Source organism: Cyclobacteriaceae bacterium, assembly GCA_030584025.1.
Classification (GTDB): Bacteria; Bacteroidota; Bacteroidia; order Cytophagales; family Cyclobacteriaceae; genus UBA2336.
The window spans coordinates 3,225,686-3,312,500 of record CP129487.1 but is presented as its reverse complement, the minus strand read 5'-3'; the positions used below and the strand labels follow the sequence as shown (position 1 = coordinate 3,312,500).

The 86,815-nt window shown below is 43.8% G+C and carries 62 protein-coding genes, 1 tRNA gene, 2 rRNA genes and 1 riboswitch (2 of these 66 cut by a window edge); of the genes, 31 read left to right on the top strand and 34 right to left on the bottom strand.

Translation table 11 applies throughout. The annotated features are described in order from the left end of the window. Positions 1 to 2,812 (top strand): 23S ribosomal RNA (locus QY309_14880); it begins 89 nt to the left of the window's first position. Between the two features lie 168 nt (positions 2,813 to 2,980). Beyond that, a 5S ribosomal RNA gene (rrf, locus tag QY309_14875) occupies positions 2,981 to 3,092 on the top strand. 56 nt (positions 3,093 to 3,148) lie between these two features. Here rrf and QY309_14870 read toward each other — a convergent pair. Genes QY309_14870 through QY309_14850 form a run of 5 tightly spaced genes read right to left on the bottom strand, consistent with a single transcriptional unit; the run spans position 3,149 to position 10,332 of the window. Continuing rightward, positions 3,149 to 4,408 carry a pitrilysin family protein gene (locus QY309_14870; protein ID WKZ59142.1) on the bottom strand — a complete coding sequence of 420 codons (1,260 nt, stop codon included), beginning with the start codon at positions 4,406 to 4,408 and terminating at the stop codon, positions 3,149 to 3,151. A gap of 3 nt (positions 4,409 to 4,411) precedes the next feature. Continuing rightward, positions 4,412 to 5,584 (bottom strand): type IX secretion system outer membrane channel protein PorV, encoded by a 1,173-nt coding sequence (gene porV / locus QY309_14865; GenBank protein WKZ59141.1) that lies wholly within the window; start codon positions 5,582 to 5,584, stop codon positions 4,412 to 4,414. 14 nt (positions 5,585 to 5,598) lie between these two features. Next, a complete protein-coding gene (porU, locus tag QY309_14860) occupies positions 5,599 to 8,991 on the bottom strand; it encodes a type IX secretion system sortase PorU (GenBank protein ID WKZ59140.1) in 3,393 nt (1,130 codons plus the stop codon). Between the two features lie 18 nt (positions 8,992 to 9,009). After that, on the bottom strand, positions 9,010 to 9,678 hold the full coding sequence (gene pssA, locus QY309_14855) for a CDP-diacylglycerol--serine O-phosphatidyltransferase (protein ID WKZ59139.1): 669 nt from the start codon (positions 9,676 to 9,678) through the stop codon (positions 9,010 to 9,012). 3 nt (positions 9,679 to 9,681) lie between these two features. Beyond that, the gene (locus tag QY309_14850) at positions 9,682 to 10,332 is read right to left on the bottom strand and encodes an MBL fold metallo-hydrolase (protein ID WKZ59138.1); all 651 of its coding nucleotides are present in this window, start codon (positions 10,330 to 10,332) and stop codon (positions 9,682 to 9,684) included. 71 nt (positions 10,333 to 10,403) lie between these two features. On the opposite strand from QY309_14850, the gene QY309_14845 reads away from it, so the two are divergent. The 3 genes from QY309_14845 to QY309_14835 all read left to right on the top strand — a co-directional run bounded on the left by QY309_14845 (position 10,404) and on the right by QY309_14835 (position 15,733). Next, positions 10,404 to 11,468 (top strand): FAD-dependent oxidoreductase, encoded by a 1,065-nt coding sequence (locus tag QY309_14845; GenBank protein ID WKZ59137.1) that lies wholly within the window; start codon positions 10,404 to 10,406, stop codon positions 11,466 to 11,468. Positions 11,469 to 11,492: 24 nt separating this feature from the next. Continuing rightward, positions 11,493 to 14,780: a translocation protein TolB gene (locus QY309_14840; GenBank protein ID WKZ59136.1), complete on the top strand. Its 3,288-nt coding sequence runs from the start codon at positions 11,493 to 11,495 to the stop codon at positions 14,778 to 14,780. Positions 14,781 to 14,854: 74 nt separating this feature from the next. Then, positions 14,855 to 15,733, top strand: a complete 879-nt coding sequence (locus QY309_14835) for a YicC/YloC family endoribonuclease (GenBank protein ID WKZ59135.1) — start codon at positions 14,855 to 14,857, stop codon at positions 15,731 to 15,733. On the opposite strand, the gene QY309_14830 is transcribed toward QY309_14835, so the two are convergent. Both QY309_14830 and QY309_14825 read right to left on the bottom strand, forming a co-directional pair. Continuing rightward, positions 15,728 to 16,723, bottom strand: coding sequence for a D-glycerate dehydrogenase (locus QY309_14830; protein ID WKZ59134.1), 996 nt, complete (start codon positions 16,721 to 16,723; stop codon positions 15,728 to 15,730). The two genes, QY309_14835 and QY309_14830, sit on opposite strands and share 6 nt — an antisense overlap. 157 nt (positions 16,724 to 16,880) lie before the next feature. After that, a complete protein-coding gene (locus QY309_14825; protein ID WKZ59133.1) occupies positions 16,881 to 18,614 on the bottom strand; it encodes a WYL domain-containing protein in 1,734 nt (577 codons plus the stop codon). Between the two features lie 143 nt (positions 18,615 to 18,757). On the opposite strand from QY309_14825, the gene QY309_14820 reads away from it, so the two are divergent. From QY309_14820 to QY309_14795, 6 genes are all read left to right on the top strand, one after another. Next, positions 18,758 to 18,842, top strand: a tRNA-Tyr gene (locus QY309_14820). A gap of 649 nt (positions 18,843 to 19,491) precedes the next feature. After that, positions 19,492 to 20,592: a slipin family protein gene (locus QY309_14815; GenBank protein WKZ59132.1), complete on the top strand. Its 1,101-nt coding sequence runs from the start codon at positions 19,492 to 19,494 to the stop codon at positions 20,590 to 20,592. Between the two features lie 271 nt (positions 20,593 to 20,863). After that, positions 20,864 to 22,267, top strand: coding sequence for an RtcB family protein (locus tag QY309_14810; protein WKZ59131.1), 1,404 nt, complete (start codon positions 20,864 to 20,866; stop codon positions 22,265 to 22,267). A gap of 22 nt (positions 22,268 to 22,289) precedes the next feature. Next, positions 22,290 to 23,753, top strand: a complete 1,464-nt coding sequence (locus QY309_14805) for a hypothetical protein (GenBank protein ID WKZ59130.1) — start codon at positions 22,290 to 22,292, stop codon at positions 23,751 to 23,753. Next, positions 23,746 to 24,492 carry a nucleotidyltransferase domain-containing protein gene (locus QY309_14800; protein WKZ59129.1) on the top strand — a complete coding sequence of 249 codons (747 nt, stop codon included), beginning with the start codon at positions 23,746 to 23,748 and terminating at the stop codon, positions 24,490 to 24,492. The genes QY309_14805 and QY309_14800 overlap by 8 nt, the downstream gene beginning before the upstream one ends. Further along, entirely contained in the window at positions 24,489 to 25,550 is a 1,062-nt protein-coding gene (locus QY309_14795; GenBank protein WKZ59128.1) for a nucleotidyltransferase domain-containing protein, read from the top strand. Before QY309_14800 ends, QY309_14795 begins: the two co-directional genes overlap by 4 nt. Here the strand turns inward: QY309_14795 and QY309_14790 are convergent. Next, complete coding sequence (locus tag QY309_14790; GenBank protein WKZ59127.1) at positions 25,538 to 25,825, bottom strand: hypothetical protein; 288 nt, start codon at positions 25,823 to 25,825, stop codon at positions 25,538 to 25,540. The two genes, QY309_14795 and QY309_14790, sit on opposite strands and share 13 nt — an antisense overlap. An 84-nt stretch (positions 25,826 to 25,909) precedes the next feature. Here QY309_14790 and QY309_14785 point away from each other — a divergent pair, with 84 nt between their 5' ends. Further along, positions 25,910 to 27,178, top strand: coding sequence for an Nramp family divalent metal transporter (locus tag QY309_14785; GenBank protein ID WKZ59126.1), 1,269 nt, complete (start codon positions 25,910 to 25,912; stop codon positions 27,176 to 27,178). Positions 27,179 to 27,208: 30 nt separating this feature from the next. Continuing rightward, positions 27,209 to 28,144 carry a hypothetical protein gene (locus QY309_14780; protein ID WKZ59125.1) on the top strand — a complete coding sequence of 312 codons (936 nt, stop codon included), beginning with the start codon at positions 27,209 to 27,211 and terminating at the stop codon, positions 28,142 to 28,144. 31 nt (positions 28,145 to 28,175) lie between these two features. On the opposite strand, the gene QY309_14775 is transcribed toward QY309_14780, so the two are convergent. The 12 genes from QY309_14775 to QY309_14720 form a co-directional block, all read right to left on the bottom strand. Next, on the bottom strand, positions 28,176 to 29,336 hold the full coding sequence (locus tag QY309_14775; protein WKZ59124.1) for a formimidoylglutamase: 1,161 nt from the start codon (positions 29,334 to 29,336) through the stop codon (positions 28,176 to 28,178). 161 nt (positions 29,337 to 29,497) lie between these two features. Beyond that, entirely contained in the window at positions 29,498 to 30,583 is a 1,086-nt protein-coding gene (locus QY309_14770; protein ID WKZ59123.1) for a hypothetical protein, read from the bottom strand. 100 nt (positions 30,584 to 30,683) lie between these two features. Further along, positions 30,684 to 31,232, bottom strand: a complete 549-nt coding sequence (locus QY309_14765; GenBank protein WKZ59122.1) for a hypothetical protein — start codon at positions 31,230 to 31,232, stop codon at positions 30,684 to 30,686. 120 nt (positions 31,233 to 31,352) lie between these two features. Beyond that, positions 31,353 to 32,651 (bottom strand): NADH:ubiquinone reductase (Na(+)-transporting) subunit F, encoded by a 1,299-nt coding sequence (gene nqrF, locus QY309_14760; GenBank protein ID WKZ59121.1) that lies wholly within the window; start codon positions 32,649 to 32,651, stop codon positions 31,353 to 31,355. Between the two features lie 110 nt (positions 32,652 to 32,761). Beyond that, complete coding sequence (locus QY309_14755) at positions 32,762 to 33,991, bottom strand: homoserine dehydrogenase (GenBank protein WKZ59120.1); 1,230 nt, start codon at positions 33,989 to 33,991, stop codon at positions 32,762 to 32,764. Between the two features lie 5 nt (positions 33,992 to 33,996). After that, positions 33,997 to 35,175 carry a PLP-dependent aspartate aminotransferase family protein gene (locus tag QY309_14750; GenBank protein WKZ59119.1) on the bottom strand — a complete coding sequence of 393 codons (1,179 nt, stop codon included), beginning with the start codon at positions 35,173 to 35,175 and terminating at the stop codon, positions 33,997 to 33,999. A 31-nt stretch (positions 35,176 to 35,206) separates the two neighbouring features. Continuing rightward, complete coding sequence (gene metX, locus QY309_14745; protein ID WKZ59118.1) at positions 35,207 to 36,247, bottom strand: homoserine O-acetyltransferase; 1,041 nt, start codon at positions 36,245 to 36,247, stop codon at positions 35,207 to 35,209. Positions 36,248 to 36,265: 18 nt separating this feature from the next. Beyond that, on the bottom strand, positions 36,266 to 37,591 hold the full coding sequence (locus QY309_14740; GenBank protein WKZ59117.1) for an O-acetylhomoserine aminocarboxypropyltransferase/cysteine synthase: 1,326 nt from the start codon (positions 37,589 to 37,591) through the stop codon (positions 36,266 to 36,268). Between the two features lie 275 nt (positions 37,592 to 37,866). Next, a riboswitch (SAM riboswitch) is annotated at positions 37,867 to 37,979 on the bottom strand. Positions 37,980 to 38,199: 220 nt separating this feature from the next. After that, positions 38,200 to 38,637, bottom strand: coding sequence for a hypothetical protein (locus tag QY309_14735; protein ID WKZ59116.1), 438 nt, complete (start codon positions 38,635 to 38,637; stop codon positions 38,200 to 38,202). A 4-nt stretch (positions 38,638 to 38,641) separates the two neighbouring features. After that, positions 38,642 to 39,088: a DinB family protein gene (locus QY309_14730; protein ID WKZ59115.1), complete on the bottom strand. Its 447-nt coding sequence runs from the start codon at positions 39,086 to 39,088 to the stop codon at positions 38,642 to 38,644. Between the two features lie 4 nt (positions 39,089 to 39,092). Then, a complete protein-coding gene (gene fabG, locus QY309_14725; GenBank protein WKZ59114.1) occupies positions 39,093 to 39,839 on the bottom strand; it encodes a 3-oxoacyl-[acyl-carrier-protein] reductase in 747 nt (248 codons plus the stop codon). A 288-nt stretch (positions 39,840 to 40,127) separates the two neighbouring features. Then, a complete protein-coding gene (locus QY309_14720; protein WKZ59113.1) occupies positions 40,128 to 40,328 on the bottom strand; it encodes a hypothetical protein in 201 nt (66 codons plus the stop codon). Between the two features lie 115 nt (positions 40,329 to 40,443). On the opposite strand from QY309_14720, the gene lpdA reads away from it, so the two are divergent. The 8 genes from lpdA (at position 40,444) to QY309_14680 (ending at position 50,762) form a co-directional block, all read left to right on the top strand. Then, entirely contained in the window at positions 40,444 to 41,835 is a 1,392-nt protein-coding gene (gene lpdA, locus QY309_14715) for a dihydrolipoyl dehydrogenase (protein WKZ59112.1), read from the top strand. A gap of 492 nt (positions 41,836 to 42,327) precedes the next feature. Then, positions 42,328 to 45,516, top strand: coding sequence for a tetratricopeptide repeat protein (locus QY309_14710; GenBank protein ID WKZ59111.1), 3,189 nt, complete (start codon positions 42,328 to 42,330; stop codon positions 45,514 to 45,516). Positions 45,517 to 45,727: 211 nt separating this feature from the next. After that, a complete protein-coding gene (locus QY309_14705; GenBank protein WKZ59110.1) occupies positions 45,728 to 46,210 on the top strand; it encodes a thermonuclease family protein in 483 nt (160 codons plus the stop codon). Positions 46,211 to 46,309: 99 nt separating this feature from the next. Further along, positions 46,310 to 46,675 (top strand): hypothetical protein, encoded by a 366-nt coding sequence (locus QY309_14700; GenBank protein WKZ59109.1) that lies wholly within the window; start codon positions 46,310 to 46,312, stop codon positions 46,673 to 46,675. Positions 46,676 to 46,725: 50 nt separating this feature from the next. Then, entirely contained in the window at positions 46,726 to 47,370 is a 645-nt protein-coding gene (gene deoC, locus QY309_14695; protein WKZ59108.1) for a deoxyribose-phosphate aldolase, read from the top strand. Between the two features lie 8 nt (positions 47,371 to 47,378). Next, positions 47,379 to 48,995, top strand: a complete 1,617-nt coding sequence (locus tag QY309_14690; protein WKZ59107.1) for an NADP-dependent glyceraldehyde-3-phosphate dehydrogenase — start codon at positions 47,379 to 47,381, stop codon at positions 48,993 to 48,995. Between the two features lie 3 nt (positions 48,996 to 48,998). Continuing rightward, a complete protein-coding gene (locus QY309_14685; protein ID WKZ59106.1) occupies positions 48,999 to 49,271 on the top strand; it encodes an acylphosphatase in 273 nt (90 codons plus the stop codon). 93 nt (positions 49,272 to 49,364) lie between these two features. After that, positions 49,365 to 50,762, top strand: coding sequence for an MBL fold metallo-hydrolase (locus QY309_14680; protein ID WKZ59105.1), 1,398 nt, complete (start codon positions 49,365 to 49,367; stop codon positions 50,760 to 50,762). A 3-nt stretch (positions 50,763 to 50,765) separates the two neighbouring features. Here QY309_14680 and QY309_14675 read toward each other — a convergent pair whose 3' ends face one another. The 4 genes from QY309_14675 to QY309_14660 all read right to left on the bottom strand — a co-directional run bounded on the left by QY309_14675 (position 50,766) and on the right by QY309_14660 (position 54,808). Next, positions 50,766 to 51,266, bottom strand: coding sequence for a hypothetical protein (locus QY309_14675; protein WKZ59104.1), 501 nt, complete (start codon positions 51,264 to 51,266; stop codon positions 50,766 to 50,768). Between the two features lie 133 nt (positions 51,267 to 51,399). Continuing rightward, positions 51,400 to 51,951, bottom strand: coding sequence for a nuclear transport factor 2 family protein (locus tag QY309_14670; protein ID WKZ59103.1), 552 nt, complete (start codon positions 51,949 to 51,951; stop codon positions 51,400 to 51,402). A gap of 667 nt (positions 51,952 to 52,618) precedes the next feature. Continuing rightward, positions 52,619 to 53,134 (bottom strand): hypothetical protein, encoded by a 516-nt coding sequence (locus QY309_14665; GenBank protein ID WKZ59102.1) that lies wholly within the window; start codon positions 53,132 to 53,134, stop codon positions 52,619 to 52,621. Positions 53,135 to 53,218: 84 nt separating this feature from the next. Beyond that, positions 53,219 to 54,808 carry an FMN-binding glutamate synthase family protein gene (locus tag QY309_14660; GenBank protein ID WKZ59101.1) on the bottom strand — a complete coding sequence of 530 codons (1,590 nt, stop codon included), beginning with the start codon at positions 54,806 to 54,808 and terminating at the stop codon, positions 53,219 to 53,221. A 96-nt stretch (positions 54,809 to 54,904) separates the two neighbouring features. Between QY309_14660 and QY309_14655 the strand changes: the two genes are divergently transcribed. Continuing rightward, positions 54,905 to 55,354 carry a heme-binding domain-containing protein gene (locus QY309_14655; protein WKZ59100.1) on the top strand — a complete coding sequence of 150 codons (450 nt, stop codon included), beginning with the start codon at positions 54,905 to 54,907 and terminating at the stop codon, positions 55,352 to 55,354. 119 nt (positions 55,355 to 55,473) lie between these two features. Here QY309_14655 and QY309_14650 read toward each other — a convergent pair whose 3' ends face one another. Both QY309_14650 and QY309_14645 read right to left on the bottom strand, forming a co-directional pair. After that, on the bottom strand, positions 55,474 to 57,273 hold the full coding sequence (locus QY309_14650; GenBank protein WKZ59099.1) for a hypothetical protein: 1,800 nt from the start codon (positions 57,271 to 57,273) through the stop codon (positions 55,474 to 55,476). A gap of 112 nt (positions 57,274 to 57,385) precedes the next feature. Next, the gene (locus tag QY309_14645; GenBank protein WKZ59098.1) at positions 57,386 to 59,953 is read right to left on the bottom strand and encodes a M14 family metallopeptidase; all 2,568 of its coding nucleotides are present in this window, start codon (positions 59,951 to 59,953) and stop codon (positions 57,386 to 57,388) included. 210 nt (positions 59,954 to 60,163) lie between these two features. On the opposite strand from QY309_14645, the gene QY309_14640 reads away from it, so the two are divergent. After that, on the top strand, positions 60,164 to 63,517 hold the full coding sequence (locus tag QY309_14640) for a TonB-dependent receptor (GenBank protein ID WKZ59097.1): 3,354 nt from the start codon (positions 60,164 to 60,166) through the stop codon (positions 63,515 to 63,517). Positions 63,518 to 63,604: 87 nt separating this feature from the next. Next, positions 63,605 to 65,035: a transporter substrate-binding domain-containing protein gene (locus QY309_14635; GenBank protein WKZ59096.1), complete on the top strand. Its 1,431-nt coding sequence runs from the start codon at positions 63,605 to 63,607 to the stop codon at positions 65,033 to 65,035. Between the two features lie 11 nt (positions 65,036 to 65,046). Here the strand turns inward: QY309_14635 and QY309_14630 are convergent, their stop codons facing one another. From QY309_14630 to QY309_14610, 5 genes are all read right to left on the bottom strand, one after another. Then, the gene (locus tag QY309_14630; protein WKZ59095.1) at positions 65,047 to 66,378 is read right to left on the bottom strand and encodes an NAD(P)/FAD-dependent oxidoreductase; all 1,332 of its coding nucleotides are present in this window, start codon (positions 66,376 to 66,378) and stop codon (positions 65,047 to 65,049) included. A 62-nt stretch (positions 66,379 to 66,440) separates the two neighbouring features. Continuing rightward, positions 66,441 to 67,712 carry a kynureninase gene (gene kynU / locus QY309_14625; protein WKZ59094.1) on the bottom strand — a complete coding sequence of 424 codons (1,272 nt, stop codon included), beginning with the start codon at positions 67,710 to 67,712 and terminating at the stop codon, positions 66,441 to 66,443. Next, positions 67,709 to 68,125: a putative toxin-antitoxin system toxin component, PIN family gene (locus QY309_14620; GenBank protein WKZ59093.1), complete on the bottom strand. Its 417-nt coding sequence runs from the start codon at positions 68,123 to 68,125 to the stop codon at positions 67,709 to 67,711. Before QY309_14620 ends, kynU begins: the two co-directional genes overlap by 4 nt. After that, positions 68,118 to 68,336 (bottom strand): hypothetical protein, encoded by a 219-nt coding sequence (locus tag QY309_14615; GenBank protein ID WKZ59092.1) that lies wholly within the window; start codon positions 68,334 to 68,336, stop codon positions 68,118 to 68,120. Before QY309_14615 ends, QY309_14620 begins: the two co-directional genes overlap by 8 nt. Before the next feature lie 42 nt (positions 68,337 to 68,378). Continuing rightward, positions 68,379 to 68,909, bottom strand: coding sequence for a 3-hydroxyanthranilate 3,4-dioxygenase (locus tag QY309_14610; protein ID WKZ59091.1), 531 nt, complete (start codon positions 68,907 to 68,909; stop codon positions 68,379 to 68,381). A gap of 87 nt (positions 68,910 to 68,996) precedes the next feature. On the opposite strand from QY309_14610, the gene QY309_14605 reads away from it, so the two are divergent. The 4 genes from QY309_14605 to QY309_14590 are packed head-to-tail and all read left to right on the top strand — an operon-like array spanning position 68,997 to position 74,056. Next, positions 68,997 to 69,782: an SDR family oxidoreductase gene (locus QY309_14605; protein WKZ59090.1), complete on the top strand. Its 786-nt coding sequence runs from the start codon at positions 68,997 to 68,999 to the stop codon at positions 69,780 to 69,782. An 8-nt stretch (positions 69,783 to 69,790) separates the two neighbouring features. Then, on the top strand, positions 69,791 to 71,866 hold the full coding sequence (locus tag QY309_14600; GenBank protein ID WKZ59089.1) for an OmpA family protein: 2,076 nt from the start codon (positions 69,791 to 69,793) through the stop codon (positions 71,864 to 71,866). 2 nt (positions 71,867 to 71,868) lie between these two features. Then, complete coding sequence (locus QY309_14595; GenBank protein ID WKZ59088.1) at positions 71,869 to 73,311, top strand: aldehyde dehydrogenase; 1,443 nt, start codon at positions 71,869 to 71,871, stop codon at positions 73,309 to 73,311. A gap of 10 nt (positions 73,312 to 73,321) precedes the next feature. Beyond that, positions 73,322 to 74,056, top strand: coding sequence for a hypothetical protein (locus QY309_14590; GenBank protein ID WKZ59087.1), 735 nt, complete (start codon positions 73,322 to 73,324; stop codon positions 74,054 to 74,056). Between the two features lies 1 nt (position 74,057). Here the strand turns inward: QY309_14590 and QY309_14585 are convergent, their stop codons facing one another. Then, positions 74,058 to 74,804, bottom strand: coding sequence for a hypothetical protein (locus QY309_14585; GenBank protein WKZ59086.1), 747 nt, complete (start codon positions 74,802 to 74,804; stop codon positions 74,058 to 74,060). Between the two features lie 48 nt (positions 74,805 to 74,852). Between QY309_14585 and pnuC the strand changes: the two genes are divergently transcribed. After that, complete coding sequence (pnuC, locus tag QY309_14580; GenBank protein WKZ59085.1) at positions 74,853 to 75,521, top strand: nicotinamide riboside transporter PnuC; 669 nt, start codon at positions 74,853 to 74,855, stop codon at positions 75,519 to 75,521. On the opposite strand, the gene QY309_14575 is transcribed toward pnuC, so the two are convergent. After that, on the bottom strand, positions 75,518 to 76,459 hold the full coding sequence (locus QY309_14575) for a type IX secretion system membrane protein PorP/SprF (GenBank protein ID WKZ59084.1): 942 nt from the start codon (positions 76,457 to 76,459) through the stop codon (positions 75,518 to 75,520). The genes pnuC and QY309_14575 overlap by 4 nt on opposite strands. A gap of 21 nt (positions 76,460 to 76,480) precedes the next feature. Further along, positions 76,481 to 85,288 (bottom strand): gliding motility-associated C-terminal domain-containing protein, encoded by an 8,808-nt coding sequence (locus tag QY309_14570; protein ID WKZ59083.1) that lies wholly within the window; start codon positions 85,286 to 85,288, stop codon positions 76,481 to 76,483. A gap of 193 nt (positions 85,289 to 85,481) precedes the next feature. Between QY309_14570 and QY309_14565 the strand changes: the two genes are divergently transcribed. Together QY309_14565 and QY309_14560 are read left to right on the top strand one after the other, a co-directional pair. Beyond that, the gene (locus QY309_14565) at positions 85,482 to 86,351 is read left to right on the top strand and encodes a porin family protein (GenBank protein ID WKZ59082.1); all 870 of its coding nucleotides are present in this window, start codon (positions 85,482 to 85,484) and stop codon (positions 86,349 to 86,351) included. Between the two features lie 21 nt (positions 86,352 to 86,372). Beyond that, positions 86,373 to 86,815 carry the 5' portion of an ATP-binding protein gene (locus tag QY309_14560; GenBank protein WKZ59081.1) on the top strand. The gene runs 82 nt beyond the window's last position, so 443 of the gene's 525 nt are visible here — the first part of the coding sequence; its start codon is at positions 86,373 to 86,375; its stop codon lies beyond the right edge, outside the window.

Below are 86,815 nucleotides of genomic sequence, written 5' to 3'. Positions count from 1 at the left end.
AAATAGGCTGTGATCCGCAGATGTCCGAATGGGGCAACCCAATGTGTTGAAGACACATTATTCCGCAAGGAAAGCGAACCCAGGGAACTGAAACATCTAAGTACCTGGAGGAAGAGAAAACAATTAAGTGATTGCGCCAGTAGTGGCGAGCGAACGCGCAAGAGCCCAAACCTAAGTAGTTACGGCTACTTAGGGGTTATAGGACCACAATATCGACTACACTATGAATTTGAACCGGGTGGGAAACCGGGCCATAGAAGGTGAGAGCCCTGTAAGAGACAAGTAGTGTTACGTAGTGGTATCCTGAGTAGGGCGGGGTCGGAGACGCCCCGTCTGAATTTGCCAGCACCATCTGGTAAGGCTAAATACTTTTGAGAGACCGATAGTGAACCAGTACTGTGAAGGAAAGGTGAAAAGTACTCCGAACAGGAGGGTGAAATAGAACCTGAAACCGTACGCTTACAAGCGGTGGGAGCTTCGTAATGGAGTGACCGCGTGCCTTTTGCATAATGAGCCTACGAGTTACTGTCACTGGCGAGGTTAAGTGAGTAAACTCACGCAGCCGGAGCGAAAGCGAGTCTGAACAGGGCGCACAGTCAGTGGGAGTAGACGCGAAACTTTGTGATCTACCCTTGGCCAGGATGAAGTTAGGGTAACACCTGATGGAGGTCCGAACTAGTAAACGTTGAAAAGTTTTTGGATGAGCTGAGGGTAGGGGTGAAAGGCTAATCAAACTGAGAAATAGCTCGTACTCCCCGAAATGCCTTTAGGGGCAGCGTGCGGGTTGAGTTTAGTACAGGTAGAGCTACCAATTGGACTAGGGGGAGTCACATCCTACCAAATCCAGATGAACTCCGAATGGTACTAAATATACCGTGCAGTGAGGGCATGGGTGCTAAGGTCCGTGTCCGAGAGGGAAAGAACCCAGATCTACAGCTAAGGTCCCAAAATGTACACTAAGTTGAACTAAGGCGGTTCAGTTGCTTAGACAGCCAGGATGTTTGCTTGGAAGCAGCAATTCATTTAAAGAGTGCGTAACAGCTCACTGGTCGAGCGACAGAGCATCGATAATAATCGGGCATCAAGTGTACTACCGAAGCTTAGGATTTGATAGCAATATCAACTGGTAGGGGAGCATTCTAACATCGGAGAAGCAGCCTGGTAATGGGTTGTGGAGAGGTTAGAAAAGCAAATGTAGGCATAAGTAACGATAAGACGGGTGAGAAACCCGTCCACCGATAGACTAAGGATTCCGCGGCAATGTTAATCAACCGCGGGTAAGTCGGGGCCTAAGGCGAACCCGAAAGGGGTAGTCGATGGACAACCGGTTAATATTCCGGTACTACCGTATCAAGCGAAGTGGAGACGGAGGAGTGACAGTTCCGCGAACTGACGAAATAGTTCGTTGAAAGGCGTAGGTATATTTTCTGCAGGCAAATCCGCAGAGAATGCTGAAACCCAATAGTACCTGGAGGCTTCGGCCAAAGGGATAGAGGACGTAATCAGACTTCCAAGAAAACCCGCTAGCGTTAATTGATAAGGTACCCGTACCGCAAACCGACACAGGTAGTCAAGGAGAGAATCCTGAGGTGCTCGAGTGAATCATGGCTAAGGAACTAGGCAAATTAATCCTGTAACTTCGGAAGAAGGGATGCCTCCCCCGAGCAATCGGGGAGGTCGCAGTGAAAAGGCCCAGGCGACTGTTTAACAAAAACACATGGCTTTGCGAAATCGAAAGATGAAGTATAAGGCCTGACACCTGCCCGGTGCTGGAAGGTTAAGGGGGGATGTTAGTGGGGGCAACCTTGCGAAGCATTGAACTGAAGCCCCAGTAAACGGCGGCCGTAACTATAACGGTCCTAAGGTAGCGAAATTCCTTGTCGGGTAAGTTCCGACCTGCACGAATGGTGTAACGATCTGGGCACTGTCTCAGCCATGAGCTCGGTGAAATTGTAGTCACGGTGAAGATGCCGTGTACCCGTCACGGGACGGAAAGACCCCATGAACCTTTACTATAGCTTCACATTGACATTGGGTGGATGATGTGTAGGATAGGCGGGAGGCAATGATCCCGGGCCGCTAGGTTCGGGGGAGTCAACGGTGAAATACCGCCCTTCGTTTTCTTGATGTCTAACCCCGATTAATCGGGGGACAGTGTGTGGTGGGTAGTTTGACTGGGGTGGTCGCCTCCGAAAGTGTATCGGAGGCTTTCAAAGGTATGCTCAGTACGCTTGGTAACCGTACGTGGAGTGCAATAGCATAAGCATGCTTGACAGTGAGACCGACGGGTCGAGCTGGATGGAAACATGGATATAGTGATCCGGTGGTTCTGTATGGAAGGGCCATCGCTCAAAGGATAAAAGGTACTCTGGGGATAACAGGCTGATCTCCCCCAAGAGCTCATATCGACGGGGAGGTTTGGCACCTCGATGTCGGCTCGTCACATCCTGGGGCTGGAGAAGGTCCCAAGGGTTAGGCTGTTCGCCTATTAAAGTGGCACGCGAGCTGGGTTCAGAACGTCGTGAGACAGTTCGGTCCCTATCTGTGATGGGCGTAGGAAGTTTGAGAGGATCTGACCTTAGTACGAGAGGACCGGGTTGGACTAACCGCTGGTGTACCAGTTGTGGCGTCAGCTGCACCGCTGGGTAGCTATGTTGGGACGGGATAAGCGCTGAAAGCATCTAAGCGCGAAACCCACCTCGAGATGAGACTTCCATTAAGGGGCGTCAGAGATGATGACGTTGATAGGCTGCAGGTGTACAGGCAGAGATGTCAAAGCTGAGCAGTACTAATTACCCGGGAACTTCTTTTCGGGCAAGCCCTATGTTCGTGGTTTAACCTTTACGGTACATACATTGAAAACATCTACCTCTTCCGGTGGTCAAAGATATTGGAGCAGCCACGCTTCACCAATCTTAAAGGTGATCCCGAGCAATCGGGACGTTGGGGGTCAAACCTCAATGAAAATCACTGAAGGTATTAAGGTGACTATAGCGGTGGGGATCACCTCTTCCCATTCCGAACAGAGCAGTTAAGCCCACCAGCGCTGATGGTACTACGGTAAAACGTGGGAGAGTAAGTCGTTGCCTATTTTTTATTCAAAAGCCTCACAGAAATGTGAGGCTTTTTTGTTGGTAGCAGACTGAGATCAACCAACAGAAGCAGTAAGCAAAGTCTCTTCGGAGAAATGTATTTGAGCTGTTTCCGAAAGATTTTTTGATGTAAGCGTTGAAAGGGATTGAATCAACTGTTGGTAGTAATCCATTTGTAAATTGAAAAGCGAAATAACTTTGTGCTTATCAGCATGGGCAAATGGAGTGCTCATATCAGATTGAAGACTTCCAATAAAATGATTTCGGGCAATCTCTAATTCGCTTTCCGAGATCGCTTCATTTTGCAGGCGACTCAATTCGCTTTTAATCTCATCAATAGTTAATTGCCGGTTTTCTTTATTTACATCGGCACCGATGACGAGATAGCTATCATGTTTTAAAGCATGTATGGACGAGTGAATTCCATAGGTGAGACCTTTTTCCTCCCGAATGTTTTTCATTAGCCGCGATCCGAAGAATCCACCCAGGATATGATTGAGCAACAATACGGCAGGATAATCTTTGTGATCTCTAGCGATCAGCATTTTTCCCACACGAATAGAGGTTTGTACGCTATTGCTTTTGGGAGTGAAATGATCTGCGGTTGAGCTTTGCTTTCGGGAAAATGTTTTTGTGTTACTGATATTTTGTTCAATCAGATTGAGTTTGGTGATGAGTTGTGTTTTTAGTTGATCTGATGGTTTGCCGCTTACGAAAGCCAGAAAATTTCTAAAATAGTTTTTATTGAAGTTTAAAAGTTGAGCTTGATTAATTGTGTCGATGTCCTTCAATTCTACGTCCTTGCCGTAAGGATGATCGGAACCGAATAATTTTTCACGAAATAACCGGGAGGCCAGAAAGTTTGTTTTCTCCAGGTTTACTTTTAATCCCTGACGGAAGATGTCTTTTGATTGCTCCAGTTCATTTTCAGGAAAGGAGGGCGATGTAATTAGTTCCAACAATACATCTAATGCCCGATCTACGTATTTTGTCAGGCCATAAAGTGTTATGGAAGTAAAATCAAAACCAGGGTTAATTTCCAGATGTAGTCCGTAATAATCGAGTAAGCGGGTAATTTCAAAACTTGTTTTTGAGGGAGTTCCTTTTGGTAAAAGTGTGGCTGCGAAATGAGAAACCCCTAAGTTAGGTTCATGCCATCGCCCGGCATGAAAAACCAATTCAATCTTTACAACATCCTGATCGCCCCCTGAAATAAAGAAAAGTTCATTTGTTCCCGAAAGTGGGTGTCTTTCAGCTTTTAACAGATTAAAGGTTGTACTTTTTACAAATGGGGGCGCACTGCTTCTGTTAACCATTGATTAGTCGGTAACAGAGGGGGTATCCAGCTCGCCTTTGTTTATCTGAAACAAAAGGGAAAACCGGATGGTTTCGGCTAACGGGTGCTCTCTTCTGTTGGTGGGAACCAGATAGGCAACATCTATGCCGAAGCGATCCTTTCTGAACCCCACTCCAAGCGTCATGTATTTTCTATTTCCTTTTTCCCTCGCCTCCAAAAAATAACCTGCTCTTCCGGCAAACGTGTTGTTGTACCAATACTCTACTCCAGCGTTTACAATAAATTCTTTGATCTCTTCTGAGAAGCCGTTGGGTGCATCCCCAAATGAACTAAACATTCCACCTAACACGGTTTGTCCCTCATCAATGGTGGGCACCATTAATTTATTCACATCAAGAATAAATGAGAAGCTGTTAGCTTGGTCAACTTCAGTAGTATAAACAGCACCTAATCGTAAGTTGGTTGGCAGAAAATCTCTATTGGCATCATCCGTATACGAAAGCTTAGCGCCAATGTTGGAGATAACTGCGGCCAAGGCTAGATTGTTGTTTTTGGCTCCTTTAAGTGTAGTATTATAATAAACTCCAATATCGGCAGCTACGCTTCGGCCTGGTTGCGCGTCAACTGTTCCACCGGAGCTAAACGTGCCAAAGGCCCCAGTTAAATTCGAGTGAATGTATTTGCCTGTTAAACCTAAACTTAGTTCTTCTGTTAATTTGCGTGAGTATGTAAAATCAATCGAAAATTCTCGCGGCCTGAAATTGGTTCCGCTCACGCCATCTTCAGTAATGAATATTTCACCAAGGTCAAAATATTTCATTGAGACTGCGACAGCCTGTTCTCTGGAAAATTTATAAAAGCCAGTCAGGTAAGAAATTGACATATCGTCAATAATTTTCCCTAGCCAAGGGGTATAAGATACTGAGCCTCCGTAAGTCTGATCGATAAAAACAAGCTTAGCAGGGTTCCAAAAGGCTGAGTTTGCATCCGGGCTCGTTGCAGCTCCGGCATCACCCAATGCTGCACTTCGGGCATCCGGGCTGATGGTAAGAAATGGAACCGCTGTGGTTATAGGCCGAAGCGTTGTATCTGAGCCCGTAACAACCTGACCTTGCGCATAAACTGAGCTGTCAATCCAAACCAAAAAAGAGGCAAATAGCGCAACAGCAATAAACTTCATGTAATTCTTTTTCAAGGGCTTAAAGATAATCAATTCGCTATAATAAGCTTTGTAACCTGCTCATTTTTAGAGCCATCGGCTAAAGAACGCACAATCAGGCGTGCCAAGTATAATCCGGGTGGCAGTTTTTTGCCGGTATTTTCTGATACCGATAATTCAATAAGATTAACCTGTTGGGTGCTTTCGGATACAGAAAAGGCATAATCCTGCAAGGCCTGACCGGTGTAATCGTAAATCAGAAGCTGGGCATCCAGGTCATTCCCTGCCTGGTTGTGTGTGAAGTAAAATTGTGTCTTTTCCTTAACGGGATTTGGGAAGTTGGCGAATGACTCAATCAACAGATCGTTCGTGCCTGACACTCTAAAATTGATTCGTGCCACTCCGGGATTGTTGTGGGTATCCCAGGCGCGTAACGTAATGGTGTGCATACCTGGGCTTAATTGTGGCAACATAAATTCAAGGCTTCCTTGCGAATAATCATCTTGTTCAGCCATGTAGTAATCGTTCAACACGAAGGTTTCATTATCATCCAACACCGCAACTATGCTGTTGCCAATTCCATAACCCGAAATGTTAACTCCGCTGTCATCGCTAAGTTGCGCGATTAATGTTGGCCTTGAGTTGGTGATGCCACCATCCGTAAAAGTGATATCGTTCATGTAGAGTTTTATTTCCGGAGAAGTTGTGTCTACCGTGGCGTCAGACTCACTGGATCCAACCATAAAATCGATAGATTGGCCGGCTGCTTCATCGTTAGTATTCGTATCATAGGCATACAAGCTCAGCTTTCCGGCATCTACTGCGTAGGCAATATTTTTTGGTATGATAAACTGGAAAGTAAACGAGCCATTTTCAACACTTGCTTTTCCACGAAACAGTGCATTGAACCATTGTTTATAAGCGAATGGTGAATTTTCATTTCCTAATGTTTGAAAGGAAGTTTCCTTATCGAATAACGTAGCTTCAAGTAAGCCAGTGAAATCCTCAATTTTTTTATCTTCGAAATTCACAATTTCGCCCGCTATGTTTACGGTTGACAAGGCTTTAAGTACCTCACTGCCTGAGGCCGTTGTAATGGAGGTAATTTTTGCAGTGTGTGTTGGTGTAGCCAGGTACATGGAAGGATCGCCAATTAGAGAAAAGTTTCGGTTGGAAACTCCTGAAATGCTGTTGTTTTTGGTTCGCCTGAAAATTTCACCTAAGGTAAGGTTGCTTCCGTTGTCTTTTTGAAAGAAGGCATCATAGAATGCCTGGTTAAGTTCAAAGTTTGTACTCGAGCTTACCGGTCGTGCGGTTGTAACGAGACCGATAGCTCCGCCTTCAGGCTGAAGCATAAACAATTCGCCACCTGAAGGAAAAACAGGATCATCTTGTCTTCCAAATTCACAGGTAGCTGTAACCAGTAAGGGTAATCTTTTATTCTTTATGGTTTGAATTTGAATTTCATCCAGAATTCTTTCTTGTGCCCATTGCCGCTCGCTTCCGTGGCCGGTATAGTTGATCAATAATGCTCCGTCATTAATGGTTTGTTCAATTTGCTTTTTTGTTTCAGGCGATATGGTTCCGCCAGCCCCTGGAAGTTGCGGAAATGCATCGAGGTAAATTTTTTTGGTATTGAAGTGTCCGTAGTTTTCATCAATGTTTCGTGCCATTTGATCGGCCTGACTTTGGTGAATATTGAAATCGCCATCATCAGCCACAAACACAATGTCTTTTCTCCATCCCCCAAACCTTTTGTGGTCGGTATCATAGTAAATGAGCTTATCAACCACGTGACCAGCTTCCTGAATTGATTTTACAGGTAATCGCCCTACGGCAATATCCAAGGTATGATTTTGTACAGGTCCTTCTCCCCACTCTCCTTCGTTTGCTTCCATAAAAGCAAAAAAATCATCAGAGGAATAGGTAAGTAACGGATGGAGTGAATTTCGGGATTGATACGTGGGAACAAAATTCTTGTTGTCCACCAACACATCATTGTAATCGTAAGAACATTTACCAAACAACAGCAACGATTTTAATTTTCCTTCATTTTTATCGTACAGGTATTTCGTAAAGTCGCGTAAAGCTGTAACATCTTGTTTGCCTCCGGAAAATTCATGGTAGACTTCTTCGAGTGTAGCGACAACCACGTCAATCCCATTGGTTGATTCGCGGTGTGCTTTCAGACGGAGTGCTTCGTTTTTAAAATCCGGATGTGTAATGATTAACAAGGTTGGCGTATTTAACCCGTGCAGGTTTTGATTATTAACTTTTCCAACAAGTCGTGGTGCAGGAATGTTGGAATTGAAAACGATAAATTCTTTTAAATCTGAAGTGGAAGTTCCGAACGAAATGGTGTTGGTGTTGAGCGATGTTTCCTGAATCAATACTTCAGTAGGATCCGTAACATCCCAAGCACGGGTTTGTTCAGTAACTTGATTTACCTGAAAGGTTGATTCTGTATTTTGTGTGCTTAAGGCTGATCGGAAAATGGTTTGGTTGCCATAAAGCTGCAATCGTTGTTTGACCTGAAGCAGGCAATAATTTAGGTATCCGACAGAACCGGACGCACTCTTTATATATTGGTACCGTATTTCCTGCTCATTCCGGGTTGATGCCGATACTGCGCTGCTGGTAGTTAAAAATGTGTCGGATGCGTGCCTTCCCTTAATGCCGTATTGCGTGTTGGGTATTGCAGCAATGGTGTGTTGACCGGTTTGTACCCCATTAATCAGTACATTGAAAGATGTATTGCCAAATGATTGACTCATTACATCCGAAACCAATTTTACCGGAGTGTTTTCAATGATGTTGCTTAATGGAAATCGAATCGTTTGTTCAGTTGTCAGATCGAAACGCTCACCGAACCATTCCCTTCCGGATTTTAGAATATTGTATTGATTGATTTCGTGATACGCATAGTTATCGAACTCCTGAATTACGGGGAATGATGTTCCAAGATTTGGTGAAGTGCCCATGCGTTTACCAGCACTTTCACCAACCGTTATGTAGTAAAAATTTTCCTTGGCATACTGATGTTTTTCATACTGGAATGTTTCCGACACAAGATCATAGCCAACCTTGTCGGATCCTTCTGCATAGAAAAGAATAAAATCCCTTTGATTGAATACTCCATCTTGCTCTCCTTCAATAAAAATCGCACATTCCGTAAGGTCATTTACGCGTGGTGCGCTGTTCAGTTGGGGCAACATACCCGAACTTTGGGTATAGATTTTTATTTTTCGCGGATCTGCATTAGCTGAAAACCCCATCTTTTTAAACTGTGCCTGATCGATTTTGTAAACGCCATTTTTTTCAACAGCCACTTTGTACCACGTGCCGTTTGCCAGCACGGATTGCTGCCCCTTTACAGAAAATGAAAGGAAGAGCAGTGCGAAACTGACAAGCGATCTTAGTATGGTAGACGCGATTTTTTGCACGAACCGGTAGTTAACCAATTATTTTGACAGAATCTGTACTCCTAACGACAATGCGATATATAAAAGTATAACAAGCGGTATGGCGGCTGCCTGCCCGAATGCCAACACTAATACAGAAAGTATAAGGAAGGTAAACCTGATTTTGTTCGACTGCCATGTAAAATTTTTGAATTTCAACGCAAATAATTCCAATGGAGAAACCAGTAAAAATGACGAAACCACAGTTATGGTTATCAAAGCCCAGGGTTGAATAATCCAATCCATAATAACAGCCTGTTGCAGGGGCAACGCAGTAATCAACAAGGCGTTTGCAGGGGTCGGTAACCCTCTGAAAGAATCGCGTTGCGTTTCATCTACATTAAAGATTGCCAGGCGCAAGGCAGAAAAAATGGCAATTGAAAATGACAGGTACGGCAGGTATTCACCTGAGCCGGTGGGCCATAATTTGTACATCACCACAGCAGGTAATAAGCCAAAGCTCACCACATCAGCAAGTGAGTCTAATTCTTTTCCAATAGGTGAGCTTACCTTGAGTGCACGAGCAGCAAAGCCATCAAAAAAATCAAATACGCAAGCAGCCCACACAAAATATGCAGCTTCAATGTTTCGGTTCTCCAACACCGCAACAATGCCGAGGCATCCGCAAAGTAAATTGAAACAAGTTAACAGGTTAGGAAGGTGTCGCATGAATCAGGCTTGAATGATGGCGCAAAATGGATTGGTTCTTTTTTCATATCCTATTTTGGTAACCGGGCCGTGGCCGCAATATACAGTAACCTCATCAGGCAATGTGAAAATTTTTTGATGGATGCTGTTAATAAGCGTATCGTAGTCACCTCCGGGTAAATCCGTGCGACCTATGCTGTTGTAAAACAACACATCGCCACCAATAAGCGATTGAGATTGCTCGTGATAAAATGCAACATGCCCCGGACTATGACCGGGCACAAACAAAATTTTCAGCGTTTCATTCCCAACCTGCAGCACATCGTCTTCGCTAATGAATCCATCTGGTTCTGTATCCTGGTATCCAAAGAAGCCATAGTTGGGAGCGTAGGTTTTTACTGCCCGTAGTAACGGTTCTTCAATTTTATGAATGAACAGCTTAACCCCAAAAGTTCGTTTTACGAATGCGTTGCCTAAAACATGATCGATGTGGCAGTGGGTGTTTACCAACTGCGTTACGGAAAGGTTGTTGTCGGCAATGAATTTTTTCAGTTGATCTTCTTCTTGCTTATTGGAGCAACCCGGATCAATAATGACACAAGCACGTGTTTCATCGTAAAGCACGTAGGTGTTTTCCTGAAAGGGGTTGAATTCAAAATGTTTTATTTGCAACATTGCCAGACATTTGATCTCAAAATTAAGCCTGAAATTGTTAGGTTGGTTATTTACACACCTTAATTACCTGGATGGCCACCAAAAATGTTGATTATATTATTGTAGGGCAGGGTGTTGCCGGGTCTTGCCTGGTGCTCCAATTCTTACTCCGCCAAAAAAGAATACTGCTTATTGACGAGCCACATGCGCATGCTGCCAGTGTTGTAGCTGCTGGTTTATTCAACCCCATCACGGGGCGACAAATGGGCAAGACATGGATGGCTGACACGCTGTTCCCATACTTGCATCAATTTTACAGGCAAGCTGAAACATTGCTCCAGGCCCGATTCTTTTTTCCGATGACCCTGTACCGACCTTTTATTTCAGTGGAAGAGCAGAATGAATGGATGGCCAGAAGCACAAATGAAAGCTACATCTCTTATCTGAAAGAAGTTACAATCCGGCCGATCTTTGAGCAATTTGTTAAGAATGATTTTGGTGGTTTGCTTTTGAATCAATGTGGGTACCTGAACACAACCATTTTCTTAAAAGCTGTTCGTGATTTTGTTGATTCCAATTTACGTGTTTTGTCTGAGCCTTTTATTGATGATGAACTGGACTTTACAGACACAGGCATTCGCTATCGGGAGTGGCGGGCATCCAAAATTATTTTTTGTTCAGGGGTAAATATTCAAACATCCCGGTATTTTTCCTGGCTTCCCATACGGCCACTAAAAGGTGAAACACTTACTATTGAACCTCAACCAAAGCCTGAAGTAATTTTGAACCGGGGTGTTTATGTTGTGCCGGATATCTGGAAAGTGGGAGCCACTTACAATAAAGAGGATCAGTTACCGGCAATTACCGAAGCTGGATTAGCGGAGTTAAAAAGGGGATTGGATGAATTAGTCAATTTTTCCTATCAAATTACCGGTCAGGAATGGGGTTTTCGACCCACAACACCCGATCGCAGGCCAATATTAGGGCCTCACCCGGAATATGAACAATTGGTAGTTTTTAATGGTTTAGGCACTAAAGGTGTGAGTCTGGCACCGTATTTTTCGGATGTTTTGGTGAACTGGCTGGAAAATGGCGCCCCAATAGACCAATCGGTGTCCCTGAATCGTTATAAATCGTTATATTCGAAATCTGCTTAAGCTAAGATGGAATTTGTGCGTATTGTGAGAAGATCAGCTATCCTTTTCCTGTTTGTTTTTGGTGCCGCAATGGCCGGTATGGCACAACAGGCCCGTGAGGTATTTGGTAAAAACCGCCAGCAGTTCCGTTCGTTCGATTGGCAGTACCTGAGTGGCGAAAACTTTGACGTTTACTATTATGATGGCCGCAGGGCTATAGCCAACGATGCCCTGCAATACCTTGAACTGGAGTTCGATCGGATAACTGACCTTATTGGTTATCCTCCCTATTTTAAAACCAAAATATTTCTATACAATTCGCTTACCGATTTGCGACAAAGCAATGTTGGTTTGAATAAAACCTACTACAACATAGGCGGAGAAACTGACTTTGTTAAGCCATATGTTGAGGTAGCCCACATTGGCACAGCGCAAGAGCTGAAGGATGAGCTGTTGTTTAAAATTTCGGATCTCATGCTCAATGAGATGATGTATGGCGGCAACCTGAAGGATATTTTTCAAAGTGCCTTGCTGATGAACCTGCCTGAATGGTTCGTGAGTGGTGCTGCACGTTATGTAGCGCACGGCTGGACAGCCGAGATGGACGACTACATCCGGCATGTGATAAAAAAGAAGAATACAAAAAGAATTAACCGCTTTAGCGATGAAGAAGCAGCATTGGTGGGACAATCGGTTTGGAATTTTATTGTTGAGCGATATGGAAAGAGCAGCCTATCTAATATTCTAAACTATACACGAGTAACCCGTAATGAAGAAAAAAGTCTGCTCATCACATTGGGTGTTAGCTATAATCAGCTGATCAACGAATGGTATTCTTTTTATAGCCAAATGAGCGAAACGGTTGGTCAGAGTTACATCCAGCCAGCCGACTCCATAAAATTTTCGCAAGGCCATAACATTACCACCGAGTTCACCACGGTAAAACTTAGTCCGGATGGACGCTACCTGGCTTATGCCGAAAATGATCGTGGTCGTTACGTGGTTAAGGTAAGAGAGATTGGAACCAAAAAGGAAATTGTGGTTCTTTCAGGGGGTACGCGGGTTATTGAGCAACGTGTTGATTACAGGTTGCCCATCATCAGTTGGTCTGATGCAAATACTTTGGGTGTAGTGGGCGTGAAGCAAGGTCAATATACATTCTGGTTGTACGACCTGAATACAAAAACGAAACTTCCACGAGAACTCGATAGATTCAGTAATGTAAGAAGCTTTACCTTCTCCGGAAACGGAAGATTGGTTGTACTGAGTGGCGATTTTGAAGGTCAGAGTGATCTGTTCTTGTTGAGCACACGCAGAGACCGGGTTCGCAGGCTAACGAACGATTCATTTGATGATCTTGATCCCACTTTTATTCCGGGTACAAACCGAATCGTGTTCAGTTCAAACCGCGTTACGGATTCGGTTACCGTAGGCGAACGAAAATCATTGGGAGATCTTACCAATAACTATAATCTCTTTGTTTACGATCTGGACACAACCACCAATGTGCTGGCGCGTATTACCAATACCTTGAGTAAGGACTACGCTCCGCAGGCTATTAATGATAATGTTTTTTATTATCTCAGCGACCAGCGCGGAATAATCAACCTGTTTAAGTATGATCGTTCAACAGGTATTTATACGCAAGTCTCTAATTTTTCTTCCAGCATTCGTGAATATGATTTTAGCTATGATCGTACTACGCTTGCGTTAACCCTGCGCAATGGTATGCGCGATGATATTTACCTGAGCAGGAGTTATAACCTGAACCGCAGTGTATTTACCCCGGCCACACGCAGACGCGAAATGCAGCAGGTAAAAGTACTGCAGGAACGCAGAAAGCAGGAGGAAGAAAAGAAAATGAGCATTAAGGATTTAATCAATTCGCGCCTGAAAGAAGCACAGCCTGGTAAGGATACAACGCAAGTAAAGCAAGATTCAATTCCGTTGCCTGCAGATACGGTTGTGATATCTGATTCTGTAAAACAGGAGGTAAAAAAGGATAGTGTTGAAACCAAAAAGCAAACGGTAGTTAATACCGATAATTATGTTTTTGAAGACGAAGCGGTAAAGCAGAATCAACCAAGCGAGACTTTTCTGAACCGTTACATGAAAGCACGTGAGAAGAGCCGGATACTTGGGCCATTCCCGTATGAGTCGAAATTCAGTGCTGATAACCTGGTTACCTCTTTTGTGATTGACCCGCTGCGAGGCGCTGGATTTTTACTGGAAGCACAAATGAATGACATGCTGGAGAACTACCGCTTTTACGGGGGCATCATGTCATCCATTGATTTGCGCAATGCCGATGCGTATGCGGAGTTTCAATATTTGCCAAAATTCATCGACTTCAGTGCCCGCTTTGACCGGAAGGCCATACGCTGGGAGCCATACAGCGATGGAAAAATCTATCATTACTCGCTTAACAAAGTAGAAGTAGGAGCAGCCGTACCCATTACAGACCGCTTACGGTTTTCAGCGAACATATTCGGTGCGTTAACCCGCTCGGTTGATCAGGGCGTAGCGTCATTTCCAATTGATCCGCCTTCAGAGGTTCCGATAAGTCATTACTATGCCGGTCTCCGTTCTGAATTGGTTTATGACAACTCGATAACAACCGGATTGAATATGATTGAGGGTACGCGTGGCAAGCTTCGCTTCAATCACTATCAGGGCATTAATGATCCGAATAATAGTTTCAGCCAGGTTACGCTGGACATCCGTCACTATCAAAAAATTTACAGGGGCATTGTTTTGGCTGTTCGCGGATTTGGTGGTTCATTTTTCGGACGTTCACCAAAACAATATTTGTTGGGCGGAATGGATAACTGGGCATTTAATGAGATATCCTATCGCGGACGTGATAGTGAGGGGAATGAAAATATTTTGGGAACACGTGCACAGAATGAAGATATTCTTTTTGTTGAGTTCGCTACTAACCTTCGCGGGTTTCAATACGCAACTTTGTTTGGTCAAAATGTGATGTTGATGAATGCGGAGTTCCGGGTTCCGGTTGCCAAAGCGTTAAGCAACACCCCAATCTCTTCAAACTTCTTTCGCAATATGCAGCTGATTGCCTTTTATGATATTGGTACCAGCTGGTCGGGCCCATCACCATTTACTTCGGGTACCAGTGTTCGGATTGACCGAATAAAAAATGGTCCATTCGAAATTGACATCAAGAATTTTTTAAACCCGTGGTTGTATAGTTACGGTGCGGGCATGCGGACAGTAATTTTCGGCTATTACATGAAGTTCGATCTGGCCTGGCCGGTTCAGAATTTTGAAGTAGGCAGACCACAATTCCTGTTTACGTTAGGGTTTGATTTCTGATTCTTTTTAACATTCATTCTCCATTCGTTTGCAGATTCCCTTACCTTTGCTGACTGCAAACTTCGTATTCTATTATGATAAAATCCATGACTGGCTTTGGCCAGGTAACTACTGATAACAGTACGCTAAAGATCAGCGTAGAAGTAAAGAGCCTGAATTCAAAGTTTCTGGATTTGGGTTTGCGCCTTCCAAAAACATTTTCAGATAAGGAGCTTGAACTTCGCAACCTGGTAAGCGAGAAGTTGGAGCGTGGAAAAGTTACGTTAACCGTTGAAGTAGAACGTTACAACGAAGCTGAAGTAAAGCAAACCTACAATGAGGTTTTGTTCACTGCGTACTATAATGGGTTAAAAAAATTAGCCGATAAGGTAGTGGCGCCATATGATCAGTTGTTTGAGTTGGCATTGAATTCTCCGGATGTTATTCAGAATAAGTTAAGTGAAGAAGAAAGCGAAGAAGAATGGGTGCAAATCCGAAAGGCAATTGTTGATGCCTTGACTCAATGCGATGGTTTTCGCAAAGACGAGGGAAAAGTGCTGGAGCAAAAACTTAAGGAATATTGTGAATCCATTGCGTCATCGCTTAAGCATGTGAATGAACTGGATGCTGCGCGCGTAGACAAAGTTCGGCAGAAGCTAAAAGGTAATGTGGTTTCCTTTTTTGGTGAACAGGGTTATGATGTGAATCGATTGGAGCAGGAAATTATCTATTACATCGAAAAGCTTGATATTCATGAAGAGCGTGTGCGCCTGCAAACGCATCTGGATTATTTTCTTCAAGCTTTGAAAGAGTCACAATCTAATGGAAAGAAGTTGGGTTTTATTGCGCAGGAAATTGGACGGGAAATTAATACGATAGGCTCCAAAGCAAATGATGCCGCCATGCAAAAGCATGTGGTAGCCATGAAAGAAGAACTGGAGAAGATTAAGGAGCAGTTGGGGAATGTGTTATGATTTTCCACTTTCCAGTACCTGTGGGTTAATACAATTCGGTACTTCTTTGCGCTGGTAAAATGAAATAATGTTTTCGGCTGCAATCCGCGCCATTCCGTTACGTGCTTCAATAGTGGCGGAACCAATGTGTGGAAGAACAGCAACATTTGGCATTTCAAGCAGTGGATTGTTGGGTTTCATCGGTTCGGGGTTGGTAACATCCAATCCTGCTCCCCAGATCGCCCCTTTATTTAATGCTTCAATCAAATCGGCTTCGTTGTGCACACCCCCACGTGACGTGTTGATGAATATCGATGAAGGTTTCATCTTACTGAACACTTTCCGGTTGAACAAACCCCGCGTTTCTTCACTCAAAATACTGTGCACGGAAAGTACATCGCTTTCACGGATCAATTCTTCAAAGCTTACATATTTCGCACCAAGAAGCTTCTCAGCCTCGTGATTGCGCGAGCGATTGTGATAGATGATGTTCATGTCGAATGCACCCTTGCAACGCTTGGCCATCACCATGCCAATCCGACCCATGCCGAAAATGCCCAATGTTTTTCCGCTTAGTTGAAAGCCCAGATTTTTCAAAGGCTCAAATTGTTTCCACTCGCCACGGATGATGGCTTTGTGATTGAAAAACATTTTTCTTGAAACAGCGATCATCAAGCCAAAGGCTACATCAGCCGTGGCCTCACTCAGTACATCGGGTGTATTGCTTACCGGAATTCCAGCCAGGGAGGCAGCTTCAACGTCAATATTATCGTACCCAACAGCAAACTGACCGATGATGTCGAGATGGGGGCACTGGCTGAAGAAGTATTTATCAAGTTTGTCGACACCCAATGAGAGCAATGCACTTACCTGTTTGGCCTGTGTTATTAATTCTTGCTGCGTCATAGGGCCATCGCCTTGCCATTCCATTACTTCCAGGCCGGCATTGGTCAGCATCGTTTTGGCGATGTCGGGTATTGTGCGTGTAATCAAAACTTTTTTAGTGGACATGAGAGGAGATTCTGTTCAAAGATAGTGTTTGGCAGAGATCCAATTATGGTTCATTACATAAGTGGAACATAGGAGTATGGTGGTTATTACTGTTTTCTTGTGTGCTTTTGGTTTCAGAGAACCAATGCAGCAAAAATTGATGATGGTGGAGGAGTAATTAGTGTTGAAGAAAATCAATTTTCTCAGCCCATTTTAATCCATTTGGTAGTTCCAGTGTATTAAATTCAAGGTGTATTACTCGTCTATGCTTTTGCTTGGTTGCTTTTGATGAGGCATGTAATAGGAGTGGTTTCATAATGTGTATTCCACATATACCGACATCGCACACGAAGGGTATACTGTTCTGTGTGATCAATTGAATTTCACTCGGACTCAATTTCTTGTTGTGAGATCCGGGTACAACTTTTAATGCTCCATTCTGTTCGTTTGTATCATCCAAATGGATACGAAACGTTACAGTTTGCTGCAGTACCTCCTCAGGCGGACAGACACTGTATCCAATGGACTTTTTTGTCCAACATGTAAAACCTTCCGTCTCTATCCTCTCCTTCACGTTAATCGTTGTGTCTTGATGCCATGTTACATACCAGTTTGCTTCCGGAGACTTATCAAAATAGATGGCCTTTGTGAGAAAGAAACTTTTGCTAATTCTACTTAGAATCATTTGCAGATTAGTATTGAAGATAACTTTTGATAGCGCAGGTATTTTTATAAATACATTGCGGATTCCGTGAGGTTCAGCGTAGGAATTTTCCTTTAGATAATTGTGTATTGTTCCCTTTATAAGATTCACTTCCTTCTTTCCAAAGACATGATTGAGAATGGCGAATCCTTTATGCTCAACTTTTTTCAGGATATTTTGAAGAGAAGAGTTACTAAGTTCATATTGATAGTGATCAAGAGCGTTTTCAAATTGCTCCTTGATTCTTCTCTTAAGTCGCTCCGGGGCTACTACCTTTATTCGATCCCCAAATCCAAGTATCTCCCGCTCTAATTCAAAATTTAACTGCACACGTATTGAAAAAAGTATTCCATGATGTGAAGTCTCTACCACCTTTTGACTATGATGAAGTGGTTTTGTAAGAATGTACGGAGCAGTTTCATTATCTGCAAACAAAATTACTTCCTCAGAAGGACTATTCTCATTTACGGTTACCCCTATAACATCTTTAAAGTATAGCCCCAGATTGAAGCCGTTTGGTTGTAGATACTTTGAATTTGATGGCCGGATTTCAATAATCCGATCGAGTGCAAGTGTCATAATTGGGGCATCTTTCTTTTTTACACCCAATACAAACCACCTGTTCCGATATTCTTTCAGGTAGTAAGGATGAAATGTGAAATCATTGGCACTACGTGCTTTAAATGATTGGTAGGTGAACTCAACTGCAGTTTTATTAATAATGGCCTGATAAAGTGTATCAATATGCTCAAGGCCTTTTAAATTTTCATTTTTTTCAAAATCGATAATCGGTTCTTGCTTTGTTCGTGCTGAGTAGATTTTGTTCTCTAACCGCTGCACCATTCCACTCAACTCCTGGAAATGACTAAAACCCTTGAATTGTCGAAGAATTTCAACGACTTCTGTGAGTTTGCCCAAATCCTGATCAGTAAGTGGGATGTTGGTAATTGAGTATTCCGGATCTTCGTACGTGTAGTACTTCTTTTCCAACACAATGATTGGTGCATTGTAGCCGAGTTTATCGCTCCGCATCATCTGAATATCCATTTGAATGGATCGTCTGCTCACACCTTTGTCAATTCCTTCATATTCATAAAGTGCCTCTGAGCAAGCCTCTATCAGGTCCTCTAAAGTCCACCTACGTTGCCTGTTTCTGAGGCAATTATCAATGGTTCGATAGCGTATCAGGGCATTGCGATTAACTGGCATGTGAAAATTTTTCAAAAAAATCGTAAAAAATTCTCACTACGCAAAAAGACTGCGTAGTAGCCCCCCACCTTTGACTTGTCATTAGACGGATGACTCGGTGGGTGATCAACATGTGCGGTTGATCGCCCGTGCGGGTTTGACATGGGGATGCGCCAAAGTTGGAGAGTTGGGCTGGACTGTAAATCCAGTTTCGTTTAGAATGAATAGGTTCGAATCCTATCATCCCCACATGTTCTTTGAAACTAAAAATCTTCGACCAGACGTAATGCCTGGTTGGAAGCGGGAAAAAACAAAGGGTTAAAGACCGGATGCGGGTTTCGGTATAGCCCCATAGTACCATAATGTATTGTGTTATGATATGCTGCTTGGCCTGGCGTTGTTTTCCACCCTGTGTGTCGAGGGTTCGAATCCCTCTCCCTAAAAAGGATAGCTCAGTTGGTTAGAGCAACAGAAAAGTGGCTGCGGGTTCGAATCCCGCTCTCAACCATAAATTGAGGTAGCTCAAGGGTAGAGCACTGGATTTTAGGATCCATGTTTTCTGGAAGTTGGCCCCTTCATAAAAAAGGGTCATCCTGAAAGTCGTTCGGGATAGATCGGGTCGGGACCTTCAAAGTCAAATCCTTGTGATTTGCTGCGATGGTGCCGCCAGTCTTTTGAAAGCCTGAAGTGCGGGGATACCGCATCGTGATGTTGTTTTACTTTTCTATAGCGCAACTCATCTGATTCGCATGACTAAGGGTTATGTGATTAAGAAGACATTCCTACAGAAAACTATTTTGATGGAGCGGTGCTTAACAGCATTTCCGTTTTGAGAAGATGATCTATCACGGACTGCTTTCTTTTAATAAAGACTTTTTAACTATTAATTTTTATAACGATGAAAAGGATCAGAATTAACACCGGAAAAATCGGATTGGTGTTCAGGAATGGTAACTACAAAAGAGTGATTACCGAGGGCGTGTACTGGATACTTCCCTTTGAGGATGTGTATGTGTACGACATGTCTAAACCTTTCCATCCTTCCATCGAGTTGAACATCTTGTTGAAAGATGAACAGTTGGCAGGAATGTTGACGGTCGTTGAGGTGAAAGACAATGAAATTGCCCTGCTGTATGAGAATGGCAACTTCAAAAACGTACTTGCACCTGGCCGGTATGCTTACTGGAGGGGGGCTACCGACTTCACATTCGTAAAAGCCGACTTGAGCAAGATTGAGATTACTGAGAACATTGATGTGAATACCTTGGTAAGGAAAGAAGTTTTGCCTTACGTCAGGGTGTTCGTTGTAGAAGCCTATGAGAAAGGTATCTTGTTTGTAGACGGCAAGTTCAGCAAGGTGTTGGAGACGGGTGTCTACTACTTCTGGAAGAACCCGGTTGGCGTAACAGTAAGCAAGATCGACTTGAGACAATTGCAGTTGGAGGTATCCGGACAGGAGATTTTGACGAAAGACAAAGCTGCCTTGAGGATCAACTTTTACACGCAATACAAAGTTGTCGACATTGTGAAGGCTTTGATCGATAACAAGGATTACGAAAAGCAATTGTACGTTTTAATGCAGTTGGCATTGAGGGAGTATGTTGGTACAATGACGTTGGATGAGTTGCTGGAAAAGAAAGAGGCGATTTCTACTTATGTGTTGACGGCCTTGAAAGAAAAGGCGAGTAACCTTGGTGTAGAAATCAGAGACTGTGGTGTTCGGGATATCATCTTGCCTGGTGAAATGAAAGAGATCATGAACCAGGTGTTGGTAGCTCAGAAGAAAGCCGAAGCCAACGTGATCATGAGGCGGGAAGAGACAGCTTCTACAAGAAGTTTGTTGAACACAGCCAAGTTGATGGAAGAAAACTCCATGTTGTTCAAGTTGAAGGAGATGGAGTATGTGGAGAAGATTGCCGACAAGATCAACAGCATCTCGTTGTCAGGGGGCAACCAGATCGTTGATCAGTTGAAGGAGATCTTTGTTCCAGGAAAGTGAAAGTAAGACGAGTGCTGGAGAAATTTCAGCATCGTCTTTTATTTGGCCCAATAGCTTAAAAGGAAAAGTCTGCGGTAAAAGTTAGTCGTTCCGCAGTGTGCAGGGATGATTCCGATACAGCTACGCGCAGTATCGGATAGAATTTGCAGTTGCACCGAAATACCGCTCGAAGAAGTAAAGTAGGGAAGCGCATTTAGAGCCTTGCTGCCTGAGAAGGAATCCCGGTTCGAATCCGGGTTGGGTCACACAAATAAATGAGATAAATTTAACGATGCGTTTAACAGGAAATGATTTAAAGTCCATCGGCTTTCCGGAGAATAAAGTCATCGGGATTGCTTTGACAATTATGGAGAATCACTACATCGATTTAAGTAGGGAAGATCAACTTTCGCTCTTGAAGGAAATTCTGAAGCAACCTTCAGCATTTGAAAACAATGAGCATGTATTACCCATTGTCAAAGCACTTAGTACTCCTGTCGATTCCCTTATCGCATTGAATGAATCGCTTCCGTATGAAGTATATGGTGCTGAAGGCATAGAACAAGGTGCCATCGCACAAATGGAGACAGCGATGAAATTACCCATCTCCGTTGCGGGTGCTTTAATGCCCGATGCTCACCAGGGCTATGGGTTGCCTATTGGCGGAGTGCTGGCGACTAAGAATGCAGTCATTCCGTATGGTGTTGGTGTGGATATCGGATGCCGGATGTGCATGACTCTCTATGATCTTCCAGTTTCTTCACTGGATGAAAAGACAGCTGACTTCAAAAAGTTGTTGCTGAACAATACTCAGTTTGGTCGGTCTACTTTCAAAAAACCAAAGGATCACGAAATATTTGAGCGAAAGGAATTCAGCGAGATCGCCATTGCACGCGATATGAAAGACCGTGCCTGGCAACAGATCGGTACCTCCGGTGGTGGAAATCACTTCGTGGAATTTGGTATAGTGGAGATTACGAGTGCCATCAACGAATACAATTTGCCTGTAGGGCAATACGTGGCATTGCTTTCACATTCCGGTTCACGTGGACTGGGTGCAACCATAGCTGGCCACTATACGAAAATAGCCATGGAAACCTGTAAGCTGCCACAGGAAGCAAAGCACCTGGCATGGCTTGACCTGAACACAGAAGCCGGACAGGAATACTGGTTGGCTATGAACCTGGCTGGTGACTATGCTTCGGCCTGTCATCACCAGATACATGAACGTATGGCGATTGGCTTACGCGAAACTCCGCTTGCTATGATTGAGAACCATCACAACTTTGCATGGAAGGAAAAAGATGCAGATGGCAATGAAGTGATTGTTCACCGGAAGGGTGCCACACCGGCTGGTAAAGGTGTGTTGGGAATTATCCCCGGCTCAATGGCGACACCTGGGTTCATTGTACGCGGTAAAGGACTGGCTGCCTCCATCAACTCAGCCTCACATGGAGCAGGCAGAACGATGTCGCGAACGAAAGCGAAGCAAACCATTTTGCCTGGTCATGTTAAGAAATTCCTGAAGCAGGCAGGCGTTGAACTGATCGGCTCCGGTTTGGATGAAGCGCCAATGGCCTACAAAGACATTCACCAGGTGATGGAGTATCAGAAAGACTTGGTGGAAGTGCTCGGCACCTTTATGCCGAAGATTGTACGAATGTGTGGTGATGAGAAGTTTCAGGAGGTGGATTGACCTTTAAAAATTTTAATATACCATGAAAGAGAGAGAGCTAGTAGGAGAATGGTTTTTACCAGGTTCAAATTTGAAACTTTCAGGTCAACTCTTAATTGATTATGAAAAGAGAAAAATAGAGCTTGTTCTATATGGAACTCATTATATCGAAGATCTGAAAATCAACTTAAGTGACCATAACAATCACTCGGAATTTGAACATAGTATCATTTTGGGTAATACTCATTTTGAAAGTGTTTCAATTATTAATTGCAGATGGATACTAACTAAACCTCTTGGAAAAGACTTTTATGAAGTGCGTTACAAAGGCAGCATGGTCTTGCATCGAGTTCATGTCAACAAACTTGGCGATTTAAGAATATCTAAGGCCTTACTTAAGTTTCCTTATCTCTCTTCATGGTATGATGGCACTGAGAGTCCATTCAAACTGAATTATGAAATAGATAGGATTCCAAATTCAACCAGTAGGCTTGTTGAAATAAGCAAAAATCTAAAATTCAATTTTATTGACAGTTTTCAAAAGCGTGATATAAAATTTGGAGTATCATATCAGACGAATTTTGAAAAGCTTCTGGAGTTTGAGTACAATGATTTCATTGACTTTGATGAATTACTCAGGGATGCTGTTAGATTCTGTAAACTTCTTGAGTTTTCTATTCGCAAGAAAATCCAATACAAGATCTTTTCTATTACGGTTGGCTCTTCTTGTTTAGCAAAATCTGATTCAAAGGTAAATGATTCAGAATGGGTTCGTGTATCCATGACATTTTTCGATTCGTATAGCAGTGCTGAGCTCATTGATAAGCATGACATTCATCAAAACTTCATGCTTATTAGCGCATGGGTCTTACCACAAAATGAGCTAGATCACATTATCCAAAAATGGTATTCTAATGAGGCATTCTTCTCAATCTATGATTACTATCTTGACTCTCATAATTGGTTTGAGGGAACGGGAGCTGTTCTTACTAGTGTTATGTTTAACAATAGATTTTTAAACTTGATTCAAGCACTTGAATCATACCATAAGAAAATTGACATAGAATATATTCGAAATGTCGATAACTATAACGCTAATAAGTCCAAGATAACCCAATTATTAAATGGTGATTTAACGCTCATCAACTGGTTTAATGATTCTATAAAAGGACCGCGCGAAAATTTTAATCTTCGCGAGAGATTACAGGGTTTACTTTCTAAAGTAGAACCAATTATACAACACGTGCTCGGCACAAATAATTTCTTCCTATCATTCCCTGACAAAGCAAAGGAGTATAGACATAAATTATCTCATGGTGATATTGAAGGAATGGATCTTGGACAACCGCTTGTCCTTTTATTTTATCAAGCCCAATTCATTCTTACTCTATTAATATTAGGAACATTTAATTTTAATGAAAAAGTAATAGTAAAGCTTATTAAACACAATCAAAACTGCATACGAGATCTTAACGAGATCATACTTAGAATGAAAAAGAATGACTGAGGCAATACATCAAAGACTGGACTCCATTAGATTAGACTTTAGGGTCAATATATTACATGCCTGCGAATCCGGAAGCCGCGCATGGGGCTTTGCTTCGCCTGATAGCGACTATGATGTTCGCTTTATTTATATTCATAAAAGAGATCACTACCTGAGCATTGATGAGCCTCATGATGTAATTGAACTGCCCATCAGTGATCTGCTGGATATAAATGGCTGGGAGCTAAGAAAGGCATTACGACTATTTCGAAAATCAAATGCTCCGCTTTACGAATGGTTGCAATCTCCCATCGTGTATCAATCTGATCCGGATTTCATTGAATCACTAAGAGGATTGATGAGTACCTACTTTTCACCCCGGGCTATGATGCATCACTACCTTAGCATGGTTAACAATGTAATGAACAATGACCTGTCAGGAATTGAAGTGAAACTAAAAAAGTATTTCTATGCCCTGCGGCCCATACTGGCAAGCCGCTGGATTGCCGAGTACAACGAAGTGCCTCCTATGGAATTTGCAAAGCTTCGTGTGTTGCTGGATAAAGACCTTCATACAATAATTGATGACCTGTTGGCGAAGAAAGCAACCGTGGATGAGAAGTTTGCCATCAACCCCATTATGGAAATCCATCGCTGGCTTGATAGCCAACTTGCTTATTGTGAAAGCCGGATTCCGGATGCTTCACGATCATCGGACTCAGAGCCATTGAATGAATTGTTCAGAAAATTCATACTATGACACTCGAGCAGCTTCAAAACAATGAGCATCTACTTCTGAAATGTATCAGCGGTAGTCATGCGTATGGACTGGCTCTGCCTCATTCAGATACTGATATCAAAGGCGTTTTTGTTCTTCCGAAAACCGAATTTTACGGGCTGGCTTATACCGATCAAATCAACAATGCCACAAACGATGAAATGTATTATGAGGTCAAGAAATTCATTGATCTGCTTTTAAGGAATAATCCCAATATCCTCGAGTTATTGAGCACACCAGAGGATTGTATTCTCTACAAGCATCCTGTTATGGATCTGATTAAACCGGAGATGTTCTTGTCTAAATTATGCAATCAAACCTTTGGGCAGTACGCGTATGCGCAGATCAAAAAAGCACGTGGATTAAACAAGAAGATACTTAACCCCATCGATGAAAAGCGGAAAAATATTCTCAATTTTTGTTATGTCGTTCATGGATATAAATCTATCCCGGCATCAGTTTGGCTTGACCAACAAAACTACGCGCAGCAAGAGTGCGGACTTGTACGCATAGATCACATGCGGGAGATTTATGCGGTCTTCCATCAATCACAAACTGATAAGAAGCTCAGTGGCTTCTATTCTGACGACCATGCCGATGATGTTTCCCTGAGTTCTGTGCCCGAAGGACTCAGCCCTAAAGCTATACTCCATTTTAACAAAGATGGATACTCTGTCTACTGTAAAGAGTACAAGCAATATTGGGAATGGGTGAAGGAACGAAATGATGAACGCTACGAGAATACGATCAGTCATGGGAAAAACTATGATGCAAAAAACATGATGCATGTATTTCGTTTGTTGAATATGGCTGAGGAAATAGCCCTCCAGAATAGGGTAAATGTAAGGCGACCGGAGCGCGAATGGTTGTTGCGCGTTCGTGCTGGTCAGTACATGTATAATGATTTATTGCAGCAGGCTGAGACTAAAATTCAGACAATAGCAGAATTGTTTAAAAAGTCGAATTTGCCAGAACAGCCAGATCATCACTACGCTGAGGAATTACTGATTAGAATACGGAATGAGTTTTATTCGAAGTAGACTTTCCCTACCCCATCCTCCGGATGTAATCCCATTACCGCATCGTGACATTGTTCGCAGTAAAATCCCAACTCCCTTCCGGATCGCTGGTCATCATTCCGGCTGATGGTAACACAAGTAGCCAAGTCGTAGCGTGATTTTAATTTTTCAACATCCAGTACGCAATCATAGTAAACCCATTCACGGCAGTTGTCCGACCAGGGCTGACCGCGATAGGTTTCTTTAATGCCTTTTGATTTGAGTTCGTTTTCCAATTCGGCTAGATGTTCACACATGATTTTGAATTTATTCTCCTTCAATATAGCAAACCAACTTCTATTTCTATTTGAGAAAACTTATCTTACAAGATCAAGTTGTGTATGCGCCCACCCTCCAAACTCTCCAGCGTTATCCTGTACTCGGTTATTTCAGCTGCGTTTATCGGGCCGGGCACCATTACAACGGCTATTACTGCGGGGGCAACGCATCAGCTTCAGTTGTTGTGGGCGGTGGCATTGGGTACACTGGGTTGTTTGCTGCTACAGGAAACATCCGCACGTATTGTAATCAGCAGTGGATTAAATCTCGGGCAAGCTTCACAAAAGTGCTTTGGTAATACATGGGGCAAAGCCCTGATGGTATTGGTGGGCGTTACGGTAATGCTGGGTTGCGCTGCGTATGAAGCTGGAAATATGCTGGGCGCTGTTTCCGGATTAAACCTGCTCACTTCAGTTGATGTGAAAATACTTACGGTGATGGTGGCGGCCGCCTCATTTGTGGTGCTGTGGACGAACAAGCGGCAGGTGATATCGTGGTTGATGACCGTATTGGTAGGATTAATGGGCGTTGCCTTTTTTATTCTTGCCCTCCAACAACCGTTCTCGATTAAAGATGTTTTGACACATACGGTTATGCCTTCGTTTCCTTCTGGTAGTGCATTGCTCATACTTGGACTGATAGGCACTACCATTGTACCGTACAATATTTTTTTGGGATCAGGCATCAGCAAGGGGAAAACGATTCCGTTAATGCGCATCGGCCTCACGGTTTCGGTTTTGGTGGGCGGTTTGATTACCGCAGCCATTCTGATTGCCGGTACTTCGGTGCAGGCGTTTTCTTCTTTTCCTGAATTGGCAGATTCGCTCCATGAAAAACTTGGACCGGTAGGTTCACTTGCCCTGGGGGTTGGGTTGTTTGCAGCAGGATTTTCTTCTTCCATCACAGCACCGTATGCTTCCTCGATTATTGCTTCAACCGTTTTTGGATGGGAAGATCAACGCAGGTTGCGGTTGGTGTGGGGCACCGTGTTGTTTGTTGGCTTTTTGTTCGGCATTAGTGGCATAAAGCCGATACCGGTAATCCTTACCGTACAGGCATTGAATGGATTGATGCTGCCGTTGTTGGTGGCGTTGCTCATCATGGTGGTCAACCAACGATCTGTGAATTCAACTTCCCACCTACCAAGCCTTTTCTACAATTTGCTGTTGTTACTCATGTTGGGCAGCGTAGTGTTGATTGGCTTGAATCAGGTGGAGAAAGCTTTACTTTCATTGAACATGATATCCCAAAGTTATTTCAAGGTGTTGGTTTGGTGCAGTGGGGTGTTGGTGGTTGTAATGGGAGGGTGGGTGTACAGAGCTCGAATATGATATTAATAAATGGACTTAACGAATAGCTCAATGAGATTATTAATTCTTGCAGTAGCCCTGTTTCTTTCTTGCTCCAAAGAGAGATCGCAGATAGACTTTGCTAATGAAGAACAAGTTGTTGATTCAAATGAACTTGATTCTACGGCAGTTAGATCAAACTATGAAAACAGTAAAGCGAAATTAATTGATGACTCAACAACATATATCGGCTTTGTGCAGCATTTCTATTTTTTGGAAAATAATGAAATATTCACAGAGCTTTACTTCAATCGACCAATTAATACTTGGGAGGAATATGATAGTATATCAAAGTTATCCGAAAGAGTATATAGAGATGATGAGAACTCAAGAAATATAATTTCGACTAAGATTGCTTCTGCAAATTTTGACATAAGAGGATTAGACAGAATTTGGCTTTACGACTCCAGTAATAAGCAAATTAACAGTGAGATAAAACTAAAGAGCTTTGAATTTCTTGATCAAAGCATATCACCTGTTTTCATTGCGGTTTATGAAACTACAACTAAGCAAAAAACAGCGACATATTGTATTGGCGGGATTAAGCCCAAATTTGATGACTTAGCGATACAAAGTATTATTGAAGAAGAAATTATTTCGGAAATTGAACAGAGTTTCTTGGAACATGAAGTTTCAATAACTAATGGCATTGAGCATTTTCAATATATCCTAAACAATGAATTGATTTTAACAATTTCAAACACAGATCAGAAGACATTTATTCATAAAACTGCAAACAGTCAAACGAATGAAATTTATGTAATGGGTGATCCTGGAAACATTGTTCAGGTTCAAGTAATTCCTATTTTAATAATGGATATGCCAATCTTACTCTGCGAGGTTGTGAAGCCTGATACCGATATGTTTTGGTCGGAAGTGTTGGTCTATAATGGAGAGCGCTATCAAAAAGTACAAAATCAACGAATAAAAATAGCTAATAGTAATTAGTCTCGTTAGGGACGCCTGAACTTCCTCAACTCTAACTCAACTTCGCTACCATACTGATATACCGCTCAGGCACTTCACCTTTGGTAGCGGTTTGGTAATCGTTGTAGCTGCAGGGCACAATGCTGTTGCGTGCATAGCGTTCAAAGCCGCCCGGGTAGGGCACTTCCATCCACCAGCGCTCGCTGAACTTACTCTTGTAAAACGTAATGGTTTCAGTTTCTACCGGCATGGCCACCACGTATTTTAAAAAGTCGTTGCTTTTGAAGTTTTGTTCTTTTTTACGGTGGTAGTATCCTTCAATAAAATACCACACCATGGTGGCTACTACGCTGGCTGTTTTTTTGTGTGCATCATCAAGCTCCGGGTTGTATTCATAAAAGCCAACCGAACTTAGTTTTTCGTTTTGTCCGGCATACCAGCAAATCTGGCAGGCTTCTTCACCGGTTAGTCCGAAAGGTTGAGCGTTTGCATTGCCGGGCGCATCAGCAGATTTAATAGCGGTGATGTCGAACGAAAGCATGTCGGCATTGCGGATGACGGGCTCCATCTCTTGCAGGTTAGTTCGCATCTGGCCAATACGAAAAGCCTCGAAATACAGTTTTTCCAGTACAGCTACCGAAAGCTGATCGATAAGATAACTTTGATAGGCGAGATGTGTGTAGCTAAATAGATAATTCGGTTCATGCAACAATACTTTATGAATGTGTTGCTTTTGAGCGGGTGCTTCGCGATCCTCATCTAAATCCAGAAATGCATCTACATTTAAAAAGCTGATGAGCTTTTCCATGGTTTCGTAGGCGGCATACTGGCCGTAATCCAGATCGTGCGAGCCGCCCAGGATGATGGGCAGTACGTTGTTTTCCAACAATATGCGACACACCTCGCTGATGCGCGTATAGGTTTCCTGTAAGTCATGTCCCGGTTTTAAATTTCCCAGGTCAACAATGCGGTACTTGCCACTGCCTTTTTTTAGGGCATACAGTTTTTTCCTGATTTCATCTGCGGCTTTTGATGTGCCCGTATTGTTTCCGGCTCCCCGGTTCTCCGTTACGCCAATCAGGGCGATGTGCGAATCTTTATAGTTGGGCATTTTTTCACCAAAGAACCGGATACTTTTATAAAAGGAGGATGAAGAAGTAATATTCGAATAAATGGATTCGTCAAGCGGGGAGAAAAAGATGGTTAAATCCATAGCGATTAAAAATATGGGTGAAGATAGACAGAATTGAAAACACCTTCCTCATGGATATAAATAAATTAAGCCTGCCAGAGTGGGCACCCTTAACCACGGTTTCCACACCCCGACAAGCTTAAACACTCAACCTGTTTATTTTTAAGAACTTTATTTAGATGCTATAATCGATACGCATACGAGAGTGATACCAGGTAATCGGCAAAGGCGGCATCGCCATGTTGGTAGGTTCCCAACACCTCAGTTCTACGTTTATCCAGTACACTTTGTGTGCGGTTACGCTCCAATGCAATGGGGCAATTCACATCAAATGTGTGCTTACCGGATGAGTAGGTGATGGCTGGCTCAAGGGAGATGATGTAGCCCGGCCTCCTGAATCCGTCACTCTTGCCAAAAACATCTTCAACCGGAATGCCCTCGTATCTTCCGCCCAATGCGAATTGAAATTTATTTACCAAATACCGGCCGCCTAACCGGAATAAGAATTGATCAACCACCGACATTTCATTGGAGAGTGGAATGTTGTTCACCAGGTTTGGGCTACGCAACGTGCCATTTGTGTTGCGGGGGTTGAACATATACATACCCGTAGCAAATACCTGGAAGTTTCTTCCTACTTGCTGCGCGAAATCAAACTCAATAATAGCGCCAGTGCCGCCATCACCCGGCTGAATGGACTGATCTACCGCACGGAGTACCAGTGTGTCTTGCCCCTGTGATCCAGTCTTGTGAAAATAATCTTCATAGTTGTAATTACCTGTCGGCAGTTTAACACCTAAACCAACCGTAAGAAATGTTTTATGATTCGAGGGTAGAACATTGTAATATCCGCTGATGCGCATATCGCCCAGCCCTTTCGATGAGGTGTGGTAACGTTCCCCGCTGTTGTTGCCCTTATGTTCATATAAGGATGAGCGATCAATGAATAGGTACGGTATCGTTACTGCCGCACTTATTCTATTATTAAATGAGTACAACACGCCAAGCAGAATGGAGTTATCGTGGTTGATTACCTCTGTTCCATTTTCTACGCGTTCTTTTTCTTCGTGGTCGCCACGAAAATGTTTATACGATTCGAAGAACCGGTAGTTTAGTGAGAGCTGCCACTTGGAGTTGGCGGTACTGTCATATGTTAATGAACAGCTCGACATGTTTCGCACGGCTACACAGCCTTGTGCCTGTACGAAGTGTGTGGTACTTGCCAATACAGCAAGCAATATTAGTGGATACGTAAATATTTTTTTCATAGTAGTGTTTGCAGGTTTAAAATGGGGTACATAGTTGCGTACACAAACGCACACTAGCCCAAAGGCTTGCGTGGATTGTGGCAACACAAAAATCAATACGTTAGCAAACCTGCTTTGGAGGGGGCGAGAAAACCGGAAGGGTTATTTCGGGGATGAACAGCTGCATGTTTCCAAAGGGGGCATTTCTGCTCCAACCTGTATCCTGATGGGCCAGGTCTAGTTTTGGAAGCGGTTCATAATCTTTAATTATCTTACCAATGATGCTTATCGGAGATTTTGAGGATAATGGAATATCGTTTGAGACTTTAGCAAAGTCTGCAAGCGCAGCTGAAATACTTTTAGCTTTTACATCTTTATAACATACAATGTACAGGGTATCACCATCGAGTTTGTGTTTTACCAGTTTGAAAAATTCACCTTTGTACTCAAACTCACCATTAACCCGTTCAAATCCGTTTGCATATACCGGGTAGGGAAGGGTAACTGGAATTTTAATGGTCAGGGTTTCTTCTTCGGCATACTCGCCCGAATCAAAGAGCTGCGCCAGTTTTTTATTCGATTGATGTTTCAGGGCAACAAAAACCAGGTAATAACCTCCTGTATAAAAAAGGAGGAGTAACAGAAAGAATATGGCAAAAGCCTTTTTCACGGGTCGGGTTTGGATTAATCTAAATAAGCAAATCGAAACCTGATTTCAAACACTACCAAAAGGAAGAGGGCACCACAAACGATTGCAATGCCCTCTTATGCTTGTTTTTTGTTTTATGAATTAGCCGCCAAAGTCGTCAAAGCGGATGTTTTCTTTTGGTGTACCCATATCATCCAGCATTTTCAGCACGGCTGCGTTCATCAACGGAGGACCGCACAGGTAGAATTCAATGTCTTCTGGAGCCGGATGGTTTTTCAGGTAGTTGTCGTACAAACACTGGTGAATAAAACCAACGTAGCCATCGGCTTCTTTATCGTCTAAGCTCTTCTTTACTTTCCAGTTGTCTTCCGGAAGGGGTTCAGACAAACCAATGTTGAACTGGAAGTTCGGGAACTCCTGCTCAATCTTGCGGAAGTGTTCTACGTAGAAAAGTTCTTTTTTGGAGCGGCCACCATACCAATACGAAACCTTACGATTTGTCTTTTCAGTATGGAACAGGTGGAAAATCTGCGCACGCAATGGAGCCATACCGGCACCACCACCAATGTACACCATTTCGCGCTGGGTAGGGTTGATGTGGAATTCACCGTACGGACCGGAGATGGTTACCTTGTCGCCTGGCTTGCGGGAGAATACATACGAAGAACAAATACCCGGATTTACATCCATCCATTTATTGTTGGCACGATCCCACGGTGGCGTGGCAATACGGATGTTCAACATCACAATATTTCCTTCTGCCGGGTGGTTGGCCATTGAATATGCGCGGAAGATGGGCTCATCGTTTTTCATTTTCAGATCCCACAGCTTGAACTTATCCCAATCACCCTGGAATACATCGGGTTTGTGGCCCAACTCCGGGTGCGGAGTGATGTCCATGGTTTTGAAATCCACATTTATGGAGGGAACGTCAATCTGAATGTATCCACCAGCCTCAAAGTTCAGCGTTTCGCCCGGAGGCAACTTCACTACAAATTCTTTAATAAAAGTCGATACGTTATAGTTCGACACCACTTCGCATTCCCACTTCTTGATACCGAAAATTTCTTCGGGTATGCGGATGCGCATATCCTGCTTTACTTTTACCTGGCAGCTCAGGCGTACATGGTCGGCCTTTTCCTTACGGCTTAAGTGGCCCATTTCAGTGGGCAACACATCACCACCTCCGTCTTCCACCACGCACTTGCACATGGCACAGGTTCCGCCACCGCCACAGGCTGATGGAATGAAGATTTTCTGGTTGGCTAGGGTTGTTAACAGGGAGGAACCGGCAGAAACGGTAATCGGGTTTTGCTCGTCTCCGTTAATAAAGAGCCGTACCGGGCCCGACTGCACCAGTTTCTTCTGGGCAAACAAAAGCAGGGCAACCAGCAATAAAATAATGAAAGTAAAGGCGAGAATAGACGCTGCAATGACCATGTAAAATCAAGTTTTATGGGTCACAAATATATTGCTCCCAAGGGTGAAACTGCATATAAAAACACAGTTTTTTGCCCTGATGTTCATCATGTTCAAGTTGCAGCGTTATTTCAGGCGGCAGAGTATGTCAACACTTCACTTTTTTCAGTTTTGGTGATAAACCGGGCCTCTGGGGAAAGGATAATCCCTACGTTTTCCCAGGTTGCCCAGTCCGCCAGTTTTTTCAGGCTTACCCGACCCAGCATGTAATGCTGCCCGTTGGAGGCATAGCCCGATTGAAATTCTTCAAAATCCTGAATAGAAATGGCCGTACCATGCGGGAACCGGACGAACGCTTCGATGGAGGTTTCGTTCGAAAAGTCCAGGTTGGCTTGCTGGTGCAGTTTTTTGTACTCGTACCGGTAGTCGTAAGTCAGGGCTGAAATGTCCGACAGTACAGCAGAACCGGTGGGGTAGCTGCCCGCACCTTTTCCTACAAATAGCTGCTTTTCCGAAAAAGCGCCTTGTACGGTTACCGCATTGTACTCGTTGCGTACGGAACTCAGGGGATGATGCGGATCAACGAACTGCGGGGCGACTAATCCAAATACTTCGTTACCGGATTTAATGGCGCGCGCTACCAGTTTAATGCCATAGCCTTTCTCGCGTGCAAATTTTAGATCCAGATCGCTGATGCCATCAATGCCGATGTTGAAAATGTGCTCCGGCTTAACGAATACACCAAACGCATGCGCGATCGCAATCACCAGTTTAAATTTTGGATCAAACCCTTTTACATCCAGGCTGGGGTCACTTTCAGCAAAGCCAAGGTCCTGTGCCTGGCGAAGTGCATCGGCATAGTTTTTACGCTCTTCAAAAACTTTGGTAAGGATGTAGTTGGTAGATCCGTTGAAAATCCCTTCAATGCCTGAGATCAAATCGTTGTCGTAGTATTCTTCAAGGTTGCGTAAGATGGGGATGCTGCCACACACGGCTCCTTCATACAATACAGATTTATTGTATTGCTGTTGGAGGTGAAAAATTTCTTCCAGGTTTTCGGCTAACATTTTTTTGTTGGCGGTTACTACGTGCTTCCCGTTTTGCAACGCTTTTTTTACGATGGTAAATGCGGCTGAAGCGTCATCAATTAACTCCACCACCACATCAATCTCCGGGTCAAGTAAAATATCTTCTGCGTTGAGTGTAAAAAAATGATCAGGCAATGAACGCTTTTTGTTTGGGTTCTTTACGCAGATCTTTTTTATCTCTGCTTTTATGCCCTTTGTTTCATGCAACACGTGATAAAGGCCCTGACCCACGCAACCAAATCCGAACAGGCCTAACTTTAAATTCTTTTTCATACTGATTAATTAAAGACTTCTACGGTTTCTCGTTTTTTTGTTTTCACAAATGCTTGTTTAATGTCAGCAATCAGGTCTTCCGCCTCTTCAATGCCACACGACAAACGGATGAGCGAATCAACAACACCTGATTGCAATCTTTTTTCGCGTGGAATGGATTTATGCGTCATCTTTGCCGGATGGCAAATGAGACTTTTTACGCCACCAAGACTTTCGGCCAGCTTGAAGTATTGGGTAGAGGTTACCAATGCAACAGCGGCCTCCTCAGTATCTTCTTTCAGTGAGAAGGAAATTACTCCTCCGTACAAGCCGTTTTGCTGCTGCTTCGCCAGCTCATGATTTTTATGCGTTGATAGTCCCGGGTAGTAAACATTCTCAACTTCTTCGCACGACTGAAGAAATTCAGCCACACGAAGTGCGGTTTTGCATTGGCGCTCAACGCGCAGCGTTACGGTTTCAATACCTCGAATAGTAAGCCAACAATCCTGTGGGCCTAAAATTCCGCCTGATGCATTTTGAATGAACTTGATTTGTTCGGCAAGTTCGGGTGTGTTCACCACTACCAATCCCGCTACTAAGTCGGAGTGACCACCCAGGTATTTTGTGCCGCTATGGATAACAATATCAGCACCCAATTTAAAAGGCTGTTGGGCAACTGGTGAGGCAAAGGTGTTGTCCACCACGACCAACGCACCTTTTGCGTGGGCGATGGAAGCAATTTTTTTGATGTCTGAAATTTTCAGTGTAGGGTTGGTGGGCGACTCCAACCATACCAGTTTTGTTTTTGAGCTGATGTAATCACGGATGTTGTCAGCATCAGTTGTGTCTACATAATGGATGGTAATACCGAACTTTTCATAGATGTGCGTAAAGAGTCGGTATGCGCCACCATAGATATCATCAACCGCTATAATCTCATCACCGGTTTTCAGGGTTTTCAATACAGCATCAATGGCGGCAAGTCCGGTGGCGAATGCGTATGCGGCAAAGCCCCCCTCCAACTTAGCCACTATGTTTTCAAGTGCAAGTCGGGTTGGGTTATTCGATCGCCCATAATCAAAGCCCTTATTAACACCAGGTGCTTCCTGCACATAGGTGGCGGTTTGATAAATGGGAACAGAAATGGAGCCGGTTAATGCATCAACCGGTACCGAGTGAATGAGATTTGTTGTTGGGTGTGGCATGTTGTTAAATGTTAAGGATTAGGGATTGAGGTCAACAGTATACTTCTTGTTTTGTGTTTAGGAATTTTTTTAGTGCGGTATTGAGTTGATCGAATTCAATCAGAAACCCGTCATGCCCATGTTTGGACCGCAGGGTAATGAGTGAGCTCTTCAAAATGTTATCCGCCAGAAATTTTTGTTCTTGTATTGGAAATAGCACATCATCGTCTACGCCAACCACCAACGCTTTGGCGCGAATGCTTTGCAGGGCAAGCAATACGTTCTTTCTTCCGCGAACTATGTTATGGCTGTCCATCGCTTTGCTAAGAACCCAGTATGTAAAGGTGTTGAATCGCAAGGCCAGTTTTTCGCCCTGGTATTGCTGATACGTAGCCGCCCGAAAGCCATCAACTTTTTCTGTACTCTTCTCCAATTGTGCCTCTGCATAGCTTTCGTAATTTCTGTACGACAGCATGGCAATGGCGCGTGCAGCTTTCAGTCCTTCGAGGCCAGCCCGTTCATGATTTTCCTTCCAGGTAGGATCGGCCTGAATGGCCAACCGTTGCGCCTCATTAAAGGCAATGCCCCACGGTGAATGAAATGCATTGCAGGCAATCGGTACGATGTGCTCAAACAGTTCATGCTGCTGAATGGCCCACTCCAATACATGCTGGCCGCCCAGTGATCCGCCAATCAGCGTATGGATTTTTTCAAACTCCAACGACTGGCGCAGCAAATCAAAAGCGCGCACAATATCCCGGTTGGTTATTGCCGGGAATGAGTGGTAAAATGGTTTACCGGTTTCTGGATTTATAGACAGTGGTCCGGTTGATCCGTAACATCCGCCCAAGGTATTGGCGCAGACAATCAGGTAATGCTGCGGATCAAATGCAGCGCCTGACTCGAATAATTCTTTCCACCACGATGTAAAATCAGAATTTCCGGTAAGTGCATGACACACCCACACCACGTTTGAACGATCGGCATTGAGTTTACCGTACAAGGTGTACCGAAGCTGGAAGCCGGGAAGGTATTCTCCCGACTCCAGTTCGAATGGTTTGTTGTAATGAAAGGTGTGTGTGTGCTTCTCCATAATTCCCGATGTATCCGATTAATTTTCTACCAACTCTTTTGCAAACACCTGCTCGAATGCTTGTTGCAGATCTGCCTTGATGTCATCAATGTGCTCCAATCCAACAGAAATGCGCAGCAGCGTAGGCAACACGCCTGTTGAAAGCTGTTCTTCTTCCGTAAGCTGTTGGTGTGTCGTTGCCGAAGGCTGAATGATCAATGTTTTCGCATCGCCCACGTTGGCCAGGTGGCTCACCAGTTTCAGACTATCGACAAATTTGGTCGCTTTTTCTTTCGTGCCTTTAATGGTGAATGAGAGCACCGCGCCAAAACCATTTTTCAAATACTTCTTCGCCAGGTTGTGGTAGGTTGAACTTTTCAGCCCTGGATAGTTTACACTTTCCACTTTCGGATGTTGCTCCAGCCATTCAGCCAGGTTCAAGGCATTATCTACTGCGCGTTGAACACGTAGCGATAAAGTTTCCAAACCCTGCAAGAAAAGAAATGAATTGAACGGACTCAGGGCGGGGCCGAAATCACGCAATCCTTCTACGCGTGCGCGGATGATGAACGCAATGTTGGGTAAGCCAAGTGGATTGCCTTCACCAAACACATCCCAAAACTTCAATCCATGATATCCTTCAGAAGGTTCAGTGAACTGTAGGAATTTACCGTTGTTCCAGTTGAAATTTCCTCCGTCAATAATCACACCACCGATAGATGTACCATGACCGCCAATCCATTTGGTAGCCGATGCCACCACCACATTGGCTCCGTGTTCGAGCGGGCGGAACAAATAGCCACCGGCACCGAATGTATTGTCGACAATCAGCGGAATGTCATGCTTCTTTGCCAGCGCAGCGATGGCTTCAAAATCCGGAATGTTAAATCCTGGATTACCAATCGACTCCAGGTAAATGGCTTTTGTGTTTTTGTCGATGAGTTTTTCGAATGCTTCCGGCTTGTCACCCTCAGCAAAGCGGGCATCAATGCCCAGGCGTTTGAACGAAACTTTAAACTGATTGTAAGTTCCTCCATACAGGAATGATGTGGTTACGAAGTTATCACCAGCTTGCAGAATGTTGTTCAGCGCAATGAACTGTGCAGCCTGACCGGAACCCACAGCTAGTGCAGCTACGCCACCTTCCAGCGCGGCAATTCTTTTTTCCAGCACATCGGTAGTGGGGTTCATGATGCGCGTGTAGATGTTGCCGAACTCTTTTAAAGCAAAGAGGTTTGCGCCATGTTCAGAATCCTTGAACGTGTACGAGGTGGTTTGATAAATGGGAACTGCGCGTGAGCGTGTTACAGGGTCAACCTCTTGCCCGGCATGAAGTTGAAGGGTTTCGAAACGATAGTTTGACATAGGTATAATTGTTTACGAGTTGATAATTGATTTTTCAAAATGGATACAGGCAGATACACGATGACCCGATGCGGTCAGTGTACTGATCGTGATGTTGTTACGCTATGAAAAAAGGATGCTTAACAACAACACGGACAACAAATACAAATACAACAAGGCTGCTGCATTCGTGTTGTCAGGTTGTTGAACAGAGATGTGAAAGGTGAAGACAACGCACGTAAGCCTTCGCGGCTTGCTTTTGAGAGTGTGTGGATGATGTTTTTCATTTTTTCATCGGTTTATAGTTCTCCTGGCACCTTGCCTTGGAGCAGGATTTAGCACCTTTTTCCACTCGGAAGGGTTGCTAGCGCGTCTTAGAGCCTGTTCTCTCAGCGCTTCTTTATAAATCGATTAAGCGATGTGCTTTCTTCGACTTGATGTTACAAACGTAGTGTGCGAAGATTTGGTTTTCAAACTTTTGTTAAAAAATTTTAAAAAAAAGATGGAAATCTTAGCGAACAATCGTTTGGTAGAATGGTTGACAATGATTTTGGCAATGACTAGTATTAGATGAGAGAGGTTCAATGCAGTGTATGATCAAACGCAATTTTGCGATAACTTTTTGTTCTCTACTTTCTCCAGAAAAAACCAATAATAATAATCAGGACAGCAGTCCCTCCAAGAACATTTCCACACATCTCAAATATATCCAATAGGCCTAGTATTTTTTCATTCTTTTCTCGTTGAGTAATCAAATTCTGGATGATAAGATGGTTTATAGTTTTACGCTCATCTTCAATTTGCTTTTTGAATTTTAGATGGGTATTTGCTAAAGAGGAATCATTAATTTCAGTAGTTGAATCTTGTGCTTGAGTTTCAATTTTTATATTTTGGATTGAGTCGAGTTTGGTCTCAAGAATTATCTGATCTCTTTCTAATTTGTCAGAACTTCGTTCTGCATTTGTTAAAATTAATGATGTTAGACTCTTCAGTATAACAAACCCAAGCAGCAAAACGGATAGTATAATTATTGCTTTAGAAGCAATATATCCCAACAATTTATTCATCGTTTTATGGTTGGTACTTCTTAATCAACTGTATCTGACCGATGTGGTAAATGTCGTGATGAATAATCCCATGAAGGAGTATAAAAAAATCGTATTTGCGGTTGGAAACTTCTTCCCAAAGTTTTTCGGAAGAGATGGTTTCGATGGCATTTAAAAGTTCAACCTGACTTTCTTCCAGTTGTTGCAAGGCACTGGCCCAGTCTGTTTCAGGCGGGAAATTTTGTTCATCGGTTAATTCAAATGTGGAGTTGCCTAGCAATCGTTTGGTTACGAACGTGCGCCAGGCAACCATGTGTAACACCAACTGAACAATGCTGTGGCTGTCGCCTATTTTCTTTTTGCAAGTATTTTCATCAATATCCCTTAACACGTCCTTCACAGAAGGTCCGTGCCAGGCTTTTCCGTAATAAACCCGCTGAATAAGTTTGCTCAGGTTTTTTATTTCGTGCATGATCTTAGGTGAGCATACCGCCATCAACCTGCAACACCTGCCCAGTAATGTAAGCCGACATATCCGAGGCTAGAAACACACACGCATCGGCAACGTCTTCGGGTTTGCCACCACGCTTTAACGGAATGGCATCGCGCCAGCTTTGCACGGTTTTCTCATCCAGCTTGCCGGTCATTTCTGTTTCAATGAAACCCGGGGCAATGGCATTTGAACGAATGCCGCGTGAACCTAGCTCCAATGCAACGGATTTTGTAAACCCGATGATTCCCGATTTTGAAGCAGCATAGTTGGCTTGTCCGGCATTTCCTTTAATACCAACCACGGAAGTCATGTTGATGATGGAACCACCTTTCTGTTTCATCATCGGTTTGGTAGCGGCTTTCACGGTATTGAAGCACGACTTCAGGTTTACGTTAATCACCTTATCCCAGGCTTCTTCATTCAGGCGAAGCAACAGATTGTCCATGGTGATGCCTGCATTGTTTACCAAAACATCCAGTGAACCGAAATCGGCAACCACATCGTTGATGAGTTTGTCGGCTTGCGCAAAATCAGAAGCATCGGAGCGATAACCCTTTGCTTTCACACCTTTGGAAGCGAGTTCAGCTTCCAACGCCTGACCTTGTTCAACGCTTGATAGGTACGTAAAGGCCACGTTGGCGCCTTGCTCAGCAAACTTAAGTGCGATTGATCTTCCTATTCCTTTAGATGCTCCGGTTACGAGTGCGGTTTTTCCTTGTAGTAGTTTCATAGTTGGTTCAAAGTGTTATGGAAAGTATCGGTAAATTTCTTTTCGATGCAGTACCCGTTCAAATATTAATGTGTCATTTTTATATTGAAGCCCAACACGGTAGTTACCAAACCTAATTTTGTAATAAGTTTGATAACCTGCTAGCTTCTCAACGTGTTCTATTTGTCTGAAAGATTTTACAGTTAAAATTTTAACAAAAAGACTAATTTTTCAATTCTACCGCGATCATCTGATGGTAAAGCGGCCAAGTCTTTCAAAAATTTCTTGTTGTAGAGGACTTTCAATGAGCTACTTCTTTTTCAATTTTTGATAATAGGCCTTAGCTTCATTAACGGTAAGCCTATCAATAGCTTTGTTGCTTTTGATTGATTCTGCCAGCACGTAATCCTCCAGAAGTCGCTCGATTTTCTCAAAGGTTTTTATGTCTAACTGAACCGCAACTTTTTTGTCGTCCTCATTGACAATATATTTTCTTTTTATGGTCAACATGGTTCAAAAATACGCATTCTGGGTTGAAATTTCAGGTTTTTGAAATTGCTTAAATGCTTTTTTAAAGACCTTGCTGCGCGTATCTTTGGCAGCGAAATTAAATACGCTATTTGCTATGTCTAAATACGATCTTATTGTTATCGGTTCTGGTCCGGGTGGTTACGTTGCCGCAATTCGCGCATCTCAGTTGGGTATGAAGGTGGGTGTGGTAGAGAAGGCCGAACTGGGCGGCATCTGTCTGAACTGGGGCTGTATTCCTACCAAAGCTTTATTGAAGAGCGCCAATGTTTTTGAATACATCAGCCATGCAAAGGATTATGGCATTACGGTGAAGGATGCCCAGGCTGATTTGCCGGGGATGGTAAAACGCAGCCGTGATGTGGCAGCCGGCATGAGCAAAGGCGTTCAATTCCTGTTTAAAAAAAATAAGATCGACCAGATTGCCGGTTTTGGCAAACTGAAGAAAGGTGGTAAAGTTGAAGTAACAGACGATAAAGGAAAGAAAACCGATTACGAGGCCAAGCACATCATTGTGGCAACCGGTGGACGTTCACGTGAGTTACCTGCTCTTAAAATTGATGGAAAGAAAATTCTTGGCTACCGCGAGGCGATGGTGCTGGAGAATCAGCCTAAGAAAATGCTGGTGGTAGGTTCCGGAGCAATTGGTGTTGAATTTGCTTACTTCTATAACACTATCGGTACAGAAGTTACGATAGTTGAGTTTATGCCGCGCATTGTACCGGTGGAGGATGAAGAAGTTTCCAAAGCGTTGGAGAAATCGTTTAAGAAAGCAGGCATGACCATTCATATCAACTCGGAAGTAACGGCCGTTGATACCAAAGGAAAAGGTTGTGTGGCAACGGTGAAAACGCCTTCTGGTGAAATCAAGATTGAGGCCGATGTGGTATTGTCGGCTGTTGGCGTTACGACAAACCTGGAAGGCATTGGATTGGAAGAAGTGGGCGTGAAGACCGACAAAGGAAAAGTTATCGTTGATGATTTCTATAAGACCAATGTTTCTGGCGTGTACGCCATTGGTGATATTGTGAAAGGCCCTGCGCTGGCACACGTTGCTTCTGCAGAAGGGATTATCTGTGTTGAAAAAATTGCCGGACACAATCCCGAGCCATTGAACTACAACAACATTCCGGGTTGTACATACTGCTCGCCAGAAATTGCATCCGTTGGCTATACTGAAGAGGCTGCGAAAAAAGCCGGGTATGAAATTAAAGTGGGCAAATTTCCGTTTACGGCATCGGGTAAAGCAAAAGCCGGAGGTGCTGCCGATGGTTTCGTGAAAGTAATTTTTGATGCCAAGTATGGCGAGTGGTTAGGTGCGCACTTCATCGGTGCCAACGTAACCGAAATGATTGCCGAAGTTGTGGTAGCCCGCAAGTTGGAGACAACAGGTCACGAAATTATCAAGTCTGTCCACCCGCACCCTACCATGAGTGAAGCCATCATGGAAGCTGCGGCAGCTGCATATGGCGAAGTTATTCACTTGTAAAAGAGTCATTCATAGTTTGTAAGGAAAGGTGCCCAAACAGGCACCTTTTTTATTGCCTTTTTGGTGGGCTCCAGTGCTTTTAGATAGTTTTTGTGCTTTTAAACGATGATTTGGGCCATTGACAGAACAAAACCTTGTATTTAAAGTTTTACTTTAAGAGATTAGGTGTTAATATCTATGAAAAAGGTGATTCCCATAGGTGCTTATTTCGCACGTGCAAAGGTGTTTGCATACATCATGGCTATAACCGCAGGGGCTTGTTTCCTGTTATGGTTATTCAATAAACTCAATCAATAAAGCCATTCGTATGAAAAAGCAATTCCCTTTACGTGCATATTTTGGTCGTGCCCGGATTTTTGGGTACGTACTCGTAATTATTCTGTTGGGTATTGCCGTTTACCTGATCTATACGTTTCTGAACAGTTGAGTGCCTGTCAGTTTTTTGTCATTTTTTACTGATTTACCCCTTATCGATTTGATACTTTTGTTGCTATGAACAAAAGTACTCCCCTCGCATTGATTGGTTTGTTGTTTACCCTGATGACCACGCAGTTGGTGGCGCAAAATCAGGATTCCATTTTTCAGGTTCGGTACACAGCTGCTTTGGAGAAATTGAATGCAGGTGCTTACCGCGATGCGGCCACACAACTATCCCAACTTATTGGCAATGGGTATAAGAATCCGGACGCGCATGTAAATCGTGGTTTGGCGTATTATCAAATGAAGGATTATGAAAAAGCAGTAAGTGATTTTACCGAGGCTGAGAAGGCAGGCGCATCATCATCAAAGATCAATGAGTATCGGGGCAACGCATATTACTTTTTGAAGAATTGGTCGGGAGCGATCAGCGACCTGGAAAAACTTTTATCAACCGGCCGTTCTGATGTGGAAATCATTCAACGTATCGGCACGGCAAAGTATTCTATTAAAGATTATAAAGGCGCTGCTGAATCCCTTACCAGAGCAGTGGGTCGTGGAGTAAAAGATAAAGATGTGTTCAGCATGTTGGGGCTCAGCTATGCACAGTTAAAGGATTGCCCGGAAACGATTAAGTCACTTTCAGCAGCGGTTTCTATGGGCGCCAGCGATAAAGAAGTGTTTGTTCAATTGGGCAACTGTCAGTATGCCGCGAAAGATTATGCCGGCACTGTTGAATCATTGAGTCGTGCTATTGGATTGGGTGTGGCCACACCCGAAGTTTTTCTTCAGCGTGGGAATTCCTTGTATGCACAACAACGTTTCGATGATGCCGCCAAAGATTATGAGAAAGTAGTTTCACTTGGTGTAAAGGATGCGGAGGTATTTAAAAATCTGGGAGACATTCGCTTCACTAAAAATGATTTTTCCGGAGCGATAAAATACTACGATCAGTCTGTTGCGTTAGTCGACAAGGACGCGGTGGTGTTCAACAATCGCGGTAAAGCAAAACAGAACACCGGTGATGCAAAAGGCGCAGTGGCTGATTTTGATAAGGCCCTTCAACTCAATCCAACCTATACAAAAGCTTTGTCCAATCGAGGTATGGCGCGTTTTGATATTCAGGATTATTCCGGATCGGTTGAAGATTTGGAAAAGGCTAAAAGCCCGGAAGGTGACCCACAGGAAATTCAGCGAAGATTGGGTATTGCAAAGTACAACCTCAATTTACCCGATGCGGCACGCGTGAACCTGGAAGCTGCGTTGAAGGCCGGATCAAAAGATCCGAAGGTGATGCTCTATACCGGGTACCTTCGTTTTGAGAACAATGATTTCAAGGGCACTGTTGATCTGCTCACATCAGCGGAGATGGCCGGTGAGAAGGACATCAAGTTGAACGAAAAAAGAGGAAAAGCATCTTTTCAATTGAAAGATTATAAGGCCGCGGTTGTCGACTTAAAAAAAGTAGCTGATAAGGGAGAGGCGGATCTCGCCACAGTTGAAGGATTGGGTATTTCTTACCTCAACCTTGAACATGACAAGGAGGCTTTGCCATTTTTGGAGAAGGCCGCTTCGTTGGGCAGTAAAAACAAAGATGTGTATTATCAACTCGGTAATGCTCGGTTCAGACAAAATGATTTTGATGCCGCTATAGAATCGTATAACAAAGCCATCGACCTGGGTGTCAGCGATGAAGTGATTTTCAACAATCGGGGAAAAGCAAAATTGAATAAGAATTTGGCCAAAGAATCCCTTGAGGATTTTACGCGCGCGTTGAGCATCCGCCAGGATTATGTGTTGGCCTATAAAAACCGGGCGCGTGCGCGTTTTCAGGTTGAAGAGTTTCCGGGAGTGATCACTGACTTGGCTGTTGTTGTGGCCCGCAATCAGGCTGATGCAGAGGACTATGGGTTATTGGGCTTGTCGCGTTTCAACATGAAAGATTATAAGAGCGCGGTAGATGAATTAACGAAAGCCATTGAAGGGGGCAACCAAAACGTTGAGGTGCTGAAAGCCCGCGGCTTTGCCTTTTTGGAATTGAAGGAATATGAAAAGGCAATTCCGGATTTAACGGTTGCTATTGATAAAGGTGTTACAGATGCGGCAGTATTTGCCGGCCGCGGTACAGCTAAATATTTCGCTAAAGATTTTGCAGGAGCTTTACCCGATCTGGATAAGGCCATTCAACAAGGTTTGAATGAGGCTACGCTTTATGATATGCGCGGTTACTGTAAATATGAAGCAAAGAATTTTACCGGCTCCATTACCGACTTTACCCAAGCCATTGAACGTGATGGCAAACTGGGCATTGCATACTTTCATCGGGGTGATGCACAATATCGTGAAGGCAAGTGGGGCTTTGCCGTAGATGACTACACACAGGCGATTGCCCAAGGCATTAAGGATCCAATCTTGTATAATAACAGAGGAAAAGCCCATCTGGAACAACAAAGCTATAACGAAGCCATTGCCGACTTTTCGCAAGCTATTTCCGTGAATGCACAATATGCCAAGGCGTTTGAAAACCGTGGTCTTGCGTATTTCAAAATGGAGAAGTATGCGGAAGCCTCAAAAGATTTTCGTTCGGCAGAAAAGCTAATTGAAAAACCAGAGGCAGAACTGTATAAACTCCTGGCTGACTCCTACTTTAATGCGAAAAATTATGTGGTATCATTAGAGTATTTCGATAAATTAATCAGTGCCGGATTTAATGATAAGGAAGTTTACTATCGAAGAGGAAGGGTTTTGATGGAAACGGAAAGCTATGAAGCGGCTATTAAAGATTTTGATGCTGCACAGAAAGCCGGTGATAACTCATTGCAACTGTTTCTCGATAAAGCAAAAGCTTATGTGATGTTGGACAACACAAAAGCTGCCATAACAGAACTCACCAACGCCATCAACATCGATAAGAATAATTCTGATGCATACTTCAATCGTGCACTGATCAAAGAGGGTATTGGTGATTTTGAGGGCGCGGTGATTGATTACAACCGGGTAATTTCCTTAAACCCGGAAGACGGGTTGGCATACTACAACCGGGCAAACTGCAAAGCTGAGATGGATGACATCGGTGCCGGTATTTCGGATCTGGATGATGCTATTCGCATCGAACCCAAAAACGCATCGTATTATAAACTGCGCGGTAATTTCTATTATCAATTACAAGAAACCGATAAAGCCTGTTTCGATTGGCGAAAGGCCGTTGAATTTGGTGATTCGAAAGCGCGCTTTCAAATCGATCAGTATTGCAAGAAAAAGTAAATTCAAGTGCGATAAAATTTATTCTCCTTTTTGGAAAGCAGTATACTTTATAATCAGGATAAAGGCTGATTGTGAAGCTTTTTTCTTTCGGAATCATTTTTGCTTTTCCTATTTCCGTGTAAAACATACACGCGACTGTTGCCCGGTTAAAACCCATCCTCAAAATCTGGCTGGTTGCGTTCTTTGTTGTGGATAAATCTGAGGAGGAGCTATGAAAACATTTTTGATAATTCTGTTACTGGGCATTACGATTTATAGGGCAGAGGCAAATACTGTGCGCGGGAAAGTAATTTCGGTAGTCGATGGTAATACGGTTGAAGTGGTTTCAGCGGAAGATGAAATATATCGCATTGTACTGGCAGGCATTGATTGCCCTGAGCCAGGTCAGCCTTATGCTGAAGAAGCGAAAAGATTTTTGGAAAACGCCATACTCAGAAAATCAATTGATGTGAAATTGGTAGGAAAAGATCGTTGGGGAAATTACCTCGGAGAGATCATAACCGAAGTTGAGGTGAGTGCTGAATTGGTTAAGCGCGGCCTCGCCTGGTGCCATGAAAAGAACGCGCCTGAGAGTTTAAAAGCCTTGCAGCAACAAGCCCGCGAACAGCGCATAGGCCTGTGGCAGGAAGAAAATCCGACAGCGCCCTGGATTTACCGTAGGCAACAAAGCATGCTCCAGCCCAAGGGCATGTAGCCGTTTATCGGTTAAATATGTTATCTGAACGGGTAAGGGGAAATAATTCATCAGGTTTAAACAATTTTTAACCCTGCCCATGGTTTCTATCTTTGTGTTATGCGATTGCTAATTCTCTTATCGGTTTGCTTGTTTGGCGTTAGTACGCCAGGTGTTGCACAATCTTCTAAAAAGAAAAAGAAGAAGGAGGCAACCAGTGTTCAACAACCCAGTTCGGTTGAGCCGTATTATCCTACACAGAATTACGAACCCAAGCAGAAAAAGGTAAGGCGTAGAATTACCTATGATGCACGCGATCGGTTTTATGATCGCATGGAGCAGGTAGCGAAAGCACACCGCAAAGCCGAAAAGGAATTAGCCAAGCCGCAGTATTCCGATCCTACCTATTTCGGTCATAAAAAGCCACCAAAAAGAAGGCCACCACACAAAATGAAGTATTGCAAGGAGTGTGGTATCCGGCACTAAAGTTTTAAGTTCAGGATTTACGGTTCAAAGTTTCCGTGTAACTTCGTTCAATGGAGTTATCCGCATACATTGAGCATACCAATCTTTCCCCAACCCTTACCATCAGCGATATTGATAAACTGGTAGTGGATGCACGCCAGCACAAGTTTCATGGCATCTGTGTTCCGCCCTTTTGGGTGAAGCGTGCCAAACGCGAAATCGGCAATGACCCGATTGCCCTGGTAACGGTTGCAGGCTTTCCGCTGGGTTACAACATGACAGAAACAAAACTGGATGAAATCAAGCGTGCAATCGATAACGGTGCCGATGAAATTGATCTGGTGTGGAACATAAGTTCATTCAAAACCGGATTGCCCTGGACGAAAATTGAACTGGCCAAATCCAGCAAGTTGTGTCACGATCACAGCAAAATCATCAAGATTATCATTGAAACCGCGTATCTTTCAGATGATGAAATTGTTCAGGCGTGTAAGCTTTGTGCCGATTCGGGAGCAGACTTTGTGAAAACTTCTACAGGTTTTGCGCCCAGTGGTGCCAATGTGGAACACATACGCTTAATGCGAAACGTGTTACCGGCAGCAGTAAGCATCAAAGCATCGGGAGGAATAAAAACAAAAGAGCAAGCCCTTCACATGATTGAAGCAGGTGCTGACCGACTGGGAACATCATCAGGAATAACGATTGTAACAACGTAATAAAAATCATGAGCCGTATTTTATCAGGTGTATTTCCGGAAGCATCAGCCATACCGGAACAGTTTCGTGTTTCGTACCAGGAGCAGCGCGAGTATTTAATTAATGGAGAATTGCGCCAATGGCCTGGTGCACTGAATGCGGTGCAAAGTCCGGTGTTTGTTAAAGAAGGGGATCACTACAAACAGCAAACCATTGGTGCAACACCCTTGCTTACGGCACATGAAGCGCTGCAAGCATTGGATGCAGCTGTAAATGCATACAACCTTGGGCACGGGCTGTGGCCAACGCTTTCGGTTGCTGAGCGCATTTCACACATCGAAAAATTTTTAGAGCAGATGCGCAAGCAGCGCGATGAAGTAGTGAAGTTATTGATGTGGGAAATCGGTAAAACATTAAAAGACTCCGAGAAAGAATTTGATCGCACGTGCGATTACATTGTCGATACGGTGAAGTCGCTGAAAGAACTTGACCGCAATTCAGCCAAGCTGGTAGAAGAGCAAGGCTTTATGGCGCAGATTCGCAGGGTGCCGTTAGGTGTGGCGCTTTGTATGGGTCCGTTCAATTATCCATTGAATGAAACGTTCAGCACACTGATCCCTGCGTTGATTATGGGAAATACAGTTGTGTTTAAACCCGCCAAGTATGGTGTGTTGTTGATTCGTCCCTTGTTAAAAGCTTTTCAAGAAAGTTTTCCTCCGGGCGTGATCAACGTTATTTACGGAAAAGGACGTGACACCGTTGGCGCGTTGATGGAAACCGGAAAGATTGATGTCTTTGCGTTTATCGGCACCAATAAAGGAGCAAATGATTTGAAGCGTCTGCATCCGAAGCCACATCGGTTAAAATCTATTCTGGGTCTGGATGCAAAAAATCCGGCCATTGTTTTGCAGGATGCAGATTTGGATCAAACCGTTTCCGAATGTGTGGCTGGTTCGCTTTCGTTTAACGGACAGCGTTGTACGGCATTGAAAATTTTATTCGTGCATAAAAGTCTGGTGAACGATTTCATAAAACGATTTACAGCCGAAGTAGCCAAACTTAAAACCGGTATGCCCTGGGATGCTGGCGTAAGCCTTACGCCACTGCCGGAACCCGGTAAAACAGATTACCTGCGCGGGTTGGTGGAAGATGCCAAGCGTAAAGGAGCGAATGTACTAAATGAACATGGTGGAGAAATCAACCAATCGTTTTTTTATCCGGCTGTACTCTATCCGGTAACGGCAGAGATGAATGTGTATCGCGAGGAACAATTCGGTCCGGTTATTCCGATTGTGCCGTTTGAGAAAGATGAGGAGGCCATTCAGTATGTGGTGAACTCAAACTTCGGTCAGCAGGTAAGTATTTTCGGCAGCGATAGCAGAAGGATTGCCATGTACATCGACATGTTCACCAACCAGGTTGGTCGCATAAATGTAAATACACAATGCCAGCGCGGACCGGATACTTTTCCGTTCAATGGGCGAAAGGATTCAGCAGAGGGAACATTGTCGGTGGCAGATGCACTTCGCGTTTTTTCCATTCGAACACTGGTGGCAACAAAATCCACAGAAGGCAATAAGCAAATCATTAGCACTATTATTCGCAACCGCGAATCGGTGTTTCTGAGTACGGATTATATCATGTGATGAATGAAACGCGTTTCTATTCTGGTAAGAGGAAAAGTGCAGGGTGTTTTTTATCGTGCTTCAACCGTAACGAAGGCACAACAGTTGGGAGTGAACGGTTTTGTTCGCAATGAATCCGATGGAAGCGTGTACATCGAGGCCGAGGGTGATGAGGGAAAAATAAATGAACTTATTGCCTGGTGCCGGATTGGTCCGCCACGCGCCCGTGTGGATGAGGTTTTAGTTGAGACATATTCAACGTTAGGTAGCTTTACAGATTTCCGCGTTTCGCGATAAGTTCGTAGGTAATTACATAGAATTTATTTCTTAACTATATGTTCTATGTTTCTATGTGGTTATATTATCACTTCCAAAACCTGTTGGTAAATTATGGATGTTCGTGTAAAATTTCTTGGGGCAGCTGAAAGTGTAACGGGCTCCCGATACCTGGTAGATGCCGGGGACTTTCGGTTTTTATTTGATTGCGGATTGTTTCAAGGCTTGAAAGATCTGCGATTGCGCAACTGGGATGAGTTTCCGGTTGATCCGGCAACTATTCAATGCGTGGTGCTCAGTCATGCGCACATCGATCACATTGGCTATTTGCCCAAGCTGGTTAAAGAAGGATTCAATGGTCCCATTTATTGTACACATCCAACAGCCGATTTAGCCGAACTCATGCTGCTCGACTCAGCCAAATTACAGGAGGAAGAAGCTGAGTTTGCCGAAAAGAAAGGCTATTCAAAACATGAACATCCCAAGCCCTTGTATACGGTGGAGGATGCAAACGCTGTTTTTCCTTTACTGAAGTCATATGGTTACGGTGAGCGTATCCGTATCCACGATAGAGTTGAAATTATTTATAACGATGCCGGGCATTTACTTGGCTCCGCCATAACAGAAGTATTTATTACAGGAGATTCGCAAACCAAAAAATTGGTTTTCTCCGGTGACATTGGCCGCGAAACCAGTGCCATGCTGCATCCACCAACCACCATTACCGAAGCGGATGTGTTGTTTGTAGAATCAACTTATGGAAATAAAGAAAATCCATATGACGATCCAACCGATGATTTTACACGCATTGCCAACGAAACATTTGATCGGGGAGGGGTGCTGCTTATTCCGGCTTTTGCGGTAGGTCGTACGCAAGGTATTTTGTACTACCTGCGTCAACTGATGAAGGAGGATAAAATTCCGGATGTGCCGGTTTATGTGGATAGCCCGATGGCGATTTCTGCTACGTATTTATTTTTCAAGCATCCGAAATTTCTGAAGAAGGAATTTAACCTTCATGAATTTGTGAAAGAAGCGGAAACCAACATGCTGGTGTTTGTTCGTTCCAATGAGCACTCCAAAACGTTGAACGAGATCAAGAAGAACGCCATCATCATTTCTTCCAGCGGCATGCTAACGGGCGGTCGCATCCTGCATCACCTGTACCACCGGTTAAAGCGTGAACAAGATACGGTGTTGTTAGCTGGATTTCAGGCCGAAGGTACACGCGGCAGACGTTTACTGGATGGCGAAAAAACCATTAAAATTTTTGGTGAGGACGTTCCGGTAAAATGCAAACTGGAGTACATCAGTTCTATGAGTGGCCATGCCGATAAGGGCGAGTTGTTTCGGTGGTTAAAGAATTTTGAAGATAGCCCGAAGATTACGTTTACCACCCATGGTGAAGGTACCGACCTACATGCCTATGCAAAAAATATAAGTGAAACCTTTGGCTGGAATGTAACTGTGCCCAAATACCTGGAAAGCTTTGAGGTGTTTCAGGGGATTTAGAGCTTACGCGCTTTTAACAATTCCCTTTTGCGGATGAATCTTCACTTCGAAGAACTGGGTAGCAAACGTGGTTAGCCGGTTGCCGATAAACTGGGCTTCAGCTTCGTGCGGGTAGAAGACCGTGAGCTCCAGCACGCCCATGATGAAATTTTTGTGCTGCGAAAACTGCTTCACCCATTGTTTGAAAGCGTCTGTCCACTCCCGGCAATAGCGGTCGTAGGGTTCTTCGCCTGTGAAGATAAACTCCAACTGATTATCATGGTAATGGCGGAACCGGAAGATGCCCGCGAGGGTAATGTAAAAGTCGTGAAGCTTGCTAAAGTCGTTGGTTTGGTGTTGCTGAATCCGGTTTACGGTTTCATCCACCAGGCCCAGCGGGTTGTGTTGCAGCATGTACTGCACTTTCACGTAATCTACCAGGTATTCGAGAAGGGAATCGGCCAGCGACAGTTGTGCCTGTTCGAGAACATAATTCTTGTCTAACGGAAAGAATTTGCGCACCACGGGCGTAAAGGTTTCACAAAGATAGTTAATTCAAAGTTCAAAATTCAACATTTAACCATCGTGAGCGTTAAACGGCACGTGAAATACTCAATTTTGAACCATGAACCTTTGATCTGGTTCAGCGCAAATTTGGTTAATCATAACGCTTGCTGGCCAGCCTCCATCCGAAAAGCTCCTTGATCCATAGGTGCGTGTATTTCTGTGCAACCTGCGTATCCACGGTGTTGTCCTCCTGAATCTGCACCGCATATTCCATTCCCGAAACATAGGCATGATCACCGGTTAGCAGAATCTTTTCTATTCTCCGATTTATGGAAAGGTATTGTGGCAGCGGGTTAGGGTCGTGGAGTACTTTGTTGTGGGGTTTATCGCGTGTAAAATCCTGAAGCCAGATGTTTTTCAACGCGCTGGTATCACGCCTAAGTAACGCTTTGATCTCAGCTGACTCAGCACGTGCCAATTGTTCTTCAATCGGGGTAAGGGCAAGGTTAAAGGTTTCAACAGCAACTTCATCAATCCTGATCCATCTTTTTTGTTTGTTGGGGGAGAAGTTGCTTAAGCCGGTTGTGGTAATGGGTTTACGTACCGTAATGGTGGATTGATCTTTATTTTGACCAAAAGCGATATTCAGCAAGACCGAAAATAATAGGGTTAACGCAATTTTTACAGGAAGCGGATTAAGCATTATGCCTTGTTATTTTTTGTGCAAGTGTTCGAGTAAAACGTACAGTTTAAAGATTATGGTGTGTTGATTTGATTTTTAATTTGTTTGGCTCTTTGATTTTTTTCGTGCTTGCGTGTTGTAATGAAATTTGCATTTCATTTCCTCTGTCGCAGTCGACACGGCCTGTTTATTAATTCGTAATCTAATAAGATGCCGCTCCTCCGGAGCTGTGTATGTATTATATTGAGTATTGGGAACGTCTTTTTTAATTCAGAATCATCATCACTGCACTTAATAGTTCCGTAGGAACGGCATCTAATTAGCATATGGATTAATTATTATGATCGAGTCCCGTAGGGACGGCATCTTATCAATAGTTAGCACAACGCACAAAAAATATATCCATTTTTAATCAATTCGATTAAAAATGTGCTAACGACATAGATCCATAGTAATTGAAAAACCACTAGCGGTATTTTTAGGAACAGACACCATTCAATTCTGAAAGTCCGAATAGTTAAAAATAACACAACCAAAAGAATTAGCAGGAATAAAGATATTGTAAGAGACATTATAAGGGGATGCTTGCCTGTTGTTATGCTTATTCCTAATAGCAGCCCGGTGCTAACTACCCCAGTAAAGGTTCCAATGAGAATTATTGGATATTGATATTTATTTAATCTGTTTGTCACTTATCATCTTTTCCATTAAAGAATTGTATCTGCCAGATTAGTTTGTTGTCCGCAAAGTAAGGTGACAATGAGGCAAACTGAATTGAACCACTCTCTTCAGTTATTTCGATCCCAGATATTACATCTACATCGTCTATAAACCTTACTTGCTTTACATTATACACTTGAAGCTTTTCTTTCACCATATCTAAATTAACAGGATGCGTTTCAAGTATGCTGAATATATGCTTTGGATCCGTTTGATTGACCGTATCCTCAAGAATTATTGGATTGAGTTTGAGGTTAAACCCTTTTGCTACAATCTCACGTTCATTCAAGAAAAACTGGTAATAGGATCCGGTAATCCGATTTGTATAATTCCAATATCCACATTCACCTATTATTGTGTCATAATCGGAAAGGGTGATATTTTTATGAAGTTTAAATTCTTTATCAAATGGATTAAAATTTTCATTTGTAGGTGCGCAACCAATGGCCAGAGTCATCATCAATATCATTCCGATAATTCTCATTCTTTTATGTCAGTACCTGTTTTGCATAATGAACAATCCCTGCAATAATTCCATTGATTATTTCTGTAGTTAATTATGATAAAGCTACGTCCCAAAACTCTCCGCTTTCGCCTGGTTTAAATACGCATCAAACTCAATTGGTGAATCAGCCTGGTCTAATAAGCAGCCTTCCGGAATGGGCGGATAGATTTCCGCATAGGTTTTTACCATGTTCATAAACACCCTGCGGTACACGTGTGTACGGTTAATTTTAGCGGGGCTGTCTAAGCCGGTGGATGACAGCAGTTCAACTAAACTATCTACCGTGTGTTTGTGGTAGTTGGCTACGCGCGCCTTTTTATCTTCAACAACCAATCCTTTCGCGAAGTAGGGATCTTGTGTTGCCACACCCACAGGGCAAGTATTTTTGTTGCACTCCAATGCCTGTATGCAACCCAATGCCATCATCATGGCGCGAGCACAGTTAGTGAAGTCGGCACCGAGGGCCATGGCGCGGAAGATGTGAAAACCGGAAAGAATTTTTCCAGAGCAATCCAGTTTAATATGTTCACGAATGCCGAAGCCACGCAGGGCGTCATCAGCAAAAGCTACTGCATCCAGCAAGGGCATGCCTACAAAGTTGGTAAATTCCGGTGGTGCGGCACCTGTTCCACCTTCACCGCCATCAATGGTAATAAAATCAGGATAGGTGTTTAGCTGCACCATGGCTTTGCAGATGCCAAGAAACTCACTCTTCCTTCCGATGCAGAGTTTAAATCCGATGGGCTTGCCACCAGAAAGTTCACGCAGTTGCTTCACAAATTCAATCAACCCAATGGGTGTGCTGAATGCACTGTGAAACGGGGGAGAGAAAACCGTAGTGCCAGGCTGTACACCACGAATGGCAGCTATTTCCGGAGTGTTTTTCTTGGCCGGTAAAATTCCGCCATGTCCCGGTTTCGCACCTTGCGAAAGTTTTATCTCAATCATTTTTACTTCGGGGCGTGTCGCGTTTTTCTGAAAGGCTTCCGGAGAAAAATTCCCTTCCGCATCGCGTGCACCGAAATAACCAGTGCCAATTTGCCAGATGAGATCGCCACCGTATTTGAGGTGGTGCGGACTGATGCCTCCCTCGCCTGTGTTGTGCGCAAAGCCGCCAATCTTGGCGCCCGCATTTAAGGCTTCAACTGCGTTGCCACTTAAAGAGCCGAAGCTCATGGCGGATACATTGAGTATGCTGGCCGAATAGGGCTGCTTGCAATCTTTGTTGCCAACCAATACCCTTGGACTATGATCCAGTTTGTGATGATCTAATGGAGTAACAGAGTGCGTTATCCATTCGTATCCTTCAGCATAAACATCCAGTTGTGTCCCGAAAGGAATGGTGTCGAGTTGTTTTTTTGCACGCTGGTAAATTACGGAGCGATCAATGCGATTGATGGGTGCACCATCTGTATCAGACTCTACAAAGTATTGTTGAATTTTTGGACGCAAGTCTTCAAAGACGTAGCGCAAGCGCCCGGCTAGCGGAAAATTTCTTTTTAAGGATTGACGGGTTTGAACAATGTCTTGCACACCCATAAAAATAATCGGGCCAACCAGTACAAATGCCCACAGGGCATAAATCCAGTAATATGCCCATACCAGTATAAGTGCGGTTACAACGAGGGAACTGAGGATGAAAATCTTTCTCATAGGGTTATGGTTTCAGGATAAGCAAGAAACAAGTTAACGGGTACATAGGAAAAGCGCAAGCAACGCACTATCTTTAAATGAGTAAAGCCGGTAATTATGACGAAACGAATTGTAATCGGAGTAGTACTGCTGATCATCGTCATCCAGTTGCTCCAGCCAACTAAAAATAAATCGGAAGGAATTTCTGAAAACGACATCTCGCATGTTTACGCCTTGCCCGATGGCTTGCATGACATGTTGATGCAGAAGTGTTACGATTGCCACAGCAACAATACGCGTTATCCGTGGTACGTACATATTCAGCCGATAGGCTGGTGGCTGGCATCGCATGTAAAGGAAGGTAAGGAGCATTTGGATTTTTCGGAATTCAAAACATATGAAAAGCGAAAAGCCGATCACAAACTGGAGGAACTGGTAGAAGTGTTGGAAGCAGGAGAGATGCCGCTCAAAAGTTATCTGCTTATGCATGGTGACGCAAAGGTTACAGCCGAGGAAACACAGATGATTAAAACATGGGTGAAGTCGTTAGGTGTTGCGGTTGAGTGAAATTCTTAGCGAATTACTTGGCGTGCTTAGTGCCCCTACCAGTAAATGGTTGAGTTCTTTAAGTGCATAATCTTATGATAATTTAGGAAGTATATCCTAAGCTCCATAGGAGCGACATCTTAGTTGTACTGAATAAACTCCGGTGCCTTAGCAAAGCCAGAGCTGAATTTGATTCGCAAATTCGATGACAGCGAAATGCGGAAATGCGATAAGTCTTCCGTTACCCGTGGGAAGTAAAACAGCTTAAGTTCAATTGTTCCGAATACCAGGTTTTCATTTCGCGTGCGAAGTCCTGCGCCAATAGCGCCAAATGCTTTTTGTCGGAAAAGGGGCTTGTCTTTAGGTGCGATGATCGACATCTCCGCAAAGGTTAAAGGCGCGAATCGAAATCCTAAAATGGAAAGTGGTGTAAACACAACTGTTTGACTGTACAGCGAAAGTCGATTGGTGCCCAATAAACTATCTGCTCGAAAACCATCCAATCCAAAATCACTACGAATGGTGAGCGGTGTATTGATCTGCTGGTTTAAGATGGAAGTATAGCTGATTCGTAAATATTGTCTGATTTTTAATTGCTTGTATTCGATTAATCGGCTAAACAACGAAGCTGATGCGAGCAATGTGACATCTTCCAGGTTTCCGTTTCCTAAGAAGCCCTCGGCTTGCAATTTGTACTCGTGAAAATCTCCGTTTCTTCGAACCAATGTTTTGTCAAACTCTGCCCCTACGTAAGGGCGGATTAATTTGAATTGACGAACACTACCACCAGTTAATGTCAGGTATTTTCCGTACGGCACATCTTCTGTTCGGCCAAAGCCATATATATATCGCGATTTGTAAAAATTCTGATTGAAGAAAGTAATCGATCCCATTACAAACGCGCGATCGTTGTAAAGCGGATTCTCTTCTTCAATTGTTTGTGTGGGTTGTTTGGTGAAGTGTTGGCGTGAATAACGAAGCGCAACGAAGTGTCGGTTTCGGTTGGTGGTGCGGTTGTTGATTCCAATGTTGTAGCCAACCCACGCATCCTGAACGTTGTAGGCATAGTTTCGGAATGTGGTGTCGGCTTTTTGAAATGTGTTCACCGACCAGTTACGACTAAGTTCAATGCCACCAGCCATACGGGTATAAGGTGAAACCAGCGGCCGGTCGAGCCGGAGAAGAAAAGCATATTCATCCTCAAAACCGAGACTTGAGCCGTTATTGATTTGGGTGTATGACACTGTTGCATTAATTAAACTTCCATGGATGCTATTCTTGGCATAGAGAAACTGATAGCCAAACTGAGGTGAACGTTCAGCGTTGAATATTCCATTGAGTTGAACGCGTTGTCCCCGGCCATCAACGTTTACATCATATATTCCATAGCGATAAGAATCAAATGAACGTGGTGAGAAACTTCCGCCCAATCCGAATACGTCACGCGTAACTATATATAAGTCAACGGAATCAGAACTGCCATTGGCCGGTTGTGCCAGTATACGGGCATCAAGAATAAAATCAAGATCGCGGAGGTAGCGTTCATTATCAGCAACCTTATATGGATTTAAGGGTTGGTTACGATAAACAAATAAATTATTGCGGATGGTTTTTTCACGGGTGGTCTGGTGCAAGCTATTGGCAAACCTTCCAATGCGGTGTTTGAATTTCCGACTGGCCGTGTCGTAAATGCTGCGTTCAAAACCTATGTGATCGATAATGATGTTGCGAATGATTTTTCCTTCAAACGGCAGAAAGGGCTCCTCACTTTTCTTTTGTTGCGTAGTATCCTGCGAGGTGGTAATACTGCTAATGGCTTTTTGCCGGATGTCCTCCAGCCGTTCCTTTGCTGTTTTTCGTCCGTTCTTTTCCTGCCCATACGTGAGGGTAGGGAGAATGAATGATAGACAAAGCCCGATAATCAGTCTGCGCGGCCACATGGTTTGCAAACTGCATGGAATAGAAACGATTTGCAAGTGTGCTTGTTAGGATAAAAAAGATCGCGACCTAAAAAGACCGCGATCCAATTTGAAAGTTATGCGCTATAGAAATTTACCTGCTTGCTCCTGAACTGATGGTATGTCCGAAGAAAATCGCATTCATCAGCATTTTATTGCTGCCAAACCAGAACGCGCGGAAAGCCAGATTCTCCGTGAAGCCAATCACGCGACCTTGTCCTATTGATGAGCTTCCAACAAATGATGCATTTTTGAGCTTATCCAAACTTTCGCGGGTAATGTACCCGCTGATTAATGGATTTGCTGTGAAGGTTGCCGGATTTCCGAAGGCATTTTTTGAACGCTCCATAAACAACGCGCCACTCTTGAAAACCGGAATGCGTGAACTCGTGTATCCGTAAAACAACGGGTGTGTCAGGTCAGCTTGAATTTCAAAGATGGCTCCGCTGATGGATTGCGCCCCAGCAGTAAACGAAATGTCGGAATAGGGTTTCGGGTTGCCCGATTCATCTTTTGATTCGCTCTTCTTCATATCAAACTTGCCAAGTGCAACGCTGGTTAACCAGTTCAGTGCAGTTTTTTGTGCAACGATAACGCCACCTTTTTGTACCCACACTTTAAGTCTTTCTTTCGCACCATCACTCAAACTATTATACGAGCCGCTGGCCATGATGATGGTGTTGTACTTATCGTAATTGATGCGATCAAAATTATCCATCTGTACAAGACTTACCGGTATGTGAAAGCGGGTGTCCAGCACGTGCCAGATTTCACCGGCTTCAAGCGAGCTTACTCCATCCCCAACTACCAATGCAATTTTCGGTTCGCGAAGGGTTGAGAAGTTATTGCTACCCAAACTTGAGCCGGCATAATCTAACCCGGTGTTGAAGGCATACACATCAATCCCATCTTCGGTAGCGATTTCTTTAATGAGGTACTCCACCAGGTCCGTACTTTTTTCCTGAATGCCTAATGGTATCAGAATAGAGCCGGGCGCAAACTTCTTTCCATCGCTGTGGTGAAATTCATTATTGGCCACTTTTACACGAATACCTTTGCTTAACAAACGATACAAGGCACGCGGTGCATAGTAGCCGTAGGTTTCAAACACATAGGCATACTCGCTCTTGCCGCCAATAATTTTACCGAGCGGTTTTTTTGTGGCGTCAAACTTATCGCCCTGAAGGTTAGCGGGCGATGTTTTTACTTCGTCAAAATCCAAAGCAAAGGCAAGCGGAAGTGTCCAGCTCGAGATATCATAAAACAAACTATCCTGAAAGCGGGTACGCTTTTCAAACATCGATTTGATCAGCCGATATTGTTTTTGATTGAGCGGAACAATATAACTGCCATCGCTCTCGTAACGCTTGCCGTTAAGGGTTTGGCTGCTGCTTAGCTTGAACACATCAATGTCGTGGCGGGCAATAATTTCGGCCAGGTGGTGGCTTCTGTATTTATCCTGTCCTGATCCGAACACGTATGCCTTCACCGGATCTTTGGCGGCTTCGGCCATGTTATTTCGGAAAAATTCGCGCTGATAATTCAACAGATCTTCGCGCATGGCTTGTGCAGCCTGCAATGTGGAAAGGGCTGTGGTAAACTGATTGCGTACAGTGAACGGAAATGTAAGTACACCGTGAACACTTTCCTGTGCATGCCCGCGTGAGCTGGCTTGTTCGAACAGAATACCGATGGCACCCTGCACATCCGGGAAGGTTGAACCTTTTCCATAGTAAAAATCATCGAAGCCTTCCTGCGTGTAATACAAGGAACCGATTTTGTCGAGTGCTTTGGCATGGAACTCACCAATTCTTCGGGTTAGCTGGAGGTTTTTCTCCGGAGTAAGCGGATGGTTTCTTGAGGGCACGCCCGGCTGGAAAAAGAACGTGGCGTTCGTTCCCATTTCGTGATGATCGGTGAGAATGGTAGGTTTCCAGGCGTGAAAGCTTTTTGCCCGTGCCTGGCTTTCCGGAAGCTGTGCCACCAGCCAGTCGCGGTTCAGGTCGAACCAGTAGTGGTTTGATCGCCCGCCCGGCCAGGCTTCATTGTGTTCATGATCATGGGGGTCGGCAGAGATTTGCATGCCCCGCCTGGAGTTTACCCAGCTAGAAAAGCGGTGCAGGCCATCGGGGTTAAAACTGGGGTCGAACAAAATCACCACTTCATCCAGCAGCCTTTCAATTTCAGGCCCTTGCGCTGCAGCCAGGTGGTAGATTACCGCGAGCGATGCATTGCTGCCACTGGCCTCATTCCCGTGAATGCTAAAACCCATGTACACCACATTGGGCATTGTTTTCGTGTCCAGGCTGGCCGAAGCCGAGGGGTCGGTTAGCTGCACATGTTGCTTACGAATTTCCTCAATCCGTGCATGGTTTTTTGGTGAGGTAACCGTTAGCAAAAGCAGTGGCCGGGTTTCATACGTACGTCCGGTTTCCTGAAGGGTGATCCGGTCGGAGGCATTGGCCACAGCATACATGTAGTTTACCAGTCGGTCGTGGCTGATGTGCCATTCGCCTACTTCATGCCCGATGATGGATTTTGGGGTGGGTATTGCCGGATTATAGGTTACGCCATCAGGCAGGTAGTACGACAGGTCGGGTTGGGCTGCCACCGATTGCACGAAAAGGATAACGAGGGTTAGCGGGAAAAGCAGATTTTTCATAGTGTTTTAGCGTTCAGGATATGACCTTAAAGAGAGCGAACAAGCCCTTTTTAAGCAAACCTTTTACTGATATTTTGACAAGTGGTGAAAGTCAGGTTGTTAATTAATTGTGAACAAATTTGTGGAAAGAATTAAAGGGTAATTAAACCCATATCCGGTAAATCGGGATATTTTTGTTGCCTTATACTAAACAACTAAAAACCATAATTTATGAAGAGAATTTTACTACTCTTTACCCTTTTGCTGGTGGCCTTTGCAGGGGCTTTGGCACAGGGGGTTACCACCTCAACGATGAGTGGTACGGTTAAAGACCAAAAAGGTGATGCCGTTCCCGGTGCAAATATCGTGGCCACGCATGAACCTTCGGGGACAACTTATGGATCTGTGTCTCTCGCAGATGGAAGATTTAATATTCCCAACATGCGTGTAGGTGGGCCGTACAAGGTTCGCGTTAGCTTTGTTGGCTATGGCGAACAAGTTTATGGCCAGATTTACCTAAAGCTTGGAGAGACTTATGTGTTAAGTGCAGCTCTTAGTGAAGAGGGCACTCAACTGGAAGAGGTTGTTGTGACAGGAACACAAGACAAACTAATGAACAGCGACAGAAATGGTGCAATCACTAGTGTAAGTACACGTGAAATCATGACGATGCCTACCATTTCACGAAGCATGAATGATATGATTCGTTTTACGCCTCAAGCCTCATCAAACAGCGAAGGCGCGATTGGTGGTGGTAACTATCGGCAAAATTACCTCACGATTGATGGATCGGATTTTAATAACACTTTTGGTATTGGTGGAAACCTACCCGCAAATGGTTCACCTATATCCTTGGATGCATTAGAAGAGATTTCTGTAAACATCACGCCCTACGATATCCGTCAAGCTAATTTCATTGGCAGTTCAATTAATGCCGTTACCCGCTCTGGTACAAATGAATTTTCTGGTTCAGCTTATACCTTCTGGAGAAATCAAAATCATCAAGGGAATGAAGTGGGTGACAATGCTCCATTAACACGGGCACCACTAAGCATTAAAACTTATGGTATTCGACTCGGTGGCCCGATCATTAAGAATAAGCTATTTTTCTTCTTCAATTATGAGCAAACAAATGAAACACGCCCAGGTCAATTGCAGGTAGCCGCAACATCCACAACCCCTGGCAATCCCGGTACATTTGACCCCGCGAATAATCCAAACGTATCTCGTCCTTTGGCGAGTGATTTGGATGAGATTAGACAATACCTCAGAGAAACCTACGGATATGAAACAGGCCCTTATCAAGGGTATGACAATGAAAGCAACTCGAATAAATTTACGGCCAGATTAGATTGGAACATTAACCAGAATCATCGTGTTAACGTGCGTTACAGTCAGGTAGAGAGCAAGCGGCCTTCATTCCCGAGCACATCAGTTTCTCAGTCTGGCCTTCCGAACCCTGTGCATAACAGGCAAAGCAATTTTGCCCTATTCTTTAAGAACGCGGGCTATTTTCAGGAAGCAAACTTTTATTCATTAGCAGTGGAGGCAAACTCATTGTTTGGTAAAGTAGCTAACACATTCCGGGCAACGTATACCCATCAAAATGACCCACGTAGTTCAGGTGGTGGTGTCTTTCCTTTCGTTGATATCCTGGATGGTTCTGGTTCTCTTTCTACATATACCTCATTTGGTTATGAGTTATTCACCTATGGCAATTTGCGTGATGTAAAGACTTACTCCATTGTTGATTACGCAACCTTGACTTCAGGTATCCATACTATAACTGCAGGCATTCAAGCGGATTTTCAAAAAACGAAAAACGGATTCCAACGTTTTGGAACTGGTTATTACGTATTCAATTCATGGGATGATTTTGTGAATGGTGAAAATCCAATCAATTATGCAATCACTTACTCTTTATCTCCTGGTTATGTACAGGCCTTCCCGAACATAGGTTATAACCAGTATTCCGTATATGCGCAGGATGAGATGGCGATCAATGACAAATTGAAGGTTACAGCGGGTATCCGCTTTGATTTACCTACTTTCCCTGAAGTTGATGGCATCAAAACCCATCCATTGGTGGAGCCACTAGACTTCAACGGTGGTCGCAAGATGGATTCTGGAGTACTTCCCAAAACAAGAGTTATGGCATCGCCTCGTATTGGTTTTAACTGGGATGTAAAAGGAGACCGTTCATTACAAGTTCGTGGTGGAACGGGTATCTTCACAGGTCGTGTTCCTACTGTATGGTTGGTAGCTCAATCAGGTGATGCTGGGTTGCTTCAGTTTACTCAAACCTGGTCTGGTCAGGCCAATACACCGGGGCCATTCTCACCGGATATCCGAGCGTATCTTCCCGCTAACCCTCCAGCCGCTGGAACAAGTATTCCTTCTGCTTTTAGCGCTATAGACCCCGACTTTAAATTTCCACAGGCGTGGAAAACCAGCATAGCCGTTGATAAGCAATTGCCTTATGGAATTGTAGCAACCTTGGAAGCAATTTTTACCAAAGATTTGAACACGGCCATTGGTGTAAATCCAAACATTAACGATGCGGATGCACAACCATTGAATGTTGCGGGATATCCGGATAATCGTTTGATTTATCCAACAGCCAATGTTGATAAGTTTAAATACAAATTGTCTGGAGGGCAGGCCAGTGAAGTGGCAGGTAGTGCATGGAACCCTATTATACTGAGCAATGGTGATCAAGGACATTACTATTCTATATCGGCTAAAATTGAAAAGCAATTTGACAAAGGATTTTCTGCTTTTGTTGCCTATACAAGAAGTGGAGCGAAAGTACTTTACGATGGAGGTGGCGACCAGTTAATTAACACTTGGCAGAATACACAGATTGCAACAGGTATTGCAAACAGACCCGATCTGAGCACTGCTGGATATGTTGTACCGGATCGCGTGATCGCATCAGTATCTTATCGTAAAGAATATTTGAAGAAACTCGCTACATCAGTTTCATTATTCTATGAAGGTTCTGTTGCTGGAAGATTCTCTTACACCTACAGTTCAGATTTTAACCGCGATGGTCAAACCAATGATTTGATTTATATTCCAAATGATCCTTCAGAGATTACGTTTACAGATCATAATTATGGAACAGCCGGAAATCCAAATGTTGTAACTGCTCAGGAGCAAAGCGACATTTTCTTCGCGTATATTGAGCAAGATAAATATTTAAGCAAGCACAAAGGGGAATATGCAACGCGAAATGGCGCCACTATGCCATGGAGAAATCAATTTGATTTCCGCTTAACACAAGATTTGTTCACAGATATCGGAGGTAGAAAGAATACATTGCAGTTTACTCTTGATATTTTCAACATTGGCAATTTGTTGAACCCTAAGTGGGGCATTTTTAAACAAGTGAATGCAGCGAATATTCTTGTTCCTACTAACATCACGTCTACTGGAGGAGCAGTAACACCAGGCGGAGCAGTTACTCCAACCTTTAGATTACAATCAAACGGAAGTGTACCTGTGTCTACTACCTTCAGGGATAACAACTCCATCACATCAACCTACTATATGCAGTTTGGTTTACGTTATATCTTCAATTGATTGAAGTAGCGTAGAATTTGAATAGAAGAGAGGCTCCCTTCGGGGCCTCTTTTTTTTTACCTGCATTATGCCTATTTTCAATCAGCTATGCAGCTGATCCAACGTACTGCGCTGGTTCTGTTTTTACTGGTTTTTACTTCTTCCTGCGAATATTTTTCCGGTAATAAAACAGCCACATCCCCTCCTTTTTCGCTTGATTTAAACGGAATCAAGGAGCGCGGCTATATTACCGCCCTTATCGACAATAACTCGTTCAGCTATTTTATTTACAAGGGCCGCTCCATGGGGTTTGAGTATGAATTACTCAAACGACTGGCGCAACATCTTGAGGTGGAACTCCGCATTCGCGTAACATCTGGAGTAGAGCGGGCGATGGAGCAACTAAACAAAGGTGAAGGCGATATTCTTGCTTTTCCGCTAACCATTACGAAAGGACGCACGGAGAAAGTGTTGTTTACTAGTCCGCAGTTTGATGCGTACCAGGTATTGGTTCAGCGTAAACCGGACAATTGGCGCCAACTCTCCCGAAGTAAATTGAATGAACAGTTGGTAAGACGGCCTACTCAATTGATCGGAAAAGAAGTATATGTAATGGCAAACTCCAGTTTTGCACAGCGCCTGAAGCATTTGTCGGAGGAGATAGGTGGAGAAATAATAATCCGTGAGGACAGCACCGATGCTGAAACTGAAAATTTAATTCGTGCCGTAGCTACAGGTGAAATTGAGTATACCGTAACCGATAACATTATTGCCCGTGTAAACGCTACGTATTATGATAACCTGGATGTGGAAACCATTCTTAGTCTGCCCCAGCAAATTGCATGGGCTGTTCGGCATAGCTCACCCGAATTGAAATCAGCAATTGACAGCTGGTTAGCCGAAATTAAAAAGCAGGCCACTTTTATGGTAATCTATAACCGGTATTTTAACAGTCCGCGTACAACCGTTATCAGGCTTACCAGTGATTACTCTTCATTAGGTGGGAATAAAATATCTGTTTACGATGAATTGATTCGGGAGGGCGCGGATGAATTGGGGTGGGATTGGCGCTTGCTGGCATCTGTTGTGTATCAGGAATCGCGCTTTAACCCTTCAGGTGAATCGTGGGCTGGAGCGAAAGGACTAATGCAACTAATGCCAGAAACTGCGAAACGTTTTGGGGTTACCGATCCGAATAATGCGCAACAAAGTTTGCGCGGAGGTGTGCGTTTTTTGAAATATCTCGATAAGTATTGGTCGAAAAGTATTTTGGATGATGACGAGCGTTTAAAGTTTGTGTTGGCTTCGTATAATGCCGGACTAACCCACATCATTGACGCACGTAAGTTGGCGGAGAAACATGGTGATGATCCAACATCGTGGATTGTCGTAGAATCATACCTGCTGAAAAAATCAGATCCAACCTATTACCGCGATCCGGTGGTTATGGCGGGCTATTGCAAATGCGAAGAGCCGGTAAATTATGTGAAAGCCATACTGAATCGCTATGAGGAATATAAATTGATGATTTCTTCCTGAGCGATGGCAGATCAAAGTTTACTCACAATGGCTTCCAGGTTCACCGATTCCCAGTTTACAAAAACTCCGGGCGACCTCATCACCTCATCCATGATGGCTTTTTGCTTTTTTCCTGTTTCCAACGCGTAGGAATAACGCAGGTCATCGCGGAAGGTAACCATTGTATATAAGGGAATCCATTTATCCGGATAGCGTTCGTGCAGTTTGGCTTCAATTTTTTTGCGGATGATGAAGTCTTCATCATTGACCAGGTCGCGCATTTCTACAAAATTGTCAAGTGCCAATTGCGCAATGGCATCGGCATCGGGCTTACGCAAATCCTGAAATACAGGTAGCACTTTTTTCCATTTATCACCATGCTCGTCCAGTAAATCATTCAACACGCGACAATCCTCAAAGCCAGCATTCATACCCTGTCCATAGAACGGAACAATGCCATGAGCGGCATCTCCGATTAATAACGTTTTGTTGCGAACCCATGGATAGCAACGAATTGTTACCAGGGAAGCTGTGGGATTATCGCGAAAATCTTCCTGAAGCGTTGGCATCATCGCATGCGCATCGGAGAAATATTTTTTAAAGAAATGCTCAATGTTTTCAGGTGAATCAAGCGCTTCGAAAGAATTGCGTCCTTCAAAAGGGAGGAACAGCGTGCATGTAAAGGTTTTATCTGGATTGGGTAAAGCAATCAACATGAAACTGTCGCGTGGCCAGATGTGCAAGGCGTTCGGTTCCATTAAAAAATTTCCATCATCACCAGCGGGAATGCGTAATTCTTTGTAGCCGTGCTCAATATAGGTTTGTTGATATTCAAACCGATCGGTGATTTGCATAGCCCCACGAACGGCAGAGAAGGCTCCATCAGAACCGATGATCACATCAAATGTTTTGCGTTTTACAGCTTCGTATTCTTGCAGGGTAAGCTCTGTTTTGCCGAAATCAACCTGAAGGCATCTGTGCTCGAAAAAGAATTCAACACCGTGTTTTTCAGCTTCGGTCATGAGCGCCATATTCAACCCGCCCCGCGAAACCGAATTAATAAACTGCCCTGCTTTACCATAGGGCAATAAATTGAGTTTACCCTGTTCATCGTGAATCATTCGCCCATGCATGGGTATGGCATTTTGCTTCAACACTTCGGCCAAACCCACCTGCTCCAATGCACGTATTCCCCTGTTACTCAACGCCAGGTTGATGGATCGGCCGCCTTCAATCAGGTGTTTACGCATATCCAACCTGCGTTCATAAACCGAAACCTTATATCCGCGCTTGGCCAGATAGATGGATAGCAGGGAGCCAACCAGTCCGGCTCCTACAATGGCGATGTGTTTGGTTTCTTTCATGGCAACTGAATCACAGCGGAATATAGATTTTCAACACAATAAAAAGACTGATAATTATCAGGTTAACGATGGATTGCTTTCTTAAAAATTTCAGCAAAGCGAAAAACCTCTTCAAATGTATTGTAAAGCGGCACAGGTGCAACACGAATTACGTTGGGTTCACGCCAATCGGCAATTACTCCAGCTTTGGTCAGCACATCGAACACCTTCTTTCCATTTTTTTTCATGAAGATGGAAAGCTGACAACCCCGCTCGTCAACATTTTTTGGGGTTAAAATTGTAAACATTGTTTCACGCGGATCGATTTCTTTCAGCAAGAACTCAAGATAACCGGTCAGGGCCACGCTTTTCTTACGCAGATTTTTGATACCTGCTTGTTGAAAAATTTCCAACGAAGCCAAATGTGCTGCCCCTTGCAAAATGGGAAAGTTAGAGAGTTGCCAGCCATCCACGCCTGGCATGGGAACAAATCCTTTTTTCATTTGAAAGCGTTCTGCTTCATTATGGCCCCACCAGCCAGCGAATCGAGGTAGTTGAAAATTTTTAGCATGGCGTTCGTGTACGAAAGCACCGGCCACACCACCCGGGCCTGAGTTCAAATATTTGTAACTGCACCATACGGCAAAGTCTGCTCCATCACGATGCAGGTTTAACGGTACATTGCCTACCGCATGTGCCAGGTCAAAGCCTGCATATGCACCGGCTTTATGTGCAGCTTCTGTAATTTTTTTGATGTTGAAAAACTGGCCCGTGTAATATTGAACACCACCAAAAATGACAAGCGCCAGTTGAGCGGCATGTGTTTCAATCGCGTGTACAATATCTTCGGTGCGCAACGTGTGTTCGCCTGTGCGTGGCTTCAGTTCAATCAGTGCCTCATCGGGATTTTGACTGTGCCATTTCAGTTGTGATTCAAACGCATATTGATCGGATGAAAACGCACCTGCTTCTGTAATAATCTTAAAGCGGTCTTTTGTTGGTCGATAGAACGAGACCATCATCAAATGAAGGTTGACGGTAAGTTGGTTCATGGCCACTACTTCCAGTGGTTTGGCCCCAACCACTTGTGCCAATGCTTTTTTGGTAAACTTATGATAGTATAACCAGGGCCTGTGAGCATGCACATGCCCTTCAACACCGAGTCTTGCCCAATCTAGAAGCTCTTCGTTAATAAATTTTTTGGTGGACTTGGGTTGAAGCCCTAATGAATTTCCGGTGAAGTAGATGGCTGGTTTTTTATTCACTTTTGGAAGAAGAAACTCATACCGGTATTTTTTTAATGGATCGGTACGATCAAGCTGACGCGCAAAGGATAGGGAGTTTATAAAATTCATGACCAATACGTATTCCAATATTTTTGAGGTGAAATAATAGTAGTATTATAGAATTTCTTTATAGGAAAATGCCTGGTGTTTCCTGTTATAAGAAAATCAGCTTTACCTGCGTAGGCCAGGTCAAGAAATTTATTGTCATCATAGTCGGGTAGTAGGTCAAATTGATGCTTGATAGCTGTTTGTTCTGCCAGTGATAAAATGTTTTCCATAGTAATTTTTGACTCCTCCTGAAAGAGTGGATACTTTTCGAATTTTTTGTATCCAATTACCTGTCGGTATTCGGTTTTAACTTCAATAGAAATTAGAAGTATAGCCTTAGTCGGAATAATTAATTCTCTGATGATATTGCGGGGATGGCCTGCACTTAAAAATGAGGAGATAATTACATTTGTATCAACAACAAGTCTATGCACCCTTTCTTACCTCATTAATGATTGTATCAATTTCTTTTTTAGATATTTTGGAAAGACCTGAGCTTTTAGCTGCCTGAGCTGTGCGATCAAATTGTTCTTGAAATAAAACAGTCCTTACTTTAGCCTCCAGTAACTCGAAATCAATTTCCTTCCCTTTGATTTTGTATTTTTTCTTACTGGATGACTTTATTCTTACTTTCAGCGCTTCCATAAATCTTCACACGTTTAGCAGTACAAGATAATAAATTTCCCCTCACACAAATCGTGGATCAGCTTCCATCACCGCGCCACATTTTTTGCACGTCCGTAATTCTTCCGATCCATAAAATTCGCGAAAGCGAGGAAGAAAATCTTTCTCAATATTGTCGAGATGAAAACGGTATTCGTGCAATTTGTTGTTACATTTCTCGCAGTACCACTGCAGGCCGTCCAATATATTTTCTTCCGGACGCTTACATTCAATCACCAGTCCAACCGAATTGGCCGGTCGTTCAGGGCGATGGGGTACACGTGCCGGAAGTAGAAACATTTCACCTTGTTTAATGGGAATATCCACCGGTTTACCGTCTTCCTGAATGCGCACATTGATATCGCCCTCAAGCTGGTAAAACAGTTCTTCCGTTTCGTTGAAGTGATAGTCTTTACGGGCATTTGGCCCGCCTACAATCATTACGATATAGTCGCCCGCATCGGCATACAAGTTTTTATTGCCTACGGGGGGCTTTAACAAGTCACGATTTTCGGTAATCCATTGGTTCAGGTTAAACGGTCTGCGAATAGGCATATTTTTAAAAATTAGTCGGTGATCAAATCAAGAATTGCTAATTTAAGAACAATTCAAGGTAGTTTTAAACTTCTTTTCTCAGCCCGTATGAATCTCGATTTAACCGGAAAGTATGCAGTAGTTTGTGGCAGTACACAAGGTATTGGAAAGGCTTCGGCCATGGAATTGGCTGCGCTTGGCGCTTCGGTTACACTGATGGCCAGGAATGAAGCGAAGTTGAAGCAAACCATGACAGAGTTACCGGTTTCGGGATCACAAAAGCACGGTTACTTGGTAGCAGATTTTTCAGATGCTGAGAATGTTAAGCAGGTTATCACCAGGCATGTTCAGTCGAATAAGGTTCATATTCTGGTGAACAATACGGGAGGGCCTCCCGGTGGCTTGGCGATCGATGCGAAGGAAGAAGAATTTATCAAAGCCTTTACCGCCCACCTCATTTGCAACCAGCTGCTGGTGCAGGCTGTGGTGCCAGGCATGAAAGAAGAAAAGTACGGCCGTATTATCAACATCATTTCAACTTCGGTAAAAATTCCCTTGAAGGGATTGGGGGTAAGCAATACCATTCGCGGGGCGGTAGCCAACTGGGCAAAAACACTTTCGGTAGAATTGGCACCATTTGGTATTACTGTAAATAATGTTTTGCCAGGAGCAACCCTAACAGGACGCCTTGAGGCCATTGTTCAGACTAAGGCAGAAAAAACCGGTAAATCTTTTGATGAGGTAATGAACGAAATGGTGAAAGAAATCCCTGCGGGACGTGTTGGCGATGCGCATGAGGTGGCAGCTGCAGTCGCATTCTTGGCCACGCCCGCAGCAGCATACATCAATGGCATCAATGTTCCGGTGGATGGCGGCCGCACCGGGTCTTTATAAAGTACACTATGAAGTATTTTCTTTTTATCGGATTCATGTTCACTTCTTCATGGGCTTCGGGTCAATTGACCGAGCTGGTGCATGAAGATTTTAAGGACAATCACCTGGGTTGGTACGAAGAAGCTGATGATAAACACAGCATTCGGGTAAAGAATGGGTACTATGAAATCGTGGCACCTGAAGGTGGGTGGATGACTTACATCTTTCCTTTTCTGGATGAATCGAAAGATTTTTCATTTGAAGCCACATTCACACAAACGGAAGGTAGCACCGATAATGGTTTTGGGTTTATCTGGGGCTATGACGCCACCACGAAGAAGATCAATAATTTTGTGGTATCAACGAATGGTTATGCTAAAGTGTATTCATCCGATGAAAGTCGTAAGGATGCAAAGGAGTGGAAACAAGTTGATGGTATAAAATCATTGGGGTTGCCCAACAAACTTAGGGTGGAGCAGCGCAAAGGTATCATGAAATTTTTCGTAAATGGTAAAGAAGAGTTTTCAATACCAAAGCTTCCCTGGTATAGTCATGCAATAGGATTTGTTGCCTACACCAACATGCGTTTATTGATCGATGATTTTTCATTGCGAAGCGATGTGCATGTTAATCTTCCGGCTGATTTTGCAAAAGGCATTAAAAAAATAAACCTGGGTGATGGTGTTAATTCTGCCTATGATGAAGTAACACCAAAAATTTCGGTGGATGGAAAATCGATTTTCTTTGCCCGCAAGCATGCACCAGAAAACCTGGGTGGTGTAGAAGATGCTTCCGATGTGTGGTATAGTACAACTACGGATGGTATTACCTGGTCGAAAAGCAAAAACATGAATTCGCCAGTTAATACAACCAGTGTAAACAACATAGCGTCCATTGGTCAGGACAATAACAGTATGCTGTTAGCTACCAACAACGATTTTGAAATTTTTGAACGAACCGCTGCCGGGTGGCGAAGTGCGGGAATGTTGGGTATTCGGTATGAAAATGAACACACCTACTTTGAAGCCTCACTTGCTGCCGATGGAAAGACCATGTTGTTTGCAGCGAAAAACAAAAAAAGTCTTTTTTATAATGAAGGCCGGGATGAGAAAGATCTTTTTGTTTCGGTAAAGCAAGGTAACGGGCAATGGAGTGACCCAATAAACCTGGGCCCAACCATTAACACCAGCGGCAATGAAGCCTCGCCTTTTTTGGCTGCAGATGGAAGAACCTTATATTTTGCATCTGAGGGACATCCGGGTTATGGCGGTTTGGATATTTTTATGAGCAAGCGGATTGGCGATTCATGGACAAGTTGGACAAAACCCGTTAACCTCGGCCCTGAAATCAATACGTTTGGATTTGATGCGTATTACACGGTACCTGCTTCAGGTGATGTAGCGTATTTGTGCACCTCATCTGGTGGTTATGGAAAATCGGATATTGTGCAAATTAAATTACCCCAATCCGTTAAGCCCGATCCTGTGGTGTTGGTGTTGGGTAAAGTGTTGAATGCAAAAACACGGAGACCTGTTCAGGCCGATATTATTTTTGAGAATCTCGTTTCGGGTAAAGAGGCAGGCGAGGCAATTTCTGATCCGGCAACCGGTGATTACCGGATTGCTCTGCCTTATGGTGTAAACTACGGACTGCATGCCCGGGCAAAAGGATATCTATCCGTAAATGAAAATCTGGAATTGGTGGATATAAAGAACTATACCGAGGTCAATAAAAACCTATTACTGGTTCCGATTGAAGTCGGTGAGGCTATACAGTTAAATAACGTATTCTTTGAACAAGGCCGACCGATTTTGAAATCGGAATCTTATCCTGAACTTGACCGGCTGGTAACGATTCTGAAAGACAATCCAACAATGGAAATTGAATTGAGTGGTCATACCGATAATGTGGGTAACCCGAACAGCTTAGTGGTTCTATCTCAATCACGTGTTGGAGCCGTTAAAGATTATCTGGTAAAGAATGGCATTGCTTCCTCGCGCATTACCGGTAAAGGCTATGGAGCAGCAAAGCCCATGGTAAAAAATGATAGTGAAGAACATCGGAGGATGAACCGGAGGGTGGAGTTTAAAGTGACGAAAAAATAGATATGGATAAAATCCTGAATTATATCAACGGTGAATTCGTTGAACCGCATTCAAAAATCTACTTAGAGAATTATAATCCTGCCGAAGGCAAACCCTACAGCCTGGTTCCTGATTCAGATGCACAGGATGTACAACTGGCAACGGAAGCTGCGCAACGAGCTTTTGGTGCATGGTCGGCTATGGCGGTTGAAAAACGTTCGGCTATTCTTCAAAAAATTGCCGACCTGATTGATCGCGACCTGGATGAACTGGCGCTTGCTGAAAGTACCGATCAGGGCAAACCGGTTAAGCTGGCTAAAGTGGTTGACATCCCGCGGGCTTCTGCCAACATGCGGTTCTTTGCAACGGGTGCGATTCATTTTGCTTCAGAAGCGCACGTAACCGGGCAGGAGGCCATCAATTATACTACACGTACTCCGGTTGGCGTAGTGGGTTGTATTTCTCCGTGGAATTTGCCGTTGTATTTATTCACCTGGAAAATTGCACCAGCATTGGCAGCAGGCTGCACGGTAGTGGCAAAACCTTCTGAGCTCACACCGATGACGGCTTTTCTATTTTCCAAACTGTGCATGGAGGCTGGATTGCCAAATGGCGTGTTGAATATTGTTCATGGCCTTGGCCAGAAAGCCGGTCAGGCTATTGTGGAGCATCCGGATATTTCTGCTATTTCATTTACAGGTGGAACCGTTACCGGAAAAAAAATAGCGGCTACTGCGGCACCCATGTTCAAAAAACTTTCACTTGAACTGGGTGGTAAAAATCCGAACATCATTTTTGCCGATTGTGATTTCGAACAGGCGTTGCATACGTCCATTCAATCTTCTTTTTCCAATCAGGGTGAAATCTGTTTGTGCGGTTCACGCATTTTTGTGGAGCGCAGTATTTTCAATCGCTTTGTGGAAGAATTTGTTTCGCGCACGAAAAAACTAACGGTGGGCGACCCGCAGGATGAACAAACCAAAGTAGGGGCCCTGGTTTCAGAAGCGCACATGAAAAAAGTGTTGAGCTATGTTGACCTGGCAAAGCAGGAGGGAGGAAACGTCTTAACGGGCGGAAAGCAGGTTAAATTAAGCGGACGTTGTGCCAATGGGTATTTCGTTGAGCCAACGGTAATCACCGCACTGGATGCTTTTTGCCGAACCAATCAGGAAGAAATTTTTGGCCCCGTAGTTACGATAATGCCTTTTGATGCTGAAGATGAAGTAATTGGTTACGCCAATAGCACGGGCTACGGTTTGTCGGCTACCATCTGGACAGAAAATTTAAAACGTGCTCACCGCGTTGCGGCACAGGTGAAGAGTGGCATTATCTGGGTGAACTGCTGGCTCTTCCGCGATTTACGCACACCGTTTGGCGGCATGAAGCAAAGTGGTGTGGGCCGTGAAGGAGGTTGGGAAGCGTTACGATTTTTTACGGAAGCGAAGAATGTGTGTGTGAAGATTTAATTTAGAGAGAATGTTCCGTGGATTATTGATTTTATTGCTTTTGTCTGGGTGTAGCCACTTAAATGAATCAGACCCAAAGGGTCATTGGGTTTCATTGGGTTATTTTACAAATAGTAGTTATCAGACACTAGATATCAATGACTCTGCGGTCATTATCAATAAATTGGGTCTATACACCGCTACTCTTGACTACTTTAATTCAGATAAAAATTACTTTGAGCTATTAGGTGGACACAATTCAATCTTTTTTCATGTGATTGGAGATACACTTCTTTTTGATGGTGCTGGACTTGGTGATTCATTGTTTGTAAGAGTAGAAGATAATTTCTATAAGTCTGATATTCTTTGTGATTTACATTTGTCTGTTGAATTGCCAATGGCTGAAGATGACTTCTACATTGAATTCACGAAAGATTCTATTGTCAGTTACATCTGTGTTGGAAAATTAAAATCTGGATTTCATTTGCTAACAAATGAAGGTAGAGTTGACTCATTTCGAATTCAGGTTAATGATACCTTTGTTAAAGTTGATGAATTAGACGACTTCATCAAAATGGAACGAACAAAAATTAATGAAATAGACAGGGATAAATTAGTGATTGCAATTTTTGCAGATAAGAATGTTGAATTGGACTATGTAAATTTAATTGTCGATACAATAAGAGAATTTTCTCCATCAACGACCGTTTACTTATCGTATTATAGCGACCATAATCAAAAGGTTCTGTTTAAGGAGATAAGTTGATTTAGTTCTTTTCAATTAATTCCTCATAATAATCTAATATTTTCAGAAAGTCTTCCTTGTCGGCAAAACTTAGTTTCCCCGCTTTGGCAAAGGTTTTTAATTCGGAATAGCGGGTACCGATCAATTCTTTTAACGTATTCTCTCCTACCAATTTTGATTTATTTTTACTCTTTGTTTCAAATGCAAATGATCGCGGAAGCTCTTCGTAGGTTATCAGCAAATAGGGATTGATGTCACCCTCCATATCAATCAAATATAGAATCTCGATTTGCTGTGCTACGGTTTTACTTACATAGGGATTGCTATTGGGATTTACTCCATACATGTTCAAAAATGAAGCGTAGAATGGGTCCCATGTCTGCTTGATCTTTAGCTGAAGTGGGTTTTCGGTTGAGATTACTGCGAAATTTTGCAACTCTTTTATAACTTCAAAGAACTGAGGTCGTTTTATCCCTTTCGCATCCTCTACTTCAAGCGAATAAAATTTTCTATCCTGATCACGGATGGCATCGAAATATTCAAATGTCAACACTGTTCGTGGAGTGAACACCTGGGCCCCTTTGCCGTCATCAAAGCCAAGTACACCGGATTTTGAATTGTATCGAACCACGCCCTTAATAGACTCGCCCGATGTTAGGGTAATTTTACCTTCACTCCACTCAATGTCATGCCCTAAAACCGTTATGTCTTGCGAAAATGATAATGCAGAGTAGCACAGATACAAAAAAGTCACGAATACTTTTTCCATGGGGGATCAAATTAAGGTATTAGATTGGGCTTCAATTTAGCATTTTGAATGATTTCATTTTTCGACATTAATAAAATCTTCTTCGAGCTTTGGGGTTACCAAATGAGCTATATCGAGTTCTTTGGAACCATGGCGGGTTTTGTAGCGGTTTTTTTGGCTTCGAGGACTAACATCTGGAGCTGGCCCATCGGGTTAATCAATGTTACCCTGTTCTTTTTCCTGTTTTACCAGGTGCAACTTTACCCGGATATGTTTTTGCAAGTGTTCTTTTTCGTGACCAACGTAATGGGTTGGTGGAGGTGGCTTCATCCGCAACCAGGTGAGGAGGATAAAAAAATGGAACTGAAGGTAAGTTATATGAAAAGACCACAATTGGTATTGCTATCCGTATCCGGCTTGGCAGCAACCTTTGTGGTTGGTTCTATGGCCAGCCGCTTACACGAGTGGTTTCCCATTGTATTCAATAAGCCCAGCGCTTTTCCCTACCTTGATTCTTTTGTTACCGTAATGAGTATCATCACTACTTTTTTAATGATTCAGAAAAAAGTAGAAAGCTGGGTGCTTTGGATTTTGATTGATGTTGTGGCTACGTACATGTATTTCGCCAAGGGAATAAAGTTTGTTGGCTTTGAATACCTGGTGTTTTGCTTTATTGCCGCGTATGGTTTATTGAACTGGATGCGGGAGCACAAAAGCTACGCACTTGCAGATCGTTAACGGTAATGGAAGTACGTTGGGCAGTTCAGGTTTTTATGTGCGGTTGTAACCTTGGCTCTGTAGTTTATCATAAACTCATGCGATCCATTTGAGAAACGGGCAATGTCCGAAGTCGTCCAGTCGTACGAATAAGCAAAGTGGAATTTTTCACTCAGCTTCAGGTCAATGAATGTGATGAAGGAATCACCACTACGCCACGAAACTCCCGTGCTGAGTATATCGTGAATAACCACGCCCAGGTTTATGTCCATACTTAGCGGTTGACCTTCCTGGGCGCGAAGTAGTATAGATGGATTTAGTTTAACAGTCTCTGCTCGATTGATTGGAAAAATTCCACCGCTTCGAAGAAAATAGTAGCGCGCTTCACGGATTTCAGCGGCAACACTCTCTAGATCTGCAGAAACTGCATTGTTCAATAAGAACGGAACAGAAAATCCAGCAAAGAAATTTTTACGGTTGTAGTAAATACCGGTTCCGAAATTTGGTTTAAACTCGTTAATGGGTAAAAAAGATGCATCGGTTGGATCTTGCAAATCCAGGTTACTGAAATCTACGCCCAGAAAATTAAACCCAGCCATCAACCCCATAGAAAGGGTAGCATGCTGCATGTTTATCCGATAGGAATAATAGCCGTACACATGCTCATTACCGTAACTTCCGATTTCATCATGGTTTACCAAAAGCCCAACCCCCATTTTTCCGTTCATCAAAGCGGTATGTCCGCTAAACGATACCGTACGTGGTGCCCCGGGAAAATTAACCCATTGATTTCGATACGTTGAAGTTAGGCTCAACTGTACGTGGCTCCCTGCAAAGGCGGGGTTGATTACCAACTCATTAAAATAGTATTGCGTGAATACCGGGTATTGTTGTGCTGATGCTTTTTGAGTGAAGCTCAGCACAACAACGGTACAAAAAATCGCAGCTAATATTCGCATAGGTCTTTTGATCAAGGCAAGTTAGTTAACAATCTCCAGATAACCGGATAATGGTTTTGAGCCATCACGCTTATCGATAATGTAGAAGTATGTTCCGTCCGGCAAGTCCGTACCCATAATGCTAATTCCTTTATTCGACTTACCATCAAATATGGTGGTAGCATTATCGTACCGCTCACCTTCATACACCAACGTTCCGGCTCGGTTGAAAATCTTCACTATGTTGTTCGGGAAGTTGTCAATACAATCAATGTGGAAGTAATCATTTTGCCCCGGTGAACTAAACCTTGAAATACCGTTGAAAGGTCTGATCTCCGTTTCGATAGGAATTTCGCGCGAGGCAGCGCAACCCAATTCGGTTGTAACAACCACGGTATAGGTGCCTGGCAACACTTCGGTAAGATTAGGACCGACCACAATGGGAGCGTTGTTGGAATCAAACCATTCAATTGTTCCAATAGGAACTTCACTTACAATTAATATTGTCGCAAACCCATTTGATAAACCGCAAGTAGCGCTTTGCGTTCTGAAATCGATCTCCGGTAATGCTGGCCGGCTTTCAATCGTTTCAGTAGCTAATGGCGATTTACAACCGGTAACTTTATCAGTTGCGGTAACCGAGTATGGTCCAACAGCAAGGTCGCGATAGATTTCACCCACGAAATCAGCTGGAGGCGTTTCCTGTGTTCCACCATACCAATCGAAAATGTAGTCTCGGGTATTTCCGTTAACGGATGCCGCCAGTGCACCGTTATCCATTACACAACTGGTAACATGCGATAGAATTTCGATCTGTGGAATTGGAATACCAACCGGATTATTTGCAATGGTGGCAATGACGGTGCCTACGCATCCGGTAACCATATTCCGCGCTTCAACAATATATTCCTGTGGAATCGGTCTGAGTTGTCCGTATTCAACACCCGTGTAAACAGGGGTTCCGGCAACTACATTCCCTTCGTACCAATCGAAATTGTAACCTACTACAACACCATCTACAGAAACGCGCCCCACACCATTTGGAATAGTTGGATCACAATTGGTGACCGGGGCAATAGTTTGAATAACAGGTGTGGGGAATACGCGCTCATCTTCCAATACAATAATATCCACTGTTTCGCAGCTTGTATTATTATCGATAAGCCTTACGGTGTACGTATCGGGTGACAGATTAGGTTGCAGGAATGAAGGTAGTCCGAATGGATTTGGATCCAGCGGCATAATGAAATCCGGAGGATTGCTTAGCACTGGATTTTGACCTACATAAAGTTGTGCGGTATAGTTATACGGACTGAACGGATAACCAGCTGCAGGAGCAAACGGTACACCTCGTGCGAAAATAAATCCATCAAGGCTATCGCATTCAGTAAGCGGTCCACTGGTAAGGCTTAAGATTGGTTTGAAAGAGGCAGAATCATTTGCCACAATCATGAGGGCAGAAGCCCGGCAGTTTGTTAAGCTATTAAGCACTTCAACCGAATAGTCGCCTGAAACAACATTGTTGATCGTGCTGGTGTTGGCGAAGCTGGCACCACTTAAATCCAGACTTGGGAACCACGTGAATGAGTAGTTCGGATTTGAATCGGTTTGGCCATCACCGGTCGCTACCAATGTTCCTGTACCCACAGCAGGATCGCAACTGATTTGAGGAACGGTTTCCGCAATGGCTACAACCGGGTAAACGATGTCAGCGGAATCAATAAGCACCTCCACAAAAGTGGACGGACAATCGGTGGTCAGATCGCGTACCAACACAAAGTATGTGTTGGGTAATTGATTCAACAGCGAACTGTTTGTTTCTCCTGCAATCAGGTCGGCCGGAGTGGTTGACCCACTATACCATTCATAGTCGAAGTTCGTGTCAATATCATCAGGAGGAGCGGTTAATGTTGTAGTTCCACCGATGGTGATTTGCGTAACGCTCGCGCTTCCGGTAGGAAAGCAATCGGTAGGATTGATGGGAGTAACCTGAACAATGTTCGGTAAACTCAAACTTAAGTTTTCAATCAATGTTGCGCCTGAAGTGAACACGCAACCAGTAACCGTGTTGGTTATGGTTAATTCATAATCACCAAACGTAGCACTGCTCAGCTGACTTGTCGGGCTTGCATCGTTTTGCACAGTTGCAGGATGAAGCGCGCCACCGTTTAATGTCCACGCAAACGTATAGGCATCGGTTGATCCGTCACGTTCGGATGCTTCTGCAAGGATGATTCCGTTCGGATCGGCAGGATTACAACTTGAGGTTGGCGTTATCATGGTAAACTCGAGATCCGGATCTTCACTTATATCTTCAATGTCAACCCGAAGAGGAGCAGACTCACAGCCTGATCCTACAGGCAAGCCTGCAATTTTTCTGGCTTTAACAAAGTATACTCCCGCCCCAATGTTAGTGAGTGCATCCGCACCGTTTACCGCATTGATGATGGGAACACTGTTTGGATCATTTTCATACCAGGTGAAATCAAAGTTGGTATGAACCGGGTCAACAATACCACCCACAGTCACGTCAACAACGGTAATGCTTCCGTTCAACGGAGTGCAAATGGATTGATCAACCGGAGTGGCACTGGCAACAATAATCGGTGTAGAAGTTTTTATAATAGTCGCCTGAGCAGAAGCCTGGCAACCGCTAGCATCGTTGATGGCCAGTAGCTGGTACACACCTTCCTCGAGGGTTTGTGGATTGTCGCGATCACCATCTATGCCAAGGCCATCGCCATCATTTCCAGCAAAAACACCACCGCCATCTGGATTAGCTACGTTGAAATTGTAGGTATAGGTAGCTGAGGGTACTGAACCCGCATTGGTAACATTAACCCGAAGGCTGCCTTCAAAGTTGGCATCGCAAGCTGTGTTGGCAAATGGTGTAAGGGTAATGGTTGGATTAACCGATTGATCTGGAACAACAGCCATGAATGGAGCACTTACGCAGCCTAAGCCACCTGTAGTGCCTGCATTAACTTTTGTTGCTACAACCCAATAGGGTGCTGCTGTAATGTTTACCGATGGAAGCGGTGCCCCAACGTTGGAAAGAATCTCTCCGCCTTTGGTGGCTGTTGCGTTACCTGCTGCATTCAAAATAGAAGAAGTAAGGCCTGCATCGTCAAACCATTCAAAAGTGTAATCATTAAGGTTATCAGGTGCTCCGTCATTTATTACGTTTCTTACTTCTACACTGGCGTTTATTTCCAATGCCGGATCACAATACAAGGCAGGAAGAATGGTTACTTCACTATTGAGTACTTGTGGTATTGCTGGTGCATTTGGAATGGAAACCAACCGTTGTGCCGAGCACCCATTGGCCGTAACGGTAATGGTGTATTGTGGAACGGCATTATCTGGACTCAAACCCGTAATGGTAAAATTACCAGGCAATGCTGGAGGCAGGAATGGCCCAACAGGTGTGGGGCCTCCCCAACCTAATGGTGCAGGGTTGATATCAACTGTGTAGGTGATGTTGGTGGTTTGATCATTCGGGTCAATATCAAACTGAATGGAGGCTTCGCCATCGGCACCAGCTACCAAATCACAAGCCGTGTTGGCAATTGTTCCGGTGATATCAACAAGCGGAGAGAACGCGTGTTGTTCAATTTCAATAACCTCATAAACCGGGCAATTACTTCCGAAAGCCCCCAAATCCTGGCGAACCTCTACCGTATATTTTCCAGGTGCCAGCGAACTGTATACCACCGGATTGGTGACAGCACCACCGGGTCCGAGTACGGGTCCTATTTGATTCACGGGATCAGGATTCTCACCACTGTAAAGAATGTATGTGTAATCCTGAAAGTCGTTTGTAGCAGGGATGATATTTGTAACGGTTACTTCAACCTCACCATTTACAGCAGTACAATTTGTAGCTGGTGTAATGTTGGTGTTAATGTCATGGCCATCATTAAAGGGCAGGAAAACAGTTTCATAGTTTCCACATCCGTTTCCTACATCGCGTACTACAAGCGTGTATAAACGAGACTCCAGGTTGTTCAGGTTTGAAGATGTGGTACTAAGATCCGTTTGGAAAGGAACATCGTTTGGAGGAGTAAACTGAGGTGGATTGTTGAAGAAATTAATGTCGCTGTTTGAAGGACCACCAACGTGCCAGAATAAATCAAAAGGACCTACACCACCGGATACTGTTGCTGACATCTGCCCGTTGTTTGCAGCACAGGATGCCGGGAAGGTTGGACCAAGTGTAACGGTTATGGTTGATAGCACAGTTGCGTCAATTACAGTGCGGGTGATTGGCTGAGATAAACAGGATGTATTATTATCCCGTGCAACTACGGTGTAGTAGCCCGGTATTAATCCGGTGTAGTTACCATCATCTACAATAGTGGCATCGGCATTGGCAATTACCAAAGCATTATCTGCAGTTTGATTCGTACCTGTTTCATTAAGCCAGAAAAATGTAAATCCATTTTGATTGCCACCCACGTTCGCCTGAATGGCACCATTTGGCGTATCGCAACGGGTAACATCACTGCTCACCGCGGCTGCTACAATTGGATTGGTAATGGTTTCCGGTAAGAAAACCGAAGCTGTGTTCACGCAACCCGTTGCTGATCGTGTTACAACTACTGAATAGAATAAATCACCAACCAGGTTATTTACGGTAGCGCCTGTACCTGCTGCATTCCCGGGTGTAGTAAACGGATTGCCATTTTCTTCCCATGTAAACGTATAGCCTGCTGTAACAACGGCCCCGCCTCCAATGGATGTCTCATCGATTGTTGCGGCAATAACTCCATTCGGGTTGCCCGGATCGCATGATGTCTGGTTGGTAGGCGTAAGTGAAATAACCGGGATATAGAAATCATTAGCAACGTCAACATTAACCGGATCGGAAGTACAACCTACATCTGTTTTGGTAACGGTTAAGGTGTATGCGCCAGCAGCCAATGCAGTAGCTGTTGAAGTTGTTTGTCCGGATGACCAGTTAAAAGTGTAACCTGTAAAAGGTGATGCAACTGCAGCGCCTTGGTAGGTAAGCGTTGCCAGCGATGTTGTGCCATCGGGTGTGCCTGTACAAATAGTATTAGGCGTGCTGCTTAAAGTAATAATAGGGAATTCTTTTTCATCGGGTACCTCTATGGTAGCCGTGTTGCGGCAACCGTTGTTGGTGTTTGTAACCTGTACGGTGAAGAAAGCACCTGCACCACCTTGCAGTCCGGTAACAGTGGAATTTATTGCTCCACCAATCGGAGAACTAAGGTCGTTGCCTGTGTGCCATTGATACGTATAGTTTGCTGGCGTTCCAACACCATCAACATCGGTAACGGAAGCTTCACCGTTTGCCGGACCTGTACAATTGGTTGATCCGATTTCGGCTGTGGTAATTACCGGTAACACCGCATCGTTACCTACTTCGGCAGTTTCTGGAGTTGATGAACAGGACACATCGTTTCGGGTTACGACAACGGTATAGTAACCTGAGTTAACCTGTGTGATGGATGATCCGGTTTCGGCACGAGGTGCACCGCTGGCCACGCTTCCATTATACCAGGTAAAGGTATAATCTGTAAAGTCTGCAACCGGAACGCCATCAAACGTTACAGAAGCAATTACACTTCCGTTGAAGTTGTTTGTGGAAAGTGCAGGGTCACATATGCCATTATCTGTTGGAGACAGCGTAACAATTGGGACTACTATATCTTCTGATACCGTAGTGTGTGCAGTAGTGAAACACTGCGTAGCGATGTTGGTAATGCGTACGGTGTATGACTGACCTCCACTTGAAAGATTTTCAGCGATCCGGTTGTTCACTCCACTTACATCAGTGTGCGCGTTGGCGGGTAATGTATTTTGTCCCACAAACCATTCGAATGTGTATTCGGCAGGATCTTGCGTAACACCACCAAGTTGGGCATCAGCCGAAACAGATCCATTTGGATTGTTCGGATCACACGAAGTTTGAGGGGCAAGTTCTGTGAACAGTACCGTTGGAAGTTGGGTATCGTCAGTTACTTCAACAATTTCGGTTGTGGTACCGGGGCATCCCGAAGCAATTTCGGTTACTTCAACCTCATAAAAGCCTACGGGTAATAAATTTCGGTTTGGTGTGCCGGCAGCTCCATGTACAGGCGGCAGAAGACTTCCCCGTGTGCTGGTTCCATTGTCGTAGAAGTACCAGTTGAATGTGAAGTTAGCAGCTGGTTGCGCAACCCCACCGATTAGCGCTTCTGCTGTTACCGATCCGCTATTCGGATCATTACAATTTATAACTCCGGTTGCATTTGCGGTTAAATCTGGTTCTTGCGCAAGGTCAGCAATGTTGGCACTGGCCGTAATCTGACAACCTCCTGATGAGGTTACCACTACGGTATAGGTACCAGCAGCCTGGTTTGCCAATATCGGTCCGGATACACCAATCGGAGCACCCACATCTTCCCATTCAAATGAATAACCTGCATTGCCTCCAGCCACATTTGCTTCGAGTCTGCCGTTCGGTGGATTACATTGAGTTTGATCAGAAACCACCGTAATGGTTACTGCAGGAAGAATGGTAATCGCATCGTTTATGGTTACCTGGGTTGTATCACTACCGCAGCTTACGGTTTTATGGCGGGCAAATACGGTATAGTCTCCACCCGGTATGCCGGTATAAAACGGGCCAACAAAATCGGCACTGGCTATGGGGCCAGCTGTTGTTCCATCAAACCAATAGAAATCATAGTCCGCTGTGTTTTCTATTCCGCCTACAGGAACAAAGGCGCGTGCAGCCCCATTGGCTGGAGCTGAGCAGGTTTCATTTGGGTTGACCTCAACAGCTGTTAACGGAGCGGGTAAATAATTCAATCGTACGCCAAAGATGTTATCTGATGGATCACACTCGATGTAAGGCGTGTTAGGTAATGTAATGGGTGTTGGAATAGTGGTTCCATTATCATTTAAAACAATGTATAGAGAGTCGGAGCCAATTCCGGTTATGGGTGCATCAACGATTGCGTAGGTGTCATTTACCTCAAGGTTAAGGTTGACTGTAATCGTGTTGAGCAACGTAGCGCCCGGCAAAAGCGGATTCGAACTATAGAAACTAATCGGTATATCGCCTGATATGGATACGTTACCCAGGTTGGTGATGTCGAACGAAACCGTGAAGTTTAAATCGGGACAGGTAGGTGCGCTGATCACCGGATCAGTTGTGCCAAACGTAATGTTAGGCCCTGCAAACTGTGGACAGCCTTGCGAATCTAAAAACGGTGATTGATTTAGAAATTTATTTAAAGGTCGGTTTGGTCCTTGTGTGCAAGTTCCTGTAGAAAATACCAGGTGGTGTTTTTGAATTTGCCGTGGAATGGAAAGATCATCATTCACGTTTACCACAAAGTAACCGTGTTGGTTCCATAACCTGCGGGCAGGCACCCACGGTTCACTGGCTGATTTAAAAACACGGATATGTGCATACTGTGAATAGGAGAGTGTATTGAAATTATCCCAGGCTTCTACATCGTCAAAACCACAGGTAACACAAATTTCGGTCGACCCATCTGCGTCTACATCGGCTACAATCGGGTATTCCCGATTGGTTCTGGAAATACAGCGCTGCGATGTAAATATTGAACCGTCTGTTCCATCAATAATGTACAGGTATTGTTCATCCCGGTATACAATTTCAGATTGTCCATCACCATTGAAGTCGAAAAGTGTACAGCCGGTGTGACCAGAGGTTTCTTCGTTGATGACCACACGCCACAGAAGGGTCATATCTTCGCGCAAGGCGTACAGGTATTTTCCTGATACATAGGAGAGGTTGAGGTTTCCATCACCGTCCAGATCGGCAATGTTAACGCGGCCTGTACCCTGGCCCCAACCATTAGGAGCATAGTCACCTGTAAGGTCGCGGTAAGTTTGAAGCGTGTTGTTAAAAACATCCCAAAAGAAGATTGTGGTGTTCTGATTATGACCAATGGTTGAACCGGAGGCCACTACATCCAAGTGCCCATCCTGGTTAAAGTCGGCAACACTGGTAGCGTTATATTGATTTCTGACAAAATATTCATTTCGGCTTTGAAGGAGTGTAAGCGATCCTCCATCAGTATTTCGTGCTGCAGGAATATTAACCTGATAGATTCTTAACCCCAGCACAAGTTCAAGACGAGTGTCGCCAAGTATATCAACCGCAACAGGTCCACCGTTCAGGCGATCATCCCATTGGTTGTTGGGCACAGTGGTGGCCACCAGTCGTCTGCCGCTATGGGCATCAAAAATTTGGTCTTTACAATAAAGCTCAACAAGCCCGTCACCATCAAAATCGGCAAGTCCGAAATTTATTGGATCATGGTCACCTGGCATTCGGTTTGTTCGCCACAAAAAGTTGAGCTGGCAATCGTATGCATATATACGGCTGTCAGTACCAAGAAAAAAGATCTCGCCACAGTTATCGTCATCTACGTTGGCAATCGCAACTTCCCAGTTTGGGGTGGCATTGTTTTCTAAAAGCGCCTGATGCTTGATAGAGCCATCATCCCCATTTAGGATAAATATTCGTTTCGTATACCGGTTCATGCTAATGATCTCCGGTATGCCATCACGATCCAGGTCGCCAATGGCAATACGCGAAAGGTGGTTGGCTGTTTCATCCTCTGATGCAAAATCAAGCGTCATGGTAAAGGCAGGTGCTGGAGGTGCTGGAATGACACAATCCGCGTCATTTCCGATAAATAAATCTTCGCACACCACACTATTGGCACACTCGTTATCGTAACAATCCACAAAGCCATCGCCATCATCGTCAATGCCGTTGTTACAAATTTCCTGGGCCATTACTGGCGCCACAACAAAAATTGCGAGGGTAAGTAGTAGGTTTCGTAGGTATTTGGGTTCCATCTTCTCTAAAAATTCAACGTATCTTTCTATAAGATTTCTTTCTTAAAGGTAACATATTGGCACCGCGTGTTTTTGTACTTTGGAGCCAGTAAAGCCTGTTTTGCACATGGAAGTATGTAATTCCGATTGTTCAGAATGGCCGTTTTGCCTAATTAAAATGCTAAAATAGCAGATGAATTCAACTTTTAAGCCGATGAACGACCAAAATGAAGCTTTGTTCATGCGTAAGTTTAATGGCAACATTATGGTAAAGCTTAACCCCATTTTTATGTTTGTTTTACTGGGACTTTTAGCCTGGAATAAGGCAGAAGCCCAGATTTTAGTTGGTCCGGTGGTAGGCACCCATGTCGGCTGGGCATCTTTCGATGATCGTGATCTTAAAGATTTCTATGACGTAAGCCCAACGTTTGGTTTTCATGCGGGGGGAAGTGTAGCCTTTCGGGTGCAAAAGCGATATTTTCTGCAAACTTCCATTATGTATACGCAAAAGGAAAAGAAAATCAGTGGGGGTGGTGATGGCATGTTCAGCAATTCTTTGCGAAATCAGTACATCGATATGCCCATTCTATACACAGCTGAATTCAAGGCCCGACTGGGCAAAGACAAAGTGTACAAATGGTATTTGGGAGTTGGTCCTAATGTGAGTTATTGGTTGGGTGGTAAGGGAACACTTGCCAATAGTAGTCTGGACGAAAACCTGATTGATGAGTTGAAGTATACTGTTACGTTTGGAAAGCAGACTGAAATTGGTGAGCAGGAAATGAATGTCGAAGATCCTAATCGTGTTCAATTGGGTTTGAACATTTCAGCAGGTTTAATTTTTGAGCCAATGGGGATACATAAATTTATGCTGACCACACGTTACGAACATGGACATAGTTTTCTTAGCAGGAATAGTATGGGCGTTTACGGAGAGATAGATGCACAATATCAGGACGAGTTAAAAGTTCGTAATAATGCCTTCGTGGTTTCACTTTATTACTTTGTTGACTTAAAAATCGAAGAACGCCATAAGGGGAAGAGTACCAGCAAAATTAAAACCGGTAAAAAGAGAAGGAGATAATCCGGTTTTCTACTCCATATCGTGATTGATCAACTAAAACTGATTTGTTTCTACGGCCCCGAAAGCACGGGCAAATCGGTTATGGCAAAAAAAATAGCTGAGCAGTATAATACTGTTTTTGTTCCCGAAGTAGCACGCGAACTGATTACCACTAACGACTTTAACCGGGAAGACATCATAACCATTGGGCGCAAGCAAACAGAGCGCATCTTTCAACAGGTGCGCAAGGCCAACAAATTTCTGATTTGCGACACAGATCTGATTACTACACAAATTTATTCGCGCCATTACCTGGGTGTTGTTCCGCCAGTACTCTATGAATTTGAAAAGATGGTGGAGTACGATCAGTACTTTTTATTTGATATAGATGTGCCTTGGGTAAATGATGGTTTGCGCGATCTCGGAGAAATGAATAAACGTAGAGAGATGTATGACCTGTTTAAGGCTGAACTTGAGCGAAGAAG

Coding starts and splice junctions, on each gene's coding strand:
- QY309_14870 (WKZ59142.1), bottom strand. CDS start 4,408: ATGGTTAACAGAAGCAGTGCGCCCCCATTTGTAAAAAGTACAACCTTT.
- pssA (WKZ59139.1), bottom strand. CDS start 9,678: ATGCGACACCTTCCTAACCTGTTAACTTGTTTCAATTTACTTTGCGGA.
- QY309_14850 (WKZ59138.1), bottom strand. CDS start 10,332: ATGTTGCAAATAAAACATTTTGAATTCAACCCCTTTCAGGAAAACACC.
- QY309_14845 (WKZ59137.1), top strand. CDS start 10,404: ATGGCCACCAAAAATGTTGATTATATTATTGTAGGGCAGGGTGTTGCC.
- QY309_14835 (WKZ59135.1), top strand. CDS start 14,855: ATGATAAAATCCATGACTGGCTTTGGCCAGGTAACTACTGATAACAGT.
- QY309_14830 (WKZ59134.1), bottom strand. CDS start 16,723: ATGTCCACTAAAAAAGTTTTGATTACACGCACAATACCCGACATCGCC.
- QY309_14825 (WKZ59133.1), bottom strand. CDS start 18,614: ATGCCAGTTAATCGCAATGCCCTGATACGCTATCGAACCATTGATAAT.
- QY309_14815 (WKZ59132.1), top strand. CDS start 19,492: ATGAAAAGGATCAGAATTAACACCGGAAAAATCGGATTGGTGTTCAGG.
- QY309_14810 (WKZ59131.1), top strand. CDS start 20,864: ATGCGTTTAACAGGAAATGATTTAAAGTCCATCGGCTTTCCGGAGAAT.
- QY309_14805 (WKZ59130.1), top strand. CDS start 22,290: ATGAAAGAGAGAGAGCTAGTAGGAGAATGGTTTTTACCAGGTTCAAAT.
- QY309_14800 (WKZ59129.1), top strand. CDS start 23,746: ATGACTGAGGCAATACATCAAAGACTGGACTCCATTAGATTAGACTTT.
- QY309_14795 (WKZ59128.1), top strand. CDS start 24,489: ATGACACTCGAGCAGCTTCAAAACAATGAGCATCTACTTCTGAAATGT.
- QY309_14790 (WKZ59127.1), bottom strand. CDS start 25,825: ATGTGTGAACATCTAGCCGAATTGGAAAACGAACTCAAATCAAAAGGC.
- QY309_14785 (WKZ59126.1), top strand. CDS start 25,910: ATGCGCCCACCCTCCAAACTCTCCAGCGTTATCCTGTACTCGGTTATT.
- QY309_14780 (WKZ59125.1), top strand. CDS start 27,209: ATGAGATTATTAATTCTTGCAGTAGCCCTGTTTCTTTCTTGCTCCAAA.
- QY309_14775 (WKZ59124.1), bottom strand. CDS start 29,336: ATGGATTTAACCATCTTTTTCTCCCCGCTTGACGAATCCATTTATTCG.
- QY309_14770 (WKZ59123.1), bottom strand. CDS start 30,583: ATGAAAAAAATATTTACGTATCCACTAATATTGCTTGCTGTATTGGCA.
- nqrF (WKZ59121.1), bottom strand. CDS start 32,651: ATGGTCATTGCAGCGTCTATTCTCGCCTTTACTTTCATTATTTTATTG.
- QY309_14755 (WKZ59120.1), bottom strand. CDS start 33,991: ATGAAAAAGAATTTAAAGTTAGGCCTGTTCGGATTTGGTTGCGTGGGT.
- QY309_14750 (WKZ59119.1), bottom strand. CDS start 35,175: ATGCCACACCCAACAACAAATCTCATTCACTCGGTACCGGTTGATGCA.
- metX (WKZ59118.1), bottom strand. CDS start 36,247: ATGGAGAAGCACACACACACCTTTCATTACAACAAACCATTCGAACTG.
- QY309_14740 (WKZ59117.1), bottom strand. CDS start 37,591: ATGTCAAACTATCGTTTCGAAACCCTTCAACTTCATGCCGGGCAAGAG.
- QY309_14735 (WKZ59116.1), bottom strand. CDS start 38,637: ATGAATAAATTGTTGGGATATATTGCTTCTAAAGCAATAATTATACTA.
- QY309_14730 (WKZ59115.1), bottom strand. CDS start 39,088: ATGCACGAAATAAAAAACCTGAGCAAACTTATTCAGCGGGTTTATTAC.
- fabG (WKZ59114.1), bottom strand. CDS start 39,839: ATGAAACTACTACAAGGAAAAACCGCACTCGTAACCGGAGCATCTAAA.
- QY309_14720 (WKZ59113.1), bottom strand. CDS start 40,328: ATGTTGACCATAAAAAGAAAATATATTGTCAATGAGGACGACAAAAAA.
- lpdA (WKZ59112.1), top strand. CDS start 40,444: ATGTCTAAATACGATCTTATTGTTATCGGTTCTGGTCCGGGTGGTTAC.
- QY309_14710 (WKZ59111.1), top strand. CDS start 42,328: ATGAACAAAAGTACTCCCCTCGCATTGATTGGTTTGTTGTTTACCCTG.
- QY309_14705 (WKZ59110.1), top strand. CDS start 45,728: ATGAAAACATTTTTGATAATTCTGTTACTGGGCATTACGATTTATAGG.
- QY309_14700 (WKZ59109.1), top strand. CDS start 46,310: ATGCGATTGCTAATTCTCTTATCGGTTTGCTTGTTTGGCGTTAGTACG.
- deoC (WKZ59108.1), top strand. CDS start 46,726: ATGGAGTTATCCGCATACATTGAGCATACCAATCTTTCCCCAACCCTT.
- QY309_14690 (WKZ59107.1), top strand. CDS start 47,379: ATGAGCCGTATTTTATCAGGTGTATTTCCGGAAGCATCAGCCATACCG.
- QY309_14685 (WKZ59106.1), top strand. CDS start 48,999: ATGAAACGCGTTTCTATTCTGGTAAGAGGAAAAGTGCAGGGTGTTTTT.
- QY309_14680 (WKZ59105.1), top strand. CDS start 49,365: ATGGATGTTCGTGTAAAATTTCTTGGGGCAGCTGAAAGTGTAACGGGC.
- QY309_14670 (WKZ59103.1), bottom strand. CDS start 51,951: ATGCTTAATCCGCTTCCTGTAAAAATTGCGTTAACCCTATTATTTTCG.
- QY309_14665 (WKZ59102.1), bottom strand. CDS start 53,134: ATGAGAATTATCGGAATGATATTGATGATGACTCTGGCCATTGGTTGC.
- QY309_14660 (WKZ59101.1), bottom strand. CDS start 54,808: ATGAGAAAGATTTTCATCCTCAGTTCCCTCGTTGTAACCGCACTTATA.
- QY309_14655 (WKZ59100.1), top strand. CDS start 54,905: ATGACGAAACGAATTGTAATCGGAGTAGTACTGCTGATCATCGTCATC.
- QY309_14650 (WKZ59099.1), bottom strand. CDS start 57,273: ATGTGGCCGCGCAGACTGATTATCGGGCTTTGTCTATCATTCATTCTC.
- QY309_14645 (WKZ59098.1), bottom strand. CDS start 59,953: ATGAAAAATCTGCTTTTCCCGCTAACCCTCGTTATCCTTTTCGTGCAA.
- QY309_14640 (WKZ59097.1), top strand. CDS start 60,164: ATGAAGAGAATTTTACTACTCTTTACCCTTTTGCTGGTGGCCTTTGCA.
- QY309_14635 (WKZ59096.1), top strand. CDS start 63,605: ATGCAGCTGATCCAACGTACTGCGCTGGTTCTGTTTTTACTGGTTTTT.
- QY309_14630 (WKZ59095.1), bottom strand. CDS start 66,378: ATGAAAGAAACCAAACACATCGCCATTGTAGGAGCCGGACTGGTTGGC.
- kynU (WKZ59094.1), bottom strand. CDS start 67,712: ATGAATTTTATAAACTCCCTATCCTTTGCGCGTCAGCTTGATCGTACC.
- QY309_14615 (WKZ59092.1), bottom strand. CDS start 68,336: ATGGAAGCGCTGAAAGTAAGAATAAAGTCATCCAGTAAGAAAAAATAC.
- QY309_14610 (WKZ59091.1), bottom strand. CDS start 68,909: ATGCCTATTCGCAGACCGTTTAACCTGAACCAATGGATTACCGAAAAT.
- QY309_14605 (WKZ59090.1), top strand. CDS start 68,997: ATGAATCTCGATTTAACCGGAAAGTATGCAGTAGTTTGTGGCAGTACA.
- QY309_14600 (WKZ59089.1), top strand. CDS start 69,791: ATGAAGTATTTTCTTTTTATCGGATTCATGTTCACTTCTTCATGGGCT.
- QY309_14595 (WKZ59088.1), top strand. CDS start 71,869: ATGGATAAAATCCTGAATTATATCAACGGTGAATTCGTTGAACCGCAT.
- QY309_14590 (WKZ59087.1), top strand. CDS start 73,322: ATGTTCCGTGGATTATTGATTTTATTGCTTTTGTCTGGGTGTAGCCAC.
- QY309_14585 (WKZ59086.1), bottom strand. CDS start 74,804: ATGGAAAAAGTATTCGTGACTTTTTTGTATCTGTGCTACTCTGCATTA.
- pnuC (WKZ59085.1), top strand. CDS start 74,853: ATGATTTCATTTTTCGACATTAATAAAATCTTCTTCGAGCTTTGGGGT.
- QY309_14575 (WKZ59084.1), bottom strand. CDS start 76,459: ATGCGAATATTAGCTGCGATTTTTTGTACCGTTGTTGTGCTGAGCTTC.
- QY309_14570 (WKZ59083.1), bottom strand. CDS start 85,288: ATGGAACCCAAATACCTACGAAACCTACTACTTACCCTCGCAATTTTT.
- QY309_14565 (WKZ59082.1), top strand. CDS start 85,482: ATGAACGACCAAAATGAAGCTTTGTTCATGCGTAAGTTTAATGGCAAC.